General features: G+C 58.7%; 96 protein-coding genes, 2 tRNA genes and 1 pseudogene (1 of these 99 running past the window's edge). 43 read left to right on the top strand and 56 right to left on the bottom strand.

Annotated features, from left to right (window positions below; genetic code table 11):
* Positions 1–904 precede the first annotated feature (904 nt).
* Positions 905–1999 (top strand): AI-2E family transporter, encoded by a 1095-nt coding sequence (locus BM174_RS10640; RefSeq protein WP_245766327.1) that lies wholly within the window; start codon positions 905–907, stop codon positions 1997–1999.
* A gap of 2 nt (positions 2000–2001) precedes the next feature.
* On the opposite strand, the gene BM174_RS10645 is transcribed toward BM174_RS10640, so the two are convergent.
* The 3 genes from BM174_RS10645 to BM174_RS10655 all read right to left on the bottom strand — a co-directional run bounded on the left by BM174_RS10645 (position 2002) and on the right by BM174_RS10655 (position 5120).
* Positions 2002–3402 carry a TRAP transporter large permease gene (locus tag BM174_RS10645; protein WP_093923855.1) on the bottom strand — a complete coding sequence of 467 codons (1401 nt, stop codon included), beginning with the start codon at positions 3400–3402 and terminating at the stop codon, positions 2002–2004.
* Complete coding sequence (locus tag BM174_RS10650; RefSeq protein ID WP_093923856.1) at positions 3402–4031, bottom strand: TRAP transporter small permease subunit; 630 nt, start codon at positions 4029–4031, stop codon at positions 3402–3404. The genes BM174_RS10645 and BM174_RS10650 overlap by 1 nt, the downstream gene beginning before the upstream one ends.
* Before the next feature lie 72 nt (positions 4032–4103).
* Entirely contained in the window at positions 4104–5120 is a 1017-nt protein-coding gene (locus tag BM174_RS10655) for a C4-dicarboxylate TRAP transporter substrate-binding protein (protein ID WP_093924031.1), read from the bottom strand.
* A gap of 623 nt (positions 5121–5743) precedes the next feature.
* Here BM174_RS10655 and acs point away from each other — a divergent pair.
* Positions 5744–7699, top strand: a complete 1956-nt coding sequence (gene acs / locus BM174_RS10660; protein WP_093923857.1) for an acetate--CoA ligase — start codon at positions 5744–5746, stop codon at positions 7697–7699.
* Positions 7700–7774: 75 nt separating this feature from the next.
* Here acs and BM174_RS10665 read toward each other — a convergent pair whose 3' ends face one another.
* Positions 7775–8287, bottom strand: a complete 513-nt coding sequence (locus tag BM174_RS10665; RefSeq protein ID WP_093923858.1) for a DUF992 domain-containing protein — start codon at positions 8285–8287, stop codon at positions 7775–7777.
* 426 nt (positions 8288–8713) lie between these two features.
* Here BM174_RS10665 and BM174_RS10670 point away from each other — a divergent pair, with 426 nt between their 5' ends.
* Positions 8714–9220: a flavin reductase family protein gene (locus BM174_RS10670; protein WP_093923859.1), complete on the top strand. Its 507-nt coding sequence runs from the start codon at positions 8714–8716 to the stop codon at positions 9218–9220.
* A gap of 18 nt (positions 9221–9238) precedes the next feature.
* On the opposite strand, the gene BM174_RS10675 is transcribed toward BM174_RS10670, so the two are convergent.
* Both BM174_RS10675 and BM174_RS10680 read right to left on the bottom strand, forming a co-directional pair.
* Entirely contained in the window at positions 9239–13573 is a 4335-nt protein-coding gene (locus BM174_RS10675) for a translocation/assembly module TamB domain-containing protein (RefSeq protein WP_093923860.1), read from the bottom strand.
* Positions 13573–15339: an autotransporter assembly complex protein TamA gene (locus tag BM174_RS10680; protein WP_425442358.1), complete on the bottom strand. Its 1767-nt coding sequence runs from the start codon at positions 15337–15339 to the stop codon at positions 13573–13575. The genes BM174_RS10675 and BM174_RS10680 overlap by 1 nt, the downstream gene beginning before the upstream one ends.
* A 451-nt stretch (positions 15340–15790) precedes the next feature.
* Between BM174_RS10680 and BM174_RS10685 the strand changes: the two genes are divergently transcribed.
* Positions 15791–16405 (top strand): class I SAM-dependent methyltransferase, encoded by a 615-nt coding sequence (locus tag BM174_RS10685; protein ID WP_093923862.1) that lies wholly within the window; start codon positions 15791–15793, stop codon positions 16403–16405.
* A gap of 99 nt (positions 16406–16504) precedes the next feature.
* Here BM174_RS10685 and BM174_RS10690 read toward each other — a convergent pair whose 3' ends face one another.
* From BM174_RS10690 to BM174_RS10700, 3 genes are all read right to left on the bottom strand, one after another.
* The gene (locus tag BM174_RS10690) at positions 16505–17815 is read right to left on the bottom strand and encodes a TRAP transporter large permease (protein ID WP_093923863.1); all 1311 of its coding nucleotides are present in this window, start codon (positions 17813–17815) and stop codon (positions 16505–16507) included.
* A complete protein-coding gene (locus BM174_RS10695) occupies positions 17808–18359 on the bottom strand; it encodes a TRAP transporter small permease (protein ID WP_093923864.1) in 552 nt (183 codons plus the stop codon). The genes BM174_RS10690 and BM174_RS10695 overlap by 8 nt, the downstream gene beginning before the upstream one ends.
* Positions 18360–18424: 65 nt before the next feature.
* Positions 18425–19585 (bottom strand): C4-dicarboxylate TRAP transporter substrate-binding protein, encoded by a 1161-nt coding sequence (locus BM174_RS10700; protein ID WP_093923865.1) that lies wholly within the window; start codon positions 19583–19585, stop codon positions 18425–18427.
* A 306-nt stretch (positions 19586–19891) separates the two neighbouring features.
* Between BM174_RS10700 and BM174_RS10705 the strand changes: the two genes are divergently transcribed.
* Positions 19892–20524: a TetR/AcrR family transcriptional regulator gene (locus BM174_RS10705; protein WP_093923866.1), complete on the top strand. Its 633-nt coding sequence runs from the start codon at positions 19892–19894 to the stop codon at positions 20522–20524.
* Here the strand turns inward: BM174_RS10705 and BM174_RS10710 are convergent.
* Positions 20521–22116, bottom strand: coding sequence for a class I adenylate-forming enzyme family protein (locus tag BM174_RS10710; RefSeq protein WP_093923867.1), 1596 nt, complete (start codon positions 22114–22116; stop codon positions 20521–20523). The genes BM174_RS10705 and BM174_RS10710 overlap by 4 nt on opposite strands.
* A gap of 96 nt (positions 22117–22212) precedes the next feature.
* Between BM174_RS10710 and BM174_RS10715 the strand changes: the two genes are divergently transcribed.
* From BM174_RS10715 to BM174_RS10750, 8 genes are all read left to right on the top strand, one after another.
* Positions 22213–22887: a nitroreductase gene (locus tag BM174_RS10715; RefSeq protein ID WP_093923868.1), complete on the top strand. Its 675-nt coding sequence runs from the start codon at positions 22213–22215 to the stop codon at positions 22885–22887.
* A gap of 217 nt (positions 22888–23104) precedes the next feature.
* On the top strand, positions 23105–24838 hold the full coding sequence (locus BM174_RS10720) for a class I adenylate-forming enzyme family protein (RefSeq protein ID WP_245766328.1): 1734 nt from the start codon (positions 23105–23107) through the stop codon (positions 24836–24838).
* Positions 24835–26124, top strand: coding sequence for a 3-hydroxyacyl-CoA dehydrogenase (locus BM174_RS10725; RefSeq protein ID WP_093923869.1), 1290 nt, complete (start codon positions 24835–24837; stop codon positions 26122–26124). Before BM174_RS10720 ends, BM174_RS10725 begins: the two co-directional genes overlap by 4 nt.
* Positions 26121–26900: an enoyl-CoA hydratase-related protein gene (locus BM174_RS10730; protein ID WP_093923870.1), complete on the top strand. Its 780-nt coding sequence runs from the start codon at positions 26121–26123 to the stop codon at positions 26898–26900. Before BM174_RS10725 ends, BM174_RS10730 begins: the two co-directional genes overlap by 4 nt.
* 124 nt (positions 26901–27024) lie before the next feature.
* Complete coding sequence (locus BM174_RS10735; RefSeq protein ID WP_093924033.1) at positions 27025–28311, top strand: acyl-CoA dehydrogenase family protein; 1287 nt, start codon at positions 27025–27027, stop codon at positions 28309–28311.
* On the top strand, positions 28308–29075 hold the full coding sequence (locus BM174_RS10740) for an SDR family NAD(P)-dependent oxidoreductase (RefSeq protein ID WP_093923871.1): 768 nt from the start codon (positions 28308–28310) through the stop codon (positions 29073–29075). Before BM174_RS10735 ends, BM174_RS10740 begins: the two co-directional genes overlap by 4 nt.
* Positions 29076–29079: 4 nt before the next feature.
* Complete coding sequence (locus BM174_RS10745; RefSeq protein WP_093923872.1) at positions 29080–29847, top strand: SDR family oxidoreductase; 768 nt, start codon at positions 29080–29082, stop codon at positions 29845–29847.
* 67 nt (positions 29848–29914) lie between these two features.
* Entirely contained in the window at positions 29915–30286 is a 372-nt protein-coding gene (locus tag BM174_RS10750) for a VOC family protein (RefSeq protein WP_093923873.1), read from the top strand.
* A 76-nt stretch (positions 30287–30362) separates the two neighbouring features.
* Here BM174_RS10750 and BM174_RS10755 read toward each other — a convergent pair whose 3' ends face one another.
* The 17 genes from BM174_RS10755 to BM174_RS10835 form a co-directional block, all read right to left on the bottom strand.
* Complete coding sequence (locus tag BM174_RS10755) at positions 30363–31238, bottom strand: acyl-CoA thioesterase (RefSeq protein WP_093923874.1); 876 nt, start codon at positions 31236–31238, stop codon at positions 30363–30365.
* 10 nt (positions 31239–31248) lie between these two features.
* Complete coding sequence (locus BM174_RS10760) at positions 31249–33201, bottom strand: acetoacetate--CoA ligase (RefSeq protein WP_093923875.1); 1953 nt, start codon at positions 33199–33201, stop codon at positions 31249–31251.
* Complete coding sequence (locus tag BM174_RS10765; RefSeq protein ID WP_425442359.1) at positions 33198–34400, bottom strand: serine hydrolase domain-containing protein; 1203 nt, start codon at positions 34398–34400, stop codon at positions 33198–33200. Before BM174_RS10765 ends, BM174_RS10760 begins: the two co-directional genes overlap by 4 nt.
* Positions 34397–35080 carry an ATP-binding cassette domain-containing protein gene (locus BM174_RS10770; protein WP_093924035.1) on the bottom strand — a complete coding sequence of 228 codons (684 nt, stop codon included), beginning with the start codon at positions 35078–35080 and terminating at the stop codon, positions 34397–34399. Before BM174_RS10770 ends, BM174_RS10765 begins: the two co-directional genes overlap by 4 nt.
* A gap of 14 nt (positions 35081–35094) precedes the next feature.
* On the bottom strand, positions 35095–35856 hold the full coding sequence (locus BM174_RS10775; RefSeq protein WP_093923876.1) for an ABC transporter ATP-binding protein: 762 nt from the start codon (positions 35854–35856) through the stop codon (positions 35095–35097).
* On the bottom strand, positions 35853–37184 hold the full coding sequence (locus BM174_RS10780; RefSeq protein WP_093923877.1) for a branched-chain amino acid ABC transporter permease: 1332 nt from the start codon (positions 37182–37184) through the stop codon (positions 35853–35855). Before BM174_RS10780 ends, BM174_RS10775 begins: the two co-directional genes overlap by 4 nt.
* A complete protein-coding gene (locus BM174_RS10785) occupies positions 37181–38137 on the bottom strand; it encodes a branched-chain amino acid ABC transporter permease (protein ID WP_093923878.1) in 957 nt (318 codons plus the stop codon). Before BM174_RS10785 ends, BM174_RS10780 begins: the two co-directional genes overlap by 4 nt.
* 87 nt (positions 38138–38224) lie before the next feature.
* Complete coding sequence (locus BM174_RS10790; RefSeq protein WP_093923879.1) at positions 38225–39469, bottom strand: branched-chain amino acid ABC transporter substrate-binding protein; 1245 nt, start codon at positions 39467–39469, stop codon at positions 38225–38227.
* 399 nt (positions 39470–39868) lie between these two features.
* Positions 39869–40660 carry an IclR family transcriptional regulator gene (locus tag BM174_RS10795; RefSeq protein WP_093923880.1) on the bottom strand — a complete coding sequence of 264 codons (792 nt, stop codon included), beginning with the start codon at positions 40658–40660 and terminating at the stop codon, positions 39869–39871.
* A 3-nt stretch (positions 40661–40663) separates the two neighbouring features.
* Positions 40664–41692, bottom strand: coding sequence for a phosphotransferase family protein (locus tag BM174_RS10800; protein WP_093923881.1), 1029 nt, complete (start codon positions 41690–41692; stop codon positions 40664–40666).
* A 9-nt stretch (positions 41693–41701) separates the two neighbouring features.
* Positions 41702–42352 (bottom strand): histidine phosphatase family protein, encoded by a 651-nt coding sequence (locus tag BM174_RS10805; RefSeq protein WP_093923882.1) that lies wholly within the window; start codon positions 42350–42352, stop codon positions 41702–41704.
* Between the two features lie 39 nt (positions 42353–42391).
* Positions 42392–43384, bottom strand: a complete 993-nt coding sequence (locus BM174_RS10810; RefSeq protein ID WP_093923883.1) for an NAD(P)H-dependent flavin oxidoreductase — start codon at positions 43382–43384, stop codon at positions 42392–42394.
* A 132-nt stretch (positions 43385–43516) separates the two neighbouring features.
* Positions 43517–44713, bottom strand: coding sequence for an acetyl-CoA C-acyltransferase (locus tag BM174_RS10815; RefSeq protein WP_093923884.1), 1197 nt, complete (start codon positions 44711–44713; stop codon positions 43517–43519).
* Positions 44714–44737: 24 nt separating this feature from the next.
* Positions 44738–45664 (bottom strand): SDR family NAD(P)-dependent oxidoreductase, encoded by a 927-nt coding sequence (locus tag BM174_RS10820; protein ID WP_093923885.1) that lies wholly within the window; start codon positions 45662–45664, stop codon positions 44738–44740.
* On the bottom strand, positions 45664–46485 hold the full coding sequence (locus BM174_RS10825; RefSeq protein WP_093923886.1) for an SDR family oxidoreductase: 822 nt from the start codon (positions 46483–46485) through the stop codon (positions 45664–45666). Before BM174_RS10825 ends, BM174_RS10820 begins: the two co-directional genes overlap by 1 nt.
* 1 nt (position 46486) lies before the next feature.
* A complete protein-coding gene (locus BM174_RS10830; RefSeq protein WP_177209463.1) occupies positions 46487–47602 on the bottom strand; it encodes an acyl-CoA dehydrogenase family protein in 1116 nt (371 codons plus the stop codon).
* Positions 47599–48768, bottom strand: a complete 1170-nt coding sequence (locus tag BM174_RS10835; RefSeq protein ID WP_093923887.1) for an acyl-CoA dehydrogenase family protein — start codon at positions 48766–48768, stop codon at positions 47599–47601. The genes BM174_RS10830 and BM174_RS10835 overlap by 4 nt, the downstream gene beginning before the upstream one ends.
* A 139-nt stretch (positions 48769–48907) precedes the next feature.
* Between BM174_RS10835 and BM174_RS10840 the strand changes: the two genes are divergently transcribed.
* Entirely contained in the window at positions 48908–49906 is a 999-nt protein-coding gene (locus BM174_RS10840) for an NADPH:quinone oxidoreductase family protein (protein ID WP_093923888.1), read from the top strand.
* A gap of 95 nt (positions 49907–50001) precedes the next feature.
* Here BM174_RS10840 and BM174_RS10845 read toward each other — a convergent pair whose 3' ends face one another.
* Positions 50002–50670 carry a histidine phosphatase family protein gene (locus BM174_RS10845; RefSeq protein WP_093923889.1) on the bottom strand — a complete coding sequence of 223 codons (669 nt, stop codon included), beginning with the start codon at positions 50668–50670 and terminating at the stop codon, positions 50002–50004.
* 49 nt (positions 50671–50719) lie between these two features.
* On the opposite strand from BM174_RS10845, the gene BM174_RS10850 reads away from it, so the two are divergent.
* The 4 genes from BM174_RS10850 to BM174_RS21670 all read left to right on the top strand — a co-directional run bounded on the left by BM174_RS10850 (position 50720) and on the right by BM174_RS21670 (position 53273).
* A complete protein-coding gene (locus BM174_RS10850) occupies positions 50720–51724 on the top strand; it encodes an NADP-dependent oxidoreductase (protein ID WP_093923890.1) in 1005 nt (334 codons plus the stop codon).
* A gap of 11 nt (positions 51725–51735) precedes the next feature.
* Positions 51736–52206: a MaoC family dehydratase gene (locus tag BM174_RS10855; protein WP_093923891.1), complete on the top strand. Its 471-nt coding sequence runs from the start codon at positions 51736–51738 to the stop codon at positions 52204–52206.
* A 179-nt stretch (positions 52207–52385) separates the two neighbouring features.
* The gene (locus BM174_RS21665; RefSeq protein ID WP_342742061.1) at positions 52386–52862 is read left to right on the top strand and encodes a DUF4102 domain-containing protein; all 477 of its coding nucleotides are present in this window, start codon (positions 52386–52388) and stop codon (positions 52860–52862) included.
* Positions 52863–52883: 21 nt separating this feature from the next.
* Positions 52884–53273 carry a hypothetical protein gene (locus BM174_RS21670; RefSeq protein ID WP_342742062.1) on the top strand — a complete coding sequence of 130 codons (390 nt, stop codon included), beginning with the start codon at positions 52884–52886 and terminating at the stop codon, positions 53271–53273.
* 43 nt (positions 53274–53316) lie between these two features.
* Here BM174_RS21670 and BM174_RS10865 read toward each other — a convergent pair.
* Positions 53317–53562: pseudogene (locus BM174_RS10865) on the bottom strand (integrase core domain-containing protein); the annotation flags it as partial.
* Positions 53563–54504: 942 nt separating this feature from the next.
* Here BM174_RS10865 and BM174_RS21730 point away from each other — a divergent pair.
* Genes BM174_RS21730 through BM174_RS10880 form a run of 3 tightly spaced genes read left to right on the top strand, consistent with a single transcriptional unit; the run spans position 54505 to position 55216 of the window.
* Complete coding sequence (locus BM174_RS21730; RefSeq protein WP_425442360.1) at positions 54505–54741, top strand: terminase small subunit; 237 nt, start codon at positions 54505–54507, stop codon at positions 54739–54741.
* Positions 54635–54970: a hypothetical protein gene (locus BM174_RS10875; RefSeq protein WP_143092445.1), complete on the top strand. Its 336-nt coding sequence runs from the start codon at positions 54635–54637 to the stop codon at positions 54968–54970. Before BM174_RS21730 ends, BM174_RS10875 begins: the two co-directional genes overlap by 107 nt.
* A gap of 3 nt (positions 54971–54973) precedes the next feature.
* On the top strand, positions 54974–55216 hold the full coding sequence (locus BM174_RS10880) for a hypothetical protein (protein ID WP_093923894.1): 243 nt from the start codon (positions 54974–54976) through the stop codon (positions 55214–55216).
* 107 nt (positions 55217–55323) lie between these two features.
* Here the strand turns inward: BM174_RS10880 and BM174_RS10885 are convergent, their stop codons facing one another.
* From BM174_RS10885 to BM174_RS10900, 4 genes are all read right to left on the bottom strand, one after another.
* Positions 55324–58686: a calcium-binding protein gene (locus tag BM174_RS10885; protein WP_143092446.1), complete on the bottom strand. Its 3363-nt coding sequence runs from the start codon at positions 58684–58686 to the stop codon at positions 55324–55326.
* An 830-nt stretch (positions 58687–59516) separates the two neighbouring features.
* On the bottom strand, positions 59517–64424 hold the full coding sequence (locus BM174_RS10890; protein ID WP_093923896.1) for a peptidoglycan DD-metalloendopeptidase family protein: 4908 nt from the start codon (positions 64422–64424) through the stop codon (positions 59517–59519).
* 373 nt (positions 64425–64797) lie between these two features.
* A tRNA-Leu gene (locus BM174_RS10895) sits at positions 64798–64884 on the bottom strand.
* 166 nt (positions 64885–65050) lie between these two features.
* Positions 65051–65506 carry an Lrp/AsnC family transcriptional regulator gene (locus tag BM174_RS10900; RefSeq protein WP_093924037.1) on the bottom strand — a complete coding sequence of 152 codons (456 nt, stop codon included), beginning with the start codon at positions 65504–65506 and terminating at the stop codon, positions 65051–65053.
* Positions 65507–65635: 129 nt separating this feature from the next.
* Here BM174_RS10900 and putA point away from each other — a divergent pair, with 129 nt between their 5' ends.
* From putA to BM174_RS10915, 3 genes are all read left to right on the top strand, one after another.
* A complete protein-coding gene (gene putA / locus BM174_RS10905; RefSeq protein WP_093923897.1) occupies positions 65636–69061 on the top strand; it encodes a bifunctional proline dehydrogenase/L-glutamate gamma-semialdehyde dehydrogenase PutA in 3426 nt (1141 codons plus the stop codon).
* Between the two features lie 68 nt (positions 69062–69129).
* The gene (locus BM174_RS10910; RefSeq protein ID WP_093923898.1) at positions 69130–69873 is read left to right on the top strand and encodes a rhomboid family intramembrane serine protease; all 744 of its coding nucleotides are present in this window, start codon (positions 69130–69132) and stop codon (positions 69871–69873) included.
* On the top strand, positions 69870–70238 hold the full coding sequence (locus BM174_RS10915) for a GFA family protein (RefSeq protein WP_093923899.1): 369 nt from the start codon (positions 69870–69872) through the stop codon (positions 70236–70238). Before BM174_RS10910 ends, BM174_RS10915 begins: the two co-directional genes overlap by 4 nt.
* 61 nt (positions 70239–70299) lie before the next feature.
* Here BM174_RS10915 and BM174_RS10920 read toward each other — a convergent pair whose 3' ends face one another.
* Positions 70300–71085 carry an inositol monophosphatase family protein gene (locus tag BM174_RS10920; protein ID WP_093923900.1) on the bottom strand — a complete coding sequence of 262 codons (786 nt, stop codon included), beginning with the start codon at positions 71083–71085 and terminating at the stop codon, positions 70300–70302.
* A gap of 150 nt (positions 71086–71235) precedes the next feature.
* Here BM174_RS10920 and BM174_RS10925 point away from each other — a divergent pair, with 150 nt between their 5' ends.
* On the top strand, positions 71236–72276 hold the full coding sequence (locus BM174_RS10925; RefSeq protein WP_093923901.1) for an NADP-dependent oxidoreductase: 1041 nt from the start codon (positions 71236–71238) through the stop codon (positions 72274–72276).
* A 27-nt stretch (positions 72277–72303) separates the two neighbouring features.
* Here the strand turns inward: BM174_RS10925 and BM174_RS10930 are convergent, their stop codons facing one another.
* Positions 72304–73209 (bottom strand): LysR family transcriptional regulator, encoded by a 906-nt coding sequence (locus BM174_RS10930; RefSeq protein ID WP_093923902.1) that lies wholly within the window; start codon positions 73207–73209, stop codon positions 72304–72306.
* Positions 73210–73305: 96 nt separating this feature from the next.
* On the opposite strand from BM174_RS10930, the gene metF reads away from it, so the two are divergent.
* Both metF and BM174_RS10940 read left to right on the top strand, forming a co-directional pair.
* Positions 73306–74178 carry a methylenetetrahydrofolate reductase [NAD(P)H] gene (metF, locus tag BM174_RS10935; protein ID WP_093923903.1) on the top strand — a complete coding sequence of 291 codons (873 nt, stop codon included), beginning with the start codon at positions 73306–73308 and terminating at the stop codon, positions 74176–74178.
* 63 nt (positions 74179–74241) lie between these two features.
* A complete protein-coding gene (locus BM174_RS10940) occupies positions 74242–74724 on the top strand; it encodes a PaaI family thioesterase (RefSeq protein WP_093923904.1) in 483 nt (160 codons plus the stop codon).
* Positions 74725–74754: 30 nt separating this feature from the next.
* Here BM174_RS10940 and BM174_RS10945 read toward each other — a convergent pair whose 3' ends face one another.
* The 3 genes from BM174_RS10945 to BM174_RS10955 all read right to left on the bottom strand — a co-directional run bounded on the left by BM174_RS10945 (position 74755) and on the right by BM174_RS10955 (position 79367).
* Positions 74755–75861: a DUF2235 domain-containing protein gene (locus BM174_RS10945; RefSeq protein ID WP_093923905.1), complete on the bottom strand. Its 1107-nt coding sequence runs from the start codon at positions 75859–75861 to the stop codon at positions 74755–74757.
* The gene (locus tag BM174_RS10950; protein ID WP_093923906.1) at positions 75839–78136 is read right to left on the bottom strand and encodes a xanthine dehydrogenase family protein molybdopterin-binding subunit; all 2298 of its coding nucleotides are present in this window, start codon (positions 78134–78136) and stop codon (positions 75839–75841) included. The genes BM174_RS10945 and BM174_RS10950 overlap by 23 nt, the downstream gene beginning before the upstream one ends.
* A 97-nt stretch (positions 78137–78233) precedes the next feature.
* Positions 78234–79367: a type III PLP-dependent enzyme gene (locus BM174_RS10955; RefSeq protein WP_093923907.1), complete on the bottom strand. Its 1134-nt coding sequence runs from the start codon at positions 79365–79367 to the stop codon at positions 78234–78236.
* Positions 79368–79468: 101 nt separating this feature from the next.
* Here BM174_RS10955 and BM174_RS10960 point away from each other — a divergent pair, with 101 nt between their 5' ends.
* Both BM174_RS10960 and BM174_RS10965 read left to right on the top strand, forming a co-directional pair.
* Positions 79469–79909: an Lrp/AsnC family transcriptional regulator gene (locus BM174_RS10960; protein WP_093923908.1), complete on the top strand. Its 441-nt coding sequence runs from the start codon at positions 79469–79471 to the stop codon at positions 79907–79909.
* 86 nt (positions 79910–79995) lie between these two features.
* The gene (locus tag BM174_RS10965) at positions 79996–82887 is read left to right on the top strand and encodes a valine--tRNA ligase (protein WP_093923909.1); all 2892 of its coding nucleotides are present in this window, start codon (positions 79996–79998) and stop codon (positions 82885–82887) included.
* 60 nt (positions 82888–82947) lie between these two features.
* Here BM174_RS10965 and BM174_RS10970 read toward each other — a convergent pair whose 3' ends face one another.
* Positions 82948–83736 (bottom strand): crotonase/enoyl-CoA hydratase family protein, encoded by a 789-nt coding sequence (locus BM174_RS10970; RefSeq protein WP_093923910.1) that lies wholly within the window; start codon positions 83734–83736, stop codon positions 82948–82950.
* A gap of 185 nt (positions 83737–83921) precedes the next feature.
* Here BM174_RS10970 and BM174_RS10975 point away from each other — a divergent pair, with 185 nt between their 5' ends.
* Both BM174_RS10975 and BM174_RS10980 read left to right on the top strand, forming a co-directional pair.
* Complete coding sequence (locus tag BM174_RS10975) at positions 83922–85025, top strand: pyridoxal phosphate-dependent aminotransferase (RefSeq protein ID WP_093924038.1); 1104 nt, start codon at positions 83922–83924, stop codon at positions 85023–85025.
* A 52-nt stretch (positions 85026–85077) separates the two neighbouring features.
* The gene (locus BM174_RS10980) at positions 85078–85260 is read left to right on the top strand and encodes a hypothetical protein (protein WP_093923911.1); all 183 of its coding nucleotides are present in this window, start codon (positions 85078–85080) and stop codon (positions 85258–85260) included.
* On the opposite strand, the gene BM174_RS10985 is transcribed toward BM174_RS10980, so the two are convergent.
* Positions 85257–86468, bottom strand: a complete 1212-nt coding sequence (locus tag BM174_RS10985) for a pyridoxal-phosphate-dependent aminotransferase family protein (RefSeq protein WP_093923912.1) — start codon at positions 86466–86468, stop codon at positions 85257–85259. The genes BM174_RS10980 and BM174_RS10985 overlap by 4 nt on opposite strands.
* 143 nt (positions 86469–86611) lie before the next feature.
* On the opposite strand from BM174_RS10985, the gene BM174_RS10990 reads away from it, so the two are divergent.
* Positions 86612–88468 (top strand): ABC transporter ATP-binding protein, encoded by a 1857-nt coding sequence (locus tag BM174_RS10990; RefSeq protein WP_093923913.1) that lies wholly within the window; start codon positions 86612–86614, stop codon positions 88466–88468.
* An 88-nt stretch (positions 88469–88556) separates the two neighbouring features.
* Here the strand turns inward: BM174_RS10990 and BM174_RS10995 are convergent, their stop codons facing one another.
* The gene (locus tag BM174_RS10995) at positions 88557–89234 is read right to left on the bottom strand and encodes a TIGR04283 family arsenosugar biosynthesis glycosyltransferase (protein WP_093923914.1); all 678 of its coding nucleotides are present in this window, start codon (positions 89232–89234) and stop codon (positions 88557–88559) included.
* 63 nt (positions 89235–89297) lie between these two features.
* Between BM174_RS10995 and ygfZ the strand changes: the two genes are divergently transcribed.
* Positions 89298–90041 (top strand): CAF17-like 4Fe-4S cluster assembly/insertion protein YgfZ, encoded by a 744-nt coding sequence (gene ygfZ / locus BM174_RS11000; protein WP_093923915.1) that lies wholly within the window; start codon positions 89298–89300, stop codon positions 90039–90041.
* Between the two features lie 106 nt (positions 90042–90147).
* On the opposite strand, the gene efp is transcribed toward ygfZ, so the two are convergent.
* Positions 90148–90711, bottom strand: coding sequence for an elongation factor P (efp, locus tag BM174_RS11005; RefSeq protein ID WP_093923916.1), 564 nt, complete (start codon positions 90709–90711; stop codon positions 90148–90150).
* A 218-nt stretch (positions 90712–90929) separates the two neighbouring features.
* Here efp and BM174_RS11010 point away from each other — a divergent pair, with 218 nt between their 5' ends.
* Together BM174_RS11010 and BM174_RS11015 are read left to right on the top strand one after the other, a co-directional pair.
* Complete coding sequence (locus BM174_RS11010) at positions 90930–91250, top strand: DUF6280 family protein (protein WP_093923917.1); 321 nt, start codon at positions 90930–90932, stop codon at positions 91248–91250.
* A 180-nt stretch (positions 91251–91430) separates the two neighbouring features.
* Positions 91431–92888 carry a cobyric acid synthase gene (locus BM174_RS11015; RefSeq protein WP_093923918.1) on the top strand — a complete coding sequence of 486 codons (1458 nt, stop codon included), beginning with the start codon at positions 91431–91433 and terminating at the stop codon, positions 92886–92888.
* 81 nt (positions 92889–92969) lie between these two features.
* Here BM174_RS11015 and BM174_RS11020 read toward each other — a convergent pair whose 3' ends face one another.
* From BM174_RS11020 to BM174_RS11030, 3 genes are all read right to left on the bottom strand, one after another.
* Positions 92970–94079 carry a hypothetical protein gene (locus tag BM174_RS11020; protein WP_093923919.1) on the bottom strand — a complete coding sequence of 370 codons (1110 nt, stop codon included), beginning with the start codon at positions 94077–94079 and terminating at the stop codon, positions 92970–92972.
* 75 nt (positions 94080–94154) lie between these two features.
* Positions 94155–95570: a TolC family outer membrane protein gene (locus BM174_RS11025; protein WP_093923920.1), complete on the bottom strand. Its 1416-nt coding sequence runs from the start codon at positions 95568–95570 to the stop codon at positions 94155–94157.
* Between the two features lie 59 nt (positions 95571–95629).
* Positions 95630–96283: a protein-L-isoaspartate O-methyltransferase family protein gene (locus BM174_RS11030; protein ID WP_093923921.1), complete on the bottom strand. Its 654-nt coding sequence runs from the start codon at positions 96281–96283 to the stop codon at positions 95630–95632.
* Positions 96284–96427: 144 nt separating this feature from the next.
* Between BM174_RS11030 and BM174_RS11035 the strand changes: the two genes are divergently transcribed.
* From BM174_RS11035 to tviB, 3 genes are all read left to right on the top strand, one after another.
* Positions 96428–96501, top strand: a tRNA-Cys gene (locus BM174_RS11035).
* A gap of 226 nt (positions 96502–96727) precedes the next feature.
* Positions 96728–97741 carry an NAD-dependent epimerase/dehydratase family protein gene (locus tag BM174_RS11040; protein ID WP_093923922.1) on the top strand — a complete coding sequence of 338 codons (1014 nt, stop codon included), beginning with the start codon at positions 96728–96730 and terminating at the stop codon, positions 97739–97741.
* A 4-nt stretch (positions 97742–97745) separates the two neighbouring features.
* A complete protein-coding gene (gene tviB / locus BM174_RS11045) occupies positions 97746–99020 on the top strand; it encodes a Vi polysaccharide biosynthesis UDP-N-acetylglucosamine C-6 dehydrogenase TviB (RefSeq protein ID WP_245766331.1) in 1275 nt (424 codons plus the stop codon).
* Between the two features lie 110 nt (positions 99021–99130).
* Here the strand turns inward: tviB and ptsP are convergent, their stop codons facing one another.
* The 5 genes from ptsP to BM174_RS11070 all read right to left on the bottom strand — a co-directional run bounded on the left by ptsP (position 99131) and on the right by BM174_RS11070 (position 104524).
* Positions 99131–101377, bottom strand: coding sequence for a phosphoenolpyruvate--protein phosphotransferase (ptsP, locus tag BM174_RS11050; RefSeq protein ID WP_093923924.1), 2247 nt, complete (start codon positions 101375–101377; stop codon positions 99131–99133).
* Between the two features lie 100 nt (positions 101378–101477).
* Positions 101478–102716 carry an aspartate kinase gene (locus BM174_RS11055; RefSeq protein WP_093923925.1) on the bottom strand — a complete coding sequence of 413 codons (1239 nt, stop codon included), beginning with the start codon at positions 102714–102716 and terminating at the stop codon, positions 101478–101480.
* Between the two features lie 159 nt (positions 102717–102875).
* Positions 102876–103520, bottom strand: coding sequence for an SDR family oxidoreductase (locus BM174_RS11060; RefSeq protein WP_093923926.1), 645 nt, complete (start codon positions 103518–103520; stop codon positions 102876–102878).
* 15 nt (positions 103521–103535) lie between these two features.
* Positions 103536–103982: a DUF1178 family protein gene (locus BM174_RS11065; RefSeq protein WP_093923927.1), complete on the bottom strand. Its 447-nt coding sequence runs from the start codon at positions 103980–103982 to the stop codon at positions 103536–103538.
* Positions 103983–104053: 71 nt separating this feature from the next.
* Positions 104054–104524: an NUDIX hydrolase gene (locus BM174_RS11070; RefSeq protein ID WP_093923928.1), complete on the bottom strand. Its 471-nt coding sequence runs from the start codon at positions 104522–104524 to the stop codon at positions 104054–104056.
* Positions 104525–104654: 130 nt separating this feature from the next.
* On the opposite strand from BM174_RS11070, the gene modA reads away from it, so the two are divergent.
* The 3 genes from modA to modC are packed head-to-tail and all read left to right on the top strand — an operon-like array spanning position 104655 to position 107157.
* On the top strand, positions 104655–105386 hold the full coding sequence (gene modA / locus BM174_RS11075; protein WP_093923929.1) for a molybdate ABC transporter substrate-binding protein: 732 nt from the start codon (positions 104655–104657) through the stop codon (positions 105384–105386).
* Complete coding sequence (gene modB / locus BM174_RS11080; RefSeq protein WP_093923930.1) at positions 105383–106072, top strand: molybdate ABC transporter permease subunit; 690 nt, start codon at positions 105383–105385, stop codon at positions 106070–106072. The genes modA and modB overlap by 4 nt, the downstream gene beginning before the upstream one ends.
* The gene (gene modC, locus BM174_RS11085) at positions 106069–107157 is read left to right on the top strand and encodes a molybdenum ABC transporter ATP-binding protein (RefSeq protein ID WP_093923931.1); all 1089 of its coding nucleotides are present in this window, start codon (positions 106069–106071) and stop codon (positions 107155–107157) included. Before modB ends, modC begins: the two co-directional genes overlap by 4 nt.
* Here the strand turns inward: modC and BM174_RS11090 are convergent, their stop codons facing one another.
* Together BM174_RS11090 and BM174_RS11095 are read right to left on the bottom strand one after the other, a co-directional pair.
* The gene (locus BM174_RS11090; RefSeq protein WP_093923932.1) at positions 107158–107922 is read right to left on the bottom strand and encodes an EcsC family protein; all 765 of its coding nucleotides are present in this window, start codon (positions 107920–107922) and stop codon (positions 107158–107160) included.
* 50 nt (positions 107923–107972) lie between these two features.
* A complete protein-coding gene (locus BM174_RS11095; protein WP_093923933.1) occupies positions 107973–108461 on the bottom strand; it encodes a GNAT family N-acetyltransferase in 489 nt (162 codons plus the stop codon).
* A gap of 84 nt (positions 108462–108545) precedes the next feature.
* Between BM174_RS11095 and BM174_RS11100 the strand changes: the two genes are divergently transcribed.
* Positions 108546–109151 (top strand): flavin reductase family protein, encoded by a 606-nt coding sequence (locus BM174_RS11100; protein ID WP_093923934.1) that lies wholly within the window; start codon positions 108546–108548, stop codon positions 109149–109151.
* 55 nt (positions 109152–109206) lie between these two features.
* Here BM174_RS11100 and BM174_RS11105 read toward each other — a convergent pair whose 3' ends face one another.
* Positions 109207–110871, bottom strand: coding sequence for a SulP family inorganic anion transporter (locus BM174_RS11105; RefSeq protein WP_425442356.1), 1665 nt, complete (start codon positions 110869–110871; stop codon positions 109207–109209).
* 293 nt (positions 110872–111164) lie between these two features.
* On the opposite strand from BM174_RS11105, the gene BM174_RS11110 reads away from it, so the two are divergent.
* Entirely contained in the window at positions 111165–112037 is an 873-nt protein-coding gene (locus BM174_RS11110; RefSeq protein WP_093923936.1) for an S-methyl-5'-thioadenosine phosphorylase, read from the top strand.
* Positions 112038–112047: 10 nt separating this feature from the next.
* Here BM174_RS11110 and BM174_RS11115 read toward each other — a convergent pair whose 3' ends face one another.
* The 3 genes from BM174_RS11115 to BM174_RS11125 all read right to left on the bottom strand — a co-directional run.
* Positions 112048–113715, bottom strand: coding sequence for an amidohydrolase (locus BM174_RS11115; RefSeq protein WP_093923937.1), 1668 nt, complete (start codon positions 113713–113715; stop codon positions 112048–112050).
* 90 nt (positions 113716–113805) lie between these two features.
* Positions 113806–114828, bottom strand: coding sequence for an ABC transporter substrate-binding protein (locus BM174_RS11120; protein ID WP_093923938.1), 1023 nt, complete (start codon positions 114826–114828; stop codon positions 113806–113808).
* A gap of 31 nt (positions 114829–114859) precedes the next feature.
* Positions 114860–115343, bottom strand: the 3' portion of a protein-coding gene (locus BM174_RS11125; RefSeq protein ID WP_093923939.1) for an ABC transporter permease. The gene runs 326 nt beyond the window's last position; 484 of the gene's 810 nt are visible here — the last part of the coding sequence; its start codon lies beyond the right edge, outside the window — the gene reads right to left on this strand; the stop codon is at positions 114860–114862.

The raw sequence follows: 115343 nt of genomic DNA on the forward strand, positions 1-115343 counted from the left end.
ACATCACAGGCGTCTTTTCTGTTTGTTGTGCTTTCAGTTACCAAAGTAACCAGAAGCCGTCCAAACAGTGAAGCTGACACTACATCATCGCTCAACACAAAATGTGCCTCGCTAGTAGCGCGATATGAAGAGGTTGATCCATCGAATGAACCAAACCGCCCACATATCTCTTCAGATATCAAATTTTCAAAGAGCGTAGAGACAAAAGAAACCAAGATGCGCCGTAACTTTCAGCGCGCCCCGCCTCGAATACCTCTGATTTTATTCTCCACCTTCCGAACCAAACCTCCGCTTCGCAGCTTCCGTCTAACCCGTCCAGCGCCCCGTCGGAGCGTCTCTGCTCGTCCGGTAAGGGGGCTTCTAGAGTTACTGCCAAACACCCGCAACCCCTTTTTTCGGAAAATGCGAACTTTCTGCAGATTTGCGAGTTTTCTCCGCTTATCCTCATAAAACAGCGCTTTCGGGCTGGATGCCCCCTGCCCCTCCCCAACCTTGCCAGCTGTTCTGAGTTCGGACTGCCTGCCCTCTATGCTCAAACCTCCTAGTGACGGGCTCACCCTCGCTTCCGCGTCGCCTATCAGCTCCCCAACCCTTTCCCGCATCCCTGTCTCTAATTATCAAGGCGGAGGTGTTTGGTGATGTATGGTGTAGTAAAGCACCTAGAAGTGCAGGCCGCTGCGAGCAGCGTGTCGGACCAAGCTACGAGCCCGTGAAACATGCTGCCCTTGGGCTCGACACAGCACGTCCTCCACCCACTCCCAACACAAAGCTTTGCGACAGTCCCAATCCACTCCCGGCCCGACCGTTTGCAAATAGTTGGTTCGCTTGCTGCAATGCCATGAACCTTTTGCCGAGCACCGCGTTAGAGGACATGGACACTCAACATAAGAACCGGAGTACGCGCTTGGACGACGTCAAATCTATCCGCCATTCGCTGCAATTTCTGGTCTTAGTTGCCCTGTTTGTCACGGCCTACTTCGCCAAAGAGCTTTTGCTCCCCGTCGTTCTGGGCTTTTTGCTCGCTCTGACGCTTAGCCCCGTATCGCGCGGGCTGTACCGCGCCGGTGTTCCACACGTTGTTTCAGCGATTATGTTGATCACAGCGACGGGTGTCTTGGTCCTTGCGATCGTTGCTGCCTCGGCTGGCACAGTCGCGGTCTGGAGCGATGAGATTCCCCGCATGGGAACCGAGATACAGGAAAAGCTGCGCGGCATGTCGAATGCCGTGGAGAACGTCCGCGCCATGACCGACGAGGTCGAGAAGATGGCGGCGAGCGAGAAGTCAGCGCCCGAAGTCGTGGTGAAGCAGCCCACCCTGCTGGACACCGCATTCGATACCGTGACAAGTTTTGGCGCCACCTTTGCTGTGGCGATGATCCTCGCGCTTTTCCTGTTGTCGTCTGGCCCGCTCTTTTATCTCAAAATCGTGCAGGCCTTCCCGACATTGACCGGCAAAAAGCGCGCGCTCAGCACGGTGTACGATGTTGAAAAACGCGTTTCTCGCTACTTACTGACGATTACCTTGATCAACGCGGGGCTGGGTGTGGCTGTCGGGATATATCTGACCATCCTCGGGTTGCCCGGCGGTTACATCTTCGGGATTGCAGCTTTCTTGCTCAACTTCCTGCCATATATCGGCGGTGTGATTGGAGCGGTTCTGGTAGGCGCCTATTCCATTGCCCATTTCGATACGCTTGGCTACGCGCTGCTGGCCCCGATTGGCTACCAGATTTTGACGGGGGTCGAAGGCCAGTTCATCACGCCGTGGTTGGTGGGCCGCCGTCTTGCGATGAACACCGTCGCGGTGTTTCTGACTGTGGTTTTGTGGGGTTGGCTCTGGGGGATCCCGGGCGCTCTGGTCGCCGTCCCGTTTCTCGTGGTCTTCAAGGTGATCTGCGAGAACTTTGAGCCGCTTTACACAATCGGTAACTTCCTCTCGGGCGAAGATCCGGTTGTGACGGACGAAGCGCCCGAGCAGGAAGAACCCGCTCGGGCCTGATTTTAGCCTGCCAGTGAAGGCAGCCATAGTACGATGCCGGGGAAGGCCACCAATAAACCGATGGTTACCGCGTCAGCAACGAAGAACGGCATCACGCCCCGGAATACGTCCTGAACGCTCAGGTCGGGACGTACACCCGCAACAACAAAGCAGTTCAGGCCGATGGGCGGTGTGATCAAACAGAACTCCGCCATCTTCACCACCAAGATACCAAACCAGATCGCGCACATCGGGCCGGACATGCCAAAGCTGCTATCGGCAGCCGAGACGAATTCGCCGCCGTTGAGCGCCATCACCGCAGGGTAGACTACCGGCAAGGTCAGCAACAGCATCCCGATGGCATCCATGAACATGCCCAAAACGGCATAGGCCAGCAGAATGCAGATCAGGATCAGCATCGGTGATGTCTCAAGCGACGAAATCCATTCGGCAAAGGCCGCTGGCAATTCGGCAAAACCCAGAAACCGCACATAGATCAGCACACCCCAGATGATGGTAAAGATCATCACGGTCAGCTTTGCAGTCTCCAGCAGCGCGTCTTTCAGCTCGTTCCACCGCATCCCGCGGAACAGCGCCATAAGGAACACGATAAACGCGCCCACAGCCCCGCCCTCGGTCGGCGTGCCCCACGCATCGCCAAACGGGTTATAGACGAAGAAGATGATGATCACGACCACCGCCACAATCGGCAGAGCGGCAGGCAACGAAGCAAAGCGCTGCCCCCATGTGTAGCCCGAAACCGGAGGGCCAACGTTCTTCCAGATCATCGCAATCCCGATAATCAACGCCGCATAAACCAGCGCCGAGAACGCACCCGGAATGAAACCTGCCAACAACAGCTTGCCGACGTCCTGCTCTACGATGATCGCATAGATCACGAGGATGGCAGAGGGCGGGATCAGCGACGCCAAGGTCCCACCAGCCGCGACAACACCCGCAGCAAACTGCTTGTTATAGCCGATCTTGAGCATTTCGGGGATCGCAATGCGCGCAAATACCGCCGCCGTGGCGACCGAAGCACCCGAAACAGCCGCAAAGCCCGCCGTGGCGAACACAGTCGACACGGCCAACCCGCCCGGCACCCATGCAAACCAGCGTTTCGCCGCTTCAAAGAGCGCGCGGGTCAGGCCAGCATAGTAGGCGAGAAAGCCAATCAGAATGAAGGTCGGGATCAGCGACAAAGTCTGGCTTGAGACTTTGGAGTGCGGCACCTGCCCTGCGGTCTTGATCGCGACCGTCATCGCCCAGCCAAGCTGGTCCCATTCCATGCCCTTTTTGGCCCAGAATATCCAGATCAACCCGATGAGGCCCGCCATCGCGGCAGCGAAAGCCACCCGCATGCCCAGCACCACCAACAACAACATTCCGCCCGAGACCCAAAGGCCAATTTCAATGGGTTCCATCAATCACGTCCATCCAAATGTTCAGCTTCTGCCATCGCCTGTTCGGCGGCAGATTGTACCAGCGGCACGGCAACCGGATGCTCCAGCCCCAGCACCATCGCGCGGCCATATCCCCAAATCTGCAAACACAGACGCAGGGCGATCACGGAAAATGCCACAGGCACCAACAGCTTGCTCGGCCAGATCGGCAGCCCGATATCGATCGAGCTGTCGCGGCTCCACAGGGGCGATGAGAAATCAAAGCTGCGATCAAAATGCGCCCATGATCCCCAGATCAGCGCTAGGATCAGCACCAGGATCAATACCACCGAGAGCAACTCGGCGGCCCAGAGCAAACGGCCCTTGAGCTGCCCGATCAGGATGTCCATTCGTACATGCCCGCCGTTGCGCTGGGTATAGGAGATGCCCATGATCGCGATAAACGGCATCGCGGCCTCGATCCAGTCAACATATCCGGCGAGCGGCGAGGCAAAGAACTTGCGCCCCCCGACAGACCAGACCGCCAACACCATCAGCATGAAAACCGCGATCCCCGAGATCAGGGCAAATACGGTTTCAACCCGCAACAACTGCCTGTCGAGGCGGCTCAGCAGGCTGTCGTCTTCGATCACAGCGGATGATCCGGCCATGCGACAACTCCTTTAACAATCGGATAATAAAAAGGGCCGTATCCATAGGACACGGCCCCGCATTCGCGCGTCTTAGTTAGAGGCGCGGGTCTTTTCTAGTGTGTCGACAACCAGATCGTAAAGTTCCTGACCTGGAATGCCTTGGGCTTCCATGTCCTTGATCCATGCTTCACGTGCCGGATCAGCAGCCTTGGCTTTGAACTCGGCGATCACTTCGGGCGAGAATTCGACCTTCTGAACGCCTTTTTCTTCAAGGATCGAGTCCCACTTTTTCAGCAGCTCGCCGTAGTTGGCCAGATAGTGATCAAGTGCCTCATCGACCGAACCGTCCAGTGCTTCACGCTCGGCATCGCTTAGCGCATCATAGGCGTCAATGTTTACCACAACAGGGCAGTTTACGGTGCCGGGGTTCAGGTTTGCTGTCCACCAATCTGCTTTGTTGATGGTGCCAAAGCTCAGGTGTGCGTGCTGGGCAAAGGCCACCGTGTCAACGACACCAGATTCCATCGCGTTATACGCTTCGGCAGAGGTCACCGATGTCGGAACGCCGCCAACAGCTTTGAAGGCCTCGCCCAATCCGCCTGTCGCGCGAACGCGCATGCCTTCCATTTTCGCCAGCGTGTCGCGCGGCTCGCCGGTACCAACGAGGTTGTACTGCGGCATGGGCGAAGTCATCAGCATCTTGGCGTTCCACTGTTCCATCTCTTTAGCCACCGCAGGGTGGGCATAGACGGCACGGCTGACGGCAACTTCTTCTTTGAGGTCGGCAACGCCGAGGAACGGCAGTTCCAGCACGGTGATCGCGCGGTTCTTATCGGCATGATAGCCGGCACAGAACTGGGCCATTTCGAACGCACCGATTGAGATGCCATCGAGGTTGTCGGTGTTCTTGCCCAGACCGCCATAGCTGATGTTGATGGTGAACTCGCCATTGGTCTTTTCCGAGACCAGCTCGGCGATTTTCTCAACGTGCTCGGTAAACGCGCGACGCTTACCCCAGACGGAAGCGTTCCATTCGGTGGCAGCGGCTTGAGTGACAAATGCAAAGCTTAGGGCGCAGACGGCTGCGCCACTCAGATAGGTGTTCATGAATATTTCTCCCTTGGTGCGGACCATTCAGAGGTCCGCTTGCCGCATAAGGTATCCCGCATGGGCTGCTTTTGCCAAGCCCTCGGACAGACCAAAGATGGTTTTCTGCCTTAACGCGATCTCATCCCGCGCGGCTCGCCAATGCGAAAAACACCACCTTCGCCTTGTGGTTGAGGCTCACTCGACGTGATCCGGATTTCATCTTAGCCGACACAGCCCTGTGACGATCTGCAGGAAAATCCTGCGCCGCGGCAACACGGCATTAATGGATCAATTGAAAAATTCGCCGAAGCGCCGCTCTAATTTAGTCCGATGGATGCAACTTCAAAAGGCTGGATTTGATTGCAAACATCATCGTCACCCGAAGAATTTACACAGCACCCCTAAATCGTACTTTACAGATTTTTCCCTTGTAAACTGATGCAATCAGATAGTCTCAGCATGAACATTGACAGCATCCATTGGAAGTATAGAAAATAGTTTACAGCGAAATCACGGCTTTTCAGTTGCCAGTTCCCTTCCTTTGCCGGCGCGTTATGATCACGCAAAGGGGAGAGGCAGCCAGCCAATGCACGATGTCGCGGCTGACAGCTTTTAGACGATTTACCGAGGGAGGAACTCGAATGTCTCATGCCGAAGCAAAAATCTATCCACCATCCGCAGATGCCGAAGCCAAAGCGCATGTAGACGCCGCAGCCTATGAGCGCATGTACAGTGCGTCGATGAGCGATCCTGAAGGGTTTTGGCGCGAGCAAGGCAAGCGGGTCGACTGGATGAAGCCCTTCACACAGGTAAGGGATGTCGATTTCACTTTGGGCAACGTCAAGATCAACTGGTACGCCGATGGCGAGTTAAACGTCAGCGCCAATTGCATCGACCGCCACCTCGAAAAGCGCGGTGATCAGACCGCAATAATCTGGGAGCCCGACAGCCCTGACGAAGCGGCTAAGCACATCACCTATAAAGAACTGCACGCTGAAACCTGCCGGATGGCCAATATTCTACGCGATCTTGGTGTCACCAAAGGCGACCGCGTTATCATCTATATGCCGATGATCCCCGAAGCGGCCTATGCGATGCTGGCCTGCGCACGGATCGGCGCGATACACTCCATTGTTTTTGCTGGGTTTTCGCCGGATGCCCTCGCGGCGCGTGTTAATGGCTCCGAAGCCAAAGTCGTGATCACCGCCGATTTCGCCCCGCGTGGCGGCAAAGCGACCCCACTCAAGGCAAATGCCGATAAGGCGCTGAAGAACTGCGATGCCAGCGTGAAATGCCTTGTCGTGCGCCGCACCGGTGGCGACGTCGCATGGGACGATGCGCGCGACCGCGATTACACCGCCCTTGCCAAAAATGCCGCCACCACCTGCGCGCCAGAGCCGATGAATGCCGAAGATCCGCTGTTCATCTTGTACACTTCCGGCTCGACTGGTCTGCCGAAGGGCGTGGTGCACAGCACGGGCGGTTATTTGGTCTATGCTGCGATGACCCATGAGATCACCTTCGATTACCACGATGGCGATATCTACTGGTGCACGGCGGATGTGGGTTGGGTCACCGGCCACAGCTATATCGTCTATGGCCCGCTGGCCAATGGCGCAACGACGCTGATGTTTGAAGGGGTGCCGACCTATCCCGATGCCTCACGGTTTTGGCAGGTCTGCGAAAAGCATAAAGTCAATCAGTTCTACACCGCGCCCACTGCGATCAGGGCGCTGATGGGTCAAGGCCGCGAGTTCGCCGAGAAGGCCGATCTGAGCAGCCTGCGCATCCTCGGCACCGTGGGCGAGCCGATTAACCCCGAGGCGTGGAATTGGTATAATGAAGTCATCGGCGGCGGGCGCTGCCCGATTGTCGATACATGGTGGCAGACCGAAACCGGTGGCCACCTGATGACCCCCCTGCCCGGTGCCCATGCCACCAAACCGGGTGCGGCGATGAAGCCATTCTTTGGTATCAAGCCTGTGGTTCTGGAACCCACGACCGGCGAGGAGATCACGACCAACCCTGCCGAGGGAGTGCTTTGCATCGCCGATAGCTGGCCCGGCCAGATGCGCACGGTTTGGGGCGATCACGCCCGCTTTGAGCAAACCTACTTCAGCGATTACAAAGACTATTACTTCACCGGCGACGGCTGCAAGCGCGACGCGGACGGGGATTACTGGATCACCGGACGGGTTGATGATGTGATCAACGTATCGGGTCACCGCATGGGCACTGCCGAGGTCGAAAGCGCCTTGGTCGCGCATGACAAAGTCGCCGAAGCAGCCGTTGTCGGCTATTCACACGACATCAAGGGCCAAGGCATCTATTGTTATGTCACGTTGATGAACGGCGAGGAGCCCTCGGATGCTCTGCGTACCGAATTGCGCAACTGGGTGCGCACCGAGATTGGGCCGATTGCGTCGCCTGATATGATCCAATGGGCACCGGGCCTGCCGAAAACGCGCTCGGGCAAAATCATGCGGCGGGTTTTGCGCAAGATTGCCGAGAATGATTTCGGCGCGCTTGGCGACACCTCGACGCTGGCTGATCCGTCGGTGGTGGATGAATTAATTGCGAACCGGATGAACCGTTAATCGCCATGCAGAGAGTTCATGGGCAAAAAAAGAGCGGCCAGTTGGCCGCTCTTTCTAATTAGAATGTTACCCGAATTACTGGGCGACACGCTGAAGGTTAATTTCCCCGACGCCAATGGCGAAGTTCACGCCTGTCTGAGTGTTCACACTCAGAGGCTGTAGCGCCAGGGTGTCTTCGGAGCCGCCAACCATCAAGTTAGCACCGGCGCCAACAAACAATGTCGCCTCGGCAGAAATACCTTTGTAGCTGCCGTTCAGACCGCCTTCGGAATATTCAGCTTCGGTCGGCGCGAGGACCAACCAAGACATCTGACCGTTTTGGGTTTTGCCGATATCCACGCCCCAACGGTTGATTTCGCCGACATAAACTTCGTCTGCCAGACCTTCCTCGATGGGATTAAACGTACAGGTCAACTCGCGGGTTGAACCGACGATGAAACCAGTGCCGTCACCGACGTCACAGCTCAACGAGCCGATTTCTGCGTGATCGACGGTTTCATTGTCACCGACAGCAAAGGCAGACGTGCCGAGTGTCGCAGAAGTCATCAACGCAGCGGCGCCGAGGGCGAATTTACGAATATGGGTCATGAGTGTCACTTTCCGGCGCGGGAATGCGCCTGTCCTGTTTTTTAGCTTTGTGGCATTCGGGTGCCTTGGGTGCCACGCCCGCCGATTGCGAACACAGCCCCGTCAGACAGCCAGCGGTTTGCGTGATTGCAAAGCGATGCCTCTCTTCACGGGGACAACATCCGCGGCGGGTTAATGTTCCTGCACTTTGGCGCGACCAAGCGGAAGTTTGCGGGCGCGAGCAGATCGCTGACAGTTGGGTATGGCACAAGCCGATGGGACCGCTGCCCCCAGACCGTCGGGATATTAATGGGAAAAAAAGAGCAGGGTTGGTGATTGAGGCATCGTGGTTGAATGTATAGATTAATGTCAGTAACAGGCTTCGGTCGGGTAGTTTCACAGGCTGTTCTGGACAAATTGGCGGCATCGTGCGTCTAGAGGAATGTGATGCAATTTTTTACTCCAGACAGCAGTACTGCGCAGGCGCTTCGGCGGGCTTTTGGCCGCTACGGCACCGGCGTGACCGTCGTCACGACGCTTACCCCGGATGGCCCGCTGGGGATGACGGCAAATTCTTTTTCCTCCGTCTCGCTTGATCCGCCGCTGGTCCTTTGGTCGCCCGCTACGGCATCCAAACGCCATGATGCCTTTGTGACCGCGCAGTATTTCAGCATCCATGTATTGGGCGCAGACCAGCAGGCACTGGCAGATCACTTTGCTGGCAATGGCCATGGATTCGAGGCGTTCGACTGGGTCTCTTGCCCCTTAGGTACGCCGACCCTCAAAGGATGTCTGGCCAGTTTCCATTGCGAGACCTACGCCGTGCATCCAGCGGGGGATCATTCGCTGATATTGGGGCATGTAAAACATGCCGCAGAGGTTGAGGGCCACGGCGCGGGGCTGATGTTTGATCAGGGCCGCTACGGCCAGTTCAGTGCCGAGAGCACGGAGTAAACCGCGCTCCGGTCTGGCCTAGTAATCTTTCTCAAAGAAGATACCGATGCTGCTGTCGCCTTCGGACCCCAAAGTCGCTTTGCCTTTGAGGTTTGTGGTAATGTCGAGGTTCAGCGATATCTCGGCGGTGCCGTCCGAGGCGGCAGTCACGTCGGTATAGACATTCTCGGACAGGTACTTGCCGACCCGCAGCGCTGTCGCCCCGTCATCCGTGGTGGTGACGTCGAAATCATCCAGTCCGAAGCCTTCGCGCAGGTTGGAGATGATGCCGCCGCCGCCACGCCCTGCCAAGGTGGCAACCGCACTGGCAAGCTGGAGCGCTTGGAATGCTGAAATATCGGCGATATTGCGGCCAAACAGAAGCTGGGCGAGCACTTCGTCCTGTGGCGACTCAGGTGTGGATTCAAACGAGACTTCCGGTTCATTGGCGGGGCCTTGCACGATGACGCGCACTTCGCCGGTATCCGTGTCAGTGGCAGTCACAAAGCGCAGATAGGGGATCAGGTCACCTTGGAACTGGATCGAGCCTTCGACCAGATCAAACCGTTTGCCCAAGATGTCCAACCGGCCCCGCACCAACTCGAACCGACCGGCAGAGATGATCCGGTTGGTGCTGCCCGTAATCGTCATTGCGCCGCCGAGTTCTGCGTCAAGGCCACGGCCGCGTACGAAGATACGGTTAGGTGCATTGATGCGAATGTTCAGCCCGAAGCCGGGGCCAGAGGGGGCATCGGTTGGGTCAACGCCAGCCGCGTCGTCTTCCAAATCGGCTTTGGCGCGGGTCGCGACGACCTTGCCGCCTTCACCCAGATGGGTGATTTGCGGAATGTCCCCGATGCTGGTCAGGCCGGTTGAGGGGACGTTAACTTCGGTCTCGCCGACATTGATCTGGCCTGCAATCTGGGCACCGCCGCTCAGCGGGCCGGAGAGCCGCAGCGCACCAGAGAGCGAGGTGCGGTAGAGTTTCGGATCGATCAGAACGAGGTCTTGCAAGGCAATCTCGATGTCGGCAGGCAAGGCAGGCGTTAGGGTGACGCCACCGCCAATGCGTACACGACCCCCTGACACCGCTTCGGCGCTCACATCAAGATTGGCGCGGTTGTTGCCCAAGGTGATATTGGCGGCGATATTGCGCAGAGCTACGCGCAAAGTCGGTGCGCTGAGGGTGGCGTTTGTGGTGCGGATGGTGCCGCTGAGTGAACTGAGCGCTGCCGGCCCGTTGAGTTTAAGATCAAAAGCCGCCTGCCCTTGCAGATCACGCGGCGCAATGAACGGACCGCTCAGACCCAAAGGGGCGCTGCCGTTGATATCGAGGTTCAAGGTGCCGTCTTGATTGACCAGTCCGGCGATCGCCGCGTTGGTGCCCGCAGGGCCAACGGCATTGGTGTCGATCCGGAAGCCGCCCGCCTCGCGTTTGGCATTGCCCGTGACCGTGAGCGGGCCGCTGATGTTGTCAACCAACGCGCCGATATTGGGCACGGTAAGATTAAAATCGATATCAGCATTGTCACCTGTCACCACACCTTGCACCGAAGCGCGGGCCGCATAAGGGCCGGAGGCATTGGTATCTACAAATATGCCCGCTTCGGTCTGGCGCAACACACCTTTCGCCGCAAACGGACCCGACACGCTTGGCACCAGCGGGTTCACATCCGGCACCGCGACATCAAAGGTCAGCGACATTTCCGGACCCGTAGCGAGCCCTTCGACCATCGCGCGGGCGCCGTAGGGGCCAGTCGCATTGGTATCGATGAATAAGCCCAGTTCGGTCTGCCGCAGGGTGCCGGTGGCTTTCAAGGGGCCATTCACTTGCGGCACAAGCGGGTTCACATCGGGCAGCGCTACATCAAAGCTGATGTTGAGCATCGGCGTCAACGCGCCCTTGATCGCGGCTTGGGTGGCGTAAGGGCCGCTGGCTTGTGTATCAACGACAAAGCCCGCGTCGGTTTGCTTCAGCGTGCCGGTGGCTTTCAGCGGGCCGTTGACTTGCGGGACCAACGCGTTGACCTCAGGCAAGGAAACATCAAAATTGATATCGAGCATCGGCGTCAACGCGCCTTTGATCGCGGCCTGAGCGGCGTAAGGGCCGCTGGCTTGTGTATCAATGACTAAGCCCGCGTCGGTTTGCTTCAGCGTGCCAGTGGCTTTTAGCGGGCCGTTGACTTGCGGGACCAGCGCGTTGACCTCCGGCAAGGAGACGTCGAAATTGATATCGAGCATCGGCGTAATCAGACCGTCAACCGAGGCCGTCGCATCAAACGGACCACTGGCGTCGGTATCAAGCAGCCAACCATCCGGGGTCTGGCGCAAAGTCCCTTTGGCTGCCAAGGGGCCGGTCAACGGCGTGTCGGGTGCGAAGCTCTCGACCTGTGGTACTTCTGCGTTGAAGGAGATTGCGGCGTTCGGACCTGTCACCAGACCCTTGACGCCAATCGCGGCACCGTACGGCCCGTCCGTCACCACATCGACGCTCCAGCCCCGGATGTCTTGCAGCGCTTTACCGGTGACCGTAATCGGACCTTCGTATTGCGGCAGCACCAAGGACACATCCTTAAGGGTGGCTGTCGCCTCAACCTGACTGTCATCGGTGCGCAATTCGGCCCCACCCGCAAAGCTAAGGGCGTCATTTTCCAAGCTCACTTCACGCAGAAATGTGCCGTTCTCATTGCGCTCTGCCGCCATGCTCAGCTGGGTCAGCCCCGTGAGCACCGCGTCTGCCTGTTCGATCCCCAGCTTGATGTCTTGAGTGGTGCCGGCAGCGACCAGATCAAATGCGCCGCTGAGCGGGGTCGCTGAGCCTTTGAGGGCCAAGGCCGCCTGCCCCGCCAGATCGCGACCAGCAAGCGCAGAGAAACGGCTGAGATCGCTGGCCTTTAGCGCCATATCAATGCGCGACAGGAAACCGGTTTCAAACCCGTTGATCACTGCTTTGCCGGTCAGCCCGTAGTCTGCGCCCGTCAGGTCCAGATCGCTGATCCGCACCGGCGAGCCTTCGATATAGTTGATATTGGCCTTGCCGGTAATCTCGGATCCGATGGCTTCGGCGCTGGCGGCATTGGTCAGCTCCAGCCCTGTCGCCGAAAATTTCAGATCGCCGAGAAACTGGCCGACCGAGCCGAGATTGCCCTGTAAGGTGCCATCCATCGCGAGCTTGGTGCGCGCAATCGCCAGACCTGAAGTGTTGAGGGCTGTAATGTCGAAATCCGCATCGAATACTTCGCCATCGTTGGCGTTATAGTCGATCCGCAGATCGACCCGCTCGACGGTTGTGCCGTTCTCGCCCGAGACGGGCAGCAGGATCGGCGTGCCATCGGGACTGGCGATGCTGCCAGAAATATCGATCAACGTTGGCCATTTGTCGGAGTTCAGTTTGACCGTACCCTTGAGCGAGGCCGCTTGCGCCTCGAGGGTAAAGCTGCTGACATCAATGCTGCCACGGCTTTCGATCAACGCATCCGTAGTGAGACGTACATTCTCGCCGAAAAATTCACGGTAGCGCGGGGCCAGCAGTGCAGTGATATCGCCACCGATATCTGCCTGAATCCGGCGGTCCGGTGCGCCGCCAACCCCGCCCTGCGCACCAAGGGTAATCTCTCCGGCAAGCCGCTCCTGACCGTCGGTTGCAATGGTTACATCCGTCCTGAAATCATCAAGTGGTCCGTTGCCCTTCACCGACATCTCGACAGAGGGCTGGCCCGGCAGGTTCAACAGCCGAGCCGCGATGCCTTCCTTTTCTTCGGTGAGATTAAGTAGCAGGTCCAATACACTGTCATTGCGGTTAAAATCGGCCTTGATCGCAAACACACCTTGCTTGCCATCAGTGCGTTCGGCGGTGAAATCCACGATCCCGACCTGATCGGTCAACCGCGCATTCGCTTTCACAGAAAGCTGCGCTTCCTCCCCCAACAGAGGCGCGCCAAGGTTAATCTCGGCGACGGAAAAATCGGCGACTTCAATCGAAACCGGAAGCTCCGGCAGCGCGAAGGGCTTGGCCTCGGCGTCCGGCAGGGCGGTGCTTTCCACGATGGGCAGGCGCGGCAAATCAAGGCGCGCAGCAGTCAGGCTTTGAACCTCCAACCGCCCGCGCAGTAGCGCTGAACGATTCCAATCCAGCACCACATCCTCCAGCGTCAGCCAGATGCCATCCTTATCGGCAATCGTCATTCTGTCGAAGGACGCGGCAGAACTGAGCGCGCCGGAGAACCCTACAATATCAACGGTGCGCCCGCCCCCGCTCAGAGCATCCTGAATTTTACGGGTCAGAAAGCTTTTATCATCATCCTGCGCGCTGGCGGCAGTCAGCCCGAAAAGCAACACGAGAGTGGCGGCGAAAAAATGACGAAGAAAACCCATTAGAATGACTGCCCGATACCAATATACACTTGAAAGTTCTCGTCGGTTTCGGGGCCGGACGTCGGCACAGCCAGATCAAGGCGGATCGGTCCGATCCCTGTTGCATAACGCAGGCCCAAGCCCGCGCCCGATTGCCATGTGCCCGAGCCGTCATAGAACTCTTCGCGGCCGACATAGCCACCATCGACAAACCCGACGACGCCGATATTGTCGGTGACCTTCAGGCGGGCCTCGGCAGAGATACCCAGAAAGCTGCGCCCACCGACGACATTGCCGCCGCCCAAATCAACCCCGAGGCTTTGATACGGCTGGCCGCGCACAGAGCCGCCGCCGCCAGAATAGAACAGGTAGTCAGCAGGTGCGTCTTCAAGGCTGGGGCCATAGACCGAGCCTAACTGCCCGCGCAGCGCAAAGGTCACCGGACGCACGGTCCCGAAGGTGCGATAGCCGCGCAGGTCGACATAGCTGCGCAAACCGTTGTCCGCCCCGTCGAGCGCCAGAAACGGCGTCAGACCGGCCTTGGCGTAATAGCCGCTCGTCGCGTCCAATTCCTTGTCACGATAATCAAACTCGGCACTCAGCGGCAGGGTCAACAAGGTATAGCGGCTGGTGCCAAACGCATCGCGCGTCTCGGCGGTGCGCAGCCCCAGCCCCAAAGTATAGGTACGTTCTTCGCTTGCGATCCGTTTAACACCGGCCTCAAGGTCGAATTGCCGCGAGAAAAAGTTAACCTCGTCAAGCTGCTCGATCTCGGCCAGTGCATAGAAATCAGTATCAGCGTTAAAGGTCGCCGGACGGTCGAACCGCGCGGCCAGACGGTAATCGGTCCCGCCGGTATCGCCCCCGATGCCAGAGACTTCGGCTTCCAGGCGCAAACGCTCGGCGCCGCCCAACAGGTTACGGTGCAGCCAGTATGTGCTCAGCGTCAGCCCTTCGGTCGTCGAAAGCTCGGCGCCAGCACCAATGCGGCGCGGCAGGGTTTCGGTGACCTGCGCGGTGATCGGCAGCGTGAGGTCAGGACCGATGCGCTCCGCCTCGATCAAGGCAACCGCATTAAACGCGCCCGTACGCCGCAGACGCGCTTGCGCCAGTTTCAATTGCTTGGGGTCAAAAACAGTGCCCTGCGGCAAACCGGCGATTTCGACAATCCGCTCGGTACGCACGGCGCTATTGCCGGTGACGCCCAGCGGCCCAAAGCGCAATTGCGGTCCCGGCGCGAGCGTCAGATCAGCCGAGAGAATGGCCTCCTTGTGCCGCGCGGTCAGTTCCTGACGGTCAAGCTCGGCCTTGGCATGCCCCTGCTCGCGCCAACCGGTGATTCCCGCAGACACGGTATTTTTCAAAACACCCAAGCTCGCGGTCTTGCCGCTCGCAAAGCCTTCGGGAAGTTCGGTCCCCGGCGCGACCGGAGCGATCCGTGCAGTGCCAAAGCGGAACTGCGGCCCCGGCGTGATGGTGATCACAGCGCGTGAAACCTGCAGCGGCGGCTGTACCGGCGGCAGCGATGCGGCCTCCACCCCGTCGAGCGTGATGTTGATCACAGGGCCGAAGTAACCCTTGTCATAGAGGATCGCCAACAGCCGCGCATAATCGGCTTGGGCTGCCGCGACGATCTCTTGTGATGTGGGGGTGGCATCTTCTGCCGATTGCTCAAACAGCAGTGACCCGCCCGTAACATCCAGATAAAGGTCGCTGTCGCGCTCAATGCCCGTGACTGAGACCGGCAGCGCAAAGGCGGCGCCGGTCAGACAAGTCGCCAGCACCACTGCCAAGGACTGCGCCGGTCGCCCGAACCCGAATTTCGTCTGCTTTGCCTGCGTCACGTAACGCTCCCCTACCCACACCAGCACGCTGCGGTATTCCGCAGTCCGAATGAAGTCGATGCACGCGGGCCGTCCCTCGTGCCAGACCTTGGCACTATCTAGCGATATTGCGGCCTGCGGTGCAATCCGAGACTACCTTGAATGCCGGTTTACAGCTGGAGATCGGGTATTATATGTCTCTGGACATAGGTTTGCGGGTTTATTCGGCAAAAAGCCGCGCATTGCAACGTTTGCGACTGGCGACCAGCCACCCCCATCCGGGTTTTGACAACCGCGCCGATAATCTGTGTATTTTGGCTTATTTTCGGGTGTAAAGGAACAAGGCCCGCGCCGGGAAGCCCCCCGGTGCATTGCGAGAGTTCGAGGCCCAAATGACGACGAAAGTTAGTAAGAATTGAAGAATACTCCGACCGAATTACGCGTAGATTTTGTGAAGGGCGCTGTCGCGCACCGACTGCGGTTTGGCGGCGGGCGCGGCCAGGACCTTCCCAAAGCAATGGGGCTGCGTGCCGGCAAGACCCCGACGATTATTGATGCGACTGCCGGGTTGGGCCGGGATGCGTTCTTGCTGGCGTCGCTTGGCGCGCAGGTCACTTTGATCGAACGTTCAGAAAAGATGCATGCGTTGTTGGCGCAAGGTATGGAACGCGCGGCACAAGAAGATGGCCCGCTGCGGGAGATTATCGACCGCATGACGCTGCTGAAAGGGGATGCCAAGGATCTCCTCCCCACGCTTACCGCCGAGGCAATATTAATTGACCCCATGCATCCGCCCCGCAAAAACTCCGCACTGGTGAAGCTGGAGTTGCGGCAGGTGCGCGAGATTGTTGGCGATGATGAGGATGCGGCTGATCTGGTGCGTCTGGCGCTCGGGCTTGCGCGAAACCGGGTGGTGTTGAAGTGGCCTGCCAAAGCGGATCCGATGGTCGGCATCCGGCCCTGTACGCATCAGATCTGCGGGAAATCCACCCGATATGATGTGTTCATGACAGGACTTGGATCACCCTGAACTGGCTTCGATCCAGCGCTCTGCGTCTGAAAACCGGGAGCGCCTAAGCGCTCCCGGTCACTCACCGCGGTTCCGTGATAGGCAATAGCTGTGCGTCCATCAGCCCGCCCAATTCGGCAAGAACAGCACAATATCAGGGAAGGCAATGAGCATGGCGACGATTACCAGATCGACGACGACAAACCAGAACACGCCGCGGAAGATCGTTGTGAGGGACGCCATATTCCCCACCACACCTTTGATAACGAACACGTTCATGCCCATCGGGGGCGTAATCATCCCGATCTCAAGCAGCTTCACCAGTACGACCCCGAACCACAGCAGGCTGTAACCGGTTTCCTCAACCAGTGGCATGACAATGGGCAGTGTCAAAAGCATCGCCCCGACTGGTTCCAACATCATGCCCAGCACGAGGTAGACGAGCACGACCCCGAACATGATCAACACAGGCGAAACCCCGAACGCAAGGATCGAAGACGACAGCGCATCGCCAATGCCCGACAACGCCAGAAAGCGCGTCAAAAGGCTCGCGCCGACGGCGATGATCAATAGGGCGGCCGTGGTTGTGATGGTTTCGACCAGTGCCATGCGCACCGCCTTGAAGGTCAGCGTCCGGTAAAGTGCCGCCACCATCATCGACAGCAAAGCGCCGATGGCGCCAGCCTCTGTCGGGGTGAACGCACCGCCAAAAAGACCCGCAAATACGCCGATTACGATCAGCAACACCGGCCAGGTTTGCCCCAATGCTTTGATCTTTTCCGACCGCGAAGCTTTGTTGCCCTCAACAGGCGGCGCAAGGTTGGGATTCAATTTTACCCGTACAATGATGAGCAGCACATAGGCCAAAAGCGTGATCACACCGACAACAAGACCGCCTAGAAACAGCTGGCTGACTGATTGGCGGGCGATAATACCGTAGAGGATCATCAGGATTGACGGCGGAATGAGCGCACCGATGGTACCGGCGGCGGCAACGGTGCCAGTGGCCAATTCAGCGCTGTAGCGATTGCGCATCATTTCCGGCACTGCGATCTTGCCCATCGCAGCAGAGCACGCGACCGACGACCCGGTGACTGCCGCAAAGCCGGCGCAGCCAAATACCGATGCAATTGCAAGCCCGCCGGGCAGGCCGGAAAGCCAGACCTGTGCAGCGCTAAACAAGCCTTGGGTGAGGCGTGTGTGATAGCAAATAAAGCCCATCAGCAGGAAAGCAGGGATCGAGCTAAGAACCCAGCTGTTGGCAAAGTTATAAGGCACAATGCCTAAAGATCCCCAAGCGATGTTCCAGTTGAACATCGACCACAATCCGCCGAATGACACGGCGATCAGAGAGACCCCGATCGGGATCCGCATCAGGATCAGAAAGAAAAGCGCGCCGATAAACAGTCCGGCAATTTCAAGGTCAGACATTCGGCTCTTCTTTCGTAAAATAGGGGTCTTCTATGACCAGCCCGCTTAAGCCGCTTTCCTTGCCGGTTATCAGGGCGATCACTTTCCAGGTCGAAACAAGGGACATCATGCCAAAACCAATGGGGAGAAAGAAATAGGTGGGCCAGGTAATGACCTTGCCACCGGACTCGATGGAATAGGCACCGGTCAGGTATTTCGCGAGCGCCTCCTGCCCTGTGCGCACCGCCACGCCAGCGGTGACACTGGCCGTGATCAGGGTTGCGATAAACAGCAGGAATGCCTGCAGCTTATCGGGAAAATTCTCGACCATGAGCTCGACCGCGATATGGCTGTTGCGCTCTTCCACAAGGCCAAGCGGTAAAAACGCGATGGCAACCATGTAAAACGCCGAGACGTAAAGGATGGTGGAATCAAGCGGCTTTTCAAAGACATAGCGCATCGCCACATCTGCCGAGACATGGGCCACCATGAGCAGAACAAGGATGCCCGCGATGCCAGAAGCGCCGGTGTTGATCCAAGATATTACTTTGCCGATGGGTTTCATACGGGGGCCCCTTTCAACGGTAAAAAAACGGGGCACCACATCAGATGGGTGCCCCGAAACTAGATTTACTGCCCGTAAGTGGCGGCATCTACCTTGGAGATCACCTGATCCCAGTAGAGTTGCTGCAGCTGTTCTTTGTTCTCGATATCTGCAACCAGACCATACCATTTTTCCAGCAATGCTGGGAAATCAGCCGCGATTTCTGCCGCGCGATCTACACCGTAGGTTTCTTTGAACAGAGCCGAAACAGTCTCAAGATCCTGATTAACAAACTCTTTTACAGCGGTTGTCAGTTCAGGTTCAGGCTGGAAAATATTGATGCCCTTGTCCTTGGCATTCTGGATCGCCTTGGCGTCGTCCTCGTAGAAGCCCCATGTGACACCAGCGGTGATATTGCTGCCACCCCAGAGCAAGGTTTGACGATCTTCGGTGCTCATCGCCTTCCAGCGATCAGCGTTGATGTTCGCCGATGCGACGCCTGCAAAAGCACCACCGGGCACACCGAGCGTGATATCTGTCACGACCTCGTGGAGGTTGTAGTTTGTCAATTCCGGCGCGCTGAGCATTGCGCAATCAAGGATGCCCTGATCCAGGGCTTCGTAAACTTCGTTCACCGGGAGACGCACGCCCTGAGCACCGAACTGTTCTGCAAAACGGACGAAACCAGCCCCGCCAGCCCGCAGGCGCTTGCCCTTAAGCTCTTCTACGGAGGTGATTTTCACGTCCTTGCAGAGCAGGTTGTAAAGCGGGGTCACGCCGCCGCCCGTATAAACTTGGTTCTGCGCCTTAAATTCCGCCATACATTCGGGGCAGTCGTTGAACGTGTATTCCAGCATCGCGCCGGTGAAGGCCAACGGCTCCTTACCTGTGGGATTTTCCGCCAGATTGATCAGCAGGTTCATCTCGTGCAGGAAAAGGTTAGTGCTGTACTCGGCGGCGTAATACGGCGTGAGCACAAAGCCGACGTCGGCCAGACCATCCCGAACACCAGGGCTGGTTTCGGGCAGGCTGAGCAGTGACATTGCAAAGCCCTTGATGTCGATTTCGCCGTCGGATCGCTCCGCCACAGCGGCGGCATACTCGTCAACCGCGATCCCGATTGCAGAGGTGTTCGGGTACCCGTAGGCAAAGTTCAGGTTCTCTTTGGCCGCCAGCGGTGATGCGGTGGCCACAGCCACCCCAAGTGCGGCGACGGCGAGTGTATTCGACTTTATTGTGTGCTTCATATCTGCTCCTCCCGAGCGTTAATCGTCAAGAATGCCGACGCCGTGGCAGTGGTACTCTCATTGGGCAAAACAGACTGCAGGATCGTCTCCCGCGTCGCTCGCCCCGTCCCTCCCAAAGACACTTCGGCAAAAAACATTCCCTTCGGTATGTTTATAGATCAACGTGTCAGCGGGAGTGTCAAGGCGCTTCGGGCGAACCCTTCTTGATTTCCGTAACGGAACTCTTGAACAATGGAGATCGAGCCGCCTGCGGCGCGGTGACAGGTCCGCAAGACGCAGTGTTCGAGACCATGAGATGGAGACCCCATGAATGCGAGAGACCCAAAATTGACCCCGCGAAAAACGGAAAGTCGACAGCAGATCATCGAGGCTGCGGCCCTTTGCTTTATGAAATACGGGATCGAGAGGGCAACGATGGATCACGTGGCGCGTGAGCTAGGCGCGACCAAGGGGCGGGTGTATCACCACTTCGGATCTAAGGATGAGATCATTTTCGCCGTCCATTTCCAAGCCATGCAGTTTTGCTTTGATGCGGTCCTGCCACTGGTCAGCGAACCCCTGCCCGCCAACGAGAAGCTGCTGGCGATGGCAATGGCGCATGGGCGGGTGATGATGGAGACTCTCCCCTTCCAGCGCAGCATTCGCCAAGGTGTAAACAGCTATCTGCACGGGCATGAAATCAAAGAGAACCGGACGGTTTTGAACGAGTTGATAACCCGTCGCAACGATTACGAGAACTTGTACCGCGAAGTATTGCAGCAAGGTGTGGACGACGGCACGCTGTCCGTGCCCGACGTCGCCATCGCAGGGCGTGCGATCATGGGCGCTCTTAATTCTCTGGTGGATTGGTACCGGGTCCGCCCCGAGCAAAGTCGTGCGGACCAGATGCGCATCGCCGACACCCTCGCCGCGACCATCATCAAAGGTTTACTGGCTTAAACCATTTCGCGCAGCGTCTTTTTGACAATTTTGCCATTCGCGTTGCGCGGCAGCGGATCGGCGCTAAACGTCACGAAATCGGGCGTTTTATAGTCGGCCAGATGCGCCGCACAATGCGCTTTTACCGCTGCGACATCAAACGCTGGGTTGTTGGTGTGTACGAAAACATGCAGTTTTTCCCCCAACACCGGATCAGGCTGGCCGATCGCCGCGCATTCAATGACGTCGATATGCGCCGTCAACGTATTCTCGACCTCGGCGCTGTAAATGTTATAGCCCCCGCGGATAATCATATCTTTGCTGCGGTCATGAAGGCGGACAAACCCGTGAATGTCGCGTGATCCAATGTCACCACTTTTCCAGAAACCGTTGTGAAATTCTTGCGCTGTCTTTTCGGGATTGTTCCAGTAGCCGGGCACGACCATTGGCCCTTTAATCCACAACTCGCCATGTTCATCCGAGCCGACATCGCGACCTTGGGCATTGACAACTCTGATCTCTGCGCAAGGCACGGCAATGCCAATACTATCGGATCGCGTGGCCCCAAGACCCAAGGGCAAAATCGTCGCCGGTGAGGTCAGTTCGGTCGATCCGTAAGCATTGACCAAGACCAGATCAGGCAGTTTCTCACTGAGTTCCTCTATCGTCGATTGCGCCATCGGGGCACCGCCATAGCCACCAATCCGCCAATACGACAGGTCATAGTCCGCGACCTCGCAGCGCAGCAAAAACAGATTGTACATCGCTGGCACCATCAACGTCTGCGTAACCTTCTCGCGCGCGGCGAGGGCCAAAAATTCATCGGCCTTGAACGCGCGCATGATCACGCTGCACCCCGCCGTGCGCAGCATCGTGAAAAGCGTCGCCACCAACCCGGTCACATGGGAGGCAGGCACCGCCAATAAGGACCGCTCGCCCGCTCCAAGCTCCATGCAAAGCTCGAAATGCATCGCAGAGTGGATGATATTCAGATGGGTCAGCATCGCCCCTTTGGGACGCCCTGTGGTGCCTGACGTATAGAGAATAACTGCGGTTTCCTCCTCCTCGACGCTTACAGGCACCAGCGCAAAGTCGGAAGCCGCAAGCGTTTCATAGTCCTGCGACCCTGCCGAGGTGCCGCCAACACTGAACCGGTTTTGCAGCGCGGGCAGATCAGATTGGGAAGGCAGCTTTTGTGCAATACCAGCGTCGTGAAACAGCACGGAGGCACCGCTATCATTCAAAATCTCTTTTAACTCAGGCGTTTGTTCGCGCACGTTAATCGGGACAGCAACAGCGCCGATCCGTAGGCTCGCAAGCAGAACCACCAAAAATTCAGGACCATTTGACAGCAGAAGCGCCACCCGATCGCCTTTGGTGACGCCCATCTCCGCAAGCCCGGCAGCGATCGCATCAATCTGTGCATCAAGCTGGTGATAGGTTAGTCGAATATCATCGCATACCAGTGCTTCACCATTTGGATTGCGGGCGACTGCCTGACGCACCATCGCGTTCAAATCCGATGGCCGGAGCGAAAAGCATTTGATATCTGCCCTGTCGAAATGTGTTTCGGTGGCGATCTGATCTAAAATAGTCGCGGGCCAATCTTGCATGAACAATCCTCCCAGTTCAGTCCGTCACACCCTTGCAACCCACGGCAGTAGATTTCAATAATGATTCTACGCACGCATTTTGAGGAGCGAACTTTGATGAACATCGACGACGCAATGGCATCGCGCCGCAGCATAAGGGGCTTTCAAGACAAGCCGGTGCCCAAGGAAATCATCGAAGAAATTATTGCTCTGGCAAATCGCGCGCCGTCGTCGATGAACACACAGCCCTGGCATTTTCATGTTCTGACAGGCGCCCCGCTTGAAAAAGTGCGCGAGGGCAATTCCAGCCGGATGCTCAGTGGCGTGCCGCCTGTGCGCGAAATTACCGACCACGGGGCCTACGCCGGACCGCACCGTGACCGTCAGGTTGAAATCGCGAAACAGCTTTTTGCCGCAATGGGCATTGCGCGCGACGATAAGGAAATGCGTCAGGATTGGGTGATGCGCGGTTTCCGGCAATTTGATGCGCCGGTTTCCATTGTCGTGACGTTCGACAAATCACTCGATGGCGGCACCATCGCGCACTTTGACCTTGGCGCGGTGACTTACGGACTTGTACTGGCGGCTTGGGCGCGTGGTCTGGGCTGCGTGATAAACGGCCAAGGCATCATGCAAAGCCCGGTTGTCCGTGAACATGCACAGATCCCCGAGGACGAGGTTATCATGACCTGCGTGGCCCTTGGCTGGCCGGATGAGGATTTCTCGGCCAACGCAGTGGTGTCGACCCGCCGCGACGTGAATGATGTCGCAACTTTTGTGGGCTTCGACTGATAGAATTGGCGCGGGCATCCTCAGAGGACCAACTTGACGTTGTCATCTAAGGGTGCCCGTAAGCCGATGAGTGCCAAGCACGGCATTTTGCGAAACATAGTTCCGTCATGCGGGATTGGCAGTCCCGAATTTTATCCCTAGTCTATCTCCTGAGGGAGAGTCGTGCCCGCTTCCTCGAGGAGGAGATGCGCGGCTTAGCAGACTTGGGAGGGTCGCCATGACAGTCACAGAAGGCCAGCCGATCTCGGCAGCAATGACACCGGCTGAAGCCGCCGCGCATGTCGTTGCCACCAATCCCACTTTTGCCGTGGCTCCCGCAGTCATCCGCGGCACAACGTTCAAAACCTTCAAGAATATACCCGCGACGGTGCCCGCCCTAATGGCCGCAGGCCGCGCCCAACATGGCGGAGGTGCGCTCGACTATTTGCTCTATGAAGGCGAGCGCTGGACTTATGGCGAATTCTGTTCCGAAGTGAACCGGATGGCGCAGGCGATGCAGTCCGCTTTCAGCGTCGGCAAGGGCGACCGCGTTGCCATTGCAATGCGCAACTACCCTGAGCTGTTAACGCTCGTACTGGCTATTTCGGCCACCGGAGCCACGGTCGTTTTCGTCAACGCATGGTGGACCACCAGCGAACTGGAATATGCGCTGCGTGACAGTGGCGCCCGCCTGGTATTTGCCGACGGCCCCCGCGCCGAGAGATTAGCCTCGCTTGTCACCCCCTTGAACCTGACCGTTGTCGGCGTGCGCGACGGCGAAGCGCAGGCGTCACAGAGCTATTCAGCGATGCGCGATAGCGCCTTTTCTGACCAGCCTCCCGAGGTCTCCATCGACACCGACGATGATTTCGCAGTGATGTATTCTTCGGGGACCACAGGGCATCCCAAGGGCGTCGTCCAAACCCACCGCGGCGCGGTAAATGCGGTGTTCAGCTGGTTGATGATGGCGGTGATGGCTCCGCTCGTCACCCCGCCCGCGCCTGATGCCCCGCCTGCCCCGCGCCCTTCAGCGCTTGTGGTCACACCCTTGTTCCACGTCACTGCGACCCACCCGCTGTTCCTGCTCAGCTTGGCGGCTGGCGCGCATATTACCTTGATGCGCAAGTGGGATGCCGAGGAGGCCGTAAGGCTGATCGAAGGAGAGAAAATCACGCGTTTCTTGGGCGTGCCGACACAGTCGGCCGAACTGATGCAGGCGGCAGCCGCGCAGGGCACCACGCTGCATACGCTCGACTATCTCGGCTCCGGCGGGGCCAAGCGGCCCGGCGCGCAGGTAGCTGAACTGGCCAAAGCCTTTCCAAACGCCGGAATCGCTACAGGCTGGGGCATGACCGAAACCAACGCGCTGGGGATCGGCATGATCGGCGACGACTATCTCAAGCGTCCCGAAAGTGCGGGCAAGCTCCACCCGCCTTTGCAAGAACTGCGCTTGCTGGATGACGCGGGCCGCGAGGTGCCAATTGGCGAGTTGGGTGAAATTACGGTCAAAAGCCCCGCAAATATGCGCTGCTATCTGAATAAACCAAACGAAACCGACGAGGTTTTGCAGGACGGGTGGCTGCGCACCGGCGATCTGGCAAAGATCGACCAAGAGGGCTACGTTACCATTCTTGACCGAAAGAAAAACATCATCATCCGCGGCGGTGAAAACATCGCCTGCCTTGATGTCGAGGGCGCTTTGCACCGACTGCCCGAGGTACGAGAGGCCTGCGCATTCTCTGTTCCGGACCTGCGTCTGGGCGAAGTTGTCGGCGCCGTTGTTCAGTTGCGTGATGGCTGCACGCTTACCTGTGCGCAGGTGGCACAAGCGCTTGAAGGTCAGCTTGCAGGTTTCAAACAGCCGCAATTTTTATGGACCCAACATACCCCGCTTCTGCGCGGAGCGACCGATAAAATAGACCGGCGCGGATTGCGCAAGGTCTGTCTGGAAAAGCACGAGGAAACGACATGACACCAACCGAAGACCAAATCGCCGCGTACCACGCGCAAGCGGGCAAAGCCGCTTGGAATGTTCCCGGGCTGGACGCCGAAACCCCGCGCCGCGAGATCAAAACCGTTGGCATTATCGGTGCCGGAACGATGGGCGGCGGCATTGCGATGAACTTCGCCTCAGCCGGTTATCAGGTGAAAATTGTCGAGACGGCACAAGAGGCCCTCGACCGTGGTCTGAAAGTGGTTCGCGGCAACTACCAGCGCTCCGCCGATAAGGGGCGCTTTTCGCAAGACGAAGTCGAAGCGCGGATGGACCGGTTTGACGGTCGGCTTTCACTGGCGGATCTGGCCGATTGCGATCTGGTGATCGAGGCCGTGTTCGAGAATATGGATCTCAAGCGCACGATCTTCACCGAGCTCGACAAGGTGGTGAAGAAAGGTGCGATCCTCGCGACCAACACCTCGGCTCTGAATATCGACGAGATCGCAGGCATGACAAGCCGTCCGGAAGACGTGATCGGCCTGCACTTCTTCTCTCCCGCCAACGTAATGAAATTGCTTGAGATTGTACGTGCAAAGCACACCGCAGATGATGTGGTCGCAACCTGTATGGATCTCGCGGGAACCATCGGCAAAGTCGCCGTGCTGGTCGGCGTTTGCCCGGGTTTTGTCGGCAATCGCATGCTGTTTGCGCGTCAGAAACAGGCAAACAAGCTGCTGCAAAAAGGTTTGATGCCGTGGGACGTGGACGCGGCGCTGAATGCTTTCGGGTTCAAGATGGGCCCTTTTCAGATGAGCGACCTTGCTGGCCTTGATATCGGCTGGTCGAAAGGTGCCACGACCGATAATCCGATCCGCGATGCGCTTTGCGAGCTGGACCGGCGCGGTCAGAAGACTCAAGCGGGTTTCTATGATTACGATGACGCGCGGCGCCCCATACCATCCGATGTCACCACCAAGATCATCAAGGACATTACCGGTGCCGATGCGTCGCGTATGAGCCAGGATGAAATCATTGAAATCTGCATCTATCCGATGATCAACGAGGCCTTGAAAATTCTCGAAGAAAATAAGGCACAGCGCCCCACTGACATCGATGTGGTCTGGCTGAACGGCTATGGCTGGCCCGCAGACAAGGGCGGTCCGATGTTCTATGGCGACATGGTCGGCGCGCAGGCGGTGCTGGACAGAATGGAGAAGTTGGGCGCCGATGATCCCGAGTTCGCCCCCGCCGGACTGCTACGCAAACTCGCCGCCGAAGGTGGCAAATTCACCGAGATTAACACCGGAGAGCTGAAGGTATGAGCTTTGACTATATTGTTACCGAAAAGCAGGGCCATATTCTTAAGGTCACCATGAACCGACCAGAGGTCTATAACGCTGTGCATTCGGACATGCACCACGAGATGGCCCAATGCTGGGACGACTTCGCCGCTGATGATGACCTCTGGGTTGCTGTGCTGACCGGTGCGGGTGACAAGGCTTTTTCGGCGGGGAATGATCTAAAAGCCACAGCGACCGGCGGCAACAAGCGCGGCACTCCGGCAAGCGGTTTCGCGGGGCTCTCCTCGCGCTTTGATCTGGAAAAGCCGATCATCGCCGCTGTGAACGGTTTCGCGATGGGTGGCGGTTTTGAGACTGCGTTAAGCTGTGACATCCTGATCGCATCGGACAACGCAAAGTTCGCACTGCCGGAAGTTAAGGTCGGGTTCTTTGCTGCAGCCTCAGGCGTGCAGCGGTTGTCACGCTATATTGGCCGTCTCGCCGCACAGGAGATGTTGTTCACGGGCCGGACAATCACGGCGCAGGAAGCGCTGGAGTTGGGCTGCGTCAATGAAGTGGTGCCGCATGCGGAACTGATGGACCGGGCCATGGCCAAAGCACAGGAACTGTGCTCGGTCTCCCCCTCGGCGGTGAAAGCCACCAAACGCGTCCTCAACCAAATGGCACGCGAAGACGGCATGGCGGGCAGCATTGGATATTCCCGCGAGGTCATCGCAGACCTTAGCAAAACAGAAGATTTCAAGGAGGGCGTAAACGCCTTTGTTGAAAAACGTAAACCCAATTGGGTCAACAGATAACCGATCGGCAGCCCCCGTCGCCGTGACCAAAGCTGCCCACTAACACCTGCCCTTCTAATGAAGGGTCCGAAGAATACTGCAAAGGAGGCACTTGATGCTTGATGAAAATAAGACACCGATGGAAATGAACAATCTGGCCATGTCCGACAAGGCCAAGCCGCTGTTGGAGGCGGTGATTAAACACATCCGTGAGAACGTCGATCCGATCACCGAAGAGTATTACCGGTTGGGCGAAGGCCGCGCCGATCGTTGGTCCCATGCCCCGGGCCAGCTTGAACTATTGGAAGGCGCCAAACAAAAAGCCCGCGATGCCGGACTGTGGAACTTCTTCTTGCCAAACGCCGAAACCGGCGAAGGTCTGTCCAACCTCGATTACGCCTATATCGCAGCTGAACTTGGCAAAAGCCCGTTGGCCCCTGAAACGCTGAACTGTTCGGCGCCTGATACTGGCAACATGGAAGTGCTTGAACGGATCGGCACGCCTGAGCAGAAAGAAAAATGGCTCAAGCCTCTGCTGCGCGGCGAAATCCGCTCCGCCTTTGCGATGACCGAGCCCGACATGGCATCTTCGGACGCCAAGAACATCAGCACATCCGCTGTGCTCGAAAATGGCGAGTGGGTCATAAACGGCGAGAAATATTACATCTCCGGTGCGGGCGATCCGCGGTGCAAGATCATGATCACGATGGTCAAAACCTCGCCCGACGCCGAGCCGTTTCGCCAGCAAAGCCAGATCCTGGTGCCCATCGACACCCCCGGTGTCGAAATCGTCGGCCCGATGCATGTCTTCGGCCATGACGACGCGCCCCACGGCCATATGCACATCAAATTCACCAACGTCCGCGTGCCAGAGGGGAACATGCTTTGGGGCGAAGGCCGGGGTTTTGAAATCAGTCAGGTACGCCTTGGACCTGGCCGCATCCACCATTGCATGCGCTCCATCGGGTCGGCAGAAAAGGCCTTGGATCTGATGATCGAACGCGGTCTTTCCCGCGAGGCATTTGGCAAGAAAATCATCGATCTCGGCAAGAACATGGAGACAATCTCCCGCGCGAAGATCGAGATTGAGGCGATGCGGCTGATGGTGCTGAAGGCGGCCAAGGCGATGGATACGCTCGGCAACAAAGAAGCCCGTATCTGGGTCAGCATGATCAAGGCGATGGTGCCCGAAAAGGTCTGCAACATTATCGACGAAGCGATGCAGGTCCATGGTGCGACAGGGATCAGCCAGTGGTCGCCGCTGTCCAATATGTACACCCAGCAACGCACCTTGCGCTATGCGGATGGTCCGGATGAGGTGCACCACCATGTTATCGCCCGCGCCGAGGTCAAGGATTACCAGTCCTCGAATGCCCGCACCAACCGTGCCCGCAAGGAAATCGCCACGGGCCGCACACGGGGCGGCGTATGAGTCTGTTTGACCTGACGGGAAAGGTCGCTCTGCTTACCGGTGCCTCAAAAGGCATGGGGCTGGCAATGGCGACAGCACTTGCCGAACATGGGGCCACCGTTGTGATTTCCGCCCGCAAGCAGGACCAGCTGGACGCAGCCGCCGAGGGGATTAACGCCCTCGGCAAAGGCCGCGCCTATGCTGTTTCGTGCAACGTCGGCCACAAGGAGCAGTTGCAGGAACTGGTGAGCCGCACCCACGAAAAAGCTGGCAAGATCGACGTCGTGATCGGCAATGCGGGTGTAAATCCCTACTACGGGAAGACCTCGGAAATCCCCGATGACGCCTATGACAAAACCATGAACGCCAACGTGAAGTCGAACCTCTGGCTCGCCCAGATGGTGGCCCCCGACATGATCGAAAAAGGCTCGGGTTCGATGGCGTTCACCTCCTCCATCGGGGCGTTCAAGCCATCTGTGATGCTGGGGACCTACGGCATGTCAAAGCTTGCGCTGATTGGCCTGTGTCGCAATCTGGCGGCTGAATTCGGACCCAAGGGTATTCGTTTCAACGCGATTTGCCCCGGTTTGGTAAAGACCGAGTTTGCCCGCGAGCTTTGGGACAATCCGGAGGTCGAAAAGCGCATCATGGAAGAAATTCCCCTGCGGCGTCTGGGCGAGCCGGAGGATTTTGCCGGTCTTGCCGTTTATCTGGCGTCCGATGCGTCCAAGTACATGACCGGACAGGCGCTCACCGTCTGTGGCGGCTCCAATATGTGGACATGATGCTATGGAACTGAAGGATAAAATCATCGTCGTCACAGGTGCGGCCTCTGGCATCGGCCGCGCCATGTGTCTGCGGTTTGCCGAAGAAGGCGCGCGCCATATCGCTTGTGTTGACCGCGACATGGCAGGTGCCGAGGAAACCGCCAAGATGATGGGCGGTACGGCGCATCAAGTGGACGTGCGGATCAAAGACCAGATCACTACCATGATCGACAAGGTCGAGGCCGAGACCGGCCCGATTGACCTGTTCTGTTCGAATGCCGGTATCTCGATCGCGGGCGGGGTTGAGGTCGAGGACGACGATTGGCAGCGGATCTGGGACATCAACGTGATGTCGCATGTCTGGGCTGCGCGTCATCTGGTGCCCAAAATGGCAGCTCGGGGCGGCGGCTATCTGCTGAATACTGCCTCCGCTGCGGGGCTACTCAATCAGGTCGGGTCGGCACCTTACGGCGTCACCAAGCACGCCGCCGTAGGGTTGGCGGAATGGCTGTCACTGACCTATGGCGATCAGGGCATTAAGGTCAGCGTGCTCTGCCCGCAGGCTGTTCGGACCAAGATGACCCGCGGCCATGAGGACCACGTCGCCGCGATTGATGGCATGATGGAACCCGGCCCTGTTGCCGACGCCTGTGTGCAGACCATCAGGGACGAAACCTTTTTGGTGCTGCCGCATCCCGAAGTCATGGGCTATATGCGCAACAAGACCGAGAACTATGACCGCTGGATCGGCGGTATGCGAAAGCTGAACCGCCGCTTCGGCCAGTTCTGACAAATTCTACAGGCGGGCTCAGAGGGGCCGCCTGCTTTCCCTCCCATCAAAGATTAAGGAGGCCGCAATGATCGGCTATGCAACCATCGGCGTTTCAGACATGGGACGCGCCAAGAAATTCTATACCGATTTGTTTGAATCCAAGGGCGCAAAAGTCGTCATTGACAGCGGGCGCATCGCTTTTCTGTCCTCGGGGCGCGACAAGCCCATGCTCGCGATGTGCGAACCCTATGATGGCAATGCACCGACCGCCGGCAACGGGGCGATGATCGCGTTTTCAGCAGACAGCAAAGAAGACGTGGATCAGATGTACGCGCGCGCCATCGAAGTGGGTGCAACAGACGACGGCAAGCCCGGTCAGCGCATTCCTGACCGCTTTTATGGGGCCTATGTGCGCGATCCCGACAACAACAAACTTTGCTTTTTCGTTTTCGGTTAATACGCAAAACCCGGCGGGCAGTCTGGCATATTTGACGGACTGCCTGCCGCGAACGCCTGGATGAAAAGGCTCGCCTCTACGACGTGGCTTTGGGTTTGATAGGGCGCACGAGCCCTTCTTGAGCTGTACTCGCTACCAATCTCCCGTCCGCCGAGAAGATCGAGCCCCGGTTAAACCCGCGCGCTTTGCCCGTCCATGGCGCGTCCAGATCGTAAAGATGCCAGTCAGAGAAATCGATGGCCCCATGAAACCACATCGCATGATCCAGACTGGCGCTCATCAGTGTGCCCTGAAACCACGTAACCCCATGCGGCCGCAGTGAAGACCCCAGCAAGTTCATGTCGGAGGCATAGGCCAGCAGGCAATGCTGCATCTGGGGGCCCTGCCCCTTTGCCGCCTCCATCCGGAACCATAAATGGTTACGGTCGTCAGTTTTATCGGGCGTAAAGAAATCGCGCGGGGCGACCTCGCGCAATTCTATCGGGCGCTCGCGCAGGAAATCCTCACGGTATTTTTCGGGGATTCTGTCAACGTTGCTGTCTCGTAAATCGGTGCGGGTCGGCCACTCCTCCGGACCCCCGACCTTTGGCATAGGATGCTGATGATCCCACCCCTCTTCGTCGACTTGGAATGAGGCGGACAGATTGAGGATTTGTTTGCCATGCTGGATCGCTACCACCCGCCGCGTGGTAAAGCTGCCGCCATCGCGGGCGCGGTCTACCTGATAAATCACCGGCACCGTTGGATCACCGGGGCGGATAAAGTATGCGTGCAGGCTGTGACAAAGCCGGCCTTCCACCGTCCGGTAGGCTGCCATCAACGCCTGCGCGATGACATGCCCGCCAAAGATGCGGGTGCTGGTTTCGCCCCCCGATCCGACGCCGCGAAACAGATCAACCTCAAGCGTTTCAATATTCAAAAGCTCAAGCAACTCGTCGGCAGCAGTAGTCATAAATGGCCCTTCAGGCAGGCACCCGTGCCGCAGCGTAGGCGATGAAAAAATCAAAACTTGCGGGATTGGCCATGCTATCGCGGTTCACGACCCTCTCCGCGTCGCCGCCCAACATGAGCTTTTTCACCGGAACCTCAAGTTTCTTTCCTGAAAGAGTGCGTGGAATTTCTTTTACTTCCACGATTTCGTTGGGAATGAACCGGGCCGAGACGTTTTTGCGGATCGCATCGTTGATCCGCGCCTTCATGGCATCGTCAAGCGTGGCCCCCTGCGCGGGAACAACAAACAGCGGCATGAAACTTTCACGGCCCAGAAATTCGAGGTCTACAACAAGGCTGTCGAGCACATCGTCTAGTCCTTCGACCGCCTGATAGATCTCCGCCGAGCCCAAGCGCAGCCCGCGCCGGTTGATCGTGGCATCCGACCGGCCATAGATCACGCTCGCGCCCTTGGCGTCGATGGCGATCCAGTCGCCGTGCCGCCACACCCCCGGATAGGTGTCAAAGTAACTCTCAAACAAGCGCGTGCCATCCGCGTCGCCCCAAAAGAACAAGGGCATAGACGGCAGCGGTTCGGTGCAGACCAGCTCCCCAACTTCGCCAACAACCTCATTTCCCGCCCCGTCAAAGGCGCGCACCGCGTTTCCAAGCGCCCGGCACTGCATTTCGCCCGCCCGCACAGCCATCGCCGGGTGGCCCAGAACGAACGCGCCCGCCAGATCGGTCCCGCCCGAAATCGGCGCCAGCCAGACGTCTTCCTTCACGTGGCGATACACCCAGTCGTACCCGTCACTGCTCAGCGGGGATCCGGTGGCCCCGATGGACCGCAATGCGCTGAGATCGACTTCCGCGCGCGGTGAGATACCAGCCTTCAGACAGCCGAGAAAGAAAGCCGCCCCCGCGCCGAAAAACGTCAGCTTCTCTTGGGCGGCGAAGCGCCAGACCTCAAGCATATCGGGATGGTTCGGCGCGCCATCAAAGAGCGCAACCGTGGCTCCCTGCCCCAAGGCCATCCACTGTGCATTCCACATGATCCAACCCGAAGAGGTCAACCAGCAGAACCGGTCTGCGCTGCTCAGATCGTGATGCAGGGATTGTTTCGCAGCCTCAAGCACCACGCCGCCATGGCCATGCACAATCGGTTTTGGATTGCCCGTGGTGCCGGAGGAATAGACGATCCACAGCGGATGATCGAAGGGGACCTGCGTGCTCTCGAAAAGCTGGTCGCTTGAGGTCAGGCTATCCCACGCCCGATGCCCCGCAGGCAGATCGCCGACGACATTCAAGGTCACGAAATGCTGCACAGAAGGCAGCCCTGCGTTGATGTCGGAAAGATAGGCGCGGCGGTCGATGGTTTTGCCCGCATGCACATAGCCGTCCTGCGCGATCAGCACTTTAGGCTCGATCTGGCGGAACCGGTCTAGCACTGCGACTTGGCCCATATCGGGTGCACAGATCGACCAGATCGCGCCGATGCTGGCGGTCGCCAGAAACGCGATGAGGGCGGTTTCGGTATTAGGGAGGATCGCGGTGACACGGTCCCCTTGCTCAACACCCATTTCGCGCAGGTGATGTGCAACCGAGGCGACCTGCGCGCGCAACTCACCCCAGCTAAGCTCGATGCGGCCACGGGTTTCTGACTGGCTGATGATGGCAGGCTGGTCTTCACGTCCTTGGGCGTTTTTCAGAATTTGATCGGTATAATTCAGCATCGCGCCGGGGCACCACTCGGCGCCGGGCATCGCCCTTTCGCCCAGTATCCGGTCATAGCGGCGGCTGGCCTGTACATCGAAAAAGTCCCAAATCGCCGCCCAGAACCCTTCAAGATCGGTCACGCTCCACTCCCAGAGAGCATCGTAATCGTCGAAGGTCAGGTCCCGCGTTGCCGACAAGAAACGCTCGAATTGCGCCATTGTTGATTGCCCGGCGCGCTCCGCAGTCGGGGTCCACAGGATTTTGTTCATGTCATCGCTCCGTGCACCAGCGCCTTGAGCTCTGATCGGGCCGGATAGGCGCTGCTGGGAATAAGTTGAGTGAAAAACAACACCGATAGATCGGCAACCGGATCAATCCAGAAGAAGGTCGACGCCATGCCACCCCAGCTGAAATCGCCGACGTGTCCGGGGCAACGCGCCCGCGCCGGATCAAGCACAACAGCGCCCCCGATCCCGAAGCCCATGCCCTCCATCGGTTGTTCGGCAAAACTGGAGGGGCCCATGTCCGCTATCTCGCCGCGCAGATGGTTGCGCATCATAAACTTCAGCGTCTTGGGGCCGATAATCCCGTCGCCGCCAGTGCGCAGGCTCTCGGTGAATTTAAGGTAGTCATCAATGGTACCGACCAGCCCGCCGCCACCACTTTGCAGGGTTGCTGCAAGAAAAGGGCTGGCGTCGGAGCCGTCTATCAACCTCAGCGTATCTGCACCGTGGGTCGCGCGCCCCGTCGTAAAACCGCCCTCGGCGAGTGGCGTATAGCAGGCGGCGAACCGGTCGCTTGAAGCCTTCGGCACCGAAAAACGCGTCTCCGTCATGCCAAGCGGTTCAAAGATTTCTTGGATGAAATATTGCTCAAGCGTTTTGCCTGTCACAACCTCCACCACGCGCCCGATGATGTCGATGCCGACCGAATATTCCCAGCGCCGCCCCGGCGCAAAGGCGAGCGGCAAGCTGGCGGCCTTGCTGCACATTTCCGCCAAGCTGCCTTGGCTGGGCCTGAACTCGATTCTACGTTCCATCATGGCGCGCCCCACAAGGCCCGGATTGAACGCATAGCTAAGGCCCGATGTATGTGTCAGCAGCTGGTGCAGGGTCGGCGCCGCACAGGGGGCGGTCTGGTCCAGAGATTTGGCCTCCGGCACAAGCGCGTGCATGTCGGAAAACTCGGGAATAAACTCCGACACTGGGGTGTCGAGATTGAACAATCCTCGCTCAACCAGTTGCATCAACGCCACCGACGTCACCGGTTTGGTCATCGAGTAGATGCGGGCGACCGTGTCTCGCTGCCATGCGGTCTGCGTTGCCAGATTGCGGTGACCGCAATCGTGATAATAAACCTCACGCCCCTGATGGGCTATAAGAACCGACGCTTTGGCAAACCGGCGTCCGTCGACATAGCCCTGCATCCAGTCGGCGATGCGGGTCAGCCGCGCGTTGTCGAACATCAGACCTCCAGCCACTCCTTGCGCACATCATCGCGCAACTTCAACTCGGCGGGGGTGCCTTCAAAGACCACCTGACCGTGCCCCATAACATAGACGCGATCCGCGATATCCATGGCAATCGACAATTTCTGTTCAACCAGCAAGGTCGAGATGCCGCGCTTGGCGATTTCCTTCAGGACCTCGGCCACTTTTTGGACCATCTGCGGGCTCAGCCCCTCGGTTGGCTCGTCGATCATGACGAAATCGGGGTCGCCCATCAGGGTCCGGCACATCGTCAGCATCTGCTGTTCGCCCCCCGACAGGACCGAGGCTTCGACATCCGCGCGGCGGTCGAGGTTTTCGAACATGTCGAACATCATCTGCATCGACCAGCGTCCGGCGCCATCCTTCTGTCCGGGTTTCAGGCCCAGCGTCAGGTTCTGGCGCGTTGTCAGACCGGGGAAGATATCGCGATTTTCCGGCACGTATCCGATGCCCATATTCGCCACTTCATAGGCCTTCTTGCCAGCAATCTCCTGTCCCTTGAACTTGACCGAACCATGCGGCTCAACCTCCCCCATGATCGCTTTGCAGGTGGTGGAGCGGCCAACTCCGTTGCGGCCCAGAAGGGCGACAATCTCGCCCTCCTGCACATTCATCGTCACCCCCTGCAAGATGTGGGATTTGCCGTAATAGGCGTGCATGTCTTGAACTTCGATCAATGTTCTGCCTCCAGCGCAGCACCCAGATAGGCTTCTTGAACCTTGGGGTCGGCGCGTACAGCCTCAGGCGCACCTGTGGCGATGATTTCACCGTAGACCAGCACACTGATCCGATCAGCGAGGCCAAAGACCACCCCCATGTCATGTTCCACCATGATCAGGGTCTTGCCTTCGGTGACCTTCAGGATCAGGTCGGTAATGTAGTCGGTTTCCGAATGGCTCATCCCGGCCGTGGGCTCGTCCAGCATGATGACATTGGCGCCGCCCGCGATGGTAATCCCGATCTCGAGGGCGCGTTGCTCGGCATAGCTGAGCGTGCCCGCAGGAAGATCGCGACGGTTTGCAAGGTTGATCTGCTCAAGGATCGCCTCGGTGCCTTCGGTCAGCTTGCGACTGCGATTCACAAAGTTCCAGAAGCTGTACTTATAGCCTTGCGCCCAGAGCAGAGCGCAGCGGACGTTTTCAAAGACGGTCATCTTCGGAAAGATATTGGTGATCTGGAAAGATCGGCTTAGTCCGCGCCGGTTAATCTCGAACGGTTGCAATCCCGTCAGGTCCTCCCCGTGCAGCTTCACCGTACCGGCAGAGGGCGGAAACCGCGCTGTGATCAGGTTGAACAGGGTGGATTTCCCCGCTCCGTTTGGCCCGATGATCGCATGGCGTTCAGCCTTGCCGATAGACAGATCAATGCCGCGGATGATTTCGGCCTTGCCAAAGTTCTTCTTCAGGCCGTTCAACTCAAGCGCCGGAACACTCATGCGCCACCTCCTGCCGTGTTGGCCTCGTTCCAGGCTTCTTTAAGGTCAGGTGCCGTCGCACGGGCGATGCCCAGACCGATGATGGTGATCGCGCCAGCAATGAGCCAAGGCAGCAAGGTGTGGCTGTCAAACGTCGTCCAGAAGACGGTCATTTCATTGTCGCCCGTTGCGGCATGCCGGTAGTGGAACGTCATCTCGACAAGCGCTGCCAACCCCAAGACTCCAATCGCTGCCGGTATCAGGGTCTTGATGTAGGGCATCACCAGATGCCCCGCTTTGCCAAGCTTGAAGACCGGCACATGCATCATCAACAGACCAGCAAGCCCGCCCGGGAAGAACATGACTGTCGCCAGAAACAACGAGCCCGCATAAAACGCCCAAAGCTCGGTCTGGAGGCTGAGAACCGTCTGGACCAGCGTGAAGACGACCGCGCCAATGATCGGACCAAAGAAAAATCCGACCCCGCCGAGGAAGGTCACCAGAAGGATCACGCCCGAAGATGTTGTGTTAAGGTTCTCTTCGGTCAGAATTTCATAGTTGATGGCAAACAGCCCACCCGCGATTCCGGCAAAGAAACCGGACGCTACAAAGCTGTAAAAGCGTACCCACCGCGATGAATAGCCAAGGAACTCTGCGCGCTCGGGATTATCACGCACCGCATTCGCCATGCGCCCGACCGGCGTGCGGCTCCACAGGAACATCAACAGTGCCGATACGATGACCCAAGCCGCCGTCAGATAGTACACCTCGATCTGTTGCAGGAATTCGACGCCAAAGAATGGTTGCGCATAGGTCCGGTCGCCTGAAACACCCTCTTCACCGCCGAAGAAGGCGACGATGATAACCGAACTCGCCGCGATCAGTTCGCCGACACCCAGCGAGATCATCGCAAAGACCGTGCCGGCAGAACGCGTCGAGAAAGACCCGACGATCATTGCCAACCCCATGCCGAACAAGCCTCCGAAAATGGGCAATATGACCAGCGGGATACTGGCGAAGAAATCCGTCATGTTCATGATGTGCATGCAGGCAAAACCGCCCACACCTGCATAGACCGCATGGCCGAAGGACAACATGCCCGCCTGCCCCAGCAACATATTGTAGGCGAGTGCAAAGATGATGGTGATCGACATCTGGTTCATGATGGTCAGCGCCGAGTTATTGGTGAACACCAAGGGCAAGAACAGCAGGACCAGAATTGCAATGACCCAGGGGGCCACGGCGATCATCGGTGTTTGCATCCGCATCCGCTGCGAGGCGTCGGCGGGGTTTGTGGTAATTTGCTCATCGGGCCGTGCGCCCTTCACATCTGTAACTGGATCAATCATGACTCACGCTTTCCGAAAAGACCTTGTGGGCGGAAAATCAGAATGAGAACCATCAGGATATACGGCAGGATGTCCGCAATCTGCGGGCTGGTCAGCGCCCAGAAATCCCGCAGCGGGTTGTCAGAAAGATTTTCGGGCGTCGCGATGCCGATGGCATTCAGGATGCCCTCCATTTCGATGTTGTAAGATTTAGCGAAGGTCGTGATCCACCCGATCAACAGCGATGCCACCAAAGCACCCCAAAGCGACCCCAGCCCGCCAATCACGATTGTGACGAAAACGATGGAGCCAAGCACAAAGGCCATGCCCGGGAAGGTCCCCAATACCGGACCGGCAATCACCCCTGCTACACCCGCAAGCGCCGTGCCGACACCAAAGACCCCCATAAAGATCAACGGCACATTGTGACCCAAGGCTTCGACGGTGCGCGGATAGCTTAATGCGGCCTGAATGATCATGCCGACACGCGTTTTGGTGAGGACAAACAGCAGCCCCAGAAAGATCCCGACGGATACAAAGATCATAAAGACCTTGAACGCGGGGATCGAGTTTCCGGAGATTGAGAAAGCGGTGAAGTTCAACACGTCAGGGACGTTATAGGGCATCTGGTTCTTGCCCCAGATGAATTGCACCAACTCTTCGATCAGCAGGGCCAGACCAAAGGTAAAAATCAGCTCGGGGACGTGCCCGTATTGGTGGACGCGCCGCAGCCCGTAGCGCTCAACTCCGGCGCCAATCACCCCGACGATCAGGGGCGCGATCAAGAGCCCTAACCAGAACCCCAGCGCGAGGCTGATCTGATAGGCGAAATAGGCGCCAAGCATGTAAAAACTGGCATGAGCGAAGTTGAGAACGCCCATCATCGAAAAGATCAGGGTCAAACCGGCAGACAGCATGAACAGCAGGAGTCCGGTAACGAGCCCGTCGATGAGATTGACGAGTATGAGGTCCATGTGGCCCCTCCGGTAGAGTAATGGTACAAATACGAAAGCGTAGCTTGCCCTCCGGAACCGGAGGGCAAGCGTTACGTCAGGAAGCGGTTACGGGCGCTTCATTTCGCATGTTGTGGGGCTGTCCATGGACGCCATTTCGACAGTGGATTCGTTCTTGATGCCGTAGCCCGACTGGTCATAGTCGAAATCAAGACCGTCATTGGTATGAACGCCGACATGCATATCCTGGATCAACTGGTGATCTTGTGGACGCATAAAGAGCTTACCGCCCCACATGCTTTCATACTCCATGCTTTCGAGCGCTGTCGCCACGGCGACCACGTCGTCAGCAGTACCGGCTTCCTCGATGGCTTGTGACAACATGCCGATCGTGTTGAAGATCCGGCTCTGGTCGATGTTGCCATCGGGATATTTTTTGAGGAAGGCGTTATAAAGTTCACGCGCTTCTTCGGAGCCAATCGGGTTGATGGACCCCTGCGAGATCAAGCGGATGCGATCTTTGCCGCTTTCGCCAAATGCCGCCGTGATGCCAGAGCCCGCTGCATAGTAGGTGTAAATCGGACCCTCAAAGCCATTCTCGATGATCGATTTGCCGAGACCCAGCATATCCGCGCCCCAGTTACCTGTGATCACGGCATCCGCACCGGAGGAGACGACCTTACGCGCATAGGGCGTGAAATCCTTCACCTTGCCGATCGGGTGCAGTTCGTCACCGACGACCTCGATCTCGGGGGCCTTGTCTTTCAGCATTCTATTGGCCGCATCGGAGACCGCTTTGCCGAAGGAGTAGTCCTGCCCGATAATATAGACCTTCTTGATGTCTTTGTTTTCAACCATGACATCGGTCAACGCATCCATTTTGATGTCTGCATTGGCGTCAAAGCGGAAGTGCCAGAAGTTGCACTTTTCGTTGGTCAGCGCCGGATCGACGGCGGCGTAATTCAAAAACAGAACACGGCTGTCAGGGTTGCGCTTGTTGTGCTTTTCGATGGCTTCGGTCAGCGCGTTCGCAACGCCGGAGCTGTTGCCCTGAACGATAAAGCGGATGCCTTGGTCAATCGCGACCTGAAGCTGGATGAGCGATTCCTTGGGGCTGATCTTGTTGTCAAAGCCGACAACCTCCATCGTCTTGCCATCCAGCAAACCGCCCTTGTCGTTCACCATGTACTCAGCTGCGAATTCGAACTGGTGCAGGCCATTGGTGCCCGTGCTGGCAAAAGGGCCAGACAGCGGATCAATGAAAGCGATCTTGATATCGGCCGCAAAAGCGCTGCTGGCACCGATGATCAGTGAAAGTGCAGAGACTGCACCGAATTTAGTGATGTTCTTCATAAGTCCTCCCGAGATGTGGCCCTACGCTGTTTGCGAATTATTTTAGATTTTGTGGGCCTTGGAGAGGAGACTTGCACACCCCGTGAATCTGTCAAGTAAACTCAAATGATGGTGGAGATCAAAAAAGCGGCATTTGGGGATGCAAGCAGCCAGATCGGCAGGCAGACCGCTCACCAATTGGTCCGGGAACGCAACATAAGCCTTTGAAGGGTAACAATTTTAAATATATGAAAAGAATTCCCCGCCGACGCGCAACATTTGTTATGCTGTCTGAAGAAATCTTGAAGTTTTTATTCTGGCGGCGTAGCGGGTAATCGACCAAACGTCGATCTGTACCGCAGAGCGGAACTGACGCCCGCAAAATCTCGTGAATGCTCCGAACGCCGAATCCGACCCTTGTCAGGGTTTGATCGTCAGCCGCGCAGCAGCGGCGATGAGTCGATCAGAATAGACGCCTTCAAGCTGCTTGGGTTTAACCCGATGTGCCGGCCCCCCGACATTCAGGCCGAAAACACGACCTTCCTGAAACTGGGTAATTGGCACGGCGATGCCGTTCACATCCGCACGCCAATTGCCGTAGCCGGTGCAAAAACCCACTGCTGTGAACTCGGTGATTGCTTCTTGCATCAGACGCCGGGCCTCGGCCTCTTCTTCAAGGCTTTGCGCACGCGCAAACTCCAGCGCGCGGTCACGTTGCTCGTCAGACATGCCCACAAGAATGGCCTTGCCGATTGCGGAGCGGAACAGGGGCAACTGCGAACCGACACGGATTACCAGCGATACATCCTCGCTGGATGTTTCTGTCGCGATGTAAACCACTTCGGTTCTGTGCTGCTCCCCCAGAGCGATTGTAATGAACGGGTTGGGCCCGTCGTCCCGCAAGCTGCGCATTTCGGGTGCAGCGCGGTCACTGATATCCATCGAGGAGAGCGCCGAAAAACCAAGTTGCAACACGCCCGAACTTAACCGGTAGGTCCCTGCCCGCAAATCCGCGACCAGATAATCCAGCGCGCAAAGCGTATGGGTCAGCCGCGAGATTGTCGCTTTTGGCATTCCGGTCCGCTCGGCGAAGTCGCCGTTCGTCAGCGAAACTTCGTTGCCCCGAAAGCATCGCAGAATTTCCAGTCCACGGGCAAGTGCCGTGACAAAATTCCGGTCTTTGCTGGCGAATTCGGGATCGAGCGTCTCCATGCGTTATTTCCTCTCCAGAGCATCAAGACCATGTTGCGCAAAAACCGGAACATACTGCCCGACTTTCATCGCCCGCTCGGGGTTGGACGCATTGCCATCAAGCGCGCGCTTTAGCACCCCTTGGATAATCGCGGCCATACGGAAAAAGTTGAAGCCGAGGAAATAGCCAAAGTTATCGACGCCGCCGAGCCCACGCCGCTTGCAATACTGCGCGATGAAATCTTCATCCGATGGCAGGCCGAGGGCGGCACGGTCGAGCCCTGCCATCCCGCGCCCCTCGGGGCCTGCCGGCATCTGCCATTGCATGATCACCGCTGCGAGGTCGGCAAAGGGATGCCCCGTCGTAGAAAGCTCCCAATCCAGCACCGCACGGCAATCCGTGGTTTTGGCGTCAAAGATCAGGTTATCGAGCCGGTAGTCGCCGTGGACCAACGTGCGCTGCCCGTCATCAGCAGGCATTTCTTCTGCCAGACGTTTCATCAAAGCATCCATCGCAGGAATAGCTTTGGTTTCAGACGCCTTGTACTGCTTGCTCCACCGGCCAACCTGACGCTCAAGGTAGTTGCCCTCGGGTCCGTAGTCGGCAAGCCCGCGTTTTGTGATATCGACGTCATGTAGCGCGGCGAGCACGCGGTTCATCTCGTCGATGATGCGCCCGCGGTCGGCCGCCGACACATCCGGCATGGAAGGCTCGTTGAAATTTCGGCCCGGTACATGGTCCATGATATAAAACATCGACCCGATCACGCTGTCGTCTTCGCACAGCAGATGCATCCTGGCGACCGGCACATCACTATCCGCCAGCGCGCTTTGAACGCGAAATTCTCGGTCAACGGCATGGGCAGACTTCAGCAGAATGCCCGGTGGCTTGCGGCGCAAGACATATCCGTGGTCAGGCGTTTTCAGCAGGAAAGTCGGGTTGGATTGCCCGCCTTGAAATTTGGTGACCTCGATCGGTCCCTTAAAACCCGGCAGGTTGTCTTGCAGATAGCGGGCAACCGCCGCCTTATCGAGAGTTTGTGTGTCACTCATCTTTTGACCTCAACTATAGCTGAGCAACGCCGCCGTTTCGGGCGTTGCAAAATGGGGTGTCGCGTTGAACTCGCTCAGCGAGAACAAGTCGCCGGAGAAGACAAAACGTGTGATCGCGCTGTTCTTGATCTGAAGGTTAAGCTGCATCATCTGGCTTGCAGGCGCCCCTAAGGAGGCAGCAACAAGCTGGCCAATCACACCGCCCGAACTCACCATCAGTACCCGCTTTGACGCGGTATCGGTGGCAAAGCGGCGGGCATCTTCGACGCGTGAAGTGAACTCTCCCCATGTCTCTGACGGTCCTTCGATTGCATCGTCTTGCCATAGAAAGACAGTATCCCGCAGCGTTCTGAAATGGGTCTTGCGGTCCCCACGCACCAAATCCGGCACATCACCAGCAAACCGTGCACGCAGCAGGTCACCGAAATCATATTCATTCAGTCCGGCGTGCTCTTCGATGTCTCCGGCAAAGCCCATCTCGGTCAGCGTATCGCGCTGCCGCTCAAGCGTTCCGGAGATCAGACGGTCGGGAACCCAGTCCATCCCGCGCAACCATGTGCCCGCCGCACGGGCCTGCGTACGCCCCAAGTCTGACAAAACATCGTAGTTGTCCTGCCCGAAGGCCGCCTGACCGTGCCGGATGACCACTAGCTCAGCCATGCAGAACGCCTCCCGAATGATCTAATAATTTGTTGAACATCAGGAGAATTCTGCCGCGAGCTTTGCACCCGCAGCCGCATACTCTCGGGCGATGCGGTCAACGATATCCTTGGCGGGTCCAACAGATTTGACTGCCCCGATCCCCTGACCAGAACCCCAGATGGTTTTCCATGCCTTCGGCTTTTCCCGATCTGCCCCAAAATTCATCGACGATACATCGGCTGTCGGCAGGTTGTCTGGGTCCATGCCTGCATTCTTGACCGAGCCCTTCAGATAATTGCCCCAGACGCCAGTGAAGAGCGAGGAGTACACGATATCATCCGCACCACTCTCGACGATCATATCCTTATAAGCCGGATCGGCATTCGCCTCGTCGGTGGCAATGAACGGCGAGCCGGTATAGCCGAAATCGGCGCCCGCCGCCCGCGCCGCCAGAAGGCTCTCGCCCGTGGCAATCGCACCGGAGAGTGCAACCGGCCCGTTAAACCATTCGCGGATTTCGCGCATCAGCGCAAAGGGGGATTGCTGTCCGGCATGGCCGCCCGCACCTGCAGCCACCGCGACCAGCCCGTCCGCGCCTTTTTCAATCGCCTTGCGGGCAAATTTGTTGTTGATGACGTCGTGCATCACGATGCCCCCACAGGAATGCGCAGCCTCATTCACCTCGACCCGTGCGCCCAGCGAGGTAATCCAGATCGGGACCTTATGCCTGGTGCAAATTTCCAGATCCCGCTCTAGCCGCTCGTTCGAGCGGTGAACGATCTGGTTCACGGCAAAGGGCGCGGCTGGGCTGTCGGGATTGGCCTGATTATGGCGGTCGAGTTCTTCGCGGATCTCGGTCAGCCAAGTATCAAGCAGCGGATGCTCTCCTGCTCCCTCACGCGCGTTGAGCGCCGGAAACGACCCGACAATCCCCGCCTTGCATTGCGCGATCACAAGCTTTGGCACCGAAATGATGAACAGAGGCGAAGCAATCAGCGGGATGCGCAGACCCCGAAGGGCGTGAGGCAGATGGGTGTCGTCGCGAGGCATGGCATTTCTTTCAGGCGTTTGAGTAGCTGGGGAGAGAGCGGGCAGCGCCGCGCCCCTCTTATCAATTAGCAGGGTGTAGCAGGACAGTTCCGGCCGCCATAGCCCTCACGGGCCACGGCAGCCGGTTTCGCGTTAAAGGACCTCGAACAGGCCGGCAGCGCCCATGCCACCGCCCACACACATGGTGCAGACGACGTATTTTGCCCCGCGCCGTTTACCTTCGATCAGAGCATGACCAACCATACGGGCACCGGACATGCCGTAGGGATGGCCGATGGAGATTGCACCGCCGTTGACGTTGAGAATGTCATTCGGAATACCGAGTTTGTCGCGCGAATAAAGGACCTGAACCGCGAAAGCTTCGTTCAGCTCCCAAAGACCGATATCATCCATTGTCAAACCATGCGCCTTGAGCAGTGGCGGTACCGCGTAGATCGGACCTATGCCCATCTCATCCGGCTCAAGCCCCGCGGCCATAACGCCGATGTAGCGACCCAGCGGTTCCAGCCCCAGTTGTTCGGCCTTCTTGGCTTCCATGATGACCGACGCCGAAGCCCCGTCACTCAACTGCGACGCATTGCCCGCAGTGATGGTTTTGCCTTCTTTGATGTTGATGCCGTCTTTGAACACCGGTTGCAGACCCGAAAGCATCTCGGCTGTGGTGCCGGGGCGATTGCCCTCATCCTTCTCAAGGGTCACGTCATGTTCGGTGATTTCCTTGGTTTCACGGTTCTGCACCATCATCTTTGTCGAAAGCGCCACGATCTCATCGTCAAATTTGCCTGCCTGTTGCGCCTCATGGGTGCGCTGCTGTGATTGGGCGGCGTATTCGTCCTGCGCTTCGCGGCTGATGTTGTACCGCTGGGCGACAGTCTCCGCTGTTTCGAGCATCGACATATAGATCTCGGGCTTGTTTTCTTTGAGCCACGGGTCTGCCTTAACGCGCATTTCCGGGGTTTGGACCATCGAAATACTGTCAACGCCGCCACCAATGACCACATCCATACCGTCGGTGATCACCTGTTTAGCACCCGTAGCGATTGCCATCATGCCCGAAGCACATTGGCGATCCAGCGACATGCCCGCCACCGTCACCGGCAGCCCCGCGCGGATGGCGGCCTGACGGGCGATATTGCCTGCCTGATGGCCCTGTTGCAGGGCCGACCCCCAGATCACGTCCTGAATCAGAGCCGGATCAATGCCAGCACGCTGAACCGCATGTGAGATGGCATGACCGCTCAGGGTCTGCGGTGTCGTGTTGTTGAAAGCACCGCGATAGGCCTTGCCGATCGGTGTGCGGGCGGTGGATACGATGACGGCGTCACGCATGATGTTTCTCCCGATGAGTTTTAGTTACCAATCCAGCTTGAGCCCGCGGGCCTTGGCTGCATTGAGGGCATATTTCTTGGTCTGGCCGAAGGCATCGGGAATTTGCTCCTGATCCGTCGGGTCGGTGATGTCGGACCAACGGGCGGCCACGGTCTCAGGGGTGTTGTCGCCGTCCTCCAGCGTGATGCCGATGGTCTCGTAAATCCGCGTTTGCGCAAAGCTCCCTGCACCAGCCCCCAAGATAACTTGAGAGGGCGCATCTTCGCTGACCAGATACAGCAGACCCGGTGTGATGGTTTCCGGCGCGAGCAATTCCTGCGCGGTCTGCGGCAGCAGGTCGGCCGTCATGCGGGTCGCAGCGGTCGGCGCCAAGGTATTTACACGGATGTTGTCGCGCGCGCCTTCCATGTGCAGGACGTTCATCAGCCCCAGCATCGCGGCCTTGGCGGCACCGTAGTTAGACTGGCCGAAATTTCCGTACATGCCCGAGGCAGAGGTCGTTAGCGCCACGCGGCCATACTTTTGTTCGCGCATAATCGGCCAACAGGCATGGCAGACGTTTGCAGAGCCGATCAAATGAACATCGACCACCTTGCGAAAGGCGCTCATCTCCATCTTGGCGAAGGTCTTGTCCATAAGGATACCGGCGTTGTTGACGGCAATATCAATCCGCCCCCAACGCTCCATGGTTTGGGCAACCATGTCCTTCACCGCGTCTTCATCCGACACATCCGCACCATGGGCAAAGGCCTCGCCGCCCATCGCCTCGATCTCGGCCACAACAGAAAGCGCTGCGTCCGAAGACTGGCCGGAGCCGTCGCGCGCCACGCCAAGGTCGTTGATCACGACCTTCGCGCCCCGCTGCGCCAACCCCAAGGCGTGACTGCGCCCAAGACCAACGCCAGCACCGGTCACGATGGCAACGCGGTTGTCAAAACGGATATCACCCATCAGTGCAGTGCCTGCTCAAAAATGTTGGGGCCGCTCATCACGTTAATGCCACCCGATACGGGGATCACTGCGCCGGTGATGTAGCCGCCCCCGCGCCCGCACAGAAAGAGCATGCAGCCGCCGATGTCCTCGTCGCGGCCCACCCGCTGAAGCGGTACGTCTTTGCCAACTTTGCTGCGCATGTCTTCATCATGGGTAGCAAATGCCGTCATCCGGCTGACAAACGGTCCCGGCGCCAAAGCATTCACCGTGATCGCTTCACCCGCCAATTCCTTGGCAAGGATTTTGCTCAGATGGATCACTGCCGCTTTCGACGCGGAGTAGCTGTAGGCGCCATCGCCCATCTCGCGCTCGCCCATGACGGATCCGACGTTAACGACCCGCGCGGGATCATCGACGGTTCCTGAAGCCTTCAACATCGGCAGCAGTTTCTGCGTCAGATCAAACAGGCCCGCGACATTGACCCCCATCACCTTTTCCCACGCCTTGAAAGGGAAGCTCCCCATCGGTGCCCCCCAGGTGATGCCCGCATTATTCATCAGGATATCAAGCGTATCTGTACGCTCTTTCACCGCATCAACCAGCGCATCGACCCCGTCCTCGGTGCCCACGTCACCGGCAAAACCGATGACCTTACCACTGGCACCAAGCGCGTTCAGTTCTGCCGCTACGGCTTCGCAGGCGTCGCCCTTGCGGCTGGCGATCAGCACTGTGGCACCTGCGCGCATCAGCGCCTCTGCGGCCATGCGGCCAATCCCCGTGGCCCCGCCAGTCACAAGAGCGGTCTTGCCCTCCAGCCCGAACAGCGTCTGAATATCCATCTTAAAATCCTCTCAGTGCCGCGACGCGCTCGGCGTGATAGCTGTAGTCACCCAGCCATTCTGCCGCGACCCGTGCGCGTTTCATGTAAAAACCCATATCGTAGGCATCGGTCATGCCGATCCCGCCGTGCATCTGCACGCCTTCTTGCACCGCGAGCGTTGCCGTCGCCGTGGCCCGTGCCTTGGCCAGCGACACCGCAAGCGTGGCGTCACCGGGAGTCTCATCCAGCACCCGACCCGCGTTGAGAATGGCGCTGGCCGTCACTTCGGTCTCGCTCCACAGATGTGCTGCACGGTGCTGAAGGGCTTGGAAACGCCCGATCTCTGTGCCGAACTGCTTGCGCTCTTTAAGATACCCGACAGTCATGCCGAACGCGCCGGCCGCAAGGCCTGTCATCTCGGCGGCCAAGGCGGCCTGACCGGCCTGAAGTGCGGGGCGCAGAACGTCCATCGCGTGATCGACCTGACCTAGCACATCCTCGCCCGTGGCCTCGACATCGTCAAAATCAATCCGCGCCGCATCGCGGTCGTCGATCATATTCGAGGCGGTGCGCGTGATGCCGGAACGGTCGGCAGGAATGTCGAACAGCGTCAAGCCATCCGCGGTGCGGGCCAGTACCAGCAACCGGTCGGCCAAAGCGCCATCCACAACAAAGGTCTTTTTGCCGCTCAATCTAAACCCGTTGCCGTCTGAACGTGCTGCCATCTGGGTGGCATCAGGGTCGTGCTTGACCCCTTCGTCCACAGCAAGCGCATAGGTGACCTCGCCGCTGGCAATCCGCGCCAATGCCTGTTTCGCCCGCGCGTCGCTCACCTGACGCAGGGCGGTTGCGGCCATGACGGCAGTTGAAATAAACGGGGAGACGGCCAGCGTCTTGCCCATTTCCTGCGCAATCACATTGGCCGCGGTAAAGCCCATGTCGGACCCGCCCGCGTCTTCGGGCACCAGCACTCCGGCCCAGCCCATCTCGGCCATCTGCTTCCACAAGGCGGGATCGCCCCGCTGGCCATCATCGCGCATTTTGCGGAGCTTTCCGAGGGGCGCGGCTCCGTCAAGGAAGCCGCGCGCCATATCAGCCAACATTGTTTCTTCTTCTGTCAGGACAAGTTTGCTCATGCCGGAAGCCCCAATACACGGCGGGAAATGATGCTGAGCATCACCTCGCTCGTGCCCCCTTCGATACTATTTGCCTTGGTGCGCAGCCAGTCGCCTGCGCGGTTACCCACCGGTCCGTCCCATTCAAGCGCATCCGAGCCGCCTGCGGTCATCATTAATTCATGGCGCCGTTTGTTCAGCTCGGTCCCCATGTACTTCAGCATGGCAGAGGCATCGCCCGCACCCTGCCCTGCTTCGGCCTGATCCTTGTAGCGCTCAAGCGTCAGGCCAATGGCCAATGCGTCAATCTCACAACGCATCGCATCAGCGCGCAGCGTGTCACCCATCGTATCAAGCGTTTCGTTCAACACCGCGCCCAGCGCACGACCGCCACCCGACAATCCCGCCCCGCCGCCGGAAATCATCTCACGCTCGTGGGTCAGCAAATATTTGGCCACATCCCAGCCGCGATTTTCCTCGCCGACGATGCGGTGTTTCGGGACTTTGACATCGGTAAAAAAGGTCTCGCAAAACGGTGAGATGCCGCTGATCATCTTGATCGGACGGGTTTCAACGCCGCCCTCGGCCATCTCGATTAACAGAAACGAGATGCCTTTGTGCTTGGGCGCTTCGCGGTCCGTGCGCACCAACGCGAATATCTGGTCGGCCTTGTCAGCATAGGACGTCCAGATTTTCTGACCGTTGACCAGCCAGTGGTCTCCCTTGTCCTCGCCTCTGGTTTGCACATTCGCCAGATCACTGCCCGCACCCGGCTCGGAGTAGCCTTGGCACCAGCGGACTTCGCCACGCGCGATCGGCGGCAGATACTCCAGCTTCTGGTCGTGGCTGCCAAAGTGCAACAAGGCCGGTCCCAGCATCCAGATGCCAAAGCTCTCCAGCGGTGACCGCGCGCCGATGCGCTCCATCTCCTGCTTGAATATCTTTTCCTGTTCACGGGTCAGACCAGCGCCACCATATTCCTTGGGCCAAGTCGGGACGGTATAACCCTTCTCGGCACAGCGGTTCAGCCATTGCTCTTGCGCTGTACTTGTGAATTTCCAGTTGCGCCCGCCCCAGCAGATGGCATCCTCGGACATGCCGCTATCGCGCATCTCTACTGGGCAATTCGCCTTAAGCCATTCGCGGAGCTCGGCACGGAATCCATCGGACGTTTGACCAGTGCTCATTCATCTTCCTCCCATTTCGGATCAGCGTCTCTTCGCGGACGCCCATTCCGCACAGCAGAATTGCATTTCGAAATTCGATTGACAAGCCACTGGTGCGCTGACCCTACTGCGAGCCAGAAACGCGGAGGAGATGAAGACAATGAAAGCAATGCTCAGCCATGAGCCCGGCGGACCACAAACGCTGAAGCTGACCGAAATGGACACACCGGCGCCCGGCAAAAACGAGGTTCTCCTCAAGGTTCATGCTGCGGGCCTGAACTTTCCCGACACCTTGATTATCAAGGATTTATACCAGATGAAGCCGCCCCGCCCGTTTGCCCCGGGTGGTGAAGTTGCGGGCGAGATCGCGGCGCTCGGCGACGGGGTCGAAGGCCTTGCGGTCGGTGACCGCGTGCTGGCTATGACAGGATTTGGCGGCTTTGCCACGCACCTCTGTGTGGCAGCGGGCAAGGTTATGAAAATCCCCGATGGCATGCCTTACGACGAAGCGGCCTGTCTGGTTTTGACCTACGGCACGTCGCACCACGCGCTTAAGAACCGCGCCGAAATCGCCAAAGGCGAAACGCTTTTGATCCTCGGCGCGGCTGGCGGTGTCGGTGCTGCGGCAATCGAGCTCGGCAAAGCTGCAGGTGCACGCGTGATCGCGGCGGTTTCTTCTGAGGATAAGGCCGCGTTCTGCCGCGAATTGGGCGCAGACGAGACCTTGATCTACAGCCGCGATATGGACGACCGCGCAACGCAAAAAGAGTTCTCGGGCAAGATCAAGGAACTGTCGGGCGGTGACGGTGTCGATGTGATTTATGATGCGGTCGGCGGAGCCTACGCAGAGCCGGCAGTGCGTGCTTTGGCATGGAAAGGCCGCTACCTCGTGGTCGGCTTTCCGGCGGGAATCCCATCGATTCCCCTCAATCTGACCCTGCTCAAAGGCTGCCAGATCGTCGGAGTGTTCTGGGGTGCGCATACTGCCCGCGAACCTCAGGCCCATGCAGAAAACATGGCTGATCTGTTCCGGATGTACGCCGAAGGCAAAATCAAGCCCCGCATCTCTGCCCGTTTCCCGTTGGAAAACGCGGCGGAGGCATTGGAGTTAATGCAGGACCGGAAGGTTCTCGGCAAAGTCGTTCTCGACGTGGCCTAACGCCGATGCGTCTGGCAAATGCGAACCATATCACCCCCGACACCGGCAGAAGAGCTTCTGCCGGTGTCGGGGGTGACGGGGCCACTTGCCCGAGGCTAGAGGCCCAGTCTCTCCAGATGCGCCACATCGTTAAACCCGCGCGCGACCATCTGGTCTCCGTCTACAACGATCCGGCTGATAGAGCCGTTCGCCGCGCCGTTAAAAGCAAAGGGCCGCGCGCCTGTTGCGATCGCCATCGCGGCCCCGACGACGCCACCATGAACCACAACAGCAACAATCTGGTCTGGGTGCAGCGATGCAATGCGGCGCAAGCCGCGCTGGACGCGCTCGTGCAATTGCGCCGTGGTCTCGGCGCCGGGAATCTCCCCCCACTCGTGCCCGTCCTTGGCCCGCAGAAACGCAGGATCATTGGCTGCCGCGCGAAAACGGTACTCCCCGCCGTCCCAGTCTCCGAGATTGACCTCGCGCAGGTCCCTCTCGATCTTCGGCGTCAGGTTAAGCGATGTGGCCAGTGGTGCCGCCGTTTGATGGGTGCGCCGCATCGTCGTCACCCAAATCGCGCCGATCGCCAGATCGGCCAGACGCGCCGCAACGGCTTGGGCCTGCGCTTCGCCCTCCGGCCTCAGCCCTGGATCCCCCTGCCCCTCGACCATATCGAAGGGCACGCCACGCTGGGCGGCTTGCGTTTCGCCGTGCCGTATCAGGATCAAATCCGCCGCCCCTTTCGGAAGCGCGTATCTGTGCTGCCTTGCCTCGTCACTCATCCATAAATCCCCAAAGTATTTTCGCCACGTTAACGCCAAGGATACCAAAATGACAAACCGCCAGATTACGGTCGCAGCCCTGCCAAAAGGCCCACTCACCCCCGAAAACTTCGACCTGACAGAGACGGCAATGCCCATCTCTCAGGCGGGCGAGGTCTTGTTGCGGATCATTCTGATGAGCATCGACGCGGCCAACCGCTCATGGATGCAGGGCGCGACATACCGCGCGGCTGTCAAGCAGGGTGACGCAATGCCCACCTACGCAATCTGCGAGGTCGTTGAGAGTAAATCCGAACGCGTGGCCGTTGGCGAGATCGTCTCCGCCGAGGCGACATGGTCGGACTATATCGTCCTCCCCGCGCACAAAGTGATGAAGATGCCTGCCGTACCGCAGCTGTCCCACTTGATGAGCGTTTACGGCGTCGCGGGCAAAACCGCCTATCACGGGCTGATGTCCATTGGCCAACCTGAACCGGGCGAGACGGTGCTTGTCTCCGCCGCCGCCGGATCTGTCGGCGGCTATGTCGGGCAGATCGCCAAAGCGATGGGGTGCCGGGTTGTCGGCATCGCCGGTGGACCTGAAAAATGCGACTGGGTGGTGAAAACCTTCGGGTTTGATGCCTGCATAGATTACCGCGCGGAAGGTCTGTTCAAATCCTTGCGCAGCGCCTGTCCCAACGGCGTCGACATCTATTTCGATAACGTCGGCGGCGTAATCCTTGAGACGGCTTTGAACCTGATGAACGAAAAAGGCCGCGTCGTCTGTTGTGGTGCGATCAGCCAATACGAATCGACCGCGCCCACCGGACCGCGCAATTTGCCCGGTGCCATCGTGGTAAAACGCCTCAAAATGGAAGGCTTCATCGTGACGGATTTTGCAAGCCAGGATGCCAAGGCGATCCGCGGGCTGCAAACCTTGATCGATGCCGGAAAACTGAAAGTGACCGAAGACATCGTGGAGGGGCTGGAGAACGCGCCCGCCGCACTGATTGGCCTTTTAAACGGCGATAACAAGGGCAAGCGCATGGTGCGCGTGTCTGCTGACCCAAGCTAAGGAGAAAAACTATGTCATCCCTGCAGGCCGCCCTCGCCGCGAGCGAAAAACTGATTGATACCGAAGTTGGTGTGTCGAACTGGATACTGGTTGATCAGAAAATGATCGACGATTTCGCAAAGACAACCCACGACGTGCAATGGATCCACGTCGATCCGGCCCGCGCAAAAGCCGAGACCCCTTTCGGCGGCAGTATCGCGCATGGCTTTCTGACCCTGTCTTTGGCAAGCCGCTTTGCTTATGATTGCTTTGGCATGCTGCCCGGACAAACGATGGGCATTAACTACGGCATGAATAAACTGCGGTTTCTCAAACCTGTCGTCGCAGGAAGCAGGCTGCGCGGTCGGTTCACCCTAAAGAGGGTCAGCGCAAAAAGCGAAACCCAGCTATTGCGCGAGAACCGTCTGACCATCGAAATTGAAGGCGAGGAAAAACCAGCGTTGATTGCCGACTGGTTGGGAATGGCTGTTTTCGAAGACTAAGCTGGGATAGGGAGTAGAATGGTGCGGGTGGTGCGCTTTTAAGTAATGTTTCAGCGCAATCCAACCTGTACCACTTCCAGCGCAAATACCCTTTTTTTCACGGACATTCATGTTTCACCCTATTCCAGCCCGTTCCAAAGTATACCATATATAGTGGGTGGGTACAGAGGTGGACCAAAATGCGGAGCTTGCACAAACTAACTGCAGCACGCGTGAAAGCAGCCCTGCCGGGCAAATACTCGGACGGCGGAGGGCTTTGGCTGCACATGCGAGCAGACGGCGGTGGGCAATGGTTTCAGCGGGTAACAGTTCATGAAAGGCGACGAGAGATGGGGTTGGGTGCTGTCAAACACGTCAGCCTTAAAGAGGCGCGCGTTCACGCCGTGGAAAACCGAGCGCTGGTGCGCCAAGGTCTGGACCCTATCAAAGAGCTTGAACGCCAACAGCGCGACGCCGCCCGCAACATTCACCTCCTGAACGACATCGCGGCTGATGCCTTCGAAAGCCGCAAGGCAGAATTGAAAAGTGATGGCAAAGCAGGCCGATGGTTTTCACCGTTACAACTGCATGTGCTGCCGAAGCTCGGCAAAGTGCCGATGGTAGAAATTGATCAGCGGAATATCCGGGAGACACTGGCCCCAATCTGGCACACCTAAGCCAGCCCGGCTCAGAAGGCCATGGACTGGATTGGCATTTGCCTCAAAGACGCGGCAGCGCTCGGTCTAGACGTGAATCTCCAAGCTACTGACAAAGCCAAGGCACTCTTGGGAAATCAGCGGCACAAGGCAGCAAACATTCCGGCAATGCCGTGGCTCGAGGTGCCAGCGTTCTATAACAGCCTCAACGGCGGCACCTTGACCGAACTGGCGCTACGCCTATTGATCCTAACGGCAGTGCGCTCTGGGCCATTAAGATTCCTTCATGAAGATCAGCTAGGCGGCAACGTGTGGACAATCCCCGGTGACACTTTGAAGGGCCAGAAGGACGCCACTTCTGACTTCAGAGTACAATTGTCTCAAGAAGCGATGTTGGAGTACCCCCATCGGGTGTTCCAGTTTGAATGTTAATGCATGGTCAGCCTCTGGTCTATCGGCACCATGCTTTGTGACGCGGGCGGTAGCGCAGCGCGCTATGCGGTCTGACTGTGTTGAAGTGGCGCCGCCTACGCTCGATCAGGATCTGAGCTTCGCGTAACGTATAGAATACCTCGCCGTTAAGCAGCTCGTCGCGGAAGCGGGAATTGAAACTCTCACAGTAGCCGTTTTCCCATGGTGATCCTGGGGCGATGAATGCGGTTTTGGCACCAACGGCCCCAATCCAAGCCCTTACCTTCTTGGCGATAAATTCCGCGCCATCGATAGCGGGTCCGAATTGTAACGCCAATTTGCCGAACAGCCTCGGAAACTGACTTTCCCTGCCCTTGCAAAACTTCAACTCGCCGAAGCTCTAGCACAATATCTTCTGGCTTTTCTCGTTATCCAGCCATCGTTTAGTCCTCCTAAAACGGGATGATCATATCCCAATTGGTGGACCAATTCACTGGGGGCATTCCACCGACCGGGCGAAGATTGGCGTCTACACTCTCAAAAGCAAGGTTGAGTTGATCAACGGGAATGGGGCCGCATGCTGATGGCCCTTAAGATCCAGATTGCCCGCTTGGAACGCCTATATGGCCTGACCGCAGCCCAAGCCCGCCTTGTCTCTGGCCTACACTACGGAGAGTGCGCTTAATGGACGGTTCCAACATCTCCTCCCCGCGTCAGCGCCGCAATGCTGTGGCCGACTTCATGCCACGCCGCATCAAGCGTGTATCCCGCTCTCTGGGCTACTGCCTATTGCTGTGGTCACGCACGCAGCTGGTCCTCGCGAGGTGGTGACGCAGATCGACTTGTCTCGACCCTCACAGCTTCTCAGGAAAGGCATTTATCATGAGCAGAATCAACGACCTTAACAGCGGCGCAAATACGGAAGCCCGCATCCCCGATTACACCTTCGCCCCCGGCAACCCTGGCAAGCCTAGAGGCGGCACAGATCCACGCAGGCCTTCGAGGCGATGCTGGAGGTGCAACAGGAGAGGTTGGTGCAGGCGGCGATAGACAAGCGCCTGTAAGGCAACGTGACGGCCCTACGGCGCAGCTTGGGTGGGGTTGCGCCCGTACGCAGACACGCAACGGCAGAGGGCGCGGACTGGACGGTTGAGAAGATAGCAGCTGGCCGCAGATTATACCGTTACAAGCAGTACGTAATGTTATTACAAACGAAAGAGACGACGAGGGCAAGTTCCTCCCCGGCAACACGATTTGGCAGGGGCGGTCCACCTTCGGGCGCAACCGAGAATACGCGGATGCGCAGAGCCTCTGGCAGGGGTGCTGCGCCTATTTTCAGTGGGCGCATGACACCCCGCTCTACGAAGCAAAGGTGCTGGCAAATGGTCAGCCCGTTCCTGCGGCGAAGATGCGGGCATTTACACAGAAGGCGCTTTGTCTCCACCTGCACATCAGCGAAGAAACCTGGAGAACTTGGCCAGACCGTTGATGACGTGATTTATACCTCAAAGTTCGAAGGCGCAGCGGCGGGCCTTTTGAACTCCAATTTGATCTCACGCGAACTGGGTTTGACGGATCGTCAGGAATTCACTGGCAAGGACGGTAGAGCAATCCGAACAATTGATGTTTCCAATATCGAGATTGCGCCACGCGTAGCCTTCATTCTCGCCGATGCAATGAACACTCAAAATCTTATCGACACACCCACAAAGGACTGAACCATGACCAAAGACTCAAAGACCAGCGCAGCGACCATTGAAATCTTGGAGCAGCGGCGCATTGAACAGGAGCGGCGTATCTCGTCGCTGCGCGCAAAAGACACCCAGTCGATCATTAATGGCGAGGAATTCGACGCCACGCCGATCCGGGCGGCTGAAGACGAACTTACCGCGATCATGACGGTACAGCAGACCCTTGTGGAGCTTCGCACTGGGGTCAGGACCGCTTACAAATGCTCCCTTTGAACCCAGCGCCAACTTCTCTGGCACCCGAGAAATGTAAGGCCTGATCAATTACAAACGCGCGGCCGATCTACAGCCGCGCGTTTCGTACTTTTCAAAACAATCGTGGATTATAAAATGAAGTCGCTTTCCACGATCGCAGGTGTACCGCTCAACTCCAGCACCCAATCGGGCACGCCGTTGCCATTGGCGTCGCCGATGAGCAAGCCTCCAGCTGCGAAGTGATAGAATGACAATGTGCCGCCACCCAAAAGGCCAGAATTGTCGTTGAACTGGGTGTTCAATGCGGAAAGGTCGATCACATCATCCACGCCAAAGTCAGTGATCACGTCGCGCCTGGCACCCACGCCAATCGCGGCCACGGAGCCAAAGACAAATACATCCGATCCTGGTCCACCCGTCATAACATCACGCCCGGCCCCCGCTTGAACTGTATCGTTTCCCGCGCCGGCATAGATGCGGTTCGTGCCTGCGCTGCTCACGATCAAGTCGTCGCCTTCACCTCCACCGACAAAGTCGTTACCTGTGCCCAAGAAAATCTGATCATCGCCTGCGTTACCAAACAACTGGTTGTCTCCGGCACCTCCGCCATAGATGCTGTCAGAGCCGGAACCGCCTAAGACGGTATCAGAGCCAGCCCCGCCATAAATGACATTTGCCCCTGCGGAGCCATAGATCAGATCGTTGCCAGCACCACCGCCAATATTGTCGTCACCCAGCCCGCCATAGATTGTATCGGCACCGTCAGCGGCGCGGATAAGGTCGTTGCCTGCGCCCCCACCAATGTTGTCGTCGCCGGTCCAGCCATAAATGCTGTCCGCACCCTGACCCCCTCGAACGATATCATTGCCGGTGCCGCCGCCGACCAGATCGCCCCCTTGTCCGGTGAAAATGATGTCGTTGCCGGCATTGCCGAACAGCTGATTTGTTCCGGCCCCACCGCCATAAATGCTGTCTGTCCCTGAGCCACCCTGCACAGTATCATCGCCTGCGGCACCGTAAATCGCGTTAGAACCAGCACCACCGAAGATCAGGTCGTTGCCGGCGCCGCCGCCTCCGACATCATTACCCAATCCAAGGTAAAGCGTGTCATCCCCATCATCACCGACGACAAAGTCATTGCCAGCACCACCGGCCAGTAAATCGCCGCCACTACCGCCACGTAAATTATCCGCGCCATTTTCACCGTACAACGCATCGTTGCCGTCACCGCCCGACAAAGTGTCATCGCCGTCTTTGCCGTAAAACCTGTCATTCCCAGCGGCTCCCAGCATGCTGTCATCCAGCGCACTGCCTGAAAATTGATCGATACCCGAAAAGGTGTCAGTGGCACCCCAGTTGTCAATTGCAGTACCGGTCCCTGCACCGGATAGTGTGACTTGCACGCCCGCCGTCGCGCGGCCTAACCCATCAAAGCGGCCTAACCCATCAAAGCCATCATCACTATAATCCATCGTGTCAAAGCCAGTTCCGCCAAAAACACTGTCCGCACCGCTGCCTGCGATAAAGTTGATATTGGCACCATTGCCATAAAGCATGTCATTGCCGGAACGCGCAAAAACATACTGAGACGTCGCGCCCATATAAATGGTATCGGCCCCTGCTGTTCCATGCAGGTTTTCGATTGAAATCAATGTATCGGTTCCACCGGACGCTTTACGCGCGGTCCCGGCGGCAAGGTTACCGATGGCGGCCCCTGTCAGGTTGATCGAAATGCCACCCGCAAGGTCTTCGTAGAGCACAAGATCATTGCCTGAGCCGCCATCAATGACGTCGCTGCCTTGTGTACCGATGAACCAGTCGTCCCCGGCGAACCCTTCCAGCGTGTCATTTCCGCTAGTGCCCGTCAGTGTGTCGTTAAGGTTGGCGATATCGATGGTTTGGTCATAGAAAGACAGGAATTCAACGTTTCGCACCAAATCAGTACCCTCAGCCGACACAATAGTGGCACTGCCTGTTTCGCCATAAGTGATGGTTGCATCGCCGATGTTCAAACGGAAATGAACTATATCAACTCCGTCGCCCCCATTGATGTTGTCATCTCCGCCACCGCCTTGGAGCGTATCATCGCCGCCGCCGCCGTTGATCGTATCGTTCCCGTCACTTGCCAAAAGTTGATTGGCATTGCCGTCGCCCGTTAAAAAGTCGTTGCCCGCACGTGATCCGTTCACGGTTTCGATATTGGAAATTTGATGTGTGAAAGCTTCACCCGACCATGTCCCCGTTGCCACGCCCGTGGCCAAATTTACGTTGACGCCGTCCACTCCGCTGCGGTCATACCTCAACGTGTCATTCCCGCCGCCACCGTCTAAGGTGTCATCGCCCCAGCGCAAGATGAACCGTTCGTCCCGTGCTGTGCCAAGAATGAAATCGTTAAATGCGGTGCCTTCGATTTCGATCCGTGTTGACGTGCTGGTGACGTTGATCTGATCCGTACTGCCATGTCCATCATTGGACACCACGCCAGTTTGCAGGTTCACGTTTACGCCACTGACCGCCCCGCTGTGATACGACAAACGCACAATCGTGCCGCTTTCGATGTTGAAGGTGTCCACCCCTTTGCCGCCAGCGATGCCTGTCCACGTGCTGTCGGGGTGGTTCTTGATGTTGAAAACATCTGCAAAATCAGTGCCTGTGAAAAAAATGCCATCACCGAAATTCCAATTCATAACCAGATGGGCATCCAGCAACCTGTCTGCGCCATTCACCCCTTTGTCTACAGAGCTTTCGCCAGTCTCGAAGTCTGTTAATACAGTAATTCCAGCGGACAGGCCGGAATAGTCAAACGTATAAAAATCAGCTGTGCCCACCTGATATCCCGAAAGGTCCACAAGGTCTAAGCCGTTTGACCCTTTGATCACGTCCTCACTTGAATTCGTGAGGGGAACAAGCAGATCGTTGCCATCGGTGCCCTCTAGCGTGTCATCGCCTGAAGTACCAAGGACCTCGTTCTCTTGGAATGCCGTCAAACCAACTATGGAGCTGAACGGGATGACTTGGCCTGCAGCCAAGGGTGAGTCGGCCGGAATTGGAGTAATCGTGGAAATACTATCAATGAACGCCTGCGCCTGTACGTTGTTTTGCATATCGGGAAGCGGCGTTCCCGAGAGGGGGAAAATGTTGGCAATTCTCGTACCTTCACCATCGCGAAAAACATCATAAGACAATACTTGTGTGACGTTGCCAGCCCCCCAATTAACTTGCCCTATTGAGAGTTCGGTGTTGAGCCCAAGTGCGTTCAGACCCTCAGTGGTGAGATCGTTTAATGCGACAGTCCAATCATCGAAGAATTCAATGCTGACACGCGGTGTGCCGTTGTCGACCAATTGAGTGATTTGATATGAGAACGATATAACATCATCAGGCGTAACCGCCAAAAGCTTTGCGACACCTACATCCATTACAGTATCTGCTGTCGCCGTGCCAAATGTACCGATTGTCAGGCTAACGCCTGTAATGTTACGAGTTGTCATTGTTAGAGTCTCCTAATTTTAATTTTGAGCATTGAAAAATTGAGATCGAATTAGGGCCAGAATGTGCAATATTCAGTAGGAATAAAACTCCCCTAACAAGTACTTCATTGCTTCTACGCTAGGTTGACTGACTTAGCTGGTCAATACTTCAACCCAGGGTTGCGGTCTTGCTCGAATTGAACTACTCACCGAAATTCGGACAATGATGTGAATTGCGATTTGTAGTTTATTGATCTTTAATGGCTTTCTCGTACAAAGAATGCTTTAGATTGAGTTCCCCCTACCCCAGACGGATTTATGGCACGGCCACGGTTTTCGGAATGCGAGTGCGGTGAAGCCATTGAGGATAGCAGCCCGAATCGGGATCCCGGCAACCTGCATGTCAAAATTCGCGTCTAGTGCCTCTGACCAAGTTATTTAAAACGACATCGCTAAGGACCGCCGCAACACACATTTGGGGCGAAAGGCATATACCGCTATTGCCGCCACGCTCTCGTGACATTGCTGCGCAATGCCCTGCCGGGCAGTGAATGGCCCGCACAGTTCACGGGATCATTAAACATGGCGAGCCCTATCGCCCCTTCTTTGAGGGGTGATCGATCACAGAAGGACCTTTCTCTCTAAGGGCCGTGGAGGCAGACATCTGACCTCGTAGATAATGTTCAGGCCTTCTGTGTTAGCGACCCGATGATCTCGTATTAACGAAGGTGAGAGCCGCAAAAGCGTACTCTGTGTTTGTTTATTCCGCAAATGCATTCAACTAGATCGGCCTCCGATTGAATGAAAGCATCCGGCCCACCATCGGCTGCCCGGTGTTCTGGCCAAGGGCCTCAGAGGAAGAGATCACCAGTGCTTATCGAAGGTGCTCCGGTAATCTCAATTGCAAAATCAGCGGCGCCGTCGCCGTCGATGTCTCCGACGAGAAAGCCCGTTGATCCGCCTACCAGATATGCCACCTGCCCCGCTTCACTGAATGCAGCCGCACCAATGAAGGTCAGGTTCAGCGGATCAAGGTTGATCTTGTCGGCACCGACCTTAAAATCCGTGATCACATCGCGACCGGTGCCGATGCCTGCTTGGGCAACGCTGTTGAACACGAAAACATCCGCGCCCGGGCCGCCCGAGATCACATCGCGGCCAAACCCGGCGAACACCGTATCGTTGCCCAGGCCGCCGAAAATCTGATTGGTTCCGGCACCCGCAACGATCACATCATTTCCGGCGCCACCGCCGACAAAGTCGTTTCCGAGGCCCAGGTAAATCGTGTTGTTGCCCGCGCCTCCAAAAATTTGATCATCCCCAGCACCGCCTGCGATGGTGTCATTGCCTGCCCCGGCGCGGATCGTGTCGTTTCCGTCATTCCCGGCCATCTCGTTGGCGCTGGCGCTGTCCCCAGCACCGAAGATATTGTCGGCTCCGGTGCCGCCCTGAACCGTATCGTTTCCAAGGCCGGTGTAAATTGTGTTCAGCCCGGCTGACCCGAAGATCTGGTCGTTTCCGGCCCCGCCGCCAATTAAGTCGTTGTCGGTCCCGCCATAAATCGTGTCGTTGCCGACTGATCCGAGCAAAGTGTCGTTTCCAGCCCCGCCGCCGATCAAGTCGCCCCCATCTCCCGCACGGATCGTGTCGTCGCCATCGTTGCCGAATATCTGATTGGTACCGGTGCCCGCACCGAAGATATCATCCGCGCCGATGCCCCCATGAACCGTGTCGCTCCCCCAACCTGTGTAGATCGTATTCAAACCGGCAACGCCAAAAATCAGATCGTTGTCTTCGCCGCCTGCTATGAAATCATTACCGAGGCCGCCATAAATCGAATCGTGGCCGCCGTTACCCATAACGATATCACCACCGCTACCACCCCCGATCAAGTCATCGCCCTCGCCGCCTTCGATCTTGTCATTGCTCGAACCGCCGATCAGTGTATCGTTTCCCTCTCCCCCTTGTGCAACCAACCGCCGTTCTGCTTCTGCTGCATCAACCGAGTCATTCCGACCGCCCCCCTCAAAGTAGACGGTATTGTCTAAGATGGTGGTTCCTACCAAACTGGCAATTTTAACGGTAAGCGAAGCACCAGGCGACGCTTGAAATGCAGCCGATCCATATTCAGCCGCAAGAAATTGAACAACTCCAAGAGCATCCTGAAAAGCCACTTGTCCCGCACTTGTCGTCGACACGTAGAGTTCGGTGTTAGTGTACTGCGGTGCATTGTAAATGACTGTCGGCGTACTGCCTGCAACGGACGGACTTACAGACACGGACCAAGTGTCCGAAGGTTGGGTAGTCCCTGGGTAGGGACCAAAAATAATCTCTGTGGGGGTGACCACGGAACTCGATGGCAGGGTCCCGATCCATGGGTCGCCATCGAGCCAATCCAGCCGAACTTGTAACTCCTGAAGATCGCGAGCGCCATTTTCTGACTGCATTTCAATTGATTTACTAAAGGCAGACCCGTCCATGTATCTCGCACCGGCGAGATACCAGTCCATCCCATGCCAGCCTGCACTCGCCGGAAGCAAGTGATCCAGAAGGTACCTGTCGCCAGCCACGCGTCCAACCTGGCCAATTTCAGCAACTGGGTCTCCTTGGATCGCGATGTTGACCATTCGGTCTTTGTTGTTCTGAAACGGGTCGAAAACAGAAGCAGGGACAAAACCAGGATTTGCAAAGACGACACTCTCGACGCGAGGATTGTCAGAGAAGCCAAATTCCGGATCCAACATTAACTGCTGAGCCATTGCGGCACCAAGACTGTGGCCGGTAACATAAATATTATCGTAGCTGGCGAAATCGAGATTCGAGAGCAGCAAGTCGAAAAGCGAATAATGCTTCGTGATGCCTGTAAGGTTGTTGATCCAATCCAATAGGCCGTCGACAGACGGAAGACTGTCGGTCCCCTTGAATGCGATTACGAGTGACTTGCCATCCGGTGATTCAGCCGCGATCGCGGTCCCCTTGCCAGACAGAGAATCCAGAATGCTTGCGCTTTTATAGTAGTTGTCGGTAAATCCTGGGAGGCCAGACGATCCGTTAAGGAAGTTCCAGCCTAAAGACGCTAGCTCAGACATTGAATGGCTGTATTTTTCATAGGCCGCAGATGCAAACGTGGCTAAAGTGGTGATCTTATTGCCACCTTCCATTTCAGCAAACAAATCCTCGGCAGAAGCGGGCACCGTGACAGTCTGCGTTGGCGTGACAGTTGCGGCGGCGCTCTGATTGAACGCACCCGCCTGGTCGATTGCGTTGAACCCGATCTGATCGGCCTCCCGGCCGACAACGAACCGCCATTGTGACAGTTCCGCGATGGGGCGTTCGAACAAGGTGTTGGATGCCTGCGCGCCACCGTTGAAGGTCAGGTGGCCACCACCCGGCGTGCGGTCCTGCACGACGAAACTGGCTATATCCTCTGCCCCGTCCAGATCGCGGAAGGTGAACAGGTCCGTCAGGGCAATTGATGTCCCGACGTCTGCAGTGGCATTGGTGGCCGTGGCCATCGGCGAACGGTTTGGGGAAACACCGGGCCCGTTGGCGGTGAGGCTGACTTGATAGGCACCTGTGTCGTTCATCCAGTCGCCAGTTCCACCGGCACTGACTGCGAGGTAGTAGGTCGTCGAACCGGTTCCCGGCGCAGTGAACGTGAAGCCGGGCATCGCACCCTCGACAAGTTGGGTGACCGAAGTCGAGTTGTCGAGATACAGTCGCAGCGCAATGGCGTCGAGGCTGTCTGAAGTGCTCACATTGGCCGAGCCATCGAAGGTATAGGCCGTACCCCCCTGCAAGGCGACCTGAAACCAGTCCTTGTCGATATGGGGTGTCGGTCCGTTGATACCATCCTGTTCGATGGCACCTGAAACCGTTCCGGCAACCGCGAGTGTGTGCGTTGTTGTCTCACCCCATAGAATGCTATCGGGTTGTGTCGCTCCGACCAGACCACTTGCATCAAAAATCTGCGCGCGGATGGAAGTTCCTGATGAATCGCCGCCCGTTTGACTAAAGTCGTGCCACGCCACCACAAAGCGACCATTTTCTAACGCCGTGACGGTGGGACAGAACTGATCACTATTCGTTGTGGTGTTAACGAGTAGTTCGCTTCCTGACTTGTTGCCATCGGCATTGAACACCTGCGCGCGGATTGAGAAGCTATATGTCTCGCCGTCCAACTGGCTATCGTCGTGCCAGGCTATCACAAAGCGGCCGTCGCTCAGAGCGGCGATAGTCGGATCAGACTGTTGGGATACCGTCGTGGTATTGACGAGAAACTCATCGCCTTTCTTCTGGCCACTGACATCAAATATCTGCGCTCGTACGGATCCACCAGATGTATCAGGGCCTGTCTGACTTCTGTCTTCCCATGCTAGGACGAAACTGCCGTCGCTCAGCGTGGCGGCGGCAGGGGAGGATTGCCAATCATGCGTTGAGCTATTAACGAGAAACTCGCTACCTGCTTTGGCGCCTTGTGAGTCGAACACCTGCGCGCGGACGGATCCACCAGATGTATCGCCGTCCCCTACATTCCAGTCATCCCAAGCTACCACAAAGCCCCCCTCGTTAAGCCCAGTGATCGTGGGTGCACGCTGCAAGTCATACGTCCTTGTGTTAACTACAATTTCATCACCTATCTTTGTGCCACTGGCGTCGAACATTTGCGCGTGGATATCCCAGACCGAGCGACTTCCCCGAAACTCGCTGACGTCGGTCCATGCAGCGACGAAATGCCCATCACTCAGCGCGGTGATGGACGGAAAGCGCTGATCTCCATACGTCATAGTGTTGACCAGAAACTCACTGCCTGTTTTGGTACCATTTGCTTCGAATAACTGCGCGCGGATCGCATATCCTGATGTATCGCCACCCGTTCCACTTTTATCTTCCCACGCGACCACAAAGCGGCCATCGTTCAACGTGGTCACGGTTGAAAGACGCTGATCACCATACGTCGTGCTGTTGACGAGAAATTCGCCGTCTATTTTAACGCCATTGTCATCGAACAACTGTGCGCGGATTGCATGGCCCGATATATCGCTACCGGTTTGACTGTTGTCATCCCACACCACTACGAATCGCCCGTCGCTTAGCATAGCGGCGGCGGGATACGTCTGATCGTCCGTAGTTGTGGTGTTCACCAGAATTTCGCTGCCTACCTTCATCGGCTCATCCGAAAATTGCGGCGTCCCGTGCGCCTCCACAAACGCCACCGGATCGACCCACCCCGCTGGTGCCCCAGCAGGATTATAACCATCATCCACCGTTGGCAGCACATCGCCCAGCGTGACCTCCAAATGCAGATGCGCGAGATCGGCAAAACCGCTCTTGCCCAGCGTGCCGATCTGCTGGCCCATGCTCACCGCTTGGCCCACCGTCAGCCCCGTCACGCTGTCTAGATGCGCATAAAGACTGTTGACGTAGGTTACCGTCTCACCGTTCAGCGTGATCTGCTGCGGCAGGTGATGCCGGATAACGACGTAGTTCCCGAAGCCCGTGGTCGCACCGCCCTGGTGGCTTACAACCGCCCGAACCTCGCCATTGCCGATGGCGTTCACACGTTCGCCCAGGTCGCTGTCGCCCCCTCCTTCGCCGTTCCAGTCCACACCTAGATGGCGCGAATTGCCGATAGCGGCGTTTGGTTCATTGAAGCCGAACGCAACGTAATACCCATCGCCATCATTGGCTGGTGTGGTCAGGCCATCCCCCAGCGGATGGCGGAAACCAGTGGCTATGAAGCGCGGGTCAATGGGCATGGGTAACCTCTCTCAACCGACATTCCACAAATGTCCTGCCATTCGACGTTAAGATTGCCTGATCGGGCCAGCGGATCAAGCGTTTTTCGTGCCGAGCGGCGTGCGCGGTCGGGTAGAAGAACTTGGGCTTGCATCACTCGGGCTCTGCAACCACATTTTCCTGCGCGGCGGACAATGAATCGCCCCGAGTTTGTCGCTGAAGCACCGTCCTGTGTCGGAACACGGTATCTTCATGAGGAAGACATCCTTGACCGCCCCACTTAGGCAGGCGAAATCGACAAGTACGGCTGCCATCCCGGGTGGGTTAAAAGGTGGATACGAATTGCTCATAAACGCCTAAACAATTAATATATTTAAATAAATAAAAGTGAATTGGTGCGGGTGGTGGGACTCGAACCCACACGGGGCTAGGCCCCAACAGATTTTAAGTCTGGTATGTCTACCATTCCATCACACCCGCAACCGGCCAGTGGCCTTGGCCGCACAATAGCCATGACGCGGGCGGTGTAAATGGTCAGAAACCCCTCTTGGCGGCTCAAGTTCGGCATTTTTTCAGATCGTCTGTGAGGGAGCGGTTGGCCTTTGTGCCGCCGCTCCCTTTCTTGGTGCCTTGCGACCAGTCACAGTTACACCCCCTCGGCCAGCATGATCTCCTTGACCGCCTCCATCGCCACATAGGTCGAGGTATTGGCGACATGGGGCAGCGTCGAGATTTTCTCGGCCATGAACTGACGGTACTCGGCCATATTTCGGGTGCGAACCTTCAGCAGGTAATCGAAATGTCCTGCGATCATATGCGCCTGTTCAATCTCGGGCACTCGCGCCACGGCGGCGTTAAAAGCACGCAGGGCAGAATCGCGGGTATCGCTGAGCCGGACCTCGACGAATGCCACATGATCCAGTCCCAGCCGGATCGGGTCTAGCAGAGCGCGATACCCCAAGATCACCCCGATCTGCTCCAGCCGCCGCAGCCGTGCCTGCGTAGGCGATTTGGACAATCCGATGCGCCGCGCCAGATCAGCCACACTGATCCTGCCATCCTCCGCCAACACATTGAGAATCGCTATATCAAAGCGATCCATGCCAGAATGATCGTTTTTCAAACATTTTTCCTTACAATCGGAACATCCGCCTAGCGGAAGATATATCATAAGGCGAAACGACTTTTCGAGATAGGATAATGCTGGCAAATCATTTTCGGAGTTTGCCCCATGGCCCGCCTTACCAATACCCCCGATTCCCTGCGCCACCAGATCGATACCGGCACCTATGCCGAAACCACGGATGTGCTTCAGGGCCTGATTGATACAGCGCAGCTCAGCGCCGAAGATCGCGCCAAGATCAGCGCCGAGGCGGCTGAGCTTGTGCGTGCGATCCGTAACTCCACCTCGCCAGGGATGATGGAAGTGTTTTTGGCCGAATATGGTCTTTCCACCGATGAAGGCGTGGCGCTGATGTGTCTCGCCGAAGCACTGCTGCGTGTACCCGATGCCGACACCATCGATGCGCTGATCGAAGACAAGATCGCTCCCTCCGACTGGGGTCGCCATATGGGCCACTCGACCTCCAGCCTCGTCAATGCCTCGACATGGGCGCTGATGCTGACAGGCCGTGTGCTGGATGACGACCAGCCCGGCCCCGTGCGCCACCTGCGCGCCGCGATCAAACGTTTGGGCGAGCCGGTGATCCGAACCGCTGTGACCCGCGCAATGAAGGAGATGGGCCGCCAGTTCGTGCTGGGCGAAAACATCACCGCCGCGATGGAACGTGCCAAGGGCATGGAGAAAAAGGGCTTCACCTATAGCTATGATATGCTGGGCGAAGCCGCGCGTACCGAGGCCGACGCCAAACGCTATCACCTGAGCTATAGCCGCGCGATTTCGGCAATCGCCACCGCCTGCAACGATGCCGACTTGCGCCGCAATCCGGGAATTTCGGTAAAACTTTCGGCACTGCACCCGCGCTATGAAATTGCGCAGGAAAAGGCAGTGATGCGCGATCTTGTGCCGCGCCTGCGGGCCTTGGCGCTGCTCGCGAAATCGGCTGGCATGGGCCTGAACATCGACGCCGAAGAAGCCGACCGCCTCGCCCTGTCGCTCGACGTGATTGACACCGTGCTTTCCGAGCCTGCCCTGTCGGGTTGGGATGGGCTGGGCATCGTGGTACAGGCCTACGGCCCCCGTGCCGGATCGGTGATCGACGCCCTTTATGAAATGGCCGTACGCCATGACCGCAAAATCATGGTGCGGCTGGTCAAAGGCGCCTATTGGGATACCGAGATCAAACGTGCCCAAGTCAAAGGCATCGATGGTTTTCCGGTCTTTACCCAGAAGGCGGTGACGGACGTGTCCTACATCGCCAACGCCCGCAAGCTGCTGTCGATGACCGACCGGATCTATCCGCAGTTCGCCACCCACAACGCCCATACGGTCAGCGCGATTCTGCACATGTCCGATGACAAAGAGAAGTTCGAGTTCCAGCGCCTGCATGGCATGGGCGAGACCCTGCATAATCTGGTGATGAAACAGCACGGCACTCATTGCCGCATCTATGCCCCCGTCGGTGCGCACCGCGATCTGCTAGCCTATCTGGTGCGGCGCTTGCTTGAAAACGGCGCCAACTCCAGCTTCGTCAACCAAATTGTCGATGAAGATGTGGCCCCCGAAGAGGTCGCCGCCGATCCGTTTGCCCAGCTGAATGCCGTCGCCTCCGACATCCCGACCGGACCGGAATTGTTCAAACCCCTGCGCGCCAATGCCAAGGGGTTTGATCTGACCCACACCCCGACCCTGGCATCGATCGAAGAGGCCCGCAGCCCCTTCCACACCCATCAGTGGCAGGCCGGACCGATGCTCGCCGGCGCCGCTCAACCGGATGAAACGCTAAAGGTGAGCAACCCTGCCAACCCCGATGACGCAGTTGGCACTGTCAGCCCCGCATCGCTCGCCGATGTCGCCACAGCAATCAAATCCGCGCAGGTCTGGGACGCGCCGCTGTCCGAGCGCAGCGATATCCTGCGCGCGGTCGCCGACCTGTTGGAGGAGAACTACGGCGAGATTTTCGCACTGCTGGCCCGCGAAGCTGGCAAGGGGTTGCCCGATTGCGTAGCCGAGCTGCGCGAAGCCGTGGATTTCCTGCACTACTATGCCGCTCAGGCGACCAATATGCCGCCCGCTGGCATCTTTACCTGCATCTCGCCGTGGAACTTCCCGCTCGCGATTTTCATCGGGCAGGTTTCAGCGGCTTTGGCCGCAGGCAACGCAGTATTGGCAAAACCGGCAGAACAAACCCCGCTGGTCGCCGCGCTGACCGTAAAGCTGATGCACCGCGCTGGCGTTCCGCAGACCGCACTGCAACTCTTGCCCGGTGGTGCTAGGATCGGCGCGGCTCTGACCTCTGATCCTTCGATCGGTGGCGTGGCCTTTACCGGCTCCACGGGCACTGCGCTGCGCATCCGCGCCGCCATGGCCGAACACTGCGCACCCGGCACACCGCTGATCGCGGAAACCGGCGGCATCAACGCGATGATCGTCGACAGCACCGCGCTGCCCGAACAAGTTGTTCAATCCATCGTTGAAAGCGGTTTTCAATCCGCCGGACAGCGATGCTCGGCCCTGCGCTGCCTCTATGTGCAGCAAGACATCGCCGAAGATCTGGTGAAAATGCTGATCGGCGCGATGCAGGCGCTGAATATGGGCGATCCGTGGCACCTGTCGACCGATGTCGGACCAGTGATCGACCAGACCGCGCGCAAGGTCATCACCGACCATATTGAGGCCGCGCGCAGCGAGGGCCGCATCATGGCCGAACTGACCGCGCCCCAACACGGTACCTTTGTCGCCCCGACGATCATCAAGATCGACGGTATTGCCGATCTCGACAAGGAAATCTTTGGCCCCGTACTGCATATCGCCACCTTCAAAGGTGGGCAAATCGACAAGGTCATCGATGCGATCAACGCGACCGGCTACGGGCTGACCTTTGGCTTGCACACCCGCATCGACGACCGCGTCCAGCACGTCTGCGAGCGGGTGGAGGCGGGCAACCTCTATGTCAACCGCAACCAGATTGGCGCGATTGTCGGCAGCCAGCCATTCGGCGGCGAAGGCCTGTCCGGCACCGGCCCCAAAGCGGGTGGCCCGAACTACCTACCTCGCTTTGCCGAGCCTGATGTCGAAGTGGCGGAAGCCACGTGGGGCGAGGCACAAGCCAAACTGCCTGCGCTGCCACCCCATGATCCCACCCCAGCCGAGACGCTGTCTTTGCCGGGCCCTACGGGCGAATCGAACCGCCTGACCACTCTGCCCCGCCCCGCGCTGCTGTGCATGGGTCCGGGCGCTGAAACAGCGGCCGCTCAGGCCCGTGCCATCAGGGCCTTGGGCGGTCATGCGGTAGAGACGACAGGCACGATCAATCCCGCTGATCTGACCGATGGTCCGGCTTATGGCGGCGTGCTGTGGTGGGGCGACACCGACACGGCCCGCGCTGTCGAAATGGCGCTAGCCAAGCGCAACGGGCTGATTATCCCACTGATCCGCGGCCTGCCCGACACCGCCCGCGTCCGCGCCGAAAGGCATGTCTGCGTTGACACAACCGCCGCTGGCGGCAACGCGGCGCTTCTTGGCGCGATGGATTAAACCCTCATGGGTCGGGCACCAGCCCGACCCGTCTTGACGCCGCCGCGCCAATCGCGGAGCGTAGCCGCATGTTTCCTATTCGCGACCATAACCCTTCAGGGCGCATACCCTATGTGACCTACGCGCTGATGCTCGCGAATATCGCGATCTTTGTCAGCTATTCCGGCCTGCTCAGCGACGACCGCGCCGCCTATCTGTTTTACAACACTTGGGCGTTGGTCCCCGCACAGATCAGCACCGGCGAGGGCATTACGGGGCTTTTCACCTCGATGTTCCTGCATGGTGGCTGGATGCACCTTGCCGGTAACATGCTATTTCTATGGATTTTCGGCGACAACGTCGAAGACGAGCTGGGCCACCTGCGGTATTTGGGGTTCTACCTGCTTTGCGGGATTGCCGCAGGGCTGGCGCAGGTCATCACCGCGCCTTATTCGATGGTCCCGATGGTCGGCGCATCTGGCGCCATTGCTGGCGTAATGGGTGGCTACCTGCTGCTTTTCCCCAAGGCCAAGGTCGATATCCTGATCATCTTCATCGTATTTTTCCGCATCTTCCCGATCCCTGCTTGGATCGTCCTGATGGTCTGGTTCGGGATGCAATTTCTAGGCGGTATCGGGTCCGACCCCGACATCGGCGGCGTCGCATACTGGGCGCATACTGGAGGCTTTGTCGCGGGGTTGCTGATGATCTTGCCGCTGTGGCTTGGCCTTGGCGGAGCGCGCTTCTGGCGCCAGACAGAAGGCCACCCGCCGCATCCGGCAGCCACCTATCCCGCCCTGCCCAGCCGCATCCCGAAGGTACGCCATAAATGAACACCCCCGTCACAGCTTCGTGCCACTGCGGCGCCGTCGAACTCTCGGCAATCCTGCCGAACGGGCTAAAAAACCCCAGCCGGTGCACTTGTTCATTCTGCGCACGGCGGCAGGCCGCGAACGTCACTGCACTGGCCACCTCGGTGAAAGTCCTCAAAGGCGCGGACAACCTGACGCTCTACAGCTGGAACACCCACACCGCGAAACACTATTTCTGCAAGACCTGTGGCATCTACACCCACCACCAGCGCCGCGCGGATCCCAGCCAGTCAGGTATAAACCTCGGCTGTATCCACGGCGCGCAGCCTTGGGATCATGAACCGATCCCGTGGACAGATGGCATCAACCACCCGTCCGACAGGTGACGCAGCCCGCGCCCCTGTTTCATTTGGCAAAGTAAACTCAAATCCAACCACGCAACGCGCGTCAGTTGCGAATGACTTTCGCAAAGCTCGTAAAGATCGCCTCGTTCGAACAGACGACTTCGCCGTCGGCCAGAATGTCGCCGGTGCGGTTGATCGGCTCGACAAACCCGCCTGCTTCTTTGACGATGATCACGCCCGCTGCGAGGTCCCAGGCGTTCAACCGACGCTCCCAGAATCCCTCATATCGACCCGCAGCCACATAGGCCAAATCAAGCGAAGCAGCCCCGAAACGCCGCACACCGGCACAGACCGGCAGCAATCGCCCCAGATCCTTCAGCGTGTCCGGCAGGTCGGCACGTCCGGCAAATGGCAACCCGGTGGCAAAGATCGATTCGATCATCCGCGACCGGCCCGAAACCCGCAAACGGGTCTCGTTCATCCACGCGCCCGAGCCTTTTTCAGCAAAGAACATCTCGTCCTTGGCAGGGTCAAAGATTACACCGGCAACGACTTGGCCTTTATGCTCCAGCCCGATCGAAATCGCCCAGTGCGGCAGGCCGTGCAGAAAGTTGGTGGTCCCGTCCAGCGGATCAACGATCCAGCGGCGCGTGGGGTCTTGGCCCTCTTGCCCGCCGCCTTCTTCGGCCAACCAGCCATAGGTCGGACGCGCGCCCATCAACTCGTCTTTGATAATTTTTTCCGCACCAATGTCGGCACGGCTGACGAAATCACCCGCCCCTTTGACCGAAACCTGAAGGTTCTCCACTTCGCGGAAATCCTTGGTCAGTGCACGCCCTGCCTTGCGGGCTGCCTTGATCATGATATTGAGATTCGCACTGCCGATCATTGCGCATGTCCTTTGATGGATCAGGCGCTGCGTATATGCGGCACAGCGCCGAATGCCAAGGGGGCCAAGCCGCATTGACCGACCTTAGTTAAACGCGCCCGCAAGATGCGCGCTCCGTCCCGTCCGACAGCCACTTTAAAAGGAACCGATATGACAGATCAAATGCAACGCATCGTACTGGCCAGCCGCCCTGACGGCACCCCCACTGCGGATAACTTCCGGCTCGAAACCGCAGCCTTGCCCACGCCCGCCGAGGGCGAAATTCTGGTGCGCGTCGAGTTCATGTCGCTTGATCCCTATATGCGCGGCCGGATGGATGATGCGAAGTCCTATGCAAAGCCGGTACCCGTGGGCGGGCTGATGGAGGGCGGCTCGGTCGGCGAGGTCCTCGTTTCCAACAGCAAAGACTTCGCGCCCGGCGACAAGGTTTTCGGCCCCTTTGGATGGGCTACCCACGCTGCTGCACCCGCCAGCCTCTGCCGCAAGGTTGATCCCGACCTCGCGCCGATCACCACGTCGCTGGGCGCACTCGGGATGCCCGGCTTTACCGGATGGCTCGGCCTGACCGAATTCGGACGTCCGAAGAAAGGCGAGACCCTCGTCGTCGCTGCGGCAACCGGTCCTGTCGGCTCGATGGTCGGGCAGATCGCCAAATCGCTGGGCTTGCGCACCGTGGGTATCGCGGGCGGCGCCGACAAATGCGCACTTGCGACCGATCACTTCGGTTTTGATGCCTGTCTTGATCACAGCGCCTATGACGATGCGAAATCACTTCGCGCGGCGATTAAGGACGCCTGCCCTGACGGCGTCGATATCTACTTCGAAAATGTCGGCGGCAAGGTGCTGGACGCAGTGCTGCCGCTGATGAACCCACATGGCCGCATCCCGATTTGCGGCATGATCGCGTGGTATAACGCAGGCGGGCTTGGCGCAAATGCCCAATCCGAAGCGCTGACAGCCCCGCGTCTGTGGCGCACCATTCTTGTCAACTTCCTCAGCGTGAACGGCTTCATCATCTCCAACCACTGGAACCGCTTCCCCGAGTTTCTGGCCGAGGTCGGCCCCAAGGTTGGCAGTGGCGAGATCTCCATTCAGGAAGACATCACCGAAGGGCTCGAAAATGCGCCGCAAGCCTTCATCGACCTGTTGACCGGCGGCAATGTCGGCAAGGCCATCGTTAAGGTCGGATAATCTGCCAAGGGGGCGCCAGCCGCCCCCTTACGCCTGCTGCAGCTTGCGCGCTTCTTGCCCTGCCAGCTTTAGCAGCTGATCCATGAACGGTTTATCCAGATCATCGCTGCGCACCGCCGCATAAAGACGTCGGGTGATGCCCTGCTCGGTCAATGGCCGCGTGACGTAATCCGAGGAATATTTGACCTCGCGCACCACCCAATCGGGCAGCACTGACACGCCGCGATTGGAAGCGACCAACAACAAGATCACCGCCGTCAACTCGACTTGCCGGATCGCGGCGGGTTCGACCTTGGCGGGGATCAGCAACTGGCTAAACACATCCAGCCGCGTACGTTCCACCGGATAGGTGATCAAAGTCTCCGTCCTGAAATCGGCCGCCTCGACAAAGGGTTTCGCCGCCAGAGGATGCGAACTCGCCGCGACAAACACCGCCTTGTAATCGAACAATTCCACAAATGTGATGCCGGGAAGGTCCTCGGGGTCCGACGACACCACAAGATCAACTTCCTCACGTAGCAGCGCTGGCAAGGCGTCGAACGCCAGACCGGGGCGGATATCGACATCCACATCCGGCCAAGCCTTGCGGAAATGCTCCAAAACCGGAAATAGCCATTCAAAACAAGCGTGGCACTCAATGGCGATATGCATCCGCCCCGTGCTGCCTGCACGCAGACCGGAGAACTCGGCCTGCAAGGCTTCGATCTGCGGCAAAACCTGTTGTGCGAGTTTCAGCAAGCGCTGCCCCGCTGGCGACAGTTTCAGCGGTTTCGAGCGGCGCACGAACAATTCAACGCCCGCCTGATCCTCCAAACCCTTCACCTGATGGCTCAACGCCGACTGGGTAATATTCATCTGTTCGGCGGCCCGCGCCAGCCCGCCCGCCTCATGAATCGCCTGAATGGTCCGAAGATGTCTGAATTCAATATGCATATGAGGTGGAACTCATGTTGAAGATGAAAGTTATGAGTTTGTCTCACATCGCAATCTAGGAGACAAGCAGGACAACCGATGATGAGGAACTTATCCATGACCGCGCCAAATGTCTCTTTCGAAGTCTTCCCGCCCCGCACAGTTGATGCGGCTTTCAAGCTGTGGGATACGGCTCAGGCACTGGCACCGCTGGCCCCGCGCTTCTTTTCGGTCACTTACGGCGCGGGTGGCTCGACCCGCGATATCACCCATGACGCGGCCCACGTGCTGCGCCGCACCTCTGGCCTTCCCGTCGCGGCACATCTTACTTGCGTCGGTGCCAGCCGTACTGAAACACTGGAAGTCGCTGAAAGCTTTGCGGAAATTGGTGTGACAGACATCGTCGCCCTGCGCGGCGATCCAGCCGATGGCGCCGCCACTTTTACCCCACACCCCGACGGCTTTGCCGATAGCTGCGAGCTGATCGAGGCGCTGGCCAAAACTGGCAAGTTTAACATCCGCGTTGGTGCCTACCCCGATCCACATCCGGAATCGACCGACGTTCAAGCCAATGTCGACTGGTTGAAGCGCAAATTTGAAGCCGGTGCGGATGAGGCGATCACGCAGTTCTTCTTCGAGCCAGAGACATTTCTGCGGTTCCGTGATGCCTGCGACAAGGCGGGGATCACCAAGCCGATCACGCCGGGCATTCTGCCGGTTGTGAACTGGACATCTGCGCGCAAATTCGCGAATCGCTGCGGGGCATTCATTCCTGATTGGGTCGATCAAGCCTTTGATGCGGCTCTGCGCGATGGTGACGACCGTCATGATCTGCTCGCTACGGCAATTTGCACCGAATTGTGCAGCGATCTGATGAATGAAGGCGTTGAAAACCTGCATTTCTACACGCTCAACCGCTCTGACCTGACACGCAATGTCTGCCGTGCGCTGGGTGTGCTGCCTAAGGTTGCCCTATCAGACGTCGCGTAAGACCTTGTTCACAGCGGCAATTCTAATACGGTCTCCGGCAGCACCCCTGCCGGAGATTTTTTAATGCCTCGTATCGCCCAAAGCCCGCAAGACCTGCTTACTCCCGCCGAGGCGGTCAAGCTTTCAGGTCTCGAATTCATGCAGCGCATATTGGACGGCACCAACCCCGGCCCGCCGATTGGCGCAACGATGGGTTACGCCTTGCACAGCGTCGATGCAGGCAAAGTGGTGTTTCGCGGGGCACCGTCATTCAAGATGACCAACCCAATGGGAAGCGTGCATGGCGGCTGGTATGGCACGCTTCTCGATAGTGCGATGGCCTGCGCCGTGATGACGCGCGTGCCGCTAGGCTCGGTCTATACGACGTTGGAATACAAAATAAATATCCTGCGCGCGATCCCGCTCGACATGGACATCGACTGCACTGGAGAGATCGATCACGTAGGCCGTTCCACCGGTGTGGCGCATGGCGAAATTCGAGGGGTCGAGGACGGCAAGCTCTATGCGACCGGATCGACAACCTGCCTGATCATGAAGATCGCGTGACCGCGCGGGGCTGATCGCCGCCAGACAGCCTTACGCGCCAGTGGATTGGCCTGTTTGCGCAGGCATCGCCTGAATTCTGCGCAGAAAGCCGGTTTTTGCCGCTGCATTCTGACGCGGGGCCACCGTCTCGTGCATCCGCTCTGACCTGTCGGCGCCGATCACGCGCCGGCGCCGTGTCATGAAAATCTTGCCATAGCCGCGCCATGTCCCTTGCGAGGGCGCATGCGGGTCTTGCACAAACCTGTCTCGCCATCCGCTCGGCAGCGGCAAGCCGACTTCTTCGGCGCAGCCCAGCATCCAGACCAGCGCGATATTGGCCAGCGGGCGGGCGGGTTCAAACCCGCCAAGCTGCCCGCCGATGTCGCCGTGTGTTCCCGCAAACCAGACCTGCTCAAGCCGTCCGGTGAAAGCGTCATCCGAAGACCACATCACCGGCGCATAGGCTTCGCGGGTTTCGTCAATGGCCAAGGCGTGAAATCCGTTTTTGACGATCGTGCTGATATCGTGGTTGTGGAAGGAATGGGCCTGTTCAGAAAGCCGCCATAGCATCGGGGCATTCAAACCCAGCGATTTGACAGTATCCCAGACGCCAATCATCTCGATCTCAATCCGCTGGTGACAATTTGCCATCCGAAACGTCTGCGCCGCATCACTTTCCGAGCCATGCTCGTAGTAGCGGTAGATATCCCGCACGTTCCGCTCGGTCGCAACATCGGCACGCAGCAGGCCCATCAAATCGATCACACCGGCAAGGCTGCGCACCGCATAGGCACCGCGCGAATAGCCCATCAGAAAGATCCGATCGCCGGGCCGGTAACGCGAGGCGAGATAGCCGTAGGCACGCCGGATTTGACGGTTGATGCCCCTGCCTGTCGCGATATCGCGGGCCGAGCGCCACGTGCGCCATTGCAAACCCGGCTCATAGTAGATCGAAAGGGCGCTGCCCATCTCGCGAGCGAGTTTATAGGCGATGCCGGCGTTGGTTTCGCCGCCGGGCTCAAGCGAAGACATGGTGCCGTCCAGAATAACCAGATGCGTAACCGCACCCCGCCGCGGTCCGAAATCAGTCGCGGGTCTGCGCCAGATCCGCCCGAACAGGCGGCCGAGCAGGCTCTTATTCTGCCGCGTGTTTGGCACCGTTCAACAACTCCCATACCCGATGCGGGGTGAATGGCATATCAGCCTGCCGCACCCCATGCTCCCACAACGCGTCCTGCACGGCGTTGGAGATCGCCGCCAAAGCCCCAACGGTGCCCGCCTCACCACAGCCCTTCATGCCCATGATATTTGCCGTCGAGGGCACAGGTTCAGAATGGAAAGCAAAGTTTGGCACATCAGCGGCACGGGGCAGCGAATAATCCATAAACGAGGCCGTCAACAACTGCCCGTCTTCGTCGTAAACCACACGCTCCTGCACCGCTTGGCCGATCCCTTGAACAATCCCGCCATGCACCTGACCTTCGGCCAGCATCGGGTTGATAAGGTTACCAAAATCGTCAACGACCGTGTATGTTTCGGTGGTGACAACACCGGTTGCCGCGTCCACCACAACCTCGGCAATATGACAGCCATTGGGGAAACTACGCCCCGGCAGCGTTGCGCGTTCGTGATGGGTGAGCAAATCATCGCGGCCCTTTTCTCGGGCCATTTCGGCGACTTCTAGCATCGTTGGCGTCGCGTTGGTGCCCTCCACGCGGAACCGCTCATCATCAAAGTTGACGGCGCTGGCTGCCACACCATGCTCTTCGGCCAAAAACGCGCTGAAAACTTCCGTCAGCTTGGCCACCGTTGCCAGTGTTGCCGTGTTTTGTGTTGTGACCGAGCGCGATCCGCCTGTACCGCCGCCTTGGGCGATCAAATCAGAATCGCCCTGCACCACGTTTATCTGGCTTGCCGGAATGCCAGTCTGGTCGCTCAAAAACTGTGCGTAAACAGTCTCATGCCCCTGCCCGTTGCTCTGTGTGCCCACATAGATCGTCACGGTGCCATCCTGTTCAAAGACCACCTTGGCCCCTTCGGAAGGATCGCCCAAAATACTTTCGATATAGTAACAGATCCCCTGCCCGCGCAGCAGGCCGCGTTTGGCATCCGCCGCTTTGCGCACGGCAAAGCCCTTATTGTCGGCCTCCCGGGCGGCACGGGTCAGCAAACGGTCAAACTCGCCCACATCATAGGTTTCGTCAGTGGCGGAGATATAGGGAAACTGGTCAGGCTTGATAAAGTTGATGCGCCGCAATTCCATCGGATCGATACCCAACTCACGCGCGGCGCGGTCCATCAGACGCTCTAACACATAAATCGCCTCAGGGCGGCCAGCGCCGCGGTAGGCATCGGTCTGCACGGTGTTGGTGTAAAACCCCTCCACCCGCAAATAAGTGGTCTGCACATCATAGACGCCCATCAGAACCCGCGAAAACAGCTTGGTCTGGATCGGCTGGCCGAACTGCGAGTTATAGGCCCCAAGGTTGCAGCGGGTATGCACGCGATAGGCGGTGATCTTGTTGTTCGCGTCAAAGGCAAACTCCGCGAGGGAAGTCAGGTCACGCCCGCCATTATCGCTCAACATGCTTTCAGTCCGTTCGGCCATCCAACGCACGGGACGACCCAAGGCACGCGCGGCCTGCGCGACAGAGAAATACTCGGGGTGCGCCATCGCCTTCATGCCGAAACCACCGCCCACATCGGGGTTGGTGACCCGCACATTCTCGGCCTCAAGCCCGAAGGCTTTGACCAAGTTGTCCTTGTGAATCCACACACCCTGCCCGTTGTTGGCGACATGCATCCGCGTGCCGTCCCATTCGGCATAGCAGCCGCGCGGCTCCATCGGATTCACGATCACGCGGTTATCATCTATTTGGAGCGAGACGGTGCGCGCCGCCGTCTCAAAAGCCGCGTCGGTGGCTGCTTCATCTCCCAGCCCCCAATCAAAGGCGCGGTTATCCGGCGCCTCATCATGCAAGGTCTCGCCGCCCGCCATCACATCTACTTTGGCGGGCAAGTCATCGGCCTCGAACATGATCAGCTCGGCGGCATCGCGGGCTTGGTCCAGCGTTTCCGCGACGATCAGCGCGACCGGCTCCCCGACATAGCGGACCTTACCCTTGGCGAGCATCGGGCGCAGCGGCTTGGCTGCGCGGGTACCATCGCGGTTTTCCAACACGGCCCCCGCCATCGAGATATTCACACCAGCGGCTTCAAGGTCGGCGCAGGTCAGCACCAGATGCACGCCTTCAGCCTCGGCGGCGTCGGATACGTCCAACTCTGTGATTACGCCATGGGCGGCAGGCGCGCGAAAGAAAAAGCCGTGCAGGGCATCACGCGGTGCAATATCATCGACATAGCGCCCCTCACCGGTCAGGAACCTCACATCCTCGGTCCGTTTAACCGATTGGCTTTTCCCGAATTTTTCCATGCTGCTCTGCCCTTGCCACGCTTAATCTGTCGAAGCTGACAGTAGCGTTCCGCAAGGTGGTGTCCAGCCCGCGAGGGCTGGAAAGGGCCGTGTGTTCTCAGGAAAGCTCAGAGACCATTTCGATCTGGTGCAGCCCGTAGCCGTTGAACTTGGTGCTCATCGCAATTGAATAGGCGCCCATGCCGCCGAAAAGCACATAGTCGCCCTCCTCCGCATCTTGCGATAACATTAACCCGTCTGGCAAACGGTCGAGCGAATCGCAAGTCGGGCCAAACACGACACGCGGGGTTGCCGTGCTGCGGCGCGGGCCTTTCGGCCCCAGTACCCGCACTGGACCGGGCAGGCCCATATCGCGGATGTCTACCAAGCCGCCATAAATGCCATCATTCAAAAACACAGTCTGACCTGCCGCACGCACGGCTTTGATACGGGCCGCCAATACGCAAGAGGCTGCGACCATCGCCCGACCGGGTTCGCAAAGCAGCTTGGGCCCTGCCGCGCCAAAGGCAGACAGCTTTGCGGCTTTGACGGCATTGAAAACCGCTTCATGATCGGGCGCGCCCAACCCGCGATCTGCGGCGAACCCGCCGCCGATGTTAATGCGTGCCGGCTGCACACCCGCAATCGCCGCAATCCGCGACGCTTCGATCAGATAACTGGCCCAAGCGCGCGGGTCTTCGCACTGGGTACCAGGGTGGAAGCACAGACTGGGGACGAACCCCATCCGCGCCACTTCGCGCAAAAGCACCGCCGCGTTCTGCGGTGTCGCACCAAACTTAGCCCCGAAATCATAGGCCGCGCCCTTGACGGGCAAGGCAAAACGCACGGCGACCTCAGCGCTGCGCGGCACAGCGTCAAGCTTGCGCAGCGCGTCACTGTCGTCCACCGACCAGCTTGCCACTCCAGCCGTGATCCCTGCGGCGATCTCCTCCGTTGAGCGGACCGGATTGTTATAGTGCAGGACCGCCGTCGCATCTGCGGCACGCACAGCAAGCATCTCGGCGGGCGAAGCGACGTCGAATGCAGTGATCCCCGCTGTCACAAGGTTGGAGAGCACTTCGGGCCGGTCATTGGCCTTGACCGCATAAGTCACCAAACCGTCAAACCCGTCGATGAAACTGCGGGCCGTGGCCTGAAGCACCGAAGGCGCAAAATAGAGGACCGGCGCGTCGGGCCGGTGTCGCATCAGGTGGTCGCTGATGGTGCGGTTCATCGGAATGGTATGCTGCATCGTCGCCTCGCATGTTACTTTCTTACAGAAAACGCCAAATACCTGTCGATCTCATCAATCAAAGCGCCCATAATGTCGGAAACTTTAGGCATTTAGGCGATATGACCCTACAAATTGACGAAACTGACCGCCAACTGGTCCAAGCGCTTCAGGCAAATGCGCGTCAGTCAATTGCCGATCTGGCGCGCCATCTGGGCCTAGCGCGCACAACGGTGCAGGCACGGCTGGACCGGTTGGAGCGTAGTGGCGCGATTGTCGGCTATACCGCGATCCTCGGCGCCTCGGCCAAAGCGCCGCTGCGGGCCACCGCATTGGTGAGCATCGAGCCGCGCAGCGCGCCTGCGGTCTTGGCGCGAATGCGGCAGCTCTCGGGCGTGCTGGTGGTGCATACCACCTCGGGGCGCTTTGATTTTCTGATCGAAATCGCCGCACGCACCACGCAAGAGCTGGATGAAACCCTTGACCGGATCGTAGATACACGCGGTGTCAAAAGCTCCGAAAGCCTGATCCACCTCAGCACCAAGCTGGATCGGCGCGGCTGATCCCGCTCCCTTGCTTTTCGTGCTGCCCTTTTCCTTTGCGCGAACCTTCGTTAGATCAGCACCTGACGCAGACAGGATGGATCACCATGGCCCTCGAAAAGACATTTGACGCCGCCGCAGCCGAAAGCCGGCTTTATACCGCTTGGGAAGACGCGGGGGCATTTAAGGCAGGCGCCAACGCCAAGCGCGCCGAGACATTCTCGATCATGATCCCGCCGCCGAACGTGACCGGCGTGCTGCACATGGGCCATGCGTTTAACAACACCCTGCAGGATATCCTGATCCGTTGGCACCGGATGCGCGGCTTTGACACGTTGTGGCAGCCAGGCCAGGACCACGCGGGCATTGCAACCCAGATGGTGGTGGAGCGCAAACTTGCCGCTGAAGGCAAACCGCCACGCCGCGAATGGGACCGCGATGAGTTCACCGCCGAAATCTGGAAGTGGAAGCAGCAGTCCGGCGACACGATCATCGACCAGCTAAAGCGCCTTGGCGCCTCTTGTGACTGGTCGCGCAACGCCTTCACCATGTCCGGCGCGCCAAACGCGCCCGAGGGTGAAGAAGGCAATTTCCACGATGCGGTCATCAAGGTCTTTGTCGAGATGTACAACAAGGGCCTGATCTATCGCGGCAAGCGATTGGTCAACTGGGACCCGCATTTCGAGACTGCGATCTCGGACCTCGAAGTCGAAAGCACCGAAGTTGACGGCCATATGTGGCACTTTAAATACCCGCTCGCGGGGGGAGCGACATATACCTACGTCGAGAAAGACGAAGACGGCAATGTCATCCTCAGCGAAGAGCGCGACTATATCGCCATCGCGACAACACGGCCCGAAACCATGCTGGGCGACGGCGCGGTTGCGGTGCACCCAACAGATGAACGTTACGCCTCAATCGTTGGAAAACTCTGCGAAATTCCGGTTGGCCCGAAAGCACAGCGCCGGTTGATCCCGATCATCACTGACGAATATCCGGACAAGAATTTCGGCTCCGGCGCGGTGAAGATCACTGGCGCGCATGACTTTAACGACTACGGCGTCGCGACCCGCAACAACATCCCGCTTTATGCATTGATGGACACCCGCGGCGCGATGCGCAGCGACGGGCTGCCCTATGATAAGGCTGCCGCCCGCGCCCAAGCCATCGCCGAGGGCCGCGAACCCGCACCGCAAGACGCGACCGAGATCAATCTGGTACCCGACGCCTATCGCGGGCTGGACCGGTTCGAGGCGCGCAAGAAGATCGTCGCGGAAATCACCGCGGAAGGGCTGGCCGTGATGGTCGCAGGTCCGGTCGATGACAGTGGCGACGGCATGTGTTTTGCCACCGACGACGTGCCCTTCGTTGAAAACAAGAAGATCATGCAGCCTTTCGGTGACCGCTCCAAAGTGGTGATCGAGCCGATGCTGACCGATCAGTGGTTCGTCGACACCGCCAAGATCGTCGGCCCCGCCATTGATGCGGTGCGTTCGGGCGAGGTCACGATCCTGCCCGAGCAGGACAAGAAGGTCTATTTCCATTGGCTGGAGAATATCGAGCCTTGGTGTATCTCGCGCCAATTGTGGTGGGGGCACCAGATCCCGGTTTGGTTCGATGACGACGGCAAGGAATATTGCGCCGCGACCGAGGCCGAAGCGCAAGCGATGGCTCCCGGCAAAGTGCTGCGCCGTGACCCCGATGTGCTCGACACCTGGTTCTCCTCCGGCCTTTGGCCAATCGGGACGCTGGGCTGGCCGGAAAACACCGATGCTCTGCAGAAATACTTCCCGACCTCGGTGCTGATCACCGGCTTTGACATCATCTTCTTCTGGGTCGCGCGGATGATGATGATGCAATACGCCGTGGTCGGCGAGCGGCCCTTTGACACCGTCTATGTCCACGCGCTGGTGCGCGACGAGAAGGGCAAGAAGATGTCGAAATCGCTCGGCAATGTGATGGACCCGCTGGAGCTGATCGACGAATACGGCGCCGATGCGGTGCGCTTTACGCTAACCTCGATGGCGGCGATGGGCCGCGACCTGAAGCTCTCGACCGCGCGGATCGCGGGCTATCGCAACTTCGGCACCAAGCTGTGGAACGCGCACCGCTTTGCCGAGATGAATGGCGTCTTTGATGGCACCGCCAGCACCATGCCCGCCCCGCAGGCGACACTGAACAAATGGATTGTCGGTGAGACGGCGCGCATCCGCGAGGATCTGGACAGCGCGCTTGGAAACTACCGCTTCAACGATGCCGCGAACGCGCTTTATGCCTTTGTCTGGGGCAAGGTTTGCGACTGGTATGTCGAGCTCAGCAAGCCGCTGTTGCAAGACGACGCGCCCGAAGCGGAAGAGACGCGCCAGACGATGAAATGGGTCTTGGATCAGTGCCTTATCATGTTGCACCCGATCATGCCGTTCATCACGGAAGAGCTGTGGAAAACCACTGCCAGCCGCGACGCGATGCTGGTGCATGCCGAATGGCCAGCCTATGCGACCGCCGATCTGCTGGATGCTGAAGCCGACCGCGAGATGAACTGGGTGATTGGTTTGATCGAGGCGATCCGCTCGGCCCGCGCGCAGATGCACGTGCCTGCGGGCTTGCAAGTGCCAATGATTGTGACCGAACTGGATGCGGCCGGACAAGCAGCTTGGGACCGCAACGAGACGATGATCAAACGGCTGGCGCGGGTTGAAAGCCTTGAGAAAGCAGATGTTTTCCCCAAGGGCACCGTGTCGATCCCCGCTCCGGGGGCGAGCTTTGGCCTGCCGCTGGCCGGAATTATCGACATTGCCGAAGAGAAATCGCGCTTGCAGAAGTCGCGGGACAAACTGGGCAAGGAGATCGGCGGATTGCAGGGGCGGTTGAACAACCCCAAATTTGCCGCGTCGGCTCCCGAAGAGGTTGTTGCCGAGGCGCAAGCCAATCTGGAGGCGCGGCTAGATGAGGCGGCGCAGCTTGATGCGGCCTTGGCGCGATTGGCCGAGATGGAATAGGCGATATTCGCCCGATAATAACGAGGGGGCTTTGCCCCCTCGTCGGCGCCCATGATATTTTCAGTCGAAGACGGCGGGGCGTTTGCCGAATTCGGCGGCGATAACTTCCATTTGATGCGGTTTGCCAATGAGATCGGCTTGGATGCGGGATTCTGCGTTGAGGACCGTGGTTTGGTCTTCTACTTCAGCCAGTGCGATGAGCTGTTTTGCGGCGCGGATCGCTGAGGGACTTTTGCCTGCAATGGTGGCGGCGAGCGCCATGGCAGTGGCCAGCGGATCGGCGGCGATTTCGGTGATCAGGCCCCAGCGCTCGGCTTGTTCGGCGGGGATCGTCTCGGCTGTGTAGGTCAAGCGGCGCAACACATCGCTGCGCACCAGTCGTGGCAGCAGCACCATACCGCCCATGTCGGGCACAATGCCCCATTTCATTTCCATCACGGCCATTTTGGTATCAGGCGCTGCGATCCGGATGTCTGCGCCGAGTGCGAGTTGCAGCCCCGCACCATAGACCGCGCCGTGCAGCGCCGTGATGACGGGCACGCCGACGCGGGTCCAGACCATCGCGACCTCTTGCCATTGATTGGTGGTGCCTTCGCCGTGAGTGCGGGGCATCAGCAGGTCTGATGGATCCTTGCCGATCATGCCGGACAGGCTGGTGATATCGATGCCAGCGCAGAAGGATTTCCCCTCCCCAGAAAGGACGACAACGCGGGCGTCGGAAGCTGCGACCTCGTTTCCGGCGGCGATGATGGCATCGATCATTTGCTGGTCCACCGCGTTCATTTTGTCAGCGCGGGTGAGGCGGACATGGGCGATGTGGTTTTCGTAGGTGATGGTGAGGCGGGCCATTGCGAAGTCTCCTGCTGGGTTGCTCGTATAACACTGCAAAAGCGCGGGTCAGACCAGTGCTACGTCACGGCAGTTCGGCAGCCAGCGAGGATGCCTCGCCCTACCGCCCCCTCACGCGATGATCTTGACCAAACGGTGTTATCTAGGCTCTTGCCGCAGCGCAGATGTGGTCCTATCACTCCGGCATGACAGAATATCGCCTCACCCCGCTTGCCCAATCCTTACCCGCCACGGTGCCCTTTGTCGGCCCCGAAACGCAGGAGCGTGCGCAGGGGCGCGGCTTTGTTGCGCGGTTGGGCGCGAACGAGAATGTCTTTGGCCCCTCGCCCGCCGCGATCGAGGCTATCGCGCAGGCTGACCACTGGATGTATGGCGATCCGGAGAGTTTTGAGCTGCGCCAAGCTTTGGCCCAGCGACTGGGTGTGTCCATGGAGCATATTGTCGTTGGCGAAGGCATCGACGGGCTGTTGAGCTATCTGGTGCGGTTATTTGTTGGCGATGGCGACGCGGTCGTGACCTCTGACGGGGCTTATCCGACGTTCAACTATCATGTCGCAGGCTTCGGTGGCGTGCTGCACAAAGTGCCCTATAGCGCAGATCACGAAGACCCGCTGGCGCTGTTTGCCAAGGCGGCGGAGGTGGATGCAAAACTGGTCTATCTCGCCAATCCCGACAACCCGATGGGCAGCTGGCATGAAGGCGCTGCACTGACTGCTGCATTGGCGCATTTACCGCAAGGCACGCTGCTGGTGCTGGACGAAGCCTATATCGAGACCGCGCCGGCGGGCACCTCACCAGAAGTGCCACTGGATGATCCGCGCCTGATCCGGCTGCGGACTTTCTCCAAAGCCTACGGTTTGGCGGGGGCGCGGGTCGGCTATGCCATCGGCGCGCCAGAACTGATCACCGCCTTTCATAAAGTGCGCAACCATTTCGGCATGAACCGATCGGCGCAAGCTGGCGCTCTGGCCGCTCTGGGCGACCAGGGCTGGCTGGGCCATGTGCAGCATCAGGTCGCGGATGCGCGTGACCGGATAGCGCAAATTGCGCGCAACAACGGGCTGGTGCCGCTTCCCTCGGCGGCGAATTTCGTGGCGGTCGATTGCGGGCGCGATGGTGCATTTGCCAAAGCTGTGCTGGACGGGTTGCTGGCGCGGGGCATCTTTGTGAGGATGCCATTTGTCGCGCCGCAAAACCGCTGCATCCGGATCAGTTGCGGCACCACAGAACAGCTCGATGCCTTCGCCGCGGCTTTGCCCGCCGCACTCAGCGACGCGATAAAAAGCTGACGACCGAACCGGCAGCACTACATTCAAGCTCGATCGATTTCTGAGAGACCGGATGTTTGGCCCGCACCGCCAAAACGTCGCGCCTGACTATACGCCTGCCTGCATCGCGATGTTTGGCGTTAATCTTGTCTGGATGCTGTTTCTGGTCTGGGCAATCTGGGGATTGATCGCAGCCGGATTGGCCGGCTGGATCGTTCACAAACTTATTGACCGGATCGACGTGAGGACCCGTTAGGCGGTGCCAGAGATGACTTTTGCCGCAGCGTCCAGTGCGCCGGTGCCATGCTCAACGCCAAGCGCGGTCATCCCCGCCTCAAGCCCGCCGAGCAGCCCCATGATCATCTGCCCGTTCACATGCCCCATATGCCCGAGCCGGAAAAAGCCGTCACGGGCCGGATCGGTTGGGGCGGCCATACCTAGACCGATGCCCAAGGTCAGCCCGAGGTTCTTCTCGACCCAATTGCGCAATTCGGTTGCCATCGGGGCCTGAAGCCGCAACGCGGTGACGGCGTGGCTGCGATAAGCGGGGTCGGCGATATTCATCGCAAAACTGCCACGTTGTGACCACGCATCACATGCCGCCCAGACCGCACGGGCCAGTACCGCATGGCGTTGCCAGACCGCCTCGATCCCTTCGGCGTGGATCATATCGAGCGATGCCCGCAGACCGTAGATGTGATGGGTCGGCGCGGTGCCACCGTGATATTGATAGAACTCCTGCGGGTGCGCGCGCGGCGACCAATCCCAATAGCGGCTGACCCGCGCTACCTTTGCGCGCGCGGCCTCGGCCTTGTCGTTGAAAAACACAAAGCCCAAGCCGGGTGGGACCATCAGCCCCTTTTGGCAGGCAGTCACCATGACATCGACGCCCCATGCATCCATCTCGAAGGTGTCACAGCCTAGCGACGCGATGCAATCGGCCATCAGCAGCGCAGGATGTTCCGCCGCATCGAGTACTTTCCGCAGGGAGGCGATATCGTTGCGCACCGAGGTCGAGGTATCAACATGCACGCCAAGTACCGCCTTGATGCTGTGATCGCGATCTTCGCGCAGCCGCTCGGCAATCCGGTCCATGTCCATCGGTGCCGAAAGGCCAAAGTCGAGCACTTCGACATCCGCGCCAAGGCCGGTGGCCATTTCGCCCCAACCGATGCCAAACCGCCCCGTCGCAGGGACCAAGACCTTGTCGCCGACATTCAGGATATTGCTCAGCGCCGCTTCCCATGCCGCGTGACCGTTGCCGATATACATCGCGACATGGTGCTCGGTGCGGGCGACGCGGCGCAGATCGGTCATCAGGGCGGGCATCATGTCGACCAATTCGCCCGAATAGATATTGGGCGCGGCGCGGTGCATCGCGCTCAGCACGGCATCGGGCATCACCGAGGGGCCGGGAATCGCGAGATAGGGCCGGCCCTGTGCCAGAATGGGGGATTGGGTCATGATGTGCCTCTGATCAATGTTTCGTGCACATTATCCAGCCTTGCGCCTGCGTCAACACAGCATCATGCGCCGCCCCGCTTGCCCTGAACCTCCGGTTTCCTTACACCAAATCCAAGCGCTGCCAAAAGGACCATGGCCGACATATGACCGACCAAACCTATACTTCGAAACAGCTGCTAGGCTGGCTGTGGCGCGACTACCTTAAAAAACACGTAGGGCTGATGGCCGTCGCGGTGTTCTTTATGATCATCGAAGGCAGCACGTTGGGCGCGCTCGCGCGGCTGATGGAGCCGATGTTCGACAAGGTGTTTGTCGCGGGCAACGAGGATGCGCTGATCACCGTCGGGCTGGTACTGGTCGGGATTTTCGTGCTGCGGGCAGTAGCGGGCGTCGCGCAGAAAGTCTTGCTGACCCGGATCGCGCAGCGCACGGCGGCGGACATGCGGCTTGACCTGCTCGACCGGATGATGCGGCAGGATGGCGCGTTCCACCAATCGCACCCCCCGGGTTTTCTGATCCAGCGCGTGCAATCGGACGTGAATGCGGTCGGCGATGTCTGGCGGGCCGTAATCACCGGCGCGGGGCGCGATTTCATCGGGCTTATCGTGCTATTGGGTGTTGCGATTTCGATTGACCCCATTTGGGCGCTTCTGGCCTGCGTCGGGGTGCCCGCCATGGTGCTCCCCGCAGCGCTGGCGCAACGATTTGTGCGCGCCCGTTCACGCGAGGCCCGCGATCTGGGTGCCAGTCTGGCCACACGGCTTGACGAAGTGTTCCATGGCATCGTCCAGATCAAGCTCAACGCGCTGGAGGCCTATCAAACCCGCCAATACCGCGATCTGACCCGCATTTTTGTGCGCACCGAGGTCCGCGCCGCCTTTGGCAACTCCGCGCTGCCCGGTATGATCGATATTATGTCGGGCCTCGGGTTCGGGGCCGTTATCCTTTATGGCGGTTCCGAGATTATCTCGGGCGACAAAACCATCGGCGAGTTCATGACCTTTTTCACCGCGATGGGCTTTACCTTCAGCCCGCTGCGCCGCCTTGGCGGGGTCAGTGGCTTGTGGCAGATGGCCGCCGCAGCGCTTGAGCGGATCAAGGATCTCATGGATGCTCCGGTGAAGCTGAAAGATCCCAAGACCCCCGTAACCACGCCCCTCGCCTCGACGGATATCGTCTTGAAGGATATTGAGCTTTCCTACGGCGATGCCAAGGTCCTGGAGGGCTTGAGCCTGACCGCCAAGACCGGCGAAACCACCGCCCTCGTCGGCGCCTCGGGTGCGGGCAAATCGACGATATTTAACCTGCTGACCCGCTTGATCGACCCGCAAGCGGGCGATGTGACCATCGGCGGCATCTCCACCCGTGATTTAACCATCGCCAAACTGCGCGGCTTGTTTTCGGTCGTAACCCAAGAGGCGCTGCTATTTGACGAAACCCTACGCGAGAATATCGTGCTGGGTCGGACTGATGTCACCGAAGCCGAGCTTGACCGGGTGTTGAAAGCCGCCCATGTCGCGGACTTTCTGCCCAACCTTGAGAACGGGCTTGAGACCCGTGTCGGGCCGCGCGGCTCGGCCCTGTCGGGAGGACAACGCCAGCGCGTGGTGATTGCCCGCGCCCTGCTGCGCGACACCCCGATCCTGTTGCTGGACGAGGCCACCAGCGCCTTGGATGCCCAATCGGAGCAGGTGGTGCAGGACGCGCTTGACCGTCTGTCCGAGGGCCGCACCACCATCGTCATCGCCCACCGTCTGGCGACGATCCGCAGCGCCCACAAGATCGTCGTGATGGACCGTGGCCGTGTGATGGATGAAGGCACACATGAGGAATTGCTCGCCCGTGGCGGTATCTATGCCGATCTTTACCGTCTGCAGTTTCAGGACGGCAAGACCGTCACCGACAGCCGTGGCATCCGCGCCCTGCGCGCCAAGGAACGCAGCGAAGCCGCCGCCCAACCAAACCTGTTGCAACGCATTAGCGAAAGACTGTTTGGCTGATGCTTCCTGCTGAACGGCGATTTGAATAGACGCAGACCCGCCGCACAGAACCAATCAAAATAGCGTCGCGCCTTGCGCGTCCGTTGGATCAGCGCTTGCGGTATTTTCGGGCCAGTACGTCGGGCGATGCACCGATGAAATAGCGCGTCAGCAGCCACAGGTTACGCCCGCTGCGCCCGACCCAGCCTTGCTGTCGATACTTTTCTGCCGAGGTCACCGCTACCGCGTCGAGCGCGGTCATCTGTCCGCGCAGCGCCCGCGCCAGCGTGACGTCTTCCATCAAAGGCAGATCGGGATATCCCCCCAACCCGTCGAGCATCTGCGCCGATATCAGCAGACCCTGATCCCCGTAGGGCAACCCCAAGCGGCTGCGCAAATTGGCCCAGCCTGCTACCAGCCGCGCAGGCACGCCGCCGCGATCAAACCTCAGGCGGAACCACGCGGCTTTCGGGGCACCCAAGTGTGCCGCCACAGCTTCGCTCCACCCTGCCCCCAGTACGGTGTCTGCATGCAGCACCAGCAACCAATCGCCCTGCGCCGCCACACAACCGCGCCCGATTTGCGCCCCGCGTGAGGCTGGGCCTTCGACCCACTCGGCGCCCCACGCTTGTGCTATTGCGCCTGTGGCGTCGGTGGACCCGCCGTCACTGATGATCACCTCGCGGATCAAGCCTGCGTCGACCCCCTCCATCAAAGCGGCCAGACAGGCGGGCAGACCAGCTGACGCGTTGAGCGTCGGAATAACCACTGAGACCGGTGCGCGCATGGTTGCCTCTTTTGATGTGCCTTGTGAGGCTATATGTCATGGCCAGATCTGAAAGGACATATTATGACCGATCGCCGCATTCTCAAAGTCTCTGGCGCCGATAGCGAGGAATTCCTGCAAGGCCTCATCACCAACGATATGGCGAAACTGGCGCAGGGGCCGATCTATGCCGCCTTGTTGACGCCGCAGGGCAAGTATCTGGCCGATTTCTTTGTAGTGCCCGCGCCCGATGGCATCCTGATCGATGTCGCTGCCGCGCTGGGTGATATGCTCAAGCAGCGGCTGAGCATGTACAAGCTCCGCGCCAAAGTCGAGATCGCCGACACAGACCTGCATCTGCACCGGGGCACCGGGCCGGTCCCCGAGGACGGCTTTGCAGATCCGCGCACCGATGGCATGGGCTGGCGGGCGCTGCGCGACACGCCGCAGGACAGCACAGCGGATACCACCAATTGGGATGCCTTGCGTGTGGCGCATATCGTACCGGAAACGGGCATCGAACTGACCCCCGATACATTCCCGCTCGAAGTCGGGTTTGAACGGCTCAACGGGGTCGATTTCCGCAAGGGCTGTTATGTCGGGCAAGAGGTCACTGCGCGTATGAAGCACAAGACGACCCTGCGCAAAGGACTGGCGCGCGTTGCAATGGACGGAGAAGCGCCTGTGGGCACCGAGATAACCGCAGAGGGCAAAGCGGCGGGGACTTTACTGACGCAGGCAGGCGACCAAGCCCTCGCCTACCTGCGGTTCGACCGCGCGGCGGGACCGATGCAGGCCGAAACTGCCAAGGTGACGTGGTCGCCCTAAGTATGATCAAGCCCGATAGGGCAGCGAATCTATACGGCATTTTAACGAAAAAGGCCCCGCAGCAACCGCGGGGCCAATTTCGGGTCGAAGTGACGTTACGGAACGTTTAGGCGCGTTCAACGTATTCGAAGGTCTCTGTATTCACGATGATGTCCTCGTCCTGACCGACGAACGGCGGCACCGAGACGCGCACGCCACAATCAAGCAGCGCGGGTTTGAAAGAGTTGGCAGCAGTCTGCCCCTTCACAACCGGCTCGGTCTCGATGATCTTGCAGGTGACTTTTTGCGGCAGTGACGCGTTCAGCGCTTCGTCATTGTGATACTCGACAACGATCATCATGCCGTCTTGCAAAAACGGACGACGGTCGCCCAAAAGCTCGGCAGGAAGCTGGACCTGTTCGTAGGTGTCCGTGTCCATCACCACCAGCATGCCACTGTCTTCATACAGAAATTGCTGATCTTTCTGCTCAAGGCGGATCTTTTCGACCTTATCCGCCGAGCGGAAGCGCTCATTCAATTTGGAGCCGTTGCGCAGGTTGCGCATCTCGACTTGGGCAAAGGCGCCGCCCTTTCCGGGCTTCACGTGATCGACCTTTACCGCTGCCCACAGGCCACCGTTATGCTCCAGCACATTGCCGGGACGAATTTCGTTTCCGTTAATTTTAGGCATTTATGAAACCCACCTGTGTGGTTGATGAAGAGTTGTTGCGCTCTATATCTGGAGGGATGGCCCCCTGCAAGGAGGCGATATCTAGTGCTGCACCTGCAGCAAGTCATGCAACAGTCACATAGGTGCTATGCGATAAAACGGTATCCGAATCGCAGAAGATAGGCCATAAGAGCCTTCACGCCGAAATGACAAGAGCAAGAATAAGAAAGGACGACGAGATGAAAGATTTCGTTGATGGCACCGCCTTCAATAACGAACAAGGCAACCGTGCCCGTAAACTTTTTGCAGCCGTTGTACTGGCTGCCCTCGACGACGCGATCGCCGATGACAAAAAGTATGGCAACGGTCCTGAGCAGATCGCCCGTTGGGCCCGCTCGCGCGATGGTCGCGAAGTGCTTAGCTGTGCTGGCATTGATCCCAACGAGCGTGTTGTAACCGGCCTGATGGATTTTGTCGGCAAAGGTATCCGCACGTCGGTCGCCCTGTCGCGCGAAGAATCCGAGCGTCGCAACGCAGCACTGCAGGCCGAAGCCGCCTGAACCATTACTGCTGCCGAAACAAAAAAAGCGCAGCCCTGGGGGGCTGCGCTTTTTTGTGTCTGACGTCTGGCAATTCCCGAACCACATTTCAGTACCAGCAACTGGCCAAAGCGGCACCTTGGCTCTTTTCCTTGGGCGCAATTTACGCCAGTTTCGCCTCGAACATTTGAGGGGCCACCTGTGACCAAAGCCATTATGATCCAAGGGACTGGCAGCAATGTCGGCAAGTCGATGATCGTGGCGGGTTTGCTGCGGGCCTGTGCACGGCGCGGGCTGCAGGTACGGCCGTTCAAGCCGCAGAATATGTCAAATAACGCTGCTGTAACTGTAAATGGTGGTGAGATCGGCCGCGCGCAGGCACTGCAAGCCCGCGCTGCCGGGGTCGAACCACATACGGATATGAACCCGATACTGCTAAAACCACAATCCGCAACCGGCGCGCAGGTGATCGTGCAAGGACAGGTCGCGGGCCATCAGGAGGCGGCGGCTTTTGGTGCCAATAAGGCCGCCCTGATGCCGGCTGTCCTACAATCTTTCCAGCGGTTGGCAAACGATTGCGATTTGATCATTGTCGAAGGGGCTGGCAGCCCTGCCGAGACCAATCTGCGCACTGGTGACATCGCCAATATGGGTTTTGCCCGCGCCGCTGGCGTGCCGGTAATCTTGATGGGAGATATCGACCGTGGCGGGGTGATCGCCCAGATCGTCGGCACTCAGGCGGTGCTGGAGGAAGACGACAACGCCCTGATCCGTGGTTTTGCGGTAAATAAGTTTCGCGGGGATCGCAGCTTGTTCGACAAGGGCCGCGATGACATCGCGCGCCGTACCGGTTGGCCGTCCCTCGGTGTCATCCCGTGGTTTGACAGCGCGCACCGCCTCCCGGCCGAAGACGTCATGGACCTGCCTGCAAGGTCGCGCTCGGGCGGTTCGGGCTGTGTGATCGCTGTGCCCCGTCTGCCACGGATTGCCAATTTCGACGATCTGGATCCGCTTGCTGCCGAACCCGGGGTTGACCTGAGGATGATTATGCCGGGAACCCCCCTGCCCGCTGAGGCCGATCTGGTGCTCTTGGTGGGAAGCAAAGCGACAATTTCCGACCTTGCGGCGTTTCGCGCGGAGGGCTGGGACATTGATCTGGCGGCGCACGTCAGGCGCGGCGGTCATGTTCTCGGCATCTGCGGCGGGTACCAGATGCTCGGGCGGACGCTGTCTGATCCTGATGGGCTGGAGGGACTGACGGGCATGGTTGAGGGCTTGGGGCATCTGGAGGTCGATACGATCATGGCGCCGTTAAAGCATCTTTCGCTCAAAACCGGCACGCACCCCGCCAGCGGCACTGCGCTTGAGGGCTACGAAATTCACATCGGTGAGACAACGGGCGCTGATTGCGCGGGCGCGTGGCTGAGCTTTGACGGGCTGCGAGAGGGGGCTGCGAGCAGGAATGGCCGCGTATCCGGCTGCTATATGCATGGGATTTTTAGCTCTGACGCCTTTCGCCGTGCTTATCTGGCGGGTTTTGGTGTCGAGTCGGCGCTTTCGTTCGAGGACGGCGTCGAAGATGCTTTGAACGCGCTGGCCGACCACGTTGAGCAGTTCATGGACGTGGATTTTCTGCTGGAGCTTGCGGAGGAAATCTAATTTCGGGCGAGAGCGAAAGACCGGGGGAGTTCCCTCCCCTGGCCCGTCCTCCGGATGTTTTTACTCGAAATGAGGTGTTCGCTATTCGAGCTCTTGAGCGGTCAGGGCGCGGTGGATTTCGCGCCGGACCAGCTTGCGCACATTGCGGGTTATCCGTTCGCCCAAGGCACCTTGTAGCTCGGCGCGGACGATCTCGCTCACCAGATCACGCAGCATTTCTTCGTCGATGATCTGGTCGTCGGCAGAGAGGCCCATGCGATCTTCGTTGTCCGGAGGGCTTGCAGATTGGGTCGCCGGTTCGGCAGTGGAAGCTGCTGGCGCTGCGGCCACATCCTCCGTGACATCGGGTTGATCCAGCCATGCGCCGGTGGCGTCACGCTCCATATCGTCTTCCCACGCCATCGCGGCGTCTTCGGTGCCGGAGTAGTCATCCGCACCGAGCGCGTCAGGCTCCCAACGGTCAGGGATATTGCCGATAGCGGTTTCCAACGCAGCTATTTTCGCGCTGAGCGGCGAACTTGCTTGTGGTGCAGTGGCCGACGTCACCTGCTCGGCGCCCCGATCTTGGGGCTGATCAAGATCATCTAGCTCGTCGGCATCATCCCATCCGGCGCGGGCATCCAGGCCCCGTGTCGGGGTTTCTTGGGGTGTATTATCGTCGTTCGCTTCGTCGTCGAAATTAAACGGATCGAAGGAGCCGCCATCATTGTCGGCAGGCGCTGAGTGATCATCCTGCGCGTCGTCTTCGGCAAAATCATAAGGGTCGGCGGAGTAATCCTGCGACGGATCAATCCCGCGTTTTGCTTCTGGCCGGTGTTTGTCGCGCAGGCTGGTAAACGCCTTCTCCATCGGTGGCGGAGCGGATGGCTCCACCGCGTCGGAAGGGGTAAGGCGCAAAGAGGCGGTATCTGGAGTACGAGAGGCCGCAGTGCTGTCGTCGCGGGCAGCGCTCGCGCGGGCGTTCTCTACAGGGCCAGCTTTCGACGCCAGAATATTTTCGGGCTTGGGCGGCGCGGGCGCAGGGGCGGCAGAAGATGGCGCTTCTGCCACGCGCAGCGCCGGTGTCAAAACCAACCGATCGCTTTGCGGCGCGGGCTTTTGCGTCTGCATAGGACGCTTGTCTTCGGACACCAATCGGCGAATCGAAGACAGGACATCTTCTACCTCGGCATTTGAGACGGGGTTTGACATGTTATAATACCACTCTTTCCTCAGGCCCAAGTATAGCGTTTCGGAAAGATTCTCACAATGCCCCCGTGAAAATTGTCAGTCCTTTTGCAAAGCCCGCAATACACGGTCCAGTTGCTGCCCCTGTTTCGACAGCACTGCCGGGCTGTCTTTGACCAGATTGTAATAGGCAGCAGGATCATAAAGTTGCACGGGCAACTTGAGGTCCTTTGCGGTCAGCTGGCCTGTCGAGGCCAGCACCGCATAGGCCGCGACATAGAGGTTGGCGCGTGCCGACACGCGGGCAGATTCGGCATCAAGCAAGGATTGCTCTGCGTCCAGCACATCAAGCGTTGTACGGGCACCAAGGGTAGCCTCTTCGCGCACGCCACTAAAGGCAACACGGGCAGCACGGATCTGGCGGTCGCTGGCTTCCAGCACCGCGCGGGCGGAGGCGAGATTGGCATAGGCGTTGCCGACCTCTTGCTGGATGTTCTTGCTGACCACATGCAGGTTGGCGCGCTGCGCATCCCGCTGGGCCATGCCTTTGCGCACTCCAGAGGAAAGAGAGCCACCGCCATAGAGGGTCTGCCCAACCGAGACACCGACGCTGCCGGTATGTGAATAGGCTTGTGAATTAAACGTATCGGTAAGCCCGTAGCTGCCGTTCACCGAGACCGTCGGGTACATCGCCGCTTCGCCTGCTTTGACCAGCAGGTCCGCCGCAGCGACCTGCCGCTGCGCGGCCAAAATCGCCGGATGTTGCCGCACTGCCAACGCCTTGGCGGTATCGAGGCTATTTGAAATGCTGGGCAATTGTGGTGGCTGGCTCAAGCTGGAAGGTTTGCGGCCCACCGCGTTGCGATACTCCTCAACAGCCCGTAATAGATCCCCTTCGGCCCCTGCGAGACCGCTGCGGGCCTGAGCAAGTTGCGCCTCGGCCAGCGCCACGTCAGTGCGTGTGACTTCACCGACTTCGAAACGGTCGCGCGCGGCGCGCAATTCCTGGGTGAGCAGGCGCACGTTGTTTTTGCGCAGTGCGACAAATTCCGACGCTTGCAACACGCCCATATAGGAGGCGACAGCGCGCAACAGGATGTTCTGCTCTACCGCGATCAGATTGTTGCGAGTGGCCAGCACTGTCTCTTTGGTCGCTTCAATCCGGTATTGGCTGGCGCCAAAATCCCAGACCAGCAGTTGCGCGGTGAGCGCGATGGACGCAGACAGCCGGTCCGCCCCAATCCCGGATATGCCACTGGCTGTTCCTGTGGTGCCGAAGGATTTGGTGATATCGCCAGACCAAGCAATTACTGGCTTGAGCGCAGCGCCCGCAGCAGCGACATCTTCATCGGCGGCACGCAATAGGGCGCGGTTCTGATCTAAAAGGCCCGATGTATTGTAGGCGCTCACCAAGGCATCGGCGAAAGTCTCTGCCTGTGCCTGCGGCGGGGCCGCCAGCCAGACTGTCATCGCAACAGCCGCCAGTCGTGATCCAGAGTTGAAGAGCCTGTTCATTGTCGCACATCCTCGTGTCCGCCGGTTCTCGAGAGCGCGATCGACACGCTAGAGCCGACTTATAGTTGAAATTCTACCTGCTGCGCGAACCCGGGCAAGATCGGGGCACTGGCATTGAAAGCCATGCGCCAGCTGATCTTTTCGCCACGCTTATGGCCGATCCGTACTTCACCAAGCGCGCCTTGCATGAACAGCGCAGCAACGCGGCCGCCGTCCTTGAGTTGCGCCAATAAGGGGGCCGGAATCTCGGCCACACCGCCTTGCAGGATAATTACGTCATAAGGGCCGTGTTTGGCCGCACCCTCGGTCAACGCACCTTGATGCACAAAAGCATTGTCGGCCCCGTTTGCCACCAGCGCCTCCTGCGCCTCGACGGCGGTGGATTCGTCATCTTCCACAGCGACCACGGCCTCGGCCATATGGGCGATCACAGCGGTCGAGTAACCCATGCCACAACCGATATCGAGCACCAGTTCCTTGTTGGAAATCGCCAGCGCATCGAGCATTTTTGCCAATGTCCGTGGTTCCAACACGACGCGCCCGCCACCCAGATCGATGTTTTCACCCATATAAGCCGCCTCACGCTGGGCAGCAGGCACAAAGTCTTCGCGGGGCACGCTGAGCATCGCATCGATAATCGGAAATTTGGTCACATCCGACGGGCGAACCTGCGTATCAACCATCATAATGCGGCGGGAAGTAAAATCGGTCATCAGCTAAACTCATCCGTTCAGATACTGTTATCGGGAGATGTGACACATTGTTGTCCGCTCAGCAACGGCTTGCAATGCATTTCACATCCCGCAGGGGCTTGCAGGTGACAGGGGGATCGTTTAGCAGTGCGCACAATTAAGGCTGGCGAGTTGGCGGAGTGGTTACGCGCCGGATTGCAAATCCGTGTATGGGGGTTCGATTCCCCCACTCGCCTCCACCTATCCCCTTGCCTTGAAGACAGTTCCAAATCGCAGTTTTGACCGCTGTTTAACTTTCTCCATCGACTGACGAGCATATCTGTCTTCGACAGAAATCTGCTGCTGGCTTGTTTGTTTGCCACGCCCCTCCTAGGTGTTCCCCCAAACCATTTACCATGTGGCGCCAGAATTGCGGTTGAAGCACAGCGGTGTCGGCCTGAAATTTAGCTAAAAGCGAGCGTATTGATGCAAAAAGTTCTCGTGACCGGAACAGCGGGCTTTATCGGATTTCACCTTGCAAAACTGTTGCTGGCCGAAGGGTTTCAGGTGCACGGCTTTGACGGGATGAGCGATTACTACGATGTTGCGCTGAAAAAGCGCCGCCACGCGATGCTGCTGCAAAACCCGAACTTCGCCGCGACCGAGGCGCTGCTTGAGGAGGATGGCGCGGTAGACAGGGTTGCCGATGCCTTTCAGCCTGACATTATCGTGCACCTCGCGGCGCAGGCTGGCGTGCGCTACAGTCTTGAAAATCCACGCGCTTATATCGACGCCAACGTCGTCGGCACCTTCAATGTCATGGAGGCGGCGCGGCGTTTGGAGGTAAAGCACCTGCTAATGGCCTCGACCTCTTCGGTTTACGGCGCCAACGAAGAGATGCCCTTCGTCGAGACAGAAAAAGCCGACACTCCGCTGACGATCTATGCCGCCACAAAAAAGGCGACCGAGGCGATGGGCCATTCCTACGCCCATCTGTGGAACCTGCCAACGACGATGTTCCGGTTTTTCACGGTCTATGGCACATGGGGGCGGCCCGATTTGGCGCTTTATAAGTTCGTGGATGCGATACTCGATGACCGCCCGATCGACATCTACAACCATGGCGATATGTACCGCGATTTTACCTATGTTGACGATCTGGTGAAGGCGATCCGCCTGCTGATCGACACACCGCCCGTGCGCCCTGCCAGCCGTGAAGACGTGCCCGAATGGGACAGCCTGTCGCCCGTCGCCCCCTACCGCGTGGTCAATATCGGCAACTCCGACAAGGTTCGCTTGCTGGATTTTATCGACGCCATTGAAGAAAGCCTCGGGAAAAAGGCGATCCGGAACTATATGGATATGCAGAAGGGCGATGTTCCGGCCACATGGGCCAATGCCGAGTTGCTGCAGAATCTGACTGGCTATCGCCCGCAAACCGATTTCAAAGATGGTATCGCCCGTTTTGTCGCGTGGTTCCGGGACTATTACGGGAAGTAAGAGCGTGGGTACACAAGATCAGAAAATCGCGATCATCGGGTTGGGATATGTCGGCCTGCCACTGGCGCTGGAGTTTGGCAAGCGCCGCCAGACTGTGGGGTTTGATATCAACCATACCCGTATCGCGGAGCTCGTATCCGGCCACGACCGCACCCGCGAAACCACGCGCGACGAGCTTACCGCAGCCCAGCACCTGAGCTTTACCGCCGATATCGCGGATATTGCGGCCTGTACGATCTACATCGTCACCGTGCCGACGCCGATTGATGCGCACAAACGCCCTGACCTCACCCCCTTGCTCCGCGCCTCCGAGACTGTTGGCAGCGTGCTTAAAAAGGGCGATATCGTTATCTATGAAAGCACGGTCTACCCCGGTGCCACCGAAGAAGACTGCGTGCCGGTGTTGGAGCGTGTCTCCGGTCTCACGTTCAATCACGATTTCTTTTGCGGCTACAGCCCCGAGCGGATCAATCCCGGCGATAAAGACCATCGCCTGCCCAATATCCTCAAGGTCACCGCAGGCTCGACGCCCGAAGTGGCCGCGCAGGTGGATGCGCTTTACGGCGAGATCATCACCGCAGGCACCTACCGCGCACAGAGCATCAAGGTCGCTGAGGCGGCGAAAGTTATCGAGAATACGCAACGCGATCTTAACATTGCTCTCGTAAACGAACTTGCGATTATCTTTAACAAGATGGGGATTGATACGCAGACCGTGCTCGAAGCGGCGGGGACCAAATGGAATTTTCTGCCCTTCCGCCCCGGTCTTGTCGGAGGGCACTGTATTGGCGTCGATCCTTATTATCTGACCCACAAGGCCGAGGCATTGGGATATCAGCCGCAGGTTATTCTTGCGGGGCGGCGGATCAATGATGGCATGGGCGCCTATGTGGCGGGCCAAATGATCAAGGCGATGCTGAAAAAACGTATTCAGGTGCAAGGCGCGCGGGTTCTGGTGCTGGGCCTTGCGTTTAAAGAGAACTGTCCGGATTTGCGCAACACGCGGGTGATAGATGTGGTGCATGAGTTGCAGGAATACGGCGTTCAGGTAGATTTGCACGATCCATGGGTAGATGCGGAGGAAGCGCAAGCGGAATACGGCATCGATTTGGTCAAAGCACCGGAGGCAAATACCTACGAAGGGGTAGTCCTCGCCGTAGCACATAGCCAGTTTCGCGACGCCGGTTTCGATGCTTTGTGCAGCTATGCCACGGCTGACTCAGTGTTCTTTGACCTGAAGTCAGTGTTCCCGACTGAAATATCCACGCTACGCCTGTAAGTACGTGGGCAAGCGCCGATGTCGGGCCTTTTAGTGACAGACCGCTTTGCCACGAATACGGGTTGTTCGAGACATATAGTGTACTGCTATCAAGCCGTTGCACAGGGTGTTTAAACCTGATGCTGGCTGCGGACATATTCCATTACAGCACTGCGCACTGACATTTCGCCCGCATCGCGTGCCTCGTTTATCACCTTGCGAACATCTTCAAGGTTGCAGCGCCGCAAAAGGCTTTTCACCGGCCCGATAGAGGCCGGGCGCATCGACAGCGTCCGCAGTCCGATCGCGGCAAAACACAGTGCTTCGACTGGGCGGCCCGCATCCTCACCACAAAACGAGACCGGCGTATCTGTCTCTTCGCAGCGTTTCACAATGCCTTCGAGGAAGGTCAGGAAACTGACGTTCAGGGTGTCATAGCGCCGCCGAACCCGCTCGTTCTCGCGGTCAGCCGCAAAGAAAAACTGCTTAAGGTCATTGCCGCCGATCGACAGAAACTCGACTTCCTCAAAGAACTTTTGCGGTGCGAAGGCAAGGCTAGGGGTTTCCAGCATCGCTCCGATTTCGAGCTTCTCGGGCAATGGGTGGCCCAATATCCGCTCCCGCTCCATCGCCTTGTCCACCTCCGCACGCGCGGCGCGGAATTCCTCGAACTGCGCAACAAAGGGGAACATTACGGTCAGCGAACGGCCATTTGCGGCACGGATCAACGCCTGAAGCTGCATGCGCATAACGCCGGGTTTGTCCAATCCTACGCGGATCGCACGCCAGCCCAGGGCCGGATTGGGCTCGTCGTTGGGCTTCATGTAAGGCAGCACTTTGTCAGACCCGATGTCCAGCGTGCGAAACACCACCCGCTTGCCATGTGCTGCATCCAACACCCGCGCATAGAGCGCTGAAAGCTCGGACCGTTTTGGCATCTGGTTGCGCACCAGAAACTGCAACTCGGTGCGGAACAGGCCCACACCATCAGCACCCGATCCATCCAGCGAAGGCAGATCCGCCATCAGCCCCGCATTCATTTGCAAGCTGACAACAGAGCCGCATCTCGCCTGGGCGGGCAGATCCCGGATCGACGTATAGCGTTCTTGCGCAGCAGCTTGCATCGCGATCTTATCGCGAAATGCGGTGGCCACCATGTCGTCGGGGCGCAGGTGAACAATGCCCTGTTCACCGTCCACCATAATGTGATCGCCGTTTAGCGCATCAGTGGTAATCTGCCCTGCATGTACCACCAGCGGGATCGCCAGCGCCCGCGCCACGATGGCTGCATGGCTCCCGACGGAGCCGCCCTCCAGTACAATACCCTTCAGCTTGCGCCCGTAGTCCAACAGTTCAGCGGGCCCGATATTGCGCGCTACCAGGATTGGATCAATCGGCATTTCCGCGCCAGTATCGTTACCCTGCCCCGTAAGTGTTCGCAGCAACCGGTTCGACAAATCGTCCAGATCGCTGAGCCGTTCGCGCAGATAGGCATCGCTCACCTGCCCCATACGCGACCGCGCCACCGACTGTTCCTTTTCAACAGCTGCCTCCGCGCTCAACCCGCTGGCGATGCTGTCCTGCATCCGCCGCATCCAGCCCTTGGAGTTGGCGAACATGCGGTAGGCCTCGATAACCTGCTCTTGGTCCTTGTGGCCCGCTGACATTGACAACATCTGGTCAACGCTGACGCGCAAAAGCCCAACAGCAGTCTCAAGTCGCACCGCTTCGCGGACCGGATCATCCGCAATCGGGTTTGATACAACAACACGCGGCTCGTGCAGCCAAACATGGCCCTCTGCTACGCCTTCCTGACCAACGGTCCCGCGCAACAGCACAGGCTGCGAATGCCGCGCCGCCAGTGCAGCCCCCTCGCCGACAAAGGCCCCCAACTCGGTCATTTCAGCCAATACCATGGCGACAACTTCCAAAGCGTAAACTTCATCCGCAGAAAATTCGCGTGCGGTTTTCGACTGCACGACCAAAACGCCAAGGGTTTCGCCCAAACGTTGCACCGGCACGCCTAAAAAGCTGGAGAAAATCTCCTCGCCGGTCTCTGGCATATAGCGAAAACCGGGCGCCTGCGGAGCATTTGGCGTATTGATGACGCGCTTGCGCCGCGCCACGCGCCCTACCAGACCCTCGCCCATTTTCATGCGCGTCTGGTGCACCGCGTCCGCGTTCAACCCTTCTGTCGCACAAAGCTCAAGCGTGTCTTCGTCGCGAAACAGATAGATCGAGCAGACCTCACAGCCCATAGAGGTCGCGATCAGATGGGTGATCTTGTCGAGCCGCTCCTGACCTGCGTCATCGCTGGCCATCGCGTCGCGCAACCGCCCCAAAAGCTTGCGGCTTTCCGTCTCGAAACGCTCTGCCATATCGCTGCGGCCCCCCAGATAACGATCCCTTGAAGCTTAGACCAGACGCGGCCTTCGAGCGATACGGGAATCGACGAAACAGGCCTCGGGAGCCAAAGGTTTACGCGGGCTTGTGCAACTCGAAGGCATCATGCAGTGCCTGAACCGCCAATTCCATGTATTTGCGGTCAATTAAGACGCTGATCTTGATCTCGGAGGTGGTAATCACCTTGATGTTGATTCCCTCACCCGACAGCACCTGGAACATCTTGGCGGCCACACCAGTGTGGCTGCGCATCCCGATCCCGACGACGCTCACCTTAGCAACCTCACGGTCTGCGATAAGTTCGTGATAGTTAATCACCCCGTCAGACTGCGCTTTTTCCACAGATTTTTCGGCGCGCATGACCTGATCGACAGGGCAGGACCAAGTCATATCGGTGCGACCCTCTTCGGAGATATTCTGCACGATCATGTCAACATTGACACCACCCTCGCTGAGCGCAGTGAAAATTGCCGCTGCAATGCCGGGACGGTCTGCCACCGAAACCAGCGTCATCTTGGCCTCGTCGCGGCTGAACGCGACCCCTGAAACAACATTGGATTCCATGATTTCCTCCTCATCACAGACGAGCGTGCCAGCATCGTCCGATTGTTCCTCAAAACTCGACAAAACCCGCAGCTTGACCTTGTAGCGCATTGCCAACTCGACCGAGCGGGTCTGCAACACCTTGGCACCCAGCGAGGCGAGCTCCAACATTTCCTCAAAAGCAATGCGGTCCAGCTTGCGTGCCTTGGATTCCACCCGCGGGTCGGTGGTATAAACCCCGTCCACATCAGTGTAGATATCACATCGCACAGCCTCAAACGCTGCCGCAAACGCCACTGCTGTAGTGTCCGATCCGCCGCGCCCCAAAGTAGTGATCCGCCCCTCGGGGCTCACCCCTTGGAAACCCGCAACCACTGCCACCTTCATGCCATCGGCAAAACGGCCCATGATATTGGCAGGCGGAATTTCCTCGATCCGCGCCGAAGCATGGGCGGAAGTCGTGCGCACCGGCACCTGCCACCCCTGCCAGGACCGCGCCGGAATATCCATTTCCTGCAACGTCAGCGCCATAAGCCCCGCCGTGACATTCTCACCGCTCGACACCACGGCATCATATTCGCGGGCATCATACATCGGCGAAGTCTCGTTCACCCAGCCGACCAACTCGTTGGTCTTGCCTGACATGGCCGAAACGATGACGATGACATCATAGCCCTTCGCCACCTCAACGCCGACCCGCTTCGCCGCACGGCGGATACGGTCCAAAGTGGCCACCGAAGTGCCGCCAAATTTCATCACCAGAACTGGCATAAGTCCCTCGCGCCTCAATACGGGCGCGGTTTACGCGCAAGCCCGCGCCAGCGCAAGGGCTGCAAGCCCGATCTTCTGACCACAAATATCCCGGCGCACGGGGCAGCGCCCCGAAATTCCTGACATATTAGAAAATTACGCCACCCATGGCACCCGCCTTCAAAACTGCAGCTGCTGCCCGTCCCACGCCTCATAGCATCCCGTCGTATCAAGGCTCAGATAATCAATTCGCGCGCCCAAGCCCTGCACGGCCTGTTCCACACCAATGTCAGCCGCGCCGCCGCCCATATCGGTGCGCACCCAGCCCGGATGGTAGATCCCCACCGCAATGCCGCGCGGCTTGAGGTCAACGGCCAAGTTGCGACCCAAGTTCAACACCGCAGCTTTGGAAGCCCGATAGATATAACTGCCCCCCGGCGCGCGGGCCGATGACGCCATCTGTGATGAAATAATCGCGATCTTAGGCACTTCGGCACGCTCAAGATTCGGCAACAACGCCTGAATGCTTAGGAAAACCCCGGTCACATTGGTCGCGAAGGTCTGCGCCCAGAGGTCCACGCCATAGCCGTTCTTCAGGTCATGGCCTTTATCCAGGTAAACCCCCGCATTGCAAACCAGCAGCTCGACAGCCCTGTCTTCCAGTGAGGCCGCCAGCGCGTTGTGGCTATCAGGGCGCGTCACATCCAGATGGGTTTCCGCCTCCGGCGACCGGCTGGTGCCCACAACCTCATGGCCCTGCGCGCGGTACTGCGCTGCGAGCGCCGCACCAATGCCGCGGCTGGCGCCCGTGACGACTACCACCATAAGCGAATCCCTCTACTAAGACATCTTGCGCCGCGGACGGAATGGCAAAGGCAACAAAGCAACGCCATCCGCGATCAAGCTCCGCGCCTGATCGGGACGCGCTTCGCCATAAATAGGGCGTTCAGGCGACTGCCCGAGATGAATTTCACGGGCCTGCCGTGTAAAATCCTGACCGACATATTCAGCGCTTTCCTCGACCTTGCGGCGCAATTCGGCGATGGATTTCTCAATGTCGGACGGCGCGCCGCGCAAAACCGGTTCGGTTGACGATGCGGGAGCTGTTTCCGGCTTGCTCGCATTAGCGGCAATGCGCGGTGCCATGATTGCCTTGCTCACCTTACCCGACCCGCACTGGCTGCAACTTAAATGGCCGCCCCGCGCCAAGACCTCGAACGCAGCGGCGGACTGGAACCAACTGTCAAACCCGTGACCTTGATCACATTTGAGCGCATAGCTGATCATCGAACCCGTGCAACCTTTTGATTATGTTCTTTTAGAAATGGGGCCCTTGGGCCGCCCCGTCAAGGCGCAGGTCATGCGGCGACCTTTTTGCGCCGCGGGTCAAAATCCAAAATCAACTGCGCCAACTCACGCTCGGCGACCAGTCGCGCCGCCTTTTTGCGCGAGACCCAGCGCCGCCGCCTCTGGCCCGCTTCGGGGAAAACTTTGGCGAGCGATTTGACTTCCACTGGATACAAAACCGCGATGCAGGGCAGGTCATCGGTGCCACCAACATCCTTCGAATAAGAATAAACCCCGACACTCAGCCCCGTGGATTTGCCGGTCACGCCCGCCTCCTCCCACGCTTCTTGCAAGGCCGTTGCCGCTGGCGTGGCGCTGTCGATTGGCCAGCCCTTTGGCACGATCCAGCGTTTCGAGCGGCGCGAAGTCACCAGCAATATACGCAACTTGCCCTTTTTCACGCGGTAACACAGGGCTGCAAACTGGGTCCGTACCTCGCCCTTTCGGGCGCCATTCACAGAAATCGGCAGTTGCTTGATCATCCGCACGTGCTTCCCTGCACTCGTTCGGTTTTAATTTTCCTATGCTTTCAACATAGGAGCCGCAATATCTCTTGGTCAGAATACAGCATGGGCCTTGTGGCAGCTTTATGCATCTAGGATAGTGGTGGGGATGAAAAGTATCCTCGCGCTCCTTGCTATATTTACAACATTGGCCGCACCGCTGCAGGCGGAGCAGGCCCCCGTGACCGTTTTTGCTGCCGCGAGTCTGCGCGGCGCACTGGATAATATCGGTGCGGGCTATGACCTGCCAGTGGTGATCTCCTACGGCGGCTCTGGCACGATGGCGCGGCAGGTGGCCGCTGGTGCGCAAGCCGACCTGGTCATTCTGGCCAGTTCGACCTGGATGACATGGCTGCAAAATCAGTCGCTCCCCGACCTCTCCGACGCGCAGATTGTGGCGCAAAACACGCTCGTGGTGATCGCCCCTGTCGGCGCGCCTGCACTCGAAGATCCTGCCGATCTATTGGCGCGACTTAGCGGCGGGCGGCTGGCAATGGGCCAGCGCGACGCAGTCCCGGCTGGAACCTACGCCCGCCAATGGCTGGAAACCGCAGGCATCTGGAGCACGCTAATGCCCCATTTGGCCGAAACCGATAATGTGCGCGCCGCATTGGCATTGGTGGCACGGGCGCAGGCCGCGCTCGGGGTTGTCTATGCCTCCGACGCCGCCGCTGAACCTGCGGTCGAGGTGATCTATACCGTGCCGGAAGACCACCACGATCCGATCCTGTATCCCGCTGCCTCCCTTAGCCCCGCCGGTGGAGCCTTGCTCGCGTTTATTCTGGCACCTGAAGCGCAGGCTGTTTTGCGTGACCACGGGTTCGCCCCGTTGCAACAGTGACAGCGGACGCAGCGGCATGGCAGGCATTGGGCTTGTCACTTTGGGTGGCTTTCTGGGCAACCCTGCTCGCGATGCCGCTCGCCCTTTGGGTCGCATGGTTGCTGGCGCGGGTGCCGTTTCGCGGCAAATGGCTTTTAAACGCGGCGGTACATTTGCCGCTGGTGTTGCCCCCCGTCGTTACCGGCTACCTGCTGCTGCTGAGTTTTGGCCGTTCCGCACCGCTAGGCCGCGCTTTGGAAGCGGTCGGATTACAACTGGCGTTTCACTGGACTGGTGCAGTGCTGGCGGCGATTGTCATGGGCTTTCCGCTGATGGTACGCGCCATGCGCCTCGCCATCGAAGCAGTGGACCCCAAGCTTGAAGCCGCTGCAGCCACCTTAGGCGCCCCGCGCACCCATGTTTTCGCCCGCGTGACCCTGCCGCTGATCGCGCCGGGGATCCTTGCGGGTGCGGTCATGGGCTTTGCCAAGGCGATGGGCGAGTTTGGCGCCACCATCACCTTTGTCGCCAATATTCCCGGCCAGACCCAGACCCTGCCCAGTGCAATCTGGACCGCCCTGCAAATTCCAGGGGGCGAGTCTGCGGCGCTGTTCATGGTGGCACTGGCCTGCCTTGTCGCGGTTGCGGCAGTGGTGATCTCCGAAGCGCTGGCCCGCCGCGTTGCTGCAAGGATCGCAGGCGCATGAGCCTTGATCTGCATATCAAACAACAGTTCGGCGATTTCGCGCTGGACGTGGCCTTTACCGCAGGCGCGGGCATAACCGCGCTCTTTGGACGCTCCGGCGCTGGTAAAACCACGGTGATAAATGCGGTGGCAGGCCTGCTGCGTCCCGAGGGCGGCCATGTGCATTTGCAGGGCGAAACCCTGTTTGACGCGACGCGCGGTATCTTTGTGCCGCCCGCGAAACGGCAGCTTGGCTATGTGTTTCAAGATGCGCGGCTGTTTCCGCACCTCAGCGTTGTCGATAACCTGACCTTTGGTGCGCGCTATGCGCCTTCAGGGGCCGCAGGGCCTGATCTGGCGGACGTTATTAAATTGCTCGGGCTCGAGCATGTGCAAAATCGCGCGCCGAACACGCTTTCAGGTGGGGAAAAACAACGAGTGGCACTAGGACGCGCACTGCTGAGCCGCCCTCGCCTTTTGCTAATGGACGAGCCACTGGCGAGCCTCGATGGGCCGCGGAAGCAAGAAATTCTGCCCTATCTTGAGCGTTTGCGCGACGGACCGCTGGGCCTGCCGATCCTCTATGTCAGCCATGCGGTGGACGAAGTTGCGCGGCTTGCTGATACGCTGGTGTTGGTGCAGGACGGGCGGGTGCGTGCAGATGGGCCGCTTTTCGAGGTCATGTCAGACCCCGCCGCCGTACCCCTGCTGGGTGTGCGCGAGGCAGGGGCAGTGATTGAAGCTGATGTGCTCGAACATGCCGATGATGGCCTCTCGACGTTGCGGATCAGCGCTGGCCAATTGGAACTGCCCGGCGTGCAGGCCCCCGTCGGTGCGCGGGTCCGGCTACGGGTGCTGGCGCAGGATGTGATCCTGTCGCTGGACCGCCCCGATGGGCTGTCATCGGTGAATATTCTGCCTGTTGTGATCGAAGCCGTGCATCCCGGTGACGGACCGGGGGCCGCAATTGCGCTGAGGGCAGGCAACGACCGACTGTTGGCGCGGGTCACGGCCCGCGCAGTGGCCGAGCTGCGCCTTAAGCCCGGCCTGCATTGTCACGCGATCCTGAAGGCCACCACAGTAGCGCCGGGCAGCATCGGGCGCTGATTACCTAACCACGGCCCGGTTGACCTTCTGACGCAACCGCTCGATCAGCTCGGCATGGGGGATATCGGCATCAATCGCCAGCTTGCGCAGGCCGAAATGCACATGCGCCATGTCTTGATAATAGCTGGTATAGGCATAGTTGGTCGCCGCCCCTGCCACGGCCCCCAACACCGGAACCGCCTGAGCCGCGAGCTTTTGCCCCAGCACCACGGCAAGCTTGGGCGCGACCTTGCTGATCACCGCCTGCATGGCCCGCCCCGACATGGCCAGACGCGCCGACAGAAAGCCAAGATCGGCCCCGTCATCGTCCGACAAGGGACCAGCAGCGGCAAAGACCTGCACGCAGTCGAACTGTACATTCTCGGCAGCAGCATCGAAGCCATGCTCGACCGCGACGCCCTGAATAACCCGCAACAGCAAGGTGGTCGTGACGGGCAATTCGGCCAGCGCGGTAGGCAGCCCACCTGCCCCGCCAGCGGCTCCCATTGCAACACTGGCCGCTTGGTTGAGCCAACTTTTCTGGTCCGGCACGATGCTTCGGCTGGAGTGCGCGGCCTTCATCGCGGCGTTCAGCGCCTTGACGGTCGCGGCCTCAAGATTGCGGCGCACGGCAGTGGGCAGGCGGTCGATCAACCCGTCTGCCTGACCGCCAATCAGGTTCAGCACATTGATGCCAACCCCGCCCGCCTGTTTATAGCGCTTCGCAATCTCGTTGAGACGCGCCTCGACATCGACGGTGGCGGGCACATTACTTTCGATCAGCATGTCTAACCTCTTGTTGACCTAAAGATTATGTGGGCTTCGCGGCGCAAAAATCAATCCGGCCAGCGCAGGACTTCGCCTGTGACGCCGTCCCACGCGCCCTCGATGAGCGCGCGGCCCAAAACCCGTTCGGGGTTGGTAGGCGGCGGCATCAGCACGCCTTCGAGCAGGGTAAAGCCGAAACGGTTGTAGTAAGGCGCATCACCGACCAGCATGACACGGTCCCAGCCCTGCGGCTCGGCCCGTGCGAGGCTTTCGTCGATCAGCGCGCCGCCCAAACCCTCGCCCTGCCGTGTCGGGTGCACCGCAACGGGACCGAGCAGAAGCGCAGGTGCCGCATCAATCATCACAGGCCAATAGCGGATTGCCCCTGCAAGCGTGCCATCGCTGTCGCGCGCGACATGGCTCAGCCCCATCACCGGCGGCACGCCATCGCGCAAGCGGTAAGACGACAGCGCCGTTCGACCGGGCGCAAAACACAGGTCATACAGAGCCTCGACTTCCCAATAGTCGTCAGGGCGCTCGGGGAAAAGCTGATACAAGGTTGCAGGCTCCTCGACCCGGTTTGCTGTGGCATTGCCTCTAACATGGCGCTAGCCATGGTTCAAACAACACCGGAGAAATGAATGTTCTATCGCCCCCAAGACGGCCACGGCCTGCCCCATAACCCGTTCAACGCGCTGATTACACCGCGCCCGATTGGCTGGATTTCGACCCGTGACGGCCAAGGCCGCGATAACCTGTCGCCCTATTCCTTCTTCAATGGAGCCGCCTACGACCCGCCGCAAGTAATGTTTTCCTCTACCGGCTCCAAGCCTGATGTGGGCGATACAAAAGACAACGTTGCCAATATCCGTGAGACCGGCGTGTTCTGCGTGAATGTTTGTTCAGTCGCTCATAAGGACGCGATGAACGCCTCGTCCGCGACGCTGCCGCATGGCACCGACGAATTTGAATATGCGGGCCTAGACAAGGTCGACTGCGAATTGATCGCCTGTTCGCGCGTCGCCAACGCGCCTGCCAGTCTTGAGTGCAAAATGACCCAAATCATCAGGATTGAAGGGCCAAGCAATTTTGTCGTGATGGGCGAAGTGCTGGGTATCCATATGCGCGATGACTGCATCGTGGACGGCAAGTTCGATGCCACCAAATACATCCCGCTGTCGCGGATGGGATACCGCGATTACGCCGCCGTGCGCGAAGTCTTTGAGATGGCCCGCCCCGACGATTGATCCGGCTGCGCGGCAAGAAAAAAGCGGGGCCATTCTGGCCCCGCTTTTTTCGTCTCTAATGGCCGCCCAGAACGTTGGTGCGGACTGAATAATCCACCGCCAATTCGTAATCGGGGTCATCATCGCTATCCACCATCAGGTGGCCTGCACGGGTCAGCAAGCGGTGGCAATCGTGGCTCAGATGGCGCAGGGCGATCTGTTTGCCCGCGTCCTCGTACTTACCTGCAATCGTCTCAATCGCCTGAAGGGCGGATTGATCAACCACACGGCTGTCGGCAAAGTCGATGATCACCTGATCAGGGTCATTCTCAATGTCAAAAAGCTCGGCGAAGCCGTCGCTAGAGCCGAAGAAAAGTGGCCCGTGGATTTCATAGACCTTGGCCCCTTCCTCGCGCACGGATTGACGGGTGGTGGCATGGATGCGCCGCGCATTGTTCCACGCATAGGCCAGCGCCGACACGATCACCCCGACCACAACAGCAACAGCAAGGTCTTTGTAAACGGTCACAACCGTGACCAGTAAGATTACGAATGAATCAGTCAGCGGCACCTTGCGCAGGATGGTTAGCGAGTTCCACGCAAAGGTCCCGATCACCACCATGAACATCACGCCCACCAGCGCGGCCAGCGGAATCTGTTCGATCATCGGCGCGCCAACGAGAATGAAGAGCAGCAGAAAGATCGCCGCCGCAATCCCGGCAATGCGGGTGCGCCCGCCGGACTTCACGTTGATCATCGACTGACCGATCATCGCGCAGCCGCCCATGCCGCCAAAGAAACCGGTCACGGTATTGGCGACGCCCTGTGCGATACATTCTTGCGAGGCACCGCCGCGCTTGTTGGTCAAATCACCGACGAGGTTCAGCGTCAGCAGGCTTTCGATCAACCCGATTGCCGCGAGGATCACCGCGTAGGGCAGAATAATATAGAAGGTCTCAAGCGTTAGCGGTGCCATTGCGGTGCCGTAAATGCCAGTACCGGTGCCAAAGGGGTTATGAAATGCCGGAAAGCTGCCCTCAATCGAGGACAAATCCCCGACGCGCGGCACATCCAAGCCTGTGAAGATCACCACGCCTGCCACGATCCCGATACCGGCAAGCGGAGCCGGAATGAACCGCGTGATGCGCGGCATTACCCAGATAATCGCCATCGTTGCGGCGACCAGACCCAGCATCAACATCAGTGGCTGGCCTGACAGCCATTCACCACCCGACATGCCATGGCCGGTATCCACCATCGTGCCCGGCACCTTGAACTGCCCCATCTGGGCCAGAAAGATCACAATCGCCAGACCGTTTACAAAGCCCAGCATCACCGGATGCGGCACCAGACGGATGAACTTGCCCCACTGCATGACACCAGCAAAGACCTGTATCAGCCCCATCAACACCACGGTCGCAAACAGATATTCAACCCCGTGCTGGGCCACCAGTGCCACCATGACCACGGCCAAAGCGCCCGTCGCGCCCGAAATCATCCCGGGCCGCCCGCCGATCAACGCGGTGATCAGCCCGACGATAAAGGCCGCATAAAGCCCGACCAGCGGGTGCACCCCCGCAACAAAGGCAAAAGCCACCGCTTCGGGCACCAAGGCCAGTGCGACGGTCAAACCGGACAGAAGCTCGATCCGCAACCGACCGGCTGAAAATTTCTCGTCGGGCATCCAGCGCAAATCTGTCACATCAAGATTTTTGGCAAATGCGTGAAGCGTCGCGCGCATGGGTGGCATCCTTTGTCAGGGCAGTGCAGGGAAATACCCGCAAACCGTCGGGTGTAATGCTGCGCTGCCTAGTCGGTTTTGCTGCGGTTGGAAACCCTCGCAGCGCCAAACTAGCCGCAGTCAGATTAGGGATTGGTAAATTGACACGGGCGAAATCGCAGGAAAGCCCCAAGTCTCGGGCATTCTATCAACAGTGTGATTGCCAAGGGCTTGCAGAGAAGCGCGGGTTCTGACCTCTTTGCGTCAGAACGACGCCCGCACCTGACGGGACCACCGAAAATCTGGGGATAGACATGACAGAGACAAGGATCGCCGTGATCGGCGGATCGGGGCTATACGATATTGCCGGATTGCAAGATGCCGAATGGGTCACGGTTGAAACTCCTTGGGGTGCGCCCTCGGATGCGATCATGTCTGGCACGCTGGACGGGGTGCCGATGGCGTTTCTGCCCCGCCATGGGCGCGGGCATGTGCATTCGCCCTCCTCCGTGCCCTACCGCGCCAATATCGATGCGCTCAAGCGGTTGGGGTGCACGGATGTAATCTCGGTCTCGGCCTGCGGGTCGTTCCGCGAGGAAATGGCGCCGGGGGATTTTGTGATCGTTGACCAGTTCATCGACCGCACCTTCGCGCGGGAAAAGTCGTTTTTTGGTGAAGGCTGCGTGGCACATGTGAGCGTGGCGCATCCAACCTGCCCACGGCTTGGCGATGCCTGTGAAACGGCGGCGCGCGCGGCGGACATCAAGGTGCACCGTGGCGGCACCTATCTGGCGATGGAAGGCCCGCAGTTCAGCACACTTGCGGAATCAAAGATGTACCGCGAAAGCTGGGGCGCTGATGTCATCGGTATGACCAATATGCCAGAGGCCAAGCTCGCCCGCGAGGCGGAGCTTTGCTACGCCTCTGTTGCGATGATCACCGATTATGACAGCTGGCACCCCGATCACGGCGAAGTTGATGTAACCAAGATCATCGCCACGCTGATGGGCAATGCTGACAAGGCCCGCACGATGGTGGCCCGCTTACCTGAACTTTTGGGCGCGACCCGTGCGCCCTGCCCGCATGGCTGCGACCGCGCGTTGGAATACGCGATATTGACCCAACCGGACGCCCGCGACCCTGATCTGGTCGCCAAGCTGGATGCAGTTGCGGGACGAATGCTGTGAACTTATCGGGTCACGCGAGGTGCGTGACCCGACCGCCACAGATCGTCACCTGCGCGCGGGCTTGGGTGATCTCTGACGGCGGCAGCGCCGTCAGATCGTGGCTCATCACCACAACGTCGGCCATCATGCCTGCCTTCAATCGCCCCTTGCGGTCTTCGTTAAATTCGACCCACGCGTTGCCGACAGTGTAGCTTTCGAGCGTTTCCATCAGCGTCTGGGTTTGGTCAGCCCAGCCTGCCCCCATATCCAGCGGCGCGATGGCGGCTTTGATGTTGGTCATCACTTCTACCCCCATCACCGGCCAATCGGTCGAGAAGATCACCGGCGCGCCGGTCTCGCGGATCTGGCGCCACGCATAGGCGCCCGCAATCTGGTGGTCGTGCAGGTATTTCGGCACCCCTTCGGACGGGAACACATGGCCAAACGGCGCGTGACCCGGCTGGATCGAGGCGACGGCATCAAGTGCGGCAATGCGCGGGATGTCGTCTGGGTGCATACACTCCAGATGCTCGATGCGGTGGCGGCTGTCGCGCACGCCATTGGCCTCGCGTGCGGCCTGATAGGCGTTGAGGGTGGCACGGATACCTGCATCCCCGATGGAATGGACCGCAATTTGCAGGCCCATCGCATCGGCGCGCTTGCAGGCTTTCGTAAAATGATCAATCTCGAACACCGGATCGCCGTAGTTATCTTCGGTGCCGGGATAGGGCTGTAGCATCATCGCGGTGCGCCCCTCAATCACCCCGTCGATGAACATTTTGACATAGCCGGAAAACACCATGTCGCCCTGATACTGGGTCGCAAATTCCGCCGCCTCATCCAGTCGATCCAACGCATCGGCGCTTTTGAAGTGGAACGGCACGCCGGTGCGGCAGAGCAGCGTGCCCTCGGCCTCCATCTCGGTCAGCAATTCAAGCTGATAGCGGTTGCCATCCATGCAATGCAGGCCGGTGATGCCTTGGGCGGCGCAATGGCGCATACCGGCGGCGATCACCGCCTTGTCTTTTTCACGCTCGGCGGGTGTTGGCGTCGGCACCGGATCAGCACCGGTGACCAGCCCGGCCATATCGCGGCCGCCGTGGCGGGTGTGTTTGAGGATATAGGCGTAAGCCCCCGGCTCCCGCAACTCTCCGGTGGCCAGCCCGTCATCGCCCATCACGATCATGCTGCCCGCATCAGTCGCGGCGCCGTGCAGGATGCCCGCCACTTCAAGAGCGGCGGTATTGGCCCACATGGTGTGGTGATCGGGCGCGAACATTGCGAACGGGCGGTCGGGGCAGGCTTGGTCAAGCTCGTGGCGCATTGGCGTGCGGTCGTCATGCAGGATCGCGTAATCGGCCTGAACGGCAAAGACGATTTTATCGTCGGGATTGGCGGCAGCGTAGGGCGCAATGGCGGAGGTCAGCGCCTCAAGACCCATAACACGATAGAGGTCGAGGCAGCTCAACTCAACCGAGCCACCGAAGAGATGTACATGACTGTCGATAAAACTGGGCAATACGGTGCCACCTTGGGCGTCAAAAACCTGCGTATCGGGGCCTGTAGTCTCGTTCAGTTCCGCCCCGCCGACGGCGGTGATAAGACCTCGGGTCAAGGCAATTGCAGTGGCCTCCGGCGTGGCATCATCAAAGGTGATCAAACGGCCGTTGTGGATGAGAATATCGGGGAATTGGCCCATGGGCGCACCTGTCGAATAGGGGCGTAAAGCCCGCAATGTGGGGGGATCGAGGATCGGCGCGGCCCGCAATCAGGCCGCGCCGAGGGTCTGTTATTTCTGAAGTTCAGTCCAGATCTGGGTATAGATCTTGGAGACTTCCGGCGGGCAGGTTTCCGCAATATAGGCCGCGGACTTGAGATCAGCAGGCACCACGATTTCAGGCGCTGATTTCATCTCCTCGGGCATGAACTCTTCGGACCCTGCGATGCCATTGGCGTATTTTGCAAAGGCCGACAGCATCGCGGCGTTCTCGGGCTCCATGATGAAGTTGACAAACAGCTTGGCGTTATCGACGTTTTTGGCATCGGCAAGGATCGCAGCATTGTCCATCCAAACCGGATAGCCGGTTTTGGGATAGCCAAAGGCAATGTCTGCGTTCTGGTCACGTGCACGCATTGATGCGCCGTTCCAGTTCACGCCAGCGGCGAGGTCGCCCTTCGCGTATTTCTCGATATTGCCGTAATCCATCGACAACCAGTTTTTCTTGGCCTCGACCAATACGTCGCGCACTTTCTTGAGGACTTCCTTGTCGCCTGTGCAGGTCTCACCGCCGACATAGTGGATCGCCATGCCCATCACGTCGTTCATTTCCGGCACGACGTTGATCTTGCCTTTCAGTTCTTCCGGCGGATCAAGGATGATCGCGGCGTCATTAATATCACCGCCATAGACGGCGGTGTTGACTGTCACACCGACCGTGCCCCACTGCCATGGCACCGAGAATTTGCGGCCCGGATCGAACTTCACATCCATCCACTGCGGATCAATATTGCCGTGGTTGGACAGCTCGGACGGGTCAAGCTCCATCAGCAGGTTCTCCCCGACAAAGATCGGGATATACGTGCCGGAAGGGACAACGATATCAAAGCCGTGGCCGCCAGCCTTGATTTTGGCCAAGGCGGTATCATTGCTGTCATAGTCGGTTATCGTAACCTTGACGTCGTGTTCTTTTTCGAACTTCTCGATCATCTCGGGGCTGGTGTAGTTGCCCCAGTTGTAGATGTTCAATTCGCCCTCGGCCAGCGCGGCAGAGGCGACAGCAACAAGCGCTGTTGTGGTTAGAAAGGTCTTCATCTTCAGGCTCCCTTATTGGTTTTGGTTGGTATTATTTTTTGACACGGCTGAGAAAGAAAAATGCAATGACCATCGTGACCGAGATCGCCAGCAGCACGGTCGAGATGGCGTTCACCTCAGGCGTTACGACGCGCCGCAACTGTCCTAGCATGTAGGTCGGCAGTGTATCCTGCCCTGCGGATTTGACAAACTCCGTGATCACCACGTCATCAAGGCTGATCACGAAGGCCAGCATCGCCCCCGCAAGGATGCCGGGCCAGAGTTGCGGCAACGTTATGCGACGAAACACTTGAAACGGGCTTGCGTAAAGGTCCGAGGCCGCCTGCTCCAGCGTCAGGTCCATACCCTGAAGGCGGGCGCGGATCGGCAAATAGGCAAAGGGGATACAAAAGGCCGAGTGCGCGAGCACCAGATAGCCAAGTCCAGTGTAGCCGGTTTGAACCTTGATCCCCGCAAAGAGGATCAGCAACGCCACGGCGGTGACAATCTCGGGCACCATCAGCGGCTGGTTGATC

Source organism: Sulfitobacter brevis (assembly GCF_900112755.1).
Lineage (GTDB): Bacteria > Pseudomonadota > Alphaproteobacteria > Rhodobacterales > Rhodobacteraceae > Sulfitobacter > Sulfitobacter brevis.

What these genes read in the sequence shown, in the direction of transcription:
- BM174_RS10775 (WP_093923876.1), bottom strand. Translation starts at nt 35,856, where the DNA reads ATGAGTGTTCCGGCGCTTGAGTTGAACGGCCTGAAGAAGAACTTTGGC.
- BM174_RS10770 (WP_093924035.1), bottom strand. Translation starts at nt 35,080, where the DNA reads ATGCACGCCTATTACGGCAAATCCCACATCTTGCAGGGGGTGACGATG.
- BM174_RS11120 (WP_093923938.1), bottom strand. Translation starts at nt 114,828, where the DNA reads ATGAAGACCTTTCTAACCACAACAGCGCTTGTTGCTGTCGCCTCTGCC.
- BM174_RS10665 (WP_093923858.1), bottom strand. Translation starts at nt 8,287, where the DNA reads ATGACCCATATTCGTAAATTCGCCCTCGGCGCCGCTGCGTTGATGACT.
- BM174_RS10885 (WP_143092446.1), bottom strand. Translation starts at nt 58,686, where the DNA reads ATGACAACTCGTAACATTACAGGCGTTAGCCTGACAATCGGTACATTT.
- BM174_RS10985 (WP_093923912.1), bottom strand. Translation starts at nt 86,468, where the DNA reads ATGACCCAATCCCCCATTCTGGCACAGGGCCGGCCCTATCTCGCGATT.
- BM174_RS10805 (WP_093923882.1), bottom strand. Translation starts at nt 42,352, where the DNA reads ATGGCTGAGCTAGTGGTCATCCGGCACGGTCAGGCGGCCTTCGGGCAG.
- BM174_RS10750 (WP_093923873.1), top strand. Translation starts at nt 29,915, where the DNA reads ATGATCGGCTATGCAACCATCGGCGTTTCAGACATGGGACGCGCCAAG.
- ygfZ (WP_093923915.1), top strand. Translation starts at nt 89,298, where the DNA reads ATGACCGATCGCCGCATTCTCAAAGTCTCTGGCGCCGATAGCGAGGAA.
- BM174_RS10725 (WP_093923869.1), top strand. Translation starts at nt 24,835, where the DNA reads ATGACACCAACCGAAGACCAAATCGCCGCGTACCACGCGCAAGCGGGC.
- BM174_RS21670 (WP_342742062.1), top strand. Translation starts at nt 52,884, where the DNA reads ATGGACTGGATTGGCATTTGCCTCAAAGACGCGGCAGCGCTCGGTCTA.
- acs (WP_093923857.1), top strand. Translation starts at nt 5,744, where the DNA reads ATGTCTCATGCCGAAGCAAAAATCTATCCACCATCCGCAGATGCCGAA.
- BM174_RS10960 (WP_093923908.1), top strand. Translation starts at nt 79,469, where the DNA reads ATGACCCTACAAATTGACGAAACTGACCGCCAACTGGTCCAAGCGCTT.
- BM174_RS11030 (WP_093923921.1), bottom strand. Translation starts at nt 96,283, where the DNA reads ATGACCGATTTTACTTCCCGCCGCATTATGATGGTTGATACGCAGGTT.
- BM174_RS10995 (WP_093923914.1), bottom strand. Translation starts at nt 89,234, where the DNA reads ATGCGCGCACCGGTCTCAGTGGTTATTCCGACGCTCAACGCGTCAGCT.
- BM174_RS10970 (WP_093923910.1), bottom strand. Translation starts at nt 83,736, where the DNA reads ATGGCCCGCCTCACCATCACCTACGAAAACCACATCGCCCATGTCCGC.
- BM174_RS11070 (WP_093923928.1), bottom strand. Translation starts at nt 104,524, where the DNA reads ATGATCAAGCAACTGCCGATTTCTGTGAATGGCGCCCGAAAGGGCGAG.
- BM174_RS10845 (WP_093923889.1), bottom strand. Translation starts at nt 50,670, where the DNA reads ATGAGTGACGAGGCAAGGCAGCACAGATACGCGCTTCCGAAAGGGGCG.
- BM174_RS10695 (WP_093923864.1), bottom strand. Translation starts at nt 18,359, where the DNA reads ATGAAACCCATCGGCAAAGTAATATCTTGGATCAACACCGGCGCTTCT.
- BM174_RS10715 (WP_093923868.1), top strand. Translation starts at nt 22,213, where the DNA reads ATGAACATCGACGACGCAATGGCATCGCGCCGCAGCATAAGGGGCTTT.
- BM174_RS10790 (WP_093923879.1), bottom strand. Translation starts at nt 39,469, where the DNA reads ATGAAGAACATCACTAAATTCGGTGCAGTCTCTGCACTTTCACTGATC.
- BM174_RS10855 (WP_093923891.1), top strand. Translation starts at nt 51,736, where the DNA reads ATGTCATCCCTGCAGGCCGCCCTCGCCGCGAGCGAAAAACTGATTGAT.
- BM174_RS10720 (WP_245766328.1), top strand. Translation starts at nt 23,105, where the DNA reads ATGACAGTCACAGAAGGCCAGCCGATCTCGGCAGCAATGACACCGGCT.
- BM174_RS11060 (WP_093923926.1), bottom strand. Translation starts at nt 103,520, where the DNA reads ATGGTGGTAGTCGTCACGGGCGCCAGCCGCGGCATTGGTGCGGCGCTC.
- BM174_RS10975 (WP_093924038.1), top strand. Translation starts at nt 83,922, where the DNA reads ATGACAGAATATCGCCTCACCCCGCTTGCCCAATCCTTACCCGCCACG.
- BM174_RS11040 (WP_093923922.1), top strand. Translation starts at nt 96,728, where the DNA reads ATGCAAAAAGTTCTCGTGACCGGAACAGCGGGCTTTATCGGATTTCAC.
- BM174_RS11055 (WP_093923925.1), bottom strand. Translation starts at nt 102,716, where the DNA reads ATGCCAGTTCTGGTGATGAAATTTGGCGGCACTTCGGTGGCCACTTTG.
- BM174_RS10910 (WP_093923898.1), top strand. Translation starts at nt 69,130, where the DNA reads ATGTTTCCTATTCGCGACCATAACCCTTCAGGGCGCATACCCTATGTG.
- BM174_RS11100 (WP_093923934.1), top strand. Translation starts at nt 108,546, where the DNA reads ATGTTCTATCGCCCCCAAGACGGCCACGGCCTGCCCCATAACCCGTTC.
- BM174_RS11020 (WP_093923919.1), bottom strand. Translation starts at nt 94,079, where the DNA reads ATGTCAAACCCCGTCTCAAATGCCGAGGTAGAAGATGTCCTGTCTTCG.
- BM174_RS10705 (WP_093923866.1), top strand. Translation starts at nt 19,892, where the DNA reads ATGAATGCGAGAGACCCAAAATTGACCCCGCGAAAAACGGAAAGTCGA.
- BM174_RS11065 (WP_093923927.1), bottom strand. Translation starts at nt 103,982, where the DNA reads ATGATCAGCTATGCGCTCAAATGTGATCAAGGTCACGGGTTTGACAGT.
- BM174_RS10955 (WP_093923907.1), bottom strand. Translation starts at nt 79,367, where the DNA reads ATGCAGCATACCATTCCGATGAACCGCACCATCAGCGACCACCTGATG.
- BM174_RS10840 (WP_093923888.1), top strand. Translation starts at nt 48,908, where the DNA reads ATGAAAGCAATGCTCAGCCATGAGCCCGGCGGACCACAAACGCTGAAG.
- BM174_RS11115 (WP_093923937.1), bottom strand. Translation starts at nt 113,715, where the DNA reads ATGGGCCAATTCCCCGATATTCTCATCCACAACGGCCGTTTGATCACC.
- BM174_RS10925 (WP_093923901.1), top strand. Translation starts at nt 71,236, where the DNA reads ATGACAGATCAAATGCAACGCATCGTACTGGCCAGCCGCCCTGACGGC.
- BM174_RS10930 (WP_093923902.1), bottom strand. Translation starts at nt 73,209, where the DNA reads ATGCATATTGAATTCAGACATCTTCGGACCATTCAGGCGATTCATGAG.
- efp (WP_093923916.1), bottom strand. Translation starts at nt 90,711, where the DNA reads ATGCCTAAAATTAACGGAAACGAAATTCGTCCCGGCAATGTGCTGGAG.
- putA (WP_093923897.1), top strand. Translation starts at nt 65,636, where the DNA reads ATGGCCCGCCTTACCAATACCCCCGATTCCCTGCGCCACCAGATCGAT.
- BM174_RS10900 (WP_093924037.1), bottom strand. Translation starts at nt 65,506, where the DNA reads ATGGATCGCTTTGATATAGCGATTCTCAATGTGTTGGCGGAGGATGGC.
- BM174_RS10890 (WP_093923896.1), bottom strand. Translation starts at nt 64,424, where the DNA reads ATGCCCATTGACCCGCGCTTCATAGCCACTGGTTTCCGCCATCCGCTG.
- BM174_RS10880 (WP_093923894.1), top strand. Translation starts at nt 54,974, where the DNA reads ATGACCAAAGACTCAAAGACCAGCGCAGCGACCATTGAAATCTTGGAG.
- BM174_RS10850 (WP_093923890.1), top strand. Translation starts at nt 50,720, where the DNA reads ATGACAAACCGCCAGATTACGGTCGCAGCCCTGCCAAAAGGCCCACTC.
- BM174_RS10645 (WP_093923855.1), bottom strand. Translation starts at nt 3,402, where the DNA reads ATGGAACCCATTGAAATTGGCCTTTGGGTCTCGGGCGGAATGTTGTTG.
- BM174_RS10810 (WP_093923883.1), bottom strand. Translation starts at nt 43,384, where the DNA reads ATGCCTCGCGACGACACCCATCTGCCTCACGCCCTTCGGGGTCTGCGC.
- BM174_RS10745 (WP_093923872.1), top strand. Translation starts at nt 29,080, where the DNA reads ATGGAACTGAAGGATAAAATCATCGTCGTCACAGGTGCGGCCTCTGGC.
- BM174_RS11110 (WP_093923936.1), top strand. Translation starts at nt 111,165, where the DNA reads ATGACAGAGACAAGGATCGCCGTGATCGGCGGATCGGGGCTATACGAT.
- BM174_RS10915 (WP_093923899.1), top strand. Translation starts at nt 69,870, where the DNA reads ATGAACACCCCCGTCACAGCTTCGTGCCACTGCGGCGCCGTCGAACTC.
- BM174_RS10675 (WP_093923860.1), bottom strand. Translation starts at nt 13,573, where the DNA reads ATGGGTTTTCTTCGTCATTTTTTCGCCGCCACTCTCGTGTTGCTTTTC.
- BM174_RS10825 (WP_093923886.1), bottom strand. Translation starts at nt 46,485, where the DNA reads ATGGATATTCAGACGCTGTTCGGGCTGGAGGGCAAGACCGCTCTTGTG.
- BM174_RS10980 (WP_093923911.1), top strand. Translation starts at nt 85,078, where the DNA reads ATGTTTGGCCCGCACCGCCAAAACGTCGCGCCTGACTATACGCCTGCC.
- BM174_RS10655 (WP_093924031.1), bottom strand. Translation starts at nt 5,120, where the DNA reads ATGAACACCTATCTGAGTGGCGCAGCCGTCTGCGCCCTAAGCTTTGCA.
- BM174_RS11010 (WP_093923917.1), top strand. Translation starts at nt 90,930, where the DNA reads ATGAAAGATTTCGTTGATGGCACCGCCTTCAATAACGAACAAGGCAAC.
- metF (WP_093923903.1), top strand. Translation starts at nt 73,306, where the DNA reads ATGACCGCGCCAAATGTCTCTTTCGAAGTCTTCCCGCCCCGCACAGTT.
- BM174_RS10830 (WP_177209463.1), bottom strand. Translation starts at nt 47,602, where the DNA reads ATGAGCAAACTTGTCCTGACAGAAGAAGAAACAATGTTGGCTGATATG.
- BM174_RS10780 (WP_093923877.1), bottom strand. Translation starts at nt 37,184, where the DNA reads ATGATTGATCCAGTTACAGATGTGAAGGGCGCACGGCCCGATGAGCAA.
- BM174_RS10730 (WP_093923870.1), top strand. Translation starts at nt 26,121, where the DNA reads ATGAGCTTTGACTATATTGTTACCGAAAAGCAGGGCCATATTCTTAAG.
- BM174_RS10785 (WP_093923878.1), bottom strand. Translation starts at nt 38,137, where the DNA reads ATGGACCTCATACTCGTCAATCTCATCGACGGGCTCGTTACCGGACTC.
- modC (WP_093923931.1), top strand. Translation starts at nt 106,069, where the DNA reads ATGAGCCTTGATCTGCATATCAAACAACAGTTCGGCGATTTCGCGCTG.
- BM174_RS10755 (WP_093923874.1), bottom strand. Translation starts at nt 31,238, where the DNA reads ATGACTACTGCTGCCGACGAGTTGCTTGAGCTTTTGAATATTGAAACG.
- BM174_RS10965 (WP_093923909.1), top strand. Translation starts at nt 79,996, where the DNA reads ATGGCCCTCGAAAAGACATTTGACGCCGCCGCAGCCGAAAGCCGGCTT.
- BM174_RS10795 (WP_093923880.1), bottom strand. Translation starts at nt 40,660, where the DNA reads ATGGAGACGCTCGATCCCGAATTCGCCAGCAAAGACCGGAATTTTGTC.
- BM174_RS10815 (WP_093923884.1), bottom strand. Translation starts at nt 44,713, where the DNA reads ATGCGTGACGCCGTCATCGTATCCACCGCCCGCACACCGATCGGCAAG.
- BM174_RS11025 (WP_093923920.1), bottom strand. Translation starts at nt 95,570, where the DNA reads ATGAACAGGCTCTTCAACTCTGGATCACGACTGGCGGCTGTTGCGATG.
- BM174_RS10990 (WP_093923913.1), top strand. Translation starts at nt 86,612, where the DNA reads ATGACCGACCAAACCTATACTTCGAAACAGCTGCTAGGCTGGCTGTGG.
- BM174_RS11105 (WP_425442356.1), bottom strand. Translation starts at nt 110,871, where the DNA reads ATGCGCGCGACGCTTCACGCATTTGCCAAAAATCTTGATGTGACAGAT.
- BM174_RS10820 (WP_093923885.1), bottom strand. Translation starts at nt 45,664, where the DNA reads ATGGGTGATATCCGTTTTGACAACCGCGTTGCCATCGTGACCGGTGCT.
- BM174_RS11090 (WP_093923932.1), bottom strand. Translation starts at nt 107,922, where the DNA reads ATGCTGATCGAAAGTAATGTGCCCGCCACCGTCGATGTCGAGGCGCGT.
- BM174_RS10920 (WP_093923900.1), bottom strand. Translation starts at nt 71,085, where the DNA reads ATGATCGGCAGTGCGAATCTCAATATCATGATCAAGGCAGCCCGCAAG.
- BM174_RS10940 (WP_093923904.1), top strand. Translation starts at nt 74,242, where the DNA reads ATGCCTCGTATCGCCCAAAGCCCGCAAGACCTGCTTACTCCCGCCGAG.
- BM174_RS10690 (WP_093923863.1), bottom strand. Translation starts at nt 17,815, where the DNA reads ATGTCTGACCTTGAAATTGCCGGACTGTTTATCGGCGCGCTTTTCTTT.
- ptsP (WP_093923924.1), bottom strand. Translation starts at nt 101,377, where the DNA reads ATGGCAGAGCGTTTCGAGACGGAAAGCCGCAAGCTTTTGGGGCGGTTG.
- BM174_RS10950 (WP_093923906.1), bottom strand. Translation starts at nt 78,136, where the DNA reads ATGGAAAAATTCGGGAAAAGCCAATCGGTTAAACGGACCGAGGATGTG.
- BM174_RS10740 (WP_093923871.1), top strand. Translation starts at nt 28,308, where the DNA reads ATGAGTCTGTTTGACCTGACGGGAAAGGTCGCTCTGCTTACCGGTGCC.
- BM174_RS10710 (WP_093923867.1), bottom strand. Translation starts at nt 22,116, where the DNA reads ATGCAAGATTGGCCCGCGACTATTTTAGATCAGATCGCCACCGAAACA.
- BM174_RS10670 (WP_093923859.1), top strand. Translation starts at nt 8,714, where the DNA reads ATGCAATTTTTTACTCCAGACAGCAGTACTGCGCAGGCGCTTCGGCGG.
- BM174_RS10875 (WP_143092445.1), top strand. Translation starts at nt 54,635, where the DNA reads ATGGTCAGCCCGTTCCTGCGGCGAAGATGCGGGCATTTACACAGAAGG.
- modA (WP_093923929.1), top strand. Translation starts at nt 104,655, where the DNA reads ATGAAAAGTATCCTCGCGCTCCTTGCTATATTTACAACATTGGCCGCA.
- BM174_RS21665 (WP_342742061.1), top strand. Translation starts at nt 52,386, where the DNA reads ATGCGGAGCTTGCACAAACTAACTGCAGCACGCGTGAAAGCAGCCCTG.
- BM174_RS10735 (WP_093924033.1), top strand. Translation starts at nt 27,025, where the DNA reads ATGAACAATCTGGCCATGTCCGACAAGGCCAAGCCGCTGTTGGAGGCG.
- BM174_RS10835 (WP_093923887.1), bottom strand. Translation starts at nt 48,768, where the DNA reads ATGAGCACTGGTCAAACGTCCGATGGATTCCGTGCCGAGCTCCGCGAA.
- BM174_RS10760 (WP_093923875.1), bottom strand. Translation starts at nt 33,201, where the DNA reads ATGAACAAAATCCTGTGGACCCCGACTGCGGAGCGCGCCGGGCAATCA.
- BM174_RS10700 (WP_093923865.1), bottom strand. Translation starts at nt 19,585, where the DNA reads ATGAAGCACACAATAAAGTCGAATACACTCGCCGTCGCCGCACTTGGG.
- BM174_RS10800 (WP_093923881.1), bottom strand. Translation starts at nt 41,692, where the DNA reads ATGAGTGACACACAAACTCTCGATAAGGCGGCGGTTGCCCGCTATCTG.
- BM174_RS10650 (WP_093923856.1), bottom strand. Translation starts at nt 4,031, where the DNA reads ATGGCCGGATCATCCGCTGTGATCGAAGACGACAGCCTGCTGAGCCGC.